121 protein-coding genes, 1 pseudogene, 2 riboswitches and 1 other annotated feature (2 of these 125 running past the window's edge) are annotated in these 115,343 nt (G+C 33.0%); of the genes and pseudogenes, 82 read left to right on the forward strand and 40 right to left on the reverse strand.

Translation table 11 applies throughout. The annotated features are described in order from the left end of the window. From AB1J10_RS01010 to AB1J10_RS01065, 12 genes are all read left to right on the forward strand, one after another. Positions 1 to 341: the 3' portion of an MFS transporter gene (locus AB1J10_RS01010; protein ID WP_394858324.1), read on the forward strand. The gene continues 1,036 nt to the left of window position 1, outside the view; 341 of the gene's 1,377 nt are visible here — the last part of the coding sequence; its start codon lies beyond the left edge, outside the window; it ends in the stop codon at positions 339 to 341. Positions 342 to 802: 461 nt separating this feature from the next. Beyond that, a complete protein-coding gene (locus AB1J10_RS01015; protein ID WP_107523298.1) occupies positions 803 to 1,261 on the forward strand; it encodes a LytTR family DNA-binding domain-containing protein in 459 nt (152 codons plus the stop codon). A 20-nt stretch (positions 1,262 to 1,281) separates the two neighbouring features. Beyond that, complete coding sequence (locus AB1J10_RS01020) at positions 1,282 to 1,662, forward strand: DUF3021 domain-containing protein (protein WP_224395886.1); 381 nt, start codon at positions 1,282 to 1,284, stop codon at positions 1,660 to 1,662. A gap of 194 nt (positions 1,663 to 1,856) precedes the next feature. Then, entirely contained in the window at positions 1,857 to 2,615 is a 759-nt protein-coding gene (locus tag AB1J10_RS01025; protein ID WP_369002962.1) for an SDR family oxidoreductase, read from the forward strand. 33 nt (positions 2,616 to 2,648) lie between these two features. Continuing rightward, positions 2,649 to 2,969 carry a hypothetical protein gene (locus AB1J10_RS01030; RefSeq protein WP_224395888.1) on the forward strand — a complete coding sequence of 107 codons (321 nt, stop codon included), beginning with the start codon at positions 2,649 to 2,651 and terminating at the stop codon, positions 2,967 to 2,969. 45 nt (positions 2,970 to 3,014) lie between these two features. Then, positions 3,015 to 3,362: a MerR family transcriptional regulator gene (locus tag AB1J10_RS01035; protein WP_369002963.1), complete on the forward strand. Its 348-nt coding sequence runs from the start codon at positions 3,015 to 3,017 to the stop codon at positions 3,360 to 3,362. A gap of 407 nt (positions 3,363 to 3,769) precedes the next feature. Next, on the forward strand, positions 3,770 to 4,279 hold the full coding sequence (locus AB1J10_RS01040; RefSeq protein ID WP_369002986.1) for a GNAT family N-acetyltransferase: 510 nt from the start codon (positions 3,770 to 3,772) through the stop codon (positions 4,277 to 4,279). Between the two features lie 467 nt (positions 4,280 to 4,746). Beyond that, complete coding sequence (gene fadX / locus AB1J10_RS01045) at positions 4,747 to 6,321, forward strand: fatty acid degradation protein FadX (RefSeq protein WP_369002964.1); 1,575 nt, start codon at positions 4,747 to 4,749, stop codon at positions 6,319 to 6,321. An 18-nt stretch (positions 6,322 to 6,339) separates the two neighbouring features. Then, on the forward strand, positions 6,340 to 7,866 hold the full coding sequence (gene fadD, locus AB1J10_RS01050) for a long-chain-fatty-acid--CoA ligase FadD (protein WP_224395891.1): 1,527 nt from the start codon (positions 6,340 to 6,342) through the stop codon (positions 7,864 to 7,866). 72 nt (positions 7,867 to 7,938) lie between these two features. Next, entirely contained in the window at positions 7,939 to 9,147 is a 1,209-nt protein-coding gene (gene fadE, locus AB1J10_RS01055) for an acyl-CoA dehydrogenase FadE (protein WP_019469790.1), read from the forward strand. 44 nt (positions 9,148 to 9,191) lie between these two features. Continuing rightward, complete coding sequence (gene fadB / locus AB1J10_RS01060; protein ID WP_369002965.1) at positions 9,192 to 11,447, forward strand: 3-hydroxyacyl-CoA dehydrogenase/crotonase FadB; 2,256 nt, start codon at positions 9,192 to 9,194, stop codon at positions 11,445 to 11,447. A 34-nt stretch (positions 11,448 to 11,481) separates the two neighbouring features. Further along, positions 11,482 to 12,666 carry a thiolase family protein gene (locus AB1J10_RS01065; protein WP_107384166.1) on the forward strand — a complete coding sequence of 395 codons (1,185 nt, stop codon included), beginning with the start codon at positions 11,482 to 11,484 and terminating at the stop codon, positions 12,664 to 12,666. Positions 12,667 to 12,861: 195 nt separating this feature from the next. Here AB1J10_RS01065 and AB1J10_RS01070 read toward each other — a convergent pair whose 3' ends face one another. The 9 genes from AB1J10_RS01070 to AB1J10_RS01110 form a co-directional block, all read right to left on the reverse strand. After that, the gene (locus AB1J10_RS01070) at positions 12,862 to 13,326 is read right to left on the reverse strand and encodes a DUF4188 domain-containing protein (protein WP_224395893.1); all 465 of its coding nucleotides are present in this window, start codon (positions 13,324 to 13,326) and stop codon (positions 12,862 to 12,864) included. Then, a complete protein-coding gene (locus AB1J10_RS01075; RefSeq protein ID WP_224395894.1) occupies positions 13,319 to 13,789 on the reverse strand; it encodes a DUF3021 domain-containing protein in 471 nt (156 codons plus the stop codon). The genes AB1J10_RS01070 and AB1J10_RS01075 overlap by 8 nt, the downstream gene beginning before the upstream one ends. Then, entirely contained in the window at positions 13,786 to 14,226 is a 441-nt protein-coding gene (locus AB1J10_RS01080; protein WP_107386045.1) for a LytTR family DNA-binding domain-containing protein, read from the reverse strand. The genes AB1J10_RS01075 and AB1J10_RS01080 overlap by 4 nt, the downstream gene beginning before the upstream one ends. A gap of 823 nt (positions 14,227 to 15,049) precedes the next feature. After that, positions 15,050 to 16,951, reverse strand: a complete 1,902-nt coding sequence (locus AB1J10_RS01085) for a diflavin oxidoreductase (protein WP_224395895.1) — start codon at positions 16,949 to 16,951, stop codon at positions 15,050 to 15,052. A 454-nt stretch (positions 16,952 to 17,405) separates the two neighbouring features. After that, on the reverse strand, positions 17,406 to 18,146 hold the full coding sequence (locus AB1J10_RS01090) for a cyclase family protein (protein WP_224395896.1): 741 nt from the start codon (positions 18,144 to 18,146) through the stop codon (positions 17,406 to 17,408). A gap of 24 nt (positions 18,147 to 18,170) precedes the next feature. Then, complete coding sequence (gene metE / locus AB1J10_RS01095; RefSeq protein WP_369002987.1) at positions 18,171 to 20,417, reverse strand: 5-methyltetrahydropteroyltriglutamate--homocysteine S-methyltransferase; 2,247 nt, start codon at positions 20,415 to 20,417, stop codon at positions 18,171 to 18,173. After that, positions 20,411 to 22,252, reverse strand: coding sequence for a bifunctional homocysteine S-methyltransferase/methylenetetrahydrofolate reductase (locus tag AB1J10_RS01100; RefSeq protein WP_369002966.1), 1,842 nt, complete (start codon positions 22,250 to 22,252; stop codon positions 20,411 to 20,413). Before AB1J10_RS01100 ends, metE begins: the two co-directional genes overlap by 7 nt. Next, positions 22,206 to 23,381, reverse strand: coding sequence for a cystathionine beta-lyase MetC (gene metC, locus AB1J10_RS01105; RefSeq protein WP_369002967.1), 1,176 nt, complete (start codon positions 23,379 to 23,381; stop codon positions 22,206 to 22,208). The genes AB1J10_RS01100 and metC overlap by 47 nt, the downstream gene beginning before the upstream one ends. Next, complete coding sequence (locus tag AB1J10_RS01110; protein ID WP_224395899.1) at positions 23,378 to 24,481, reverse strand: PLP-dependent transferase; 1,104 nt, start codon at positions 24,479 to 24,481, stop codon at positions 23,378 to 23,380. Before AB1J10_RS01110 ends, metC begins: the two co-directional genes overlap by 4 nt. A 65-nt stretch (positions 24,482 to 24,546) precedes the next feature. Beyond that, positions 24,547 to 24,920 (reverse strand) — a binding site (T-box leader). Between the two features lie 171 nt (positions 24,921 to 25,091). On the opposite strand from AB1J10_RS01110, the gene AB1J10_RS01115 reads away from it, so the two are divergent. The 14 genes from AB1J10_RS01115 (at position 25,092) to add (ending at position 40,761) form a co-directional block, all read left to right on the forward strand. Next, positions 25,092 to 25,925 (forward strand): ParB/RepB/Spo0J family partition protein, encoded by an 834-nt coding sequence (locus tag AB1J10_RS01115; RefSeq protein ID WP_369002968.1) that lies wholly within the window; start codon positions 25,092 to 25,094, stop codon positions 25,923 to 25,925. Positions 25,926 to 26,275: 350 nt separating this feature from the next. Further along, positions 26,276 to 27,421, forward strand: a complete 1,146-nt coding sequence (locus AB1J10_RS01120) for a globin domain-containing protein (RefSeq protein WP_224395901.1) — start codon at positions 26,276 to 26,278, stop codon at positions 27,419 to 27,421. 505 nt (positions 27,422 to 27,926) lie between these two features. Then, on the forward strand, positions 27,927 to 29,165 hold the full coding sequence (locus tag AB1J10_RS01125; protein WP_369002969.1) for an aminoacyltransferase: 1,239 nt from the start codon (positions 27,927 to 27,929) through the stop codon (positions 29,163 to 29,165). A gap of 695 nt (positions 29,166 to 29,860) precedes the next feature. Beyond that, positions 29,861 to 30,595, forward strand: coding sequence for a phosphoadenylyl-sulfate reductase (locus tag AB1J10_RS01130; protein ID WP_369002970.1), 735 nt, complete (start codon positions 29,861 to 29,863; stop codon positions 30,593 to 30,595). A 183-nt stretch (positions 30,596 to 30,778) separates the two neighbouring features. After that, positions 30,779 to 32,602, forward strand: a complete 1,824-nt coding sequence (locus AB1J10_RS01135) for an assimilatory sulfite reductase (NADPH) flavoprotein subunit (RefSeq protein ID WP_369002971.1) — start codon at positions 30,779 to 30,781, stop codon at positions 32,600 to 32,602. Between the two features lie 16 nt (positions 32,603 to 32,618). After that, the gene (locus tag AB1J10_RS01140) at positions 32,619 to 34,328 is read left to right on the forward strand and encodes an NADPH-dependent assimilatory sulfite reductase hemoprotein subunit (protein ID WP_224395904.1); all 1,710 of its coding nucleotides are present in this window, start codon (positions 32,619 to 32,621) and stop codon (positions 34,326 to 34,328) included. Between the two features lie 23 nt (positions 34,329 to 34,351). After that, positions 34,352 to 35,119, forward strand: coding sequence for a uroporphyrinogen-III C-methyltransferase (cobA, locus tag AB1J10_RS01145; protein WP_224395905.1), 768 nt, complete (start codon positions 34,352 to 34,354; stop codon positions 35,117 to 35,119). Between the two features lie 22 nt (positions 35,120 to 35,141). Next, a complete protein-coding gene (locus tag AB1J10_RS01150) occupies positions 35,142 to 35,876 on the forward strand; it encodes a sirohydrochlorin chelatase (RefSeq protein WP_224395906.1) in 735 nt (244 codons plus the stop codon). A 44-nt stretch (positions 35,877 to 35,920) separates the two neighbouring features. Continuing rightward, complete coding sequence (locus tag AB1J10_RS01155; RefSeq protein ID WP_369002972.1) at positions 35,921 to 36,532, forward strand: NAD(P)-binding protein; 612 nt, start codon at positions 35,921 to 35,923, stop codon at positions 36,530 to 36,532. A 24-nt stretch (positions 36,533 to 36,556) separates the two neighbouring features. Beyond that, on the forward strand, positions 36,557 to 37,462 hold the full coding sequence (locus AB1J10_RS01160) for a sulfite exporter TauE/SafE family protein (RefSeq protein ID WP_019469811.1): 906 nt from the start codon (positions 36,557 to 36,559) through the stop codon (positions 37,460 to 37,462). Positions 37,463 to 37,483: 21 nt separating this feature from the next. Then, entirely contained in the window at positions 37,484 to 38,665 is a 1,182-nt protein-coding gene (gene sat, locus AB1J10_RS01165; protein ID WP_369002973.1) for a sulfate adenylyltransferase, read from the forward strand. Between the two features lie 18 nt (positions 38,666 to 38,683). Then, positions 38,684 to 39,292 (forward strand): adenylyl-sulfate kinase, encoded by a 609-nt coding sequence (gene cysC, locus AB1J10_RS01170; protein ID WP_107384186.1) that lies wholly within the window; start codon positions 38,684 to 38,686, stop codon positions 39,290 to 39,292. A 32-nt stretch (positions 39,293 to 39,324) separates the two neighbouring features. Next, positions 39,325 to 39,525: a hypothetical protein gene (locus AB1J10_RS01175; RefSeq protein ID WP_107384187.1), complete on the forward strand. Its 201-nt coding sequence runs from the start codon at positions 39,325 to 39,327 to the stop codon at positions 39,523 to 39,525. Between the two features lie 258 nt (positions 39,526 to 39,783). Continuing rightward, on the forward strand, positions 39,784 to 40,761 hold the full coding sequence (add, locus tag AB1J10_RS01180; RefSeq protein ID WP_107384188.1) for an adenosine deaminase: 978 nt from the start codon (positions 39,784 to 39,786) through the stop codon (positions 40,759 to 40,761). A 77-nt stretch (positions 40,762 to 40,838) separates the two neighbouring features. Here the strand turns inward: add and AB1J10_RS01185 are convergent, their stop codons facing one another. The 3 genes from AB1J10_RS01185 to solA form a co-directional block, all read right to left on the reverse strand. Further along, positions 40,839 to 41,699 (reverse strand): LysR family transcriptional regulator, encoded by an 861-nt coding sequence (locus AB1J10_RS01185; protein WP_369002974.1) that lies wholly within the window; start codon positions 41,697 to 41,699, stop codon positions 40,839 to 40,841. A gap of 94 nt (positions 41,700 to 41,793) precedes the next feature. Further along, positions 41,794 to 42,927 carry a M20 family metallopeptidase gene (locus tag AB1J10_RS01190; protein ID WP_224395910.1) on the reverse strand — a complete coding sequence of 378 codons (1,134 nt, stop codon included), beginning with the start codon at positions 42,925 to 42,927 and terminating at the stop codon, positions 41,794 to 41,796. A gap of 2 nt (positions 42,928 to 42,929) precedes the next feature. After that, entirely contained in the window at positions 42,930 to 44,114 is a 1,185-nt protein-coding gene (gene solA, locus AB1J10_RS01195) for an N-methyl-L-tryptophan oxidase (protein WP_224395911.1), read from the reverse strand. 384 nt (positions 44,115 to 44,498) lie between these two features. On the opposite strand from solA, the gene AB1J10_RS01200 reads away from it, so the two are divergent. After that, entirely contained in the window at positions 44,499 to 44,630 is a 132-nt protein-coding gene (locus tag AB1J10_RS01200) for a beta-class phenol-soluble modulin (protein ID WP_046207113.1), read from the forward strand. Positions 44,631 to 44,805: 175 nt separating this feature from the next. Here the strand turns inward: AB1J10_RS01200 and AB1J10_RS01205 are convergent, their stop codons facing one another. After that, positions 44,806 to 45,414: a class I SAM-dependent methyltransferase gene (locus tag AB1J10_RS01205; RefSeq protein ID WP_224395912.1), complete on the reverse strand. Its 609-nt coding sequence runs from the start codon at positions 45,412 to 45,414 to the stop codon at positions 44,806 to 44,808. A gap of 321 nt (positions 45,415 to 45,735) precedes the next feature. Between AB1J10_RS01205 and AB1J10_RS01210 the strand changes: the two genes are divergently transcribed. The 6 genes and pseudogenes from AB1J10_RS01210 to AB1J10_RS01235 all read left to right on the forward strand — a co-directional run. Beyond that, the gene (locus tag AB1J10_RS01210; protein ID WP_224395913.1) at positions 45,736 to 46,923 is read left to right on the forward strand and encodes an FtsW/RodA/SpoVE family cell cycle protein; all 1,188 of its coding nucleotides are present in this window, start codon (positions 45,736 to 45,738) and stop codon (positions 46,921 to 46,923) included. Then, positions 46,920 to 47,504 (forward strand): phosphatase PAP2 family protein, encoded by a 585-nt coding sequence (locus AB1J10_RS01215; RefSeq protein ID WP_224395914.1) that lies wholly within the window; start codon positions 46,920 to 46,922, stop codon positions 47,502 to 47,504. Before AB1J10_RS01210 ends, AB1J10_RS01215 begins: the two co-directional genes overlap by 4 nt. 72 nt (positions 47,505 to 47,576) lie before the next feature. After that, positions 47,577 to 48,044, forward strand: a complete 468-nt coding sequence (locus AB1J10_RS01220) for a nucleoside deaminase (protein WP_107385863.1) — start codon at positions 47,577 to 47,579, stop codon at positions 48,042 to 48,044. A gap of 206 nt (positions 48,045 to 48,250) precedes the next feature. Further along, on the forward strand, positions 48,251 to 48,649 hold the full coding sequence (locus AB1J10_RS01225) for a hypothetical protein (protein WP_224395915.1): 399 nt from the start codon (positions 48,251 to 48,253) through the stop codon (positions 48,647 to 48,649). Positions 48,650 to 48,709: 60 nt separating this feature from the next. Beyond that, positions 48,710 to 49,027, forward strand: a complete 318-nt coding sequence (locus AB1J10_RS01230) for a general stress protein (protein ID WP_224395916.1) — start codon at positions 48,710 to 48,712, stop codon at positions 49,025 to 49,027. 395 nt (positions 49,028 to 49,422) lie between these two features. After that, positions 49,423 to 49,601 (forward strand): annotated as a pseudogene (locus tag AB1J10_RS01235) (IS5/IS1182 family transposase); the annotation flags it as partial. Positions 49,602 to 49,634: 33 nt separating this feature from the next. Here the strand turns inward: AB1J10_RS01235 and AB1J10_RS01240 are convergent. Continuing rightward, positions 49,635 to 51,038, reverse strand: coding sequence for an MDR family MFS transporter (locus AB1J10_RS01240; RefSeq protein ID WP_369002975.1), 1,404 nt, complete (start codon positions 51,036 to 51,038; stop codon positions 49,635 to 49,637). A 267-nt stretch (positions 51,039 to 51,305) separates the two neighbouring features. Next, positions 51,306 to 52,205 carry a DUF5996 family protein gene (locus tag AB1J10_RS01245; RefSeq protein WP_224395918.1) on the reverse strand — a complete coding sequence of 300 codons (900 nt, stop codon included), beginning with the start codon at positions 52,203 to 52,205 and terminating at the stop codon, positions 51,306 to 51,308. Between the two features lie 277 nt (positions 52,206 to 52,482). Between AB1J10_RS01245 and mbcS the strand changes: the two genes are divergently transcribed. Then, positions 52,483 to 54,060: an acyl-CoA synthetase MbcS gene (mbcS, locus tag AB1J10_RS01250; RefSeq protein WP_369002976.1), complete on the forward strand. Its 1,578-nt coding sequence runs from the start codon at positions 52,483 to 52,485 to the stop codon at positions 54,058 to 54,060. Between the two features lie 141 nt (positions 54,061 to 54,201). Here the strand turns inward: mbcS and AB1J10_RS01255 are convergent, their stop codons facing one another. Continuing rightward, positions 54,202 to 54,813 carry a YIP1 family protein gene (locus AB1J10_RS01255; protein WP_224395920.1) on the reverse strand — a complete coding sequence of 204 codons (612 nt, stop codon included), beginning with the start codon at positions 54,811 to 54,813 and terminating at the stop codon, positions 54,202 to 54,204. A 257-nt stretch (positions 54,814 to 55,070) separates the two neighbouring features. On the opposite strand from AB1J10_RS01255, the gene AB1J10_RS01260 reads away from it, so the two are divergent. From AB1J10_RS01260 to ychF, 11 genes are all read left to right on the forward strand, one after another. Beyond that, complete coding sequence (locus AB1J10_RS01260; RefSeq protein ID WP_107385867.1) at positions 55,071 to 56,099, forward strand: efflux RND transporter periplasmic adaptor subunit; 1,029 nt, start codon at positions 55,071 to 55,073, stop codon at positions 56,097 to 56,099. Further along, on the forward strand, positions 56,096 to 56,776 hold the full coding sequence (locus AB1J10_RS01265) for an ABC transporter ATP-binding protein (RefSeq protein WP_224395921.1): 681 nt from the start codon (positions 56,096 to 56,098) through the stop codon (positions 56,774 to 56,776). The genes AB1J10_RS01260 and AB1J10_RS01265 overlap by 4 nt, the downstream gene beginning before the upstream one ends. Continuing rightward, positions 56,773 to 57,948 (forward strand): ABC transporter permease, encoded by a 1,176-nt coding sequence (locus tag AB1J10_RS01270; RefSeq protein ID WP_107384203.1) that lies wholly within the window; start codon positions 56,773 to 56,775, stop codon positions 57,946 to 57,948. Before AB1J10_RS01265 ends, AB1J10_RS01270 begins: the two co-directional genes overlap by 4 nt. 392 nt (positions 57,949 to 58,340) lie before the next feature. Next, complete coding sequence (locus AB1J10_RS01275) at positions 58,341 to 59,186, forward strand: ABC transporter ATP-binding protein (protein ID WP_369002977.1); 846 nt, start codon at positions 58,341 to 58,343, stop codon at positions 59,184 to 59,186. After that, on the forward strand, positions 59,183 to 59,809 hold the full coding sequence (locus AB1J10_RS01280) for an ABC-2 transporter permease (RefSeq protein ID WP_107384205.1): 627 nt from the start codon (positions 59,183 to 59,185) through the stop codon (positions 59,807 to 59,809). Before AB1J10_RS01275 ends, AB1J10_RS01280 begins: the two co-directional genes overlap by 4 nt. 418 nt (positions 59,810 to 60,227) lie before the next feature. Then, the gene (locus AB1J10_RS01285) at positions 60,228 to 61,757 is read left to right on the forward strand and encodes an NADH dehydrogenase subunit 5 (RefSeq protein ID WP_369002978.1); all 1,530 of its coding nucleotides are present in this window, start codon (positions 60,228 to 60,230) and stop codon (positions 61,755 to 61,757) included. Beyond that, a complete protein-coding gene (locus AB1J10_RS01290) occupies positions 61,758 to 64,364 on the forward strand; it encodes a DUF2309 domain-containing protein (RefSeq protein WP_369002979.1) in 2,607 nt (868 codons plus the stop codon). Between the two features lie 169 nt (positions 64,365 to 64,533). Next, complete coding sequence (locus AB1J10_RS01295) at positions 64,534 to 64,902, forward strand: DUF2294 domain-containing protein (protein ID WP_046207547.1); 369 nt, start codon at positions 64,534 to 64,536, stop codon at positions 64,900 to 64,902. A 408-nt stretch (positions 64,903 to 65,310) separates the two neighbouring features. Further along, complete coding sequence (locus tag AB1J10_RS01300; protein WP_046207095.1) at positions 65,311 to 66,195, forward strand: mechanosensitive ion channel family protein; 885 nt, start codon at positions 65,311 to 65,313, stop codon at positions 66,193 to 66,195. Positions 66,196 to 66,215: 20 nt separating this feature from the next. Next, on the forward strand, positions 66,216 to 66,419 hold the full coding sequence (locus AB1J10_RS01305; protein ID WP_046207094.1) for a DUF951 domain-containing protein: 204 nt from the start codon (positions 66,216 to 66,218) through the stop codon (positions 66,417 to 66,419). A gap of 13 nt (positions 66,420 to 66,432) precedes the next feature. Next, positions 66,433 to 67,530 carry a redox-regulated ATPase YchF gene (ychF, locus tag AB1J10_RS01310; RefSeq protein WP_070038408.1) on the forward strand — a complete coding sequence of 366 codons (1,098 nt, stop codon included), beginning with the start codon at positions 66,433 to 66,435 and terminating at the stop codon, positions 67,528 to 67,530. A gap of 286 nt (positions 67,531 to 67,816) precedes the next feature. Here ychF and AB1J10_RS01315 read toward each other — a convergent pair whose 3' ends face one another. Next, positions 67,817 to 68,614: a GH25 family lysozyme gene (locus AB1J10_RS01315; RefSeq protein WP_064209658.1), complete on the reverse strand. Its 798-nt coding sequence runs from the start codon at positions 68,612 to 68,614 to the stop codon at positions 67,817 to 67,819. A gap of 391 nt (positions 68,615 to 69,005) precedes the next feature. Between AB1J10_RS01315 and rpsF the strand changes: the two genes are divergently transcribed. Genes rpsF through rpsR form a run of 3 tightly spaced genes read left to right on the forward strand, consistent with a single transcriptional unit; the run spans position 69,006 to position 70,131 of the window. Then, complete coding sequence (rpsF, locus tag AB1J10_RS01320; protein WP_019469843.1) at positions 69,006 to 69,311, forward strand: 30S ribosomal protein S6; 306 nt, start codon at positions 69,006 to 69,008, stop codon at positions 69,309 to 69,311. Positions 69,312 to 69,329: 18 nt separating this feature from the next. Then, on the forward strand, positions 69,330 to 69,839 hold the full coding sequence (gene ssb / locus AB1J10_RS01325; protein WP_046207091.1) for a single-stranded DNA-binding protein: 510 nt from the start codon (positions 69,330 to 69,332) through the stop codon (positions 69,837 to 69,839). A gap of 49 nt (positions 69,840 to 69,888) precedes the next feature. Then, positions 69,889 to 70,131, forward strand: coding sequence for a 30S ribosomal protein S18 (gene rpsR, locus AB1J10_RS01330; protein ID WP_042737618.1), 243 nt, complete (start codon positions 69,889 to 69,891; stop codon positions 70,129 to 70,131). A 256-nt stretch (positions 70,132 to 70,387) separates the two neighbouring features. Here rpsR and AB1J10_RS01335 read toward each other — a convergent pair whose 3' ends face one another. Beyond that, positions 70,388 to 70,621, reverse strand: a complete 234-nt coding sequence (locus tag AB1J10_RS01335) for a hypothetical protein (RefSeq protein WP_064264443.1) — start codon at positions 70,619 to 70,621, stop codon at positions 70,388 to 70,390. A 1,469-nt stretch (positions 70,622 to 72,090) separates the two neighbouring features. After that, complete coding sequence (locus AB1J10_RS01340) at positions 72,091 to 72,306, reverse strand: hypothetical protein (RefSeq protein ID WP_064209655.1); 216 nt, start codon at positions 72,304 to 72,306, stop codon at positions 72,091 to 72,093. Positions 72,307 to 72,582: 276 nt separating this feature from the next. Here AB1J10_RS01340 and AB1J10_RS01345 point away from each other — a divergent pair, with 276 nt between their 5' ends. Next, positions 72,583 to 73,128, forward strand: a complete 546-nt coding sequence (locus AB1J10_RS01345; RefSeq protein WP_070038403.1) for a hypothetical protein — start codon at positions 72,583 to 72,585, stop codon at positions 73,126 to 73,128. 312 nt (positions 73,129 to 73,440) lie between these two features. Continuing rightward, complete coding sequence (locus AB1J10_RS01350) at positions 73,441 to 73,647, forward strand: hypothetical protein (protein WP_241957786.1); 207 nt, start codon at positions 73,441 to 73,443, stop codon at positions 73,645 to 73,647. Between the two features lie 65 nt (positions 73,648 to 73,712). On the opposite strand, the gene AB1J10_RS01355 is transcribed toward AB1J10_RS01350, so the two are convergent. The 5 genes from AB1J10_RS01355 to AB1J10_RS01375 all read right to left on the reverse strand — a co-directional run bounded on the left by AB1J10_RS01355 (position 73,713) and on the right by AB1J10_RS01375 (position 75,690). Continuing rightward, complete coding sequence (locus tag AB1J10_RS01355; RefSeq protein ID WP_133170629.1) at positions 73,713 to 74,294, reverse strand: hypothetical protein; 582 nt, start codon at positions 74,292 to 74,294, stop codon at positions 73,713 to 73,715. Positions 74,295 to 74,800: 506 nt separating this feature from the next. After that, positions 74,801 to 75,034, reverse strand: coding sequence for a hypothetical protein (locus tag AB1J10_RS01360; RefSeq protein WP_064209647.1), 234 nt, complete (start codon positions 75,032 to 75,034; stop codon positions 74,801 to 74,803). A 22-nt stretch (positions 75,035 to 75,056) separates the two neighbouring features. Continuing rightward, complete coding sequence (locus AB1J10_RS01365; RefSeq protein WP_164996913.1) at positions 75,057 to 75,194, reverse strand: hypothetical protein; 138 nt, start codon at positions 75,192 to 75,194, stop codon at positions 75,057 to 75,059. A 24-nt stretch (positions 75,195 to 75,218) separates the two neighbouring features. Beyond that, positions 75,219 to 75,425 carry a hypothetical protein gene (locus AB1J10_RS01370; RefSeq protein ID WP_070038395.1) on the reverse strand — a complete coding sequence of 69 codons (207 nt, stop codon included), beginning with the start codon at positions 75,423 to 75,425 and terminating at the stop codon, positions 75,219 to 75,221. Between the two features lie 64 nt (positions 75,426 to 75,489). Further along, the gene (locus tag AB1J10_RS01375) at positions 75,490 to 75,690 is read right to left on the reverse strand and encodes a hypothetical protein (RefSeq protein WP_046207083.1); all 201 of its coding nucleotides are present in this window, start codon (positions 75,688 to 75,690) and stop codon (positions 75,490 to 75,492) included. Between the two features lie 190 nt (positions 75,691 to 75,880). Between AB1J10_RS01375 and AB1J10_RS01380 the strand changes: the two genes are divergently transcribed. From AB1J10_RS01380 to AB1J10_RS01410, 7 genes are all read left to right on the forward strand, one after another. Then, positions 75,881 to 76,060: a hypothetical protein gene (locus AB1J10_RS01380; RefSeq protein WP_064209644.1), complete on the forward strand. Its 180-nt coding sequence runs from the start codon at positions 75,881 to 75,883 to the stop codon at positions 76,058 to 76,060. 139 nt (positions 76,061 to 76,199) lie between these two features. Further along, positions 76,200 to 76,391: a hypothetical protein gene (locus tag AB1J10_RS01385; protein ID WP_052722062.1), complete on the forward strand. Its 192-nt coding sequence runs from the start codon at positions 76,200 to 76,202 to the stop codon at positions 76,389 to 76,391. Positions 76,392 to 76,508: 117 nt separating this feature from the next. Beyond that, the gene (locus AB1J10_RS01390; RefSeq protein ID WP_070038393.1) at positions 76,509 to 76,784 is read left to right on the forward strand and encodes a hypothetical protein; all 276 of its coding nucleotides are present in this window, start codon (positions 76,509 to 76,511) and stop codon (positions 76,782 to 76,784) included. A gap of 11 nt (positions 76,785 to 76,795) precedes the next feature. Beyond that, positions 76,796 to 77,014 (forward strand): epilancin biosynthesis-related protein ElxI1, encoded by a 219-nt coding sequence (elxI1, locus tag AB1J10_RS01395; RefSeq protein ID WP_046207080.1) that lies wholly within the window; start codon positions 76,796 to 76,798, stop codon positions 77,012 to 77,014. 557 nt (positions 77,015 to 77,571) lie between these two features. After that, positions 77,572 to 77,823 (forward strand): GlsB/YeaQ/YmgE family stress response membrane protein, encoded by a 252-nt coding sequence (locus tag AB1J10_RS01400; RefSeq protein WP_064209642.1) that lies wholly within the window; start codon positions 77,572 to 77,574, stop codon positions 77,821 to 77,823. 130 nt (positions 77,824 to 77,953) lie between these two features. Further along, positions 77,954 to 78,484 carry a hypothetical protein gene (locus AB1J10_RS01405; RefSeq protein WP_046207078.1) on the forward strand — a complete coding sequence of 177 codons (531 nt, stop codon included), beginning with the start codon at positions 77,954 to 77,956 and terminating at the stop codon, positions 78,482 to 78,484. A gap of 151 nt (positions 78,485 to 78,635) precedes the next feature. Then, a complete protein-coding gene (locus AB1J10_RS01410; RefSeq protein WP_064209641.1) occupies positions 78,636 to 79,124 on the forward strand; it encodes a GNAT family N-acetyltransferase in 489 nt (162 codons plus the stop codon). 145 nt (positions 79,125 to 79,269) lie between these two features. On the opposite strand, the gene AB1J10_RS01415 is transcribed toward AB1J10_RS01410, so the two are convergent. Beyond that, complete coding sequence (locus tag AB1J10_RS01415; RefSeq protein ID WP_070038390.1) at positions 79,270 to 79,455, reverse strand: helix-turn-helix transcriptional regulator; 186 nt, start codon at positions 79,453 to 79,455, stop codon at positions 79,270 to 79,272. A 565-nt stretch (positions 79,456 to 80,020) separates the two neighbouring features. Here AB1J10_RS01415 and AB1J10_RS01420 point away from each other — a divergent pair. From AB1J10_RS01420 to AB1J10_RS01435, 4 genes are all read left to right on the forward strand, one after another. Further along, positions 80,021 to 80,209 (forward strand): hypothetical protein, encoded by a 189-nt coding sequence (locus AB1J10_RS01420; protein ID WP_046207074.1) that lies wholly within the window; start codon positions 80,021 to 80,023, stop codon positions 80,207 to 80,209. 201 nt (positions 80,210 to 80,410) lie between these two features. After that, complete coding sequence (locus tag AB1J10_RS01425; RefSeq protein ID WP_070038385.1) at positions 80,411 to 81,727, forward strand: LysM peptidoglycan-binding domain-containing protein; 1,317 nt, start codon at positions 80,411 to 80,413, stop codon at positions 81,725 to 81,727. Between the two features lie 139 nt (positions 81,728 to 81,866). Next, positions 81,867 to 82,562, forward strand: a complete 696-nt coding sequence (locus AB1J10_RS01430) for a hypothetical protein (protein WP_046207072.1) — start codon at positions 81,867 to 81,869, stop codon at positions 82,560 to 82,562. A 172-nt stretch (positions 82,563 to 82,734) separates the two neighbouring features. Continuing rightward, a complete protein-coding gene (locus AB1J10_RS01435) occupies positions 82,735 to 82,971 on the forward strand; it encodes a hypothetical protein (RefSeq protein WP_046207071.1) in 237 nt (78 codons plus the stop codon). A 98-nt stretch (positions 82,972 to 83,069) separates the two neighbouring features. Here AB1J10_RS01435 and AB1J10_RS01440 read toward each other — a convergent pair whose 3' ends face one another. Together AB1J10_RS01440 and AB1J10_RS01445 are read right to left on the reverse strand one after the other, a co-directional pair. Continuing rightward, on the reverse strand, positions 83,070 to 84,374 hold the full coding sequence (locus AB1J10_RS01440; RefSeq protein WP_046207070.1) for a TrkH family potassium uptake protein: 1,305 nt from the start codon (positions 84,372 to 84,374) through the stop codon (positions 83,070 to 83,072). Between the two features lie 94 nt (positions 84,375 to 84,468). Then, complete coding sequence (locus AB1J10_RS01445) at positions 84,469 to 85,206, reverse strand: poly-gamma-glutamate hydrolase family protein (RefSeq protein ID WP_046207069.1); 738 nt, start codon at positions 85,204 to 85,206, stop codon at positions 84,469 to 84,471. 391 nt (positions 85,207 to 85,597) lie between these two features. Between AB1J10_RS01445 and AB1J10_RS01450 the strand changes: the two genes are divergently transcribed. The 3 genes from AB1J10_RS01450 (at position 85,598) to merA (ending at position 87,932) form a co-directional block, all read left to right on the forward strand. Further along, on the forward strand, positions 85,598 to 86,002 hold the full coding sequence (locus AB1J10_RS01450; protein ID WP_064209637.1) for an SRPBCC domain-containing protein: 405 nt from the start codon (positions 85,598 to 85,600) through the stop codon (positions 86,000 to 86,002). A gap of 162 nt (positions 86,003 to 86,164) precedes the next feature. Further along, entirely contained in the window at positions 86,165 to 86,623 is a 459-nt protein-coding gene (gene hypR, locus AB1J10_RS01455) for a redox-sensitive transcriptional regulator HypR (RefSeq protein ID WP_070038382.1), read from the forward strand. Then, positions 86,610 to 87,932, forward strand: coding sequence for a hypothiocyanous acid reductase MerA (gene merA / locus AB1J10_RS01460; RefSeq protein WP_070038379.1), 1,323 nt, complete (start codon positions 86,610 to 86,612; stop codon positions 87,930 to 87,932). Before hypR ends, merA begins: the two co-directional genes overlap by 14 nt. Before the next feature lie 104 nt (positions 87,933 to 88,036). Here the strand turns inward: merA and AB1J10_RS01465 are convergent, their stop codons facing one another. After that, positions 88,037 to 88,213 (reverse strand): hypothetical protein, encoded by a 177-nt coding sequence (locus tag AB1J10_RS01465; RefSeq protein ID WP_164987250.1) that lies wholly within the window; start codon positions 88,211 to 88,213, stop codon positions 88,037 to 88,039. Positions 88,214 to 88,431: 218 nt separating this feature from the next. Between AB1J10_RS01465 and AB1J10_RS01470 the strand changes: the two genes are divergently transcribed. Then, positions 88,432 to 88,851 (forward strand): GNAT family N-acetyltransferase, encoded by a 420-nt coding sequence (locus AB1J10_RS01470; RefSeq protein WP_064209635.1) that lies wholly within the window; start codon positions 88,432 to 88,434, stop codon positions 88,849 to 88,851. A 41-nt stretch (positions 88,852 to 88,892) separates the two neighbouring features. Here AB1J10_RS01470 and AB1J10_RS01475 read toward each other — a convergent pair whose 3' ends face one another. Further along, positions 88,893 to 89,117 carry a hypothetical protein gene (locus AB1J10_RS01475; RefSeq protein WP_019469882.1) on the reverse strand — a complete coding sequence of 75 codons (225 nt, stop codon included), beginning with the start codon at positions 89,115 to 89,117 and terminating at the stop codon, positions 88,893 to 88,895. A 259-nt stretch (positions 89,118 to 89,376) separates the two neighbouring features. Then, positions 89,377 to 89,474: riboswitch (guanidine-I (ykkC/yxkD leader) on the forward strand. Positions 89,475 to 89,526: 52 nt separating this feature from the next. On the opposite strand from AB1J10_RS01475, the gene AB1J10_RS01480 reads away from it, so the two are divergent. The 3 genes from AB1J10_RS01480 (at position 89,527) to AB1J10_RS01490 (ending at position 90,983) form a co-directional block, all read left to right on the forward strand. Continuing rightward, positions 89,527 to 89,853 carry a DMT family transporter gene (locus AB1J10_RS01480; protein ID WP_070038377.1) on the forward strand — a complete coding sequence of 109 codons (327 nt, stop codon included), beginning with the start codon at positions 89,527 to 89,529 and terminating at the stop codon, positions 89,851 to 89,853. Continuing rightward, a complete protein-coding gene (locus AB1J10_RS01485; RefSeq protein WP_070038375.1) occupies positions 89,853 to 90,167 on the forward strand; it encodes a DMT family transporter in 315 nt (104 codons plus the stop codon). The genes AB1J10_RS01480 and AB1J10_RS01485 overlap by 1 nt, the downstream gene beginning before the upstream one ends. A 189-nt stretch (positions 90,168 to 90,356) precedes the next feature. Beyond that, positions 90,357 to 90,983, forward strand: coding sequence for a LysE family translocator (locus AB1J10_RS01490; protein WP_046207063.1), 627 nt, complete (start codon positions 90,357 to 90,359; stop codon positions 90,981 to 90,983). A gap of 103 nt (positions 90,984 to 91,086) precedes the next feature. On the opposite strand, the gene AB1J10_RS01495 is transcribed toward AB1J10_RS01490, so the two are convergent. Further along, positions 91,087 to 91,452, reverse strand: a complete 366-nt coding sequence (locus AB1J10_RS01495; RefSeq protein ID WP_369002980.1) for a hypothetical protein — start codon at positions 91,450 to 91,452, stop codon at positions 91,087 to 91,089. Positions 91,453 to 91,561: 109 nt separating this feature from the next. On the opposite strand from AB1J10_RS01495, the gene AB1J10_RS01500 reads away from it, so the two are divergent. Next, entirely contained in the window at positions 91,562 to 92,140 is a 579-nt protein-coding gene (locus AB1J10_RS01500) for a histidine phosphatase family protein (RefSeq protein ID WP_046207061.1), read from the forward strand. Positions 92,141 to 92,194: 54 nt separating this feature from the next. Here the strand turns inward: AB1J10_RS01500 and AB1J10_RS01505 are convergent, their stop codons facing one another. The 6 genes from AB1J10_RS01505 to AB1J10_RS01530 form a co-directional block, all read right to left on the reverse strand. After that, a complete protein-coding gene (locus AB1J10_RS01505) occupies positions 92,195 to 92,410 on the reverse strand; it encodes a hypothetical protein (protein ID WP_046207060.1) in 216 nt (71 codons plus the stop codon). A gap of 326 nt (positions 92,411 to 92,736) precedes the next feature. Then, positions 92,737 to 93,357 carry an NDxxF motif lipoprotein gene (locus tag AB1J10_RS01510; RefSeq protein ID WP_070038372.1) on the reverse strand — a complete coding sequence of 207 codons (621 nt, stop codon included), beginning with the start codon at positions 93,355 to 93,357 and terminating at the stop codon, positions 92,737 to 92,739. A gap of 269 nt (positions 93,358 to 93,626) precedes the next feature. Further along, entirely contained in the window at positions 93,627 to 95,150 is a 1,524-nt protein-coding gene (gene ahpF, locus AB1J10_RS01515) for an alkyl hydroperoxide reductase subunit F (protein WP_070038369.1), read from the reverse strand. A gap of 16 nt (positions 95,151 to 95,166) precedes the next feature. Next, on the reverse strand, positions 95,167 to 95,736 hold the full coding sequence (gene ahpC / locus AB1J10_RS01520) for an alkyl hydroperoxide reductase subunit C (RefSeq protein ID WP_046207057.1): 570 nt from the start codon (positions 95,734 to 95,736) through the stop codon (positions 95,167 to 95,169). A gap of 692 nt (positions 95,737 to 96,428) precedes the next feature. Then, entirely contained in the window at positions 96,429 to 96,779 is a 351-nt protein-coding gene (locus AB1J10_RS01525; protein ID WP_046207056.1) for a helix-turn-helix domain-containing protein, read from the reverse strand. A gap of 299 nt (positions 96,780 to 97,078) precedes the next feature. Continuing rightward, complete coding sequence (locus AB1J10_RS01530; RefSeq protein WP_070038366.1) at positions 97,079 to 99,070, reverse strand: catalase; 1,992 nt, start codon at positions 99,068 to 99,070, stop codon at positions 97,079 to 97,081. A gap of 386 nt (positions 99,071 to 99,456) precedes the next feature. Here AB1J10_RS01530 and nfsA point away from each other — a divergent pair, with 386 nt between their 5' ends. The 6 genes from nfsA to AB1J10_RS01560 all read left to right on the forward strand — a co-directional run bounded on the left by nfsA (position 99,457) and on the right by AB1J10_RS01560 (position 104,295). Further along, positions 99,457 to 100,212, forward strand: a complete 756-nt coding sequence (nfsA, locus tag AB1J10_RS01535) for an oxygen-insensitive NADPH nitroreductase (protein ID WP_107520723.1) — start codon at positions 99,457 to 99,459, stop codon at positions 100,210 to 100,212. A gap of 75 nt (positions 100,213 to 100,287) precedes the next feature. Continuing rightward, positions 100,288 to 100,854 (forward strand): hypothetical protein, encoded by a 567-nt coding sequence (locus AB1J10_RS01540; protein ID WP_046207545.1) that lies wholly within the window; start codon positions 100,288 to 100,290, stop codon positions 100,852 to 100,854. A 543-nt stretch (positions 100,855 to 101,397) separates the two neighbouring features. Further along, entirely contained in the window at positions 101,398 to 102,432 is a 1,035-nt protein-coding gene (locus AB1J10_RS01545) for a PTS sugar transporter subunit IIC (protein WP_070038359.1), read from the forward strand. 12 nt (positions 102,433 to 102,444) lie between these two features. Continuing rightward, a complete protein-coding gene (gene sdaAB, locus AB1J10_RS01550) occupies positions 102,445 to 103,122 on the forward strand; it encodes an L-serine ammonia-lyase, iron-sulfur-dependent subunit beta (protein WP_064209629.1) in 678 nt (225 codons plus the stop codon). A gap of 12 nt (positions 103,123 to 103,134) precedes the next feature. Then, positions 103,135 to 104,025, forward strand: a complete 891-nt coding sequence (gene sdaAA / locus AB1J10_RS01555; RefSeq protein ID WP_046207051.1) for an L-serine ammonia-lyase, iron-sulfur-dependent, subunit alpha — start codon at positions 103,135 to 103,137, stop codon at positions 104,023 to 104,025. A gap of 90 nt (positions 104,026 to 104,115) precedes the next feature. Continuing rightward, on the forward strand, positions 104,116 to 104,295 hold the full coding sequence (locus AB1J10_RS01560; RefSeq protein WP_071562246.1) for a hypothetical protein: 180 nt from the start codon (positions 104,116 to 104,118) through the stop codon (positions 104,293 to 104,295). 130 nt (positions 104,296 to 104,425) lie between these two features. On the opposite strand, the gene AB1J10_RS01565 is transcribed toward AB1J10_RS01560, so the two are convergent. The 4 genes from AB1J10_RS01565 to AB1J10_RS01580 all read right to left on the reverse strand — a co-directional run bounded on the left by AB1J10_RS01565 (position 104,426) and on the right by AB1J10_RS01580 (position 108,817). Further along, entirely contained in the window at positions 104,426 to 105,808 is a 1,383-nt protein-coding gene (locus AB1J10_RS01565) for an L-cystine transporter (RefSeq protein WP_046207050.1), read from the reverse strand. Positions 105,809 to 106,329: 521 nt separating this feature from the next. Next, the gene (locus AB1J10_RS01570; protein WP_046207049.1) at positions 106,330 to 107,358 is read right to left on the reverse strand and encodes a hypothetical protein; all 1,029 of its coding nucleotides are present in this window, start codon (positions 107,356 to 107,358) and stop codon (positions 106,330 to 106,332) included. Positions 107,359 to 107,479: 121 nt separating this feature from the next. Beyond that, positions 107,480 to 108,145 carry a hypothetical protein gene (locus AB1J10_RS01575; RefSeq protein ID WP_070038356.1) on the reverse strand — a complete coding sequence of 222 codons (666 nt, stop codon included), beginning with the start codon at positions 108,143 to 108,145 and terminating at the stop codon, positions 107,480 to 107,482. Positions 108,146 to 108,403: 258 nt separating this feature from the next. Next, positions 108,404 to 108,817 (reverse strand): general stress protein, encoded by a 414-nt coding sequence (locus AB1J10_RS01580; RefSeq protein ID WP_070038353.1) that lies wholly within the window; start codon positions 108,815 to 108,817, stop codon positions 108,404 to 108,406. Between the two features lie 226 nt (positions 108,818 to 109,043). After that, positions 109,044 to 109,146: riboswitch (purine riboswitch) on the forward strand. 215 nt (positions 109,147 to 109,361) lie between these two features. On the opposite strand from AB1J10_RS01580, the gene xpt reads away from it, so the two are divergent. The 7 genes from xpt to AB1J10_RS01615 all read left to right on the forward strand — a co-directional run. Continuing rightward, complete coding sequence (xpt, locus tag AB1J10_RS01585) at positions 109,362 to 109,943, forward strand: xanthine phosphoribosyltransferase (protein WP_046207046.1); 582 nt, start codon at positions 109,362 to 109,364, stop codon at positions 109,941 to 109,943. After that, a complete protein-coding gene (gene pbuX / locus AB1J10_RS01590; RefSeq protein WP_070038350.1) occupies positions 109,940 to 111,208 on the forward strand; it encodes a xanthine permease PbuX in 1,269 nt (422 codons plus the stop codon). The genes xpt and pbuX overlap by 4 nt, the downstream gene beginning before the upstream one ends. 37 nt (positions 111,209 to 111,245) lie before the next feature. Then, positions 111,246 to 112,712, forward strand: coding sequence for an IMP dehydrogenase (gene guaB, locus AB1J10_RS01595; protein ID WP_064209623.1), 1,467 nt, complete (start codon positions 111,246 to 111,248; stop codon positions 112,710 to 112,712). Positions 112,713 to 112,733: 21 nt separating this feature from the next. After that, positions 112,734 to 114,275, forward strand: a complete 1,542-nt coding sequence (guaA, locus tag AB1J10_RS01600; protein ID WP_019469906.1) for a glutamine-hydrolyzing GMP synthase — start codon at positions 112,734 to 112,736, stop codon at positions 114,273 to 114,275. A 150-nt stretch (positions 114,276 to 114,425) separates the two neighbouring features. Continuing rightward, positions 114,426 to 114,770 (forward strand): terminase small subunit, encoded by a 345-nt coding sequence (locus AB1J10_RS01605; protein ID WP_308889488.1) that lies wholly within the window; start codon positions 114,426 to 114,428, stop codon positions 114,768 to 114,770. 236 nt (positions 114,771 to 115,006) lie between these two features. Beyond that, on the forward strand, positions 115,007 to 115,330 hold the full coding sequence (locus AB1J10_RS01610; RefSeq protein ID WP_064209622.1) for a hypothetical protein: 324 nt from the start codon (positions 115,007 to 115,009) through the stop codon (positions 115,328 to 115,330). Continuing rightward, on the forward strand, positions 115,311 to 115,343 hold the beginning of the coding sequence (locus tag AB1J10_RS01615) for a hypothetical protein (RefSeq protein WP_226857796.1). 144 nt of this gene lie beyond the right edge of the window; the window shows 33 of its 177 coding nt (coding positions 1–33); the start codon lies at positions 115,311 to 115,313; its stop codon lies beyond the right edge, outside the window. Before AB1J10_RS01610 ends, AB1J10_RS01615 begins: the two co-directional genes overlap by 20 nt.

A 115,343-nucleotide genomic window follows, 5' to 3' on the forward strand; every position in this document is an offset into this window, starting at 1 on the left:
TTAGTTTAACTGTATTACCAACAGATTGGTATGTAGGCATTGTCGTGTTTGGCTTTGTCATTTGTGCTATAGGAAATGGTTTATGTGCCACACCAGGAATTACAGTTGCAATTTTAACCATACCTGATGAAAAAGTTGGTTTAGCTTCAGGTATCTACAAAATGTGTGCAACACTAGGTGGCGCGCTAGGAATTGCGCTTAACACAACTATTTTTGCAGCAGTACAAGTCAACCATAGTGCTAGTGTAGCTGCGACTACTTCATTTTTAACAGGTTTATCAATTATGATTATTGGTGTGATTCTGACTCAAATCATTATACCTAAAAATATAAAAGCTTAAGCATTTATTTATAAATGATACTGTGCTATAAATTTCATATTTAAAAGGCACCTTGTCAAATAGACAGTAAAAAATAAAATGTTTATGAGTCTGGTACATAAATCCCAGAAAAAGCACTCAGATGATTTAATTCATCTGAGTGCTTCTTTTTAATTCAATACTTCGTATTGTTGGCTCACTTTCTAAGGGGACAGCTTCAGCCTGTAGTCTTCAGCTTGTCCTGTTCTCTCAAGAGTCTCGCCAAAATACGTCCCATTTGCCCAAGAACTTTATGTCTCTGGCTAATTTTTAATGTGCTTCGTTTTTTATTAAAAATGAAACTATGAACGATGTTAGAAAAGCGTTTGAATTTTATAGTTATGTTTCCGACCGGTTACGTTATATTGGTGACCTCTTACGATAAAAGTACTGACAAAATAGAAGGGAATTATATAGTATAAGTAAAAAGAGGGGGCGGTACTATGGAAAGTGACGTACGAGTTCATCTGAAAATAGACGAAGTTCGCACTATAACAGAAGTAAACATCAATACTTTTGATAGAAAAACAGGTGAAAGTTTATTAGAACACATTAATAATTTCACATTTTCAAATTTAGATAAACTGGGGATTAAAACATCAGAAGGTATATTCATGATCAGTAAATCAGATATTATGTTCGCTGAAATATTTGATAAAGAAATCACAATTACGACAACAGAAAAAGAACTTACAACACGCATGTCTTTAAGTACATTACAACATAAATTGGCCGGAGCTTTCTTTATACAAATATCTAAATCATCAATTATTAATGTTCATTTTATAAAGAAAGTTAACCCATCATTCTCAGGTAATCTAATAGCTACACTTACGAATGGTAAGAAAGTGTCTATATCTCGAAGATACGTCAAAAATTTAAATAAAGCATTAGGCATATAACATATAAGGAGAGGATTATAATGAAAAGAATCTTAAAAGAAATGTTACAAGGTGTTGGATTTAGCAGTAGCATTACGATTATATTTCTCGCAGCTAATCATATGAGCATTGGTTTTGGTGATGTAATAGGAATATATTTCTTTGGAGCCGTTTGTGGTTTATTATCTAGTATTTATGTAGTAGATAATATACCTTTATTACTGCAATTATTCATTCATTTAAGTGGTAGTGTTATTTCATTTATTGCTGTAGCTTATCTTAATCATTGGTTACCAATGGAGGTTTCCACAGTAGTTTTATCAATTACTATATTTGTGATTATTTTTCTAATATTATGGTTTATATTTTTTATTAATAATATAAAACACAGTAAAAAAGTTAACGCTAAACTAAAAAACTAAAATAGAATTTGGCACAAAAGCATGGGTGTAAAATTCAAAAGAAAATAGCAATATAATCATTTTCGCTTACAGTACAGCACATCCGAATGATACAAAGATACCACAAAAAATAATTAGTATTTTTCAATAATCTCTTGCTTGATATCGCACTCTAAGGTTTATGGTTGGAATATATTCAAAGGAGGTTATATAATATGGGTAAATTTAATAGTCTACAGGACAAAGTTGTAGTTATTGCTGGTGGTGCTAAGAACCTTGGTGGTTTATTAAGTACTACTTACGCTAAAGAAGGAGCCAAATTAGTAATCCATCACCATGATGAAAATTCTTTAGATGATGCAAAAGCGACACTTACAAAAGTTGAAAACTTAGGCGGAGAAGGTACATTATTTTCTGGTGATTTGACAAACGTTAGTAATGTCCAAGCTTTATTTCAACATGCTGAAGAGACATTTGGGAAAGTTGATATTACAATAAATACTGTTGGTAAAGTGCTTAAAAAACCTATTTCAGAAACGACTGAAGAAGAATTTGATAGTATGGCAGACATCAACGCAAAGTCAGCTTATTTCTTTATTAAATATGCTGAAAAATCTATGAATGATAATGGTAAAATCATCACTTTAGCCACTGCATTGCTTGCTGCATACACAGGCTTTTATTCAACTTATGCTGGAGGCAAATCGCCTGTTGAGCATTATACACGTGCAGCCTCAGCAGAGTTTATGGATAGAGGCATCTCAGTAAACGCGGTCGCTCCTGGACCAATGGACACACCATTCTTCTACCCACAGGAAAGCGAAGATGCTGTAGCATTCCATAAATCTCAAGCGCTTCATAACCAACTTACAAAAATAGAAGACATCGCGCCAATTATTACTTTCTTAACTTTAGATGGATGGTGGATCAACGGACAAACATTATTTGCTAACGGTGGTTATACGACACGCTAGTTTACTTATTAATCATGAGGAGGTCATTTTGATATGAATTACTTTTTAGCAATATTTAAAGGGAGAGAAACAGATATCAAAATTATTACAGAAACAAAGGTAATAGATGAAAAGAGTGTATCTGTGCCAAGTCATAATTACGTTAAATCATTAGCTGAAGAGATTATTGAGCTATCGCATCAAAATAATTTATTCCATAATGATATTAAAGGCATTGGTTTAAATATAGATGATCCTGAACACATTGGTTATAACAGTGTGGAGTCATTAAAGAACGATATGACATCAACATTTGGATTTGAAGCTATCATTGATAATGACTATGAAGATTTACTGGTTCAACTTATGAAATAGACAAAAAGGTGACTTTATAAAGTCACCTTTTTTAGGAGGTAAATTATGCAAGTAAAACAAGTTGCTGATAACTTAGGCATCAGTGAACATACCATTCGATATTATGATAAAGCAGGACTTTTTCCATTTGTTCAGAGAAATAAGAATGGTTATAGAGATTTTTCAGAAGAAGACTTATATTGGATTGAATTTATAAAATGTATGCGCCAAACTCATATGCCCATATCAACGTTAAAAGAAATTGCGGAGTTATATCATCAAGGAAGTGACACAAAAACGAAGCGAAAAAATATATTTTTAGAACATCAAAAAAATTTAATTGAACAAAAAAAGATTATAGATCAAGGACTTCAAACACTAGAAAAAAAACTTAAATTGTTAGAGAATGAATAGTAAAAGTACAGTACGAGAGAGAAAAAAAGGGAAATACAAATTACTTCTTTCATTTTTTTATAGTGCTTAACTTTAAATAACAAATATAGTTAACTAGAGAAAATCAATGCGATAGGAAATGTAATTTAAGAGTATTTTGTATCGATTTTTATTAGTTTCTTTGAAATTATAAGATATAAATATAGCCAAAACACATACACTATATGTATGTGTTTTAATTTTTTTAAAAGCAAGATATAACTTAATAAAAATACTCAAGATACTAAAAATAAATCTGGTATTTTGAAAATAATTAAATTTATCATGTGTAATCGTTTCAATAAAAAGGATATACTATCAATAAATTATGGACAATGTAGGAGTAGATTAAGATTAAAAATACAAATAAAAAGCCACTGTTAGTAGAACTGAATGAAGATGATTTATACAATTATTATTACTGGAAATATTTAGATCCTTTACAAAAAGCTAAGGAATGGAACGGACCATATATCGAAGAAGAAAAAATGGCGTTTACTGAATTCAAAAATAAATATAAAGAAAACAAATATCTTTATAAAAATGCATTACCTATCTTAGCAATAAAGTATGAAAATGAGTTCGTAGGTATAGTTTCATCATATTGGAAAGATAAAAAGTCCAAATGGTTAGAATGTGGTATTGTCATATACAAAAATAATAACTGGGGACAAGGTTTAGGTTCTCAATTATTCAATAATTGGATTAATTATCTTTTTAAAGAAACAGATGCTAATAGAATAGGTATTTCAACGTGGTCAGGTAATATTAGAATGATGAAAGTAGCAAGTAAATCTGGGATGATTGAGGAAGCACGTATACGCAAGGGAAGAGTAGTTGAGGGTGATTTCTATGACGCGATACAAATGGGTGTTTTGAGAGAAGAGTGGGAAATTTAAGAGTATTTTTCTAAATATCTAACCTGCTCTATATATGTGTTGAAAAAGTGTGAAATGACTACTTGAGCTGAATCTCATCCATAAATCCTACTAACGCGATTAATTCAAAAGTGGTATTTTAATTTTTAGTTCAGTCATCTACTGATAAAATGAATGTGTCTGGGACGAATCAATGTTGTCCCAGTTTCTTTTTATCCTCTCAGGTAAAATTTACTTTTTTGATAAACTATTTGATTTATATACCCCTCATTCAACTATTTTCATATTTTTCTTAATCCACTTCTAAAACTGTCACAGCAGATGTTGTGCGTGTTTTCACAATTCACTATAAACGTAAAATTTAAAATTTTTGCATAAATTTCAAAAATAATGGTATATTACATGTAAGGGCTTACATACATAAAGAAAGGAGATATTTATAACTCAAAACTTTAATAGTTGGATTAAACATAGATAGGAGAAACTGTATGAAAATTATTCCATTTTCAGATTTGAAAGACATCGTAAATCAAGGTGATGTTATAGCTCTGGCAGCCTTATCTACAGCAAATTTACCAGCTGAGATACTTAAAACGTTAGTCGAACAATATGATGAAGATCAATCACTTAATAATTTAACGTTCATGCTTGCAAATGATATTAGTGATTATAGAGGAGACAGTTATGATTTAGATTCATTTGTTTCAAGGGGTATGGTCAAACGATTAATCACGAGTATTATTACTGGTTCACCAGTAACGATTCAAGCAATGCAAAACAATGAAATAGAGGCTTACTTCCTGCCTCAAGGTGTAATAACCACACATTATCGTGGAAGTACGGAAGCTTTTCCAGGTCCGATTACTAAAATTGGATTAAATACAAACGTGGATCCACGTTATTCAGGTGGCAAAGTCAATTCATGTACGACTGATGATTTAGTTACTTTAATAAATATAAATGATGACACTTATTTGAACTACCGTTTTCCAGACATTGATATAGCTTTACTAAGAGGTACATATGCTGATGAAGAGGGCAATATTTACATGCAGCATGAGACACATTTAGGAGAAGGTTTTAGTTTAGCAGCAGCTACGCATAAAAATAAGGGTAAAGTCATTGTTCAAGTTAAAGAAGTGATTCAAAGTGGTCGTTTCAATCCAAATGAAGTGTTTATACCTGGTAAATTAGTAGATTATATTGTGGTGAACCGTGATCCAAAATATCATAGACAAGTGATTCAAACGTATTATGATCCGGCACTTTCAGGACATTATCAAATTACAGAGATGCGAGAACCATATATAGCATTGAACACTCGAAAAGTAATTTTGAGACGTGCTGCTCAATTTTTACTTCAAGGTGATGTCATCAGTATTGGTTTTGGCATAAATAATGAGTTATCCAATCTTTTAACTGAAGAAGGCGTTAATAATTTAGTACAGCCCAATATAGATACAGGCGTGTTTGGTGGTTTGATTAGCAGCGGAAAATATTTTGGTATGAACTATAACTTAAGTGCACGTATGAGACACGATATGACTTGGGATTTCATTTATAACGGAGGTGTTGATATAGCATTTCTAAGTTTTGCTCAAGTAGATTCCAAAGGTAATGTAAATGTCTCAAAATTTGGCAATAAAATGAATGGCTGTGGTGGATTTATCGACATAAGTCAAACGGTAAAAACAATTGTCTTTTCCGGTTCGTTAGTTGTCGGGGGTCAACTAAGTTATGAACAGCGCAAGGTAAATGTAGAACAAGAGGGTCATATACCAAAATTTATCAATGAAATTGATAATATCGATTTCAATGTTGAAAATGCGTTTTTGCTTGATCAAGAGGTGTACTTTGTCACCGAAAGGGCTGTATTTGAACTTACACAACAAGGATTAAAACTCATTGAAATAGCTCCTGGTCTTGATTTAGAGCGGGATATTCTAGCAAATATGGAATTCAAGCCGCTCATTGCAACACATTTGAATGAAATGAATAGCGATATCTATCAAGATAAGTGGGGAGGATTGTCTGATGCAATAAAGTCGGATTATCGTATTTAAACTAAGGGGGAGAAAAATATGAACTACGACTGGATTAAAACGAGAGCGACATTTGACGATGAAAAAGCCGCAGTGATTGACCCATTCAAAGGCACAGAATGGACCTATCAAGATTTGAATATTCGTGCAGAAAATTTAGCTAATTATTTACAAGATCAAGGTGTAAAACGTGGTGATGTCGTCGGTATATTCACACCTAATGATGTAGCATTATTAGATTTGATGTTCGCTTCATTTAAATTGGGTGCTGTATACTTGCCAATTAACTGGCGTTTGAAAACACAGGAAATAAAAAGTGTGATTGAAGATTCCAATGTCAAACTCATTTTTTACGCTGAGAAGCATGTTTCAAGTTTAGAAGGTATTGCAGATGATTTGCTACACATGGATATTGACTCAAAAGTATACGATGAAATAGTAGATCCTTCGCAACACCGTCCATTCAATACTGTTAGTGTGGAAGGAAGCGATTTAGCGTCATTAATGTATACAAGTGGTACGACAGGGCTGCCTAAAGGCGTTATGTTTTCATACGATTCTTTTGTAAATAACCCAATTAATATAGCACTGACTTATAAAATTAATTCGACATATACAACAATTGTTTCCACACCAATGTTTCATGTCTTAGGATTTAACGATTTGACACTGCCTCTATTAATGGCTGGCGGCACACTGATATTACAGCGTTACTTTAATGGCGAAGCGTTAAATGATTTAATGGCTCAGTACCAACCTAATTATTTAATTCAGATTCCAACGATGTATTACGCCATGTTAGTAGCTGAAAATTTCGATCTAAAAAACTTTGAAAGTATCGATTTCTTAATTCAAGGTGGTTCATCACCTTTACCAATGGTACAAAAGAAATTTAATAGCTTAGGCTATTCAATTATTAACGGTTATGGTTTAACTGAAGCACCGCTTGTCATGGTTAATACACCCGAGAATGGTGCACAGAAACCAGGCAGTATTGGTAAGCCGGTCATGTTTATGGATATATGTATATTTGATGATAATTTTGAAGAAGTAGAAGTTGGTGAAATTGGTGAACTTGGCGTTCGTGGTAATAATATAACACCTGGTTATTGGAACAAACTGGAAGAAACTGCAAAAACATTTCATGGCGAATATTTCTTAACAGGTGATTTAGCAAAAGTAGACGAAGATGGTGATGTCTATATTGTTGATCGTCGTAAAGAAATGATTATTACTGGTGGTGAAAATGTCTTACCTTCCGAAGTAGAAACGGTATTAGCAGAACACCCACTCGTAGCTCAAGGTGTTGTCGTTGGGTATGACAGTCCTAAATATGGTGAATCAGTTGCTGCAGCAGTTGTACTTACCGAAGATGACCCGGATTTTGAAGCAAAATTAGATGCGCATATGCGTGAAAATATTGCTGGTTATAAAATACCAAGACTATATCTAAAATTGACACACATGCCATTGAATTCAACGTCAAAAGCAGACAAATTAGAACTTCAGAAATACATGAATGAGAAAGCCCAACAAGAAGCAAAAGATGTTGATGATTTGAATTAAAATAAAATGCTGAAAAGCACAAAATTTTTTTACTATAAATGTAAGCGCTATCAAAAAATGGAGGTTTTTATTATGCCAACAAAAGAAGAAACATTAAAAGCATTGTACCCAGAAGATATTTTAAGTATTGGAAAAGATTTAACAGAAGGTGAAGTTAAATTATTAAAACAATTAAATGACATGTTAGAAGAAAAGTATCGTGATTCTGTCAATGAACATTGGTTAAATGCCACTGAGCCAGAAGATTATTTTGACGAGTTAGGTAAACTTAACTATTTTAATAATCCATTGCTTTTTGAAGGACGTGAAGGCGCTCGTACACCGAGTCAAATGTTCCAATTTTTCATGTCATATACGATTGCAAGATTTGATGTATCTTTAGCAACGTTGTTAGGTGTACATCAAGGATTAGGACATAATTCATTCTGGTTTGGCGGTAGTAAAGAGCAACAGGCATATTACCTACCAAAGTTACAATCGCATGAATTACGTACTTGCTTTGCACTAACGGAACCAGAACATGGCTCTGATGTCGCAGGTGGATTAGAAACAACTGCAAAACGTCAAGGCGATGAATGGATTATTAATGGTGAAAAGAAATGGATTGGTGGAGCAAATGTATCAGATGTCATGCCAGTTTATGCCGTAGATGTTGAAACAGGAAAACCTAAAGGCTTCATTATTGAACCAAGCCAAGAAGGTGTAGAAATTGAACTGTTAGAACATAAAATTGCACTAAGAATCGTACCTAATGCAAAAATTCGTTTGAAGAATGTCGTTGTCAAAGAGGAACAACGCTTACAAAATATCAATAGTTTTAAAGATATAGCGAAAGTTTTATATTCAACACGTGCAGGTGTTGCATATATGGCAACAGGTGCAATGGCCGGTGCATTGAAAGCAACGACAGATTACGTAACAAAACGTAAACAATTTGGTAAAGAAATTAGTAAATTCCAACTCATTCAAGAAAAATTGGCAATGATGCAAGGAAACTTAGCACAAGCCATGGCTACATGTGCACAGCTCGCACGTATGCAGGCTAATGGTGAATACGATGAAGTAGCGACTTCAACAGCTAAAATGATGAATTCATTAAGATTAAGAGAGACTGTAGCTATGGGTCGTGGTGTTCATGGTGGTAACGGTATCTTAGCTGGAGAGTATGATATTGCTCGTTTCTTTGCGGATGCAGAAGCGATATACACATATGAAGGTACGCACGAAGTCAACGCACTGGTTATCGGCAGAGCAATTACAGGAGATTCCGCATTTATATAAAAATTTATGCTTAAATGGTTAATGAAAAAATTGGAGGGTTTAGTATGACGATAAGAAAAGCAACAGTGCTAGGTGCAGGAACAATGGGTAGTCAAATTGCTGCACTACTTGTAAATGCAGGCTTAAAAGTTAAATTATTGGATATTGTCATTGATGAAAATGATCCAAACAAAATCTCGAAAAAGGCTTATGAAATAATAACAAATCCTAAACGTCCACAACTGTTTGATTTATCATTTGCCTCAAACTTATCATATGGTAATTTCAATGAAGATTTACAAGATGATGATGCAGATATATATATTGAGGCAGTGAAAGAAGAAGTGGACATAAAGCATCAAATTTGGGATCAAGTTAAAAAAGTAGCAAATGACGATGCAGTGTTTGCAACAAATACTTCAGGTATTCCAATTGAAGCAATTGCAGAGGTATTTGACGATAGTGATAAAGAAAGATTTTTCGGTATGCACTTCTTCAATCCACCAAGAATAATGAAATTAGTGGAAGTTATCCCAAATAAACAAACGCATTCAGAGGTTGTCGAACGGGTACAAGCTTTTGCAGAAGATGTATTAGGTAAAGGTGTAATTGTAGCAAACGATGTACCTGGATTTGTTGCCAATAGAGTCGGCACACAAACAATGAATGATATTATGTATCGAGCAGAACAACAAGGTTTCTCTATTACTGAAGTTGACGCATTAACAGGTCGCAGTATTGGTCGACCTAAAATGGGCACATACGGGTTATCTGATTTAGTAGGATTAGATATTGCTATGGCTGTGATCAAAGGATTACAAAAAATTCCAGAAGAGCAACCATTCTTCAAGGATGTAGCACTTTCTGAAAAATTAGCAAAAAATGGTGCATTAGGTAATAAAACAAAACAAGGTTTTTATAAAAAAGTAAATAAACAGCGTTATGTATATGATGATAAGCAAAATGACTATGTTGAACCTAAACAACCACAATTAGAAATTTTAGGTCGCTTTAGTAAAGATCTTGCCTCAAATTTAGATGTTATCTTTAATGCGCAAGATGATGCGGGCGTATTCTTGTGGGAAACATTACGAAATAATTTCTATTATTCAGCAGTGAATGTACCAAAAGCTGCGGAAGATTTTAAAGACATTGATCGCGCATTAGTTTGGGGCTTTAACTGGAAATTAGGACCATTCCAATTATGGGATTTAATGGGATATGAACGTGTTAAATCTCGTATGAAAGAAGAATTAGGTCAATTACCAGATTGGATTGAGCAACGCAACGAAGCGTTTTATGCTGAAGGTGAATCTATTGAACGCGTAACACCAGTAACAGCTTATATCGATTCAGAATTGTGGGATAGATCGGATTCTAATTTATCTATAGCGAATAAAGATCAACTATTATTAAAATTACAAAGTAAAAATAATGTCATTTCAAATAGCTTTTTATCTGACTTATTAGAAGCTATTGATAAGCTTGAAAATGAAGACTTTACGAGCATGGTGATTTACGCAGGCGGTAACAACTTTAGTGTAGGTGCTAATTTATATCAAATGAAGAAAGCACATGAAGACGGAAAAGTAGTTTCTGAAGTAGGTGAAGCGGTTGAACAATTACATCATGTATTTGCGAGACTGAAACATGCATTGAAACCTGTTGTAACAGCTGTTCAAGGACGTGCATTAGGCGGTGGTTGCGAACTCGTACTACATTCACCAATTGTTGTAGCGGCAAGTGAGTCTTACATTGGTCTTGTAGAAACAGGTGTAGGTTTATTGCCAGCAGGTGGCGGACTCGCAGAACTCACGGATCGCATTATGCGTACAAATCATAAAAATGATGATAAACAAGCGTCTATTACTAAAATTTTAATGCAGATTGGTTTTGCTAAAGTATCTACAAATGCTTATGAAGCTAAGAGATATGGCTATTTAAAAGAAACAGATACGGTTATTTTAAATACCGAAAGACGTATTGAAATTGCATTGAAACGTGCGCGCTATGAATCCGAAGCAAATTATGTACCACTTCCAAAATCTCAATACATCGCCTTAGGTAGAGACTTTAAAGCCTTAGCAGAAGGTCAATTAGATGCACAGCGTGTAGGTCACTTTATTAGTGATTACGATTATGAAATAACATTGAAGGTTGCAGAAGTACTGAGTGGTGGAGATGTTCCACGTAACACTTATGTAAATCAAAGATATTTACAAAAACTTGAAAAAGAAAGATTCTTAGAATTACTTCAAAATAAAAAAACTTACGATAGAATTTCTCATATGTTAGAAAAAGGAAAACCACTACGCAACTAATAATCGAACATTATAGAAGAAAGGGTGAAACTAAATGCGAGATGCATATATAGTAGCTTATGGACGTTCAGCAGCTGGTAAGGCAAAAAATGGTGCAATGACTCATGAAAGACCTGATGAAGTTGCTGCAAAAGTATTGAAAGGTGTTTTAGAAAGAGTTGGAGGTTCGTTTGAGCCTAATATGGTTGAAGATGTCATTGTTGGAAATTCATTTCCAGAAGGCTTGCAAGGGCAGAATATTGCTAGAACGATTGCTTTATTAGCAGGAATGCCAAATGAAGTACCAGGTCAAACAGTCAATCGTTATTGTTCTTCAGGCTTACAAACGATTGCACATGCAGCAAATCAAATTAAAGCAGATCAAGCGGACATTCTTGTTGCCGGAGGTATTGAACTTATGAGTGCAGTACCGATGGGAGGCAATGAACCGACCAATAACCCAATTCTGCAAGACGAAGATTCTGGGGTTTCTTATCCGATGGGTTTAACTGCTGAAATGGTTGCTGAAACTTATAAGGTTTCTAGAGAAGATCAAGATGCCTATGCAGTACAAAGTCATGCTCGTGCTGCTAAAGCACAAGCAGAAGGTAAATTTGAAGATGAAATTATTCCGATTGAAGTGAATAAAGTAGATTATAATGAAAATGGTCCAGTCGTATCGCAGGAAGTATTTAAAGATGATGAATTGATTAGACCAGATACGAATCAAGAAGCATTATCTAAATTACCCACTGTTTTTAAGGCGGATGGCACAGTGACTGCAGGCTCCTCGGCACCCTTGACTGACGGCTCAGGCTTTGTAGTCGTTATGTCAGGAGAAAAGGTGAAGGAATTAGGCGTAGAACCGATTGCAAGATTCGTAGGCTTTAAAGCAGTTGGAGTAGATCCTAAATTGATGGGTATTGGGCCTGCCTATGCAATTCCTGAAGTGTTAAAACAAGCAAACTTGAATGTAGATGATATTGATTTAGTAGAGTTGAATGAAGCTTTTGCATCTCAAACAATCGCTTCAATGAGAGAGACAGGTTTAGATACTCAAAAGACAAATGTTAACGGCGGTGCAATCGCCTTAGGTCATCCATTGGGTGCTACGGGTGCGATGTTAGTCGGCAGATTACTTTCAGAAATGAAAAAACGCCCAGATACACAATATGGTATGGTTACAATGTGTATCGGTGTTGGTATGGGCGCTGCAGGTATCTTTGAATATGTAAGGTAATAATTTAATGATTAAGTAGTAATAAAATTTTGAAATACTAATATTTTGTTAGGAATACGTCTAGGACAATTGATATGCTCCCTTCAAAGTGACATTTAAAAAATGAAACTTGGAGGGAGCATTTCTATGCCCAAAAATTATTTTAGCATATACTTATCATATCTATAGCGATAAGACATGATAAGTATTAGTAGGTTAGGTTTGTGTACGTAAGCGTTGTTTAGCAGTGTGTGTAGCTTTGGTTACTTTTTCAATTTTACGCGCTTTTCCTAAACCAAAATCTGGCATATTTATATAAATATTTTCGTATTGGTTCGCATCGACATTATAAGTCTCATGATAAAAACCTACAGCATCATTATGCTTAAGTTCTTTCATAAATCGCCGCCACGCTTTTAAATGTACAGGCATTTTTGAATAAGAAAGTAATTTTTCATTAGATTCCCAATATTGAACAATCATCACACCACGATATTTAAATAGCATTTCAAAAGATAAACAACCCAGCGTTTGATCTTTTGATAATTCTCTGAGCATAGGTGGCATAGATAAGAGTACAGGTAACCATTTATGAATTTTATGCCATTTATTTATACGAAGCCCTATTAGAAAAACTGTGACCGATGAATTGGGTATTACAGTGTATCTACCTTTATTCATGTTTTTCATCCTTCCTTTTTGAAAGCATAGCGTTAATCTCATTGATATCTTGTTGGTTACGCTTCGTTTCTATTGACCAAATGATAAAATAGACAATGGTATAGATGACGACAAAAGATAATAAAGCTGAAACTTTAAGTGGAAACCATCCCGCTAGTATTGCTAAAGGTAGCATGATGACGAACATTAAGGTGAAATGAAGTGAAGTTTTAAATAATAAAGATTTTCTAGAATTTGAAAATATGAGCGCCCCAAAGCTGAATGTAATACCAATTAATGCCCAGATGGTAACTGCGATAAACATCGTTTGTAATTCACTTAAATATTGAAAGTATAAATGACCCATTGTTGAGACAGGAGAAACTGGATGAAATGAGCTATGTGAAAAAATAGTTGAAAACAATAACGAAATTATAACTCCAATAGCAATACCTGTGATTGCGCCGTGTAATAAACGTTTCATAATTTTAATGCCTCCTTGATTAATGGTAAGTACCTTCTTGATGAATAAGTGAAATCATTATTAGTAAAACGAACTTCAATTGTGCCATTTTTATTGAGTTTCAAATAATCAATATAATTAATATTGATTATTTCAGATTTAGAAATTTGTAAAAAATAGGTGTTGAGTTGAGATTTGATTTCGTATAGTCGTTGATTCATGGTGAATTGTTTATCTGTAGTAATCATAGTTAGGATTTTATTTTCTATGCGAAATGAAATAATATCTTCTTGTTTTATAAAGTGTGTTTCTCCTTTATATTTTCCAGGAAATAATTTGGTTTTAGATAATTTGTTAATATAGTTAACGATGTCATTCACATGTTCAGTGTGCTCATTTACTTCAATGATGATTTGATTGTTGTCTAAATTTTGATTATATATTACTTTCACATCCATGCTCAGTTCGCCTCCTTCTTATGATAAGTAAAACAAATATATGTCTGGGTTACCATACTAAATGGATAAGTGGTCGTAATCATATGCTAAATGGCATACTTAACGGTATATTTAGCATTAAAAAAACCACCTCAATACGATTAACTATAAAGTAATTGCTAAGACTGTCGACAAAGTCTCCGACTTTGTTGGCAGTTTTTTATGCACGCTTTCCGCGGGCACTGCCTTAGCCTGTAGTCTTCGGCTAGTGCTATTCCTGCAGGAGTCGGCATAAATCACTGCCAATATTATAATATATGTAAATTAAGCAGTGGCGGTGTTTATTATGATGAATAAATCAATGGATAAAAGAGATCAATATGAAATGATTTCTATCTCTGAATGAGTCCTTAATAATCATTTATTACGTAAAGTCGATGCGATATTAGACTTAAAATTTGTGGATGAACTTGTCGAAGACAAATATTTGAGAAAATATTAGAAATAGCTGTCAAAAATAATATAATAGATCACTCATCTTTATTTATTGATGCTACGCATATTAAAGCAAACGCAAATGCAAATAAGAATAAGTATACAACTGATTTAGCTGAAAAGGACACACTCCATTTTCAGAAGATTTAATAATGAAATTAACGAATAAAAATTAGTTCAAGGGTAAAAGTTCTATTTGAAAAAACGATATAAATAGAAAATAAACCAACCCATCGCAAATTAATGCGAAGGGTTGGTCTATTTTCTGTACGATTAACTTTAAAGTAATCACTGAGGTGGTCGTAGGGTTAAAATTGATGTGATGATAGCGTAGTGTCTGGCGCAACTATCAATAAACATCACGTTGATATCTTTGATTTTTAATTAGTTCTGTTAAATAATCTTCTGCTTGTGCTTGATTAAAGTTACCGTGCTGAATGAGTACATTGACAAAGGATTGGTGTACACCTTTTGCCATCTCTTCTTTGTCACCACAAAGATAAATGGTTGCACCATTTGTTAGCCATTGATAAAAATCTGCCCCATTTTCTTCAATTCGGTGTTGAACATAGATTTTATTTTCTGTATCTCTTGAAAATGCTAAATCTAGTTTGCTAAGCACGCCTTGATCTAGCCATAATTCTAAATCATTACGATATAGGAAATCTGCATCAACATTTTGGTTTCCAAATATGAGCCATTGGTTTCCTTTAAGTCCTAAATGTTCTCTTTGTTGGAGGAATGCTCTGTAAGGCGCAATGCCAGTACCTGCGCCAATCATAATGACTGGTGTTTGCTCATCATAAGGGAATTTAAAATTTGGATTCTTTTTAAGATAAACAGGTAATTTATCGCCTAATTGTGTACGATCTGCAAGTTGTACAGAGCATACGCCATGGCGTTCACGATGATGTGCTTCATATTTAACCACGCGTACAGTTATATGGACGGTATGTGGGTTTACTTGATTGCTGCTGGCAATAGAGTATTCTCTAGGTGGCAGTTTTCTTAATAAGTCTTTTAGCATATCAGGTGACAGCGCGACAGGTGTAAAATCTTTAATTAAATCTATAAAATCTCTGCCATAAATATAATCTTGCACCCATTCCTTGTTTTGTACATTTGCATTTAGCATAGGATTTCCAAATAATGCAGCTGCATTATTTAATATAGATGGTGTTAATTTAGCAATTTCAAACTCATTCGTAAGTGCATCCTGTATAGTTGCACTATTGCCGCTATTGTCTATATCTATGGTTGTTGTGCTATCCCAACCCAATGTATTGATCACTTCTGCTACAAGTTCTGGATTGTTTTTAGGGATAATTACTAAACTGTCTCCAGGTTCATAGGCTTCGCCATACCCCTCTAAAGATAATTCAAGATGTCTGACTTCACGGGTAGCAGTTGGTTCAGTTAACACACTATTTTTGATGATTTCAGCATAAAATGGATGTGTTTTTGAATAAGCTGCTTGTGATTCTTCGACAACAACATCTTCATCTTTGGGTTCATTGTTTTGACTACCGGGAGATATTTGAGACAAAAGTTCAAGCATGTCAATAATCCATTGCTCAGATACTTCTTCAAAATCAAAGTCACATTCAACACGATCAGCTAAGCGATGACCGCCTAAATCACCTAAGATTTTGTCGAAATCTTTACCTGCTTGGCAGAAATCAGGGTAATCTTGATCACCTAACGCGAGTACTGAGAAGTTTAAATGACTTAAATCTGGTGCCTCATCGCTATGCAGGTAGTCATAAAAATCTAACGCATTAATCGGAGGTTCACCTACGCCATGCGTTGAGGTAATGATAAACACATGGTTAACTTTCGATAAGTCCTCTTGAGGAAAGTCATCCATTTCCCACGTGCGAACTGTAAAATCGTGTTCTTTTAATTTCGTTTCAAATTCATCAGCAATTTCTTCAGCATTGCCTGTTTCTGTACCAAATAAAATGTTAACTTCGATGGGTTCATCTGTAGATATTGTCGAATGTGACGTATCTTCTGTTGGTGCTTCAGCAGTAGTTGTGTGAATGGATGATGTTGATTCAGCTGTTGCGTTTGAGTGCTCAGATGGTTCAGGATGATCAGTATATTGTAATGGGTCACCTTCATCTGTAGAAGCATTAAGCAAATAGCCGCTTAACCAAGACTGTTGATTTGATGACAGTGTTGGCATGAGTTGTTGTATAAGTTCCAATTGATTTTCATCAAAAGGGGAATTTGTTCTATTTAATTCCAAAAAGGTCACCTCGTATTGTATTAAAAATTTATAGTAAAGCATGAACAATAACACGCTATTTATATAATAGAATTTAATTGAAGTATAACATTGATTTTAATTTTTTAAATGATAGAGATTATCATCTGTCAAAAATCCAACTTATGACCTATGTATTTATTCCATAAAAGTGGGACGGGATAGAAATCAAATATGGTATTTGATATCAAATTCCCGCCCCAATTAAGTTGGTAATATGATTTAATATGTTGGCTTCTATAAACAGCAAATGATAATGATCTGTGTAGTATCATTTCAAATCGTTACGTATCAACATGATCATACTTTAGAATTTATTTATGATTTATAAAAGAGAAATATCAATATAAGAAGTGCTCAATTTCTTATATATTATAATGGCTAGGTTTTATAAGTTTCATATTATAGAGGCGAAATGGACGGTTTCGCATCATGTTTATGGTTTGATAGCAAAGGCACGTACTGGAAATCCAGGTGCTTTGTTTGGTTTTGGACTAATAGCATAAATAATGGCACCTCGTGTAGGCAGTTGATCCAAATTCGTTAGTAACTCAAGTTGGAAAGTATCTTGACCTAATACGTAACGCTCACCGACAATATCACCATTTTTGGCAACATCTACGGAAGCATCTGTATCGAATGTTTCATGGCCGATAGATTTGACTTGTCTATCTTCTAGTAAATATTGTAAGGCATCCAAGCCCCAACCAGGTAAATGTAGTTGTCCTTCTGCATCTTTATTTTCAAAGCGTTCAATATCTGGCCACCGTTTGGACCAATCGCTACGAAAGGCAACAAAAGTGCCGGGTTCGATTGAACCATGTTCAGCTTCCCATTGTTTAATATGCTCACGCGTTAAAATAAAGTCAGCATCAGCTGCTACTTCTTGTGAAAAATCTAAAACAACAAGTGGTAATACGAGTTCTTTTAAATCAAGCTCATGAAGATAGCGTGTTTTTTCGACAAAATGTATCGGCGCATCTATGTGTGTCCCATACTGAGTCACAATATTCCAATTTTGGACATAGAAGCCATCGTCAGCAACATTAAATAGTGTAGAGACTTTTGCGCGTTCAAATTCACTAAAACATGGAATGGTTTCATCAAATGTATGGGTTAAATCTACCCATGTTGAAGTTTTTAATTGTTCTAACTGTTCCCATAGTGGATAATTCATTGATATCACCTTCGTCATTAATGATTAAACTGTTGCTGGATTTGTTGATTTACGTAATTTGTCTACTGAATTCACAAGCACAGTCAATGCTTCTCTTACTTCGTCCTCTTTACGTGTTTTCAAACCACAGTCTGGATTAACCCAGAATAAAGAACGGTCAATTTCTTGTAAAGCGCGGTTAATCGCTTCTGTAATTTCAGATTCAGTAGGGATACGTGGACTATGGATATCATATACCCCTAATCCGATACCTAAGTCATAAGTAATTTCTTCAAAATCTTTAATTAAGTCACCATGGCTACGAGATGTCTCTATTGAAATAACATCTGCATCTAAATCATAGATAGCATGAATGATTTGTCCAAATTGAGAATAGCACATATGTGTATGAATTTGCGTTTCATCGGCAACAGATGATGTAGCTAATTTAAATGAATGAACAGCTTTATTAAGATAATCTTCATGATATTCTGAACGTAATGGTAAACCTTCTCTCAATGCAGGTTCATCAACTTGAATAATTTGGATACCAGCTTTTTCTAAAGCTAAAACTTCTTCATTAATCGCTAATGCAATTTGGTCCTGTACAGTTTCACGTGGTAAGTCTACACGTTCAAATGACCAATTCAAGATAGTCACTGGTCCTGTAAGCATACCTTTTACTGGTCTATCCGTTAAACTTTGTGCATAAAGTGTCTCTTTTACTGTTAAAGGCTCTGTCCATTTTACATCACCATAAATGATTGGTGGTTTTACCGCACGTGAACCGTATGATTGCACCCATCCATACTTCGTCACTAAGAAGCCTTGTAATTTTTCGCCGAAGAATTCTACCATGTCATTTCGCTCAAATTCACCGTGTACTAAGACATCTAAGCCGATATCTTCTTGGATTTTAATCCAGCGCGCAATTTCATTTTTTAAGAATGTTTTATAATCTTCATCTGTAATTCGATTATTTTTCCAGTCTGCACGGAATTTTCTTACTTCTTGCGATTGCGGGAATGATCCAATCGTTGTCGTTGGTAAATCAGGTAAGTTAAGACGTGCATCTTGTGCTTTTTTACGCACTTTAAATGGTGACTGACGTGTAGTGCGTACACTGTCGAAATCATACTCTAGATTTTTAAATGATTGATTTTGGAAGCGATCATAACGTGCTTTTAATTCATCAAATTTTTGGGTGTCATTGTCATTAAATAATCGTCTTAATGCATCTAATTCATCTAATTTTTCAGTGGCAAAACTCAAGCCCTCTGCGATAGATTCATCTAATGTTTCATCGTCTAATGATACTGGCACATGTAATAGAGAAGAAGATGGTTGAATGACAAGGTTATTTGTAGCATTTTGTAATGTGTCGATTAATGATTTTTTAGCTTCAATATCTGCTGCCCACACATTACGACCATCTATAATACCTGCATAAAGTGATTTGTTATTGTCTAAGTCTCCATCTTTAATTTGTTTTAAGTTATAGCCATTATCATGTACAAAATCTAAACCTAATCCTTTTACAGGTAAGCTGTTTAGGAATTTTAAATTTACACGTTCAAAATAAGTTTGAATCACAAGGTGATTACTTACGCCTGCTTCGTCAAAATAGTTATAAGTAGTACGTGTAATATCTTCAAATGATGCACTATCATCTTCCACAAGTACAGGTTCATCGATTTGAATGTATTCCGCTCCTGCATCTACTAAAGACTGTAAAACTTCTTTATATAAAGGCAATAATGTATTTACTTTTTCTTCAAATGATTGTGAACCTCCCTTAGAAAGTTTTACGAATGTTATTGGGCCCACGATCACTGGGTGTGCATTCACGTTAATAGATTGTGCATATTTGAAACGCTCTAATAATACGTTGTCATTCAATTTTGGCTCTACGTTGTCCCATTCAGGTACAATATAATGATAATTTGTGTTGAACCATTTGATCAATGCACTTGCAACATGTTCTTTATTACCTCTGGCAATGTCGAATAATAAATCATTGTCTAATGTTCTGCCTTGGAAACGTTCTGGAATAATATTGAATAATAAAGATGTATCAAGAATATGATCATAAAGAGAGAAATCTCCGACAGGGACACTTGTTAAATTATAATTCTTTTGTAGCAATAAATTCTCTTTATGCAAGTCTGTTAATTGTTGATTTAATGTAGGGGCATCTATTTTATTAGCCCAGTAACTTTCTATTGCTTTTTTCCATTCTCTTTTTCTACCTAATCTTGGGAAACCTAAATTTGATGTTTGAATTGTCATAATATTGCCTCCTGTTTACTTGAAGTAATTGATTGTGAATATGATGCAAGTGCTAAAGTGTAATCTACTTTCTGGAACGGTGTAATTAAATATAAACCGTTAAAATATTTATGGACGGTATCTATAAGTTCCTTAGAAAGCTTAAGGCTTAATGCTTTCGTTTTTTCTTTATCATCTTTAACAGCTTCAAATTGTTCTAAAAAGTCTTCGGACAGTTTAATACCAGGCACTTCGTTGTGTAAAAATAGTGCATTATTATAGCTAGTGACTGGCATAATGCCAATAAAGAATGGTACGTCCAAATGTTTGGTTGCTTCATATATTTCTTCGATTTTTTCGGTGCTATAAACTGGCTGTGTTATAAAGTAGTGTGTGCCACTTTCTATTTTTTTCTCAGCACGTTTGACTGAACCTTCGAGTTTACGAACATTCGGATCAAAAGCACCTGCGATGTTGAAATTTGTTTTCGTCTTCAGCGCATCACCATCAGTGTTAATACCTTCGTTAAAGCGTAATGCAATTTCTGTTAAACCTTTGGAATTCACATCGTAAACATTCGTTGCTCCTGGCAAGTGACCAATTTTTGATGGATCACCTGTAATGGCTAATATTTCATTCACATTTAGTAAGGATAAGCCTAATAAATGTGATTGCAATCCAATGAGATTACGGTCGCGGCAAGTAATGTGAACGAGCGGTTCAATATTATATTGTTGTTTGATAATACTCGCTGCTGCAACATTACTGATACGCACAGTGGCTAAGGAGTTATCTGCTAAGGTCACCGCATCAATTTGAGCATCGTAGAGTTTTTTGATATTTCTGAAAAATGTTTTTGTATCTAAGTGCTTTGGCGTGTCTAATTCTACTATAATCGTAGGTCGTGCTTTAACTTTAGTTGTTAAATTTTGTTGCTGTGTATTGGCATGTGAAGGGCTATTGTATTTTTTTATAGGGATTACATTTTTACTGGATACCGGTTTGAGATTGGCTACTGAGGACTTAATGTATTGAATATGTTCTGGTGTAGTCCCGCAACATCCCCCGATAATCCTAACGCCTTCTTTAATCAATTGTTCCGCCACTTTACCAAAGTATTCGGCATTGTCACTATATTTAAATCGACTATTTTCAATATCTAATAAACTTGCATTGGGATAGCAAGATAAATACGCATTGTCAGGTAATTCAATATGTGAAAAAGATTGCTGCATGTGATGAGGACCATGGTGACAATTGAGTCCAACGATATCAGCGCCACTGTCAACAACCCGTTGTAAAGCTGTATTAATTTCTGTACCATCTCTTAAATAATTTGTGTTTAAAGCAGTTAATTGAGCAATGATAGGAATATGATGTTTTCGTTTTGTAGCTTTAATAATATTAGTAAGCTCTTCTAAATCATAATAGGTTTCAAAAAGTAAACCATCGACACCTTCTTCAACTAAAGTATCTACTTGGATTTCGGTATGATATTGAATGGTTTCTAAACCTAAATCTTCTTGTTTCACACCTCGAAACCCACCGACAGTACCTAATATAAATGTTTCGTCATTAGCTGCTTTTTTGGCAATTTGTACTGCAGCTTTGTGTATTTCTTTAACTTTGTGTTCTAAACCAAATACTTTTAATTTTTCAAAGTTTGCACCATAAGTATTGGTCTGAATAATATCAGCACCAGATTCAATGTAGGAGCGGTGTATCCGTTCTATTTTGTCAGGGTGGGTTAAATTATATGCTTCTGGACAAGTATCTAAACCATCAGAATATAGAATGGTTCCCATTGCACCATCAGCGACTAAAATGTTCTGTTTCAGTTTGTTGATGAGTTGACTCATTGAAAGCCTCCTTCAGTGCGTAGTTTAAATCAGCAATTAATTCGTCAGCATTTTCTAAGCCCACACTTAATCTGAATAATCCAAACGTTATATTGCGTGCTTCACGAACTTCTTTTGGTACAGCAGCATGAGACATAGTAGCAGGGTGAGATAAAATAGTCTCGACACCACCCAAACTTACAGAAACAAGTGGCAGTGTGAGTGCATCTACAAAGGCTTGTGCCTTCGATTCATCTTTAAGCCTTAAACCTAAAACAGCACCACCATGTTTTGCTTGAGACAAGTGTAACTTGTCATTTCCCGGGTAATAAACTTCTGCAATTTCTTCACGCTGCGATAAGAAATCATAAACTTTCTGTGCATTTTCCACAGATTGATTGAAACGTACAGACAATGTTTTTAAGTGTTGTGCTAACGTCCAGCAATCATGTGCAGATAGTGCAGTTCCAGTACCGTTTTGTAATAGATAAAGTGCGTCTGCTACTGCTTTATTGTTTGTGATAGCAGCGCCAGCAATAATATCACTATGGCCACCCAAGAATTTTGTAGCACTATGTACGACGATATCTGCACCTAAAGCTAAAGGTGACTGACCAAGTGGCGTCATAAATGTATTATCAACAGCGAGTAATAGTTCGTGTTGTTGTGTAATACGAGAGACGCCTTTAATATCAGTGATTTTAAATAATGGATTAGATGGTGTTTCAATATAAACTAGTTTTGTATTTGATTGAATAGATTCCTCGATTTCTTGTAATCGCGTTGTGTCTACTGTCGTAAACTGAATATTAAAACGTGTTAAGATTTGTTCTGTTAATCTGAAAGTACCACCATAGACATCATCGGGTAGGATGACATGATCACCTGCATTTAATGTAAGCAGTACAGCTGAAATAGCTGCAATACCTGATGCGTAAGCAAATGCGTAATCGCCGCCTTCAAGTGCTGCTAATTTTTCTTCTAACAAAGCACGATTAGGGTTGCCACTTCGCGCATAATCATATTTAGCATCGCCACCTAAAACTTTTTGATGAAATGTCGAAGAAGCATATAATGGTGGGTTAGCTGAATCGTATTCAACACCTCTTTGTGCGTCAAATATCACTTCTGTTTCTTTTGATAAACTCATATAATCACGCTTTCTTTAGATTTTTCTAATGCTTGTATAATGTCTTGTTCAATATCTTCGTAATCTTCAACACCGATGGATAATCTTAGTAAATGTTCATCAATGCCTCGTTTTTCTTTTTCTTCATCTGGCATATCAACGTGTGTTTGAGTATATGGAAATGTTATAAATGTTTCTGTTCCGCCTAAACTTTCTGCAAAGATACATACTTTTAAGTTTTCTAAAAATTTATCGGCTTTATAATTTTTATTTAAACGTAGACTCATCATTCCTGTTCGACCACAATATAAGACTTGGTCAATGCCTTTTAAGTTATAACATCGTTTGGCTAATAATTGAGCATTATATTCTGAACGATCCATTCTTAAGTGCAATGTCTTTAAACCACGTTGTAGTAAGTAGCTGTCAAAAGGTGATAAAGTTGCACCAATCATGTTATGAAATTCACCTAATTTTTCAGCCAAAATTTCGTCTTTAACTGTCACTACACCAGCAAGTACATCATTATGACCACCTATGTATTTCGTAGCAGAATGTAATACAATATCTGCACCATCTTCAAGTGGTGTTGAGAGATATGGTGTTAAAAAAGTGTTGTCTATAATCGTCAATAAGTGATGTTTTTTACTTAAAATATAATATGGATCAACATCTACTTCTTGCATTTGCGGATTTGAAATCGTTTCTATAAATAGTGCTTTGGTATTTTCTGTAATGTTTTCTTTGACTGTTTCATAGTTTAAGAAATCTACATATTTGAAATGTACACCGTATTGTTGCTCATAAAAATCAAATAGTCTAAATGTGCCACCATAAAGGTCGAATGAAACGAGTATTTCATCGCCAGCTTTAAATAAATTACATATTAATTGTATGGCTGCCATGCCACTTGCAGTTGCAAATGAAGCAGTACCACGTTCTAACTTAGCAAATGATTCTTCAAAAGCTGAACGGGTAGGATTTTTAGTTCTTGTATAATCAAAACCAGTTGATGTTCCTAAATGAGGATGCTGATATGCTGTTGATAAATAGATTGGATTTGCAATCGCTCCTGTTGCATCTTGTGTCAGTGCAATTTGTGATAACTCAGTATTTTTCATAATACAGATAACCTCCTTTAAAAAATAAAAAAAGCTTCCGTCCTTTAAACCCGACTCAATCGGATGTAAAGGACGAAAGCTTAGCTCGCGGTACCACCTTTGTTCATTACTTTATCACTAAAGTAACCTTATCCAGTACGCCAAATTGCATTAATTATTTGTACTGAACTTGCGCTACCGTAATATGTTCAAATAAAAAACTCACTGCCACTGAAAGTGAAATGAGTATTAACGACATATGCAACGCTTGGAATAATCCAGTACGCCATTAAACAAAATGTTAATACTGTATCGCTATAACGGGCGATCCCGTTGACACCTCATATTGGCATCAACACTCAAAGGCCATTTTCAAACTTTCTTTCTGTGTCTTCTTTCAGCAGGTGAAGACTCTCTGTGTCAGCAGTGTAAGTTCTACTTTCCTTATTACTGTGTGTTGCTATTTCAAATTTGTTATCACTTAGATTACACATTAAAATAACTTTTGTCAACAACTTATCTGAAAATTTTGATTTAACCGATAATTTAAAATAATATTTTTCATTGTTACTGTGATGATATACTATGTTTAACTAAAAAAATTATTTTATTTAAGAAAGTAGGTGTAAAAATGAATGATTCTATAGATGAACGACTCAAAGTAGACAACAATGCGCACGTAAAAGAAATTGCAATTAACAGCATTAAACCTAATCCTTATCAACCTAGAAAAACATTTGATCAAGAACGTTTAGAAGATTTAGCTGAGTCGATAAAACTTCATGGTATTTTACAGCCTATCGTGTTACGAAAAACAATATCTGGTTATAGCATTGTAGTTGGAGAGCGACGTTATCGAGCTTCAAAACTAGCAGGATCAACGACAATACCAGCTATTGTAAAAGTGCTATCTGATGAAGACATGATGGAACTCGCTGTGATTGAAAATTTGCAGCGCGAAGATTTAAATGCGATTGAAGAAGCAGAAAGTTATCGTAAGCTAATGGATGATTTAGAGCTGACTCAACAAGAAGTTGCACAGCGATTAAGTAAATCTAGACCTTATATTGCCAACATGTTGCGTTTACTACAATTGCCTAAGGAAATTACTCAAATGGTTAAAGATAATAAATTATCAGGTGCACATGGACGTACATTATTAGGGATAAAAGATAAACAAAAGATGAAAAGCATTGCTGAGCAAGCCTTCCAGGAGTCTTGGAGTGTACGTACATTAGAACAGTATGTAAATGAAAACAATGAAGATAAAAAAAAGATTATAGAGAAACAACAAGCAACTAAAAAACCAAAGTTTATTCAACAGCAAGAGCGACAACTCAAAGAACAATATGGTTCATCTGTGACGATTTCTAACAAAAATAAAAAAGGTTATATCACCTTTGAATTTAAATCCGAAACGGAGTTCAGAAGGTTGATACACCAATTGAATGAGAAATATAATTAAAATAGAATTTTTACTTGTTAATTAATAAGTGTAAAGTATTTTTAAAACAAATTAATAAGAGTAAATAAAAAAGTTAAAACCACAAGCCAACCCATTTATCGTCTGGTGCATGTGGTTTTTAATTTTTGCTAAAACTAATTTCTGAAAAAATATATTTATTTTAAATTATATTATGAATGAAAGTAAGCGATATTTTCCTATATGTTGTCTTTTAAAAAATTGTTAATCATAAAATAGTTACAAATTAATGAATATTGAATGTGAAAATTATGTGAAATAAAACACATTCTCTTGTAAGTAAACGAATGGCGTACAATAATGGAGGTGAAGGAATAACTAGGAGGGGTTTTATGTTAAATCAAGAAGAAATACAGACTATAAGAGAAACGGTACCATTATTAAAAGATAAAGGGCAGACAATAACATCAACTTTCTATAAAAGATTATTTGAACAGCATCCTGAATTGAAAAATATATTTAATCAGACTAACCAAAAAAGAGGATTACAATCTTCTGCATTGGCGATGGCAGTGTTAGCAGCGGCAGAAAATATCGAAGACTTATCACCGATTGTTCCCGCAATTATGCCTGTGGTTTACAAACATTGTGCTTTACAAGTAAAAGCTGAGCATTATCCAATCGTTGGTGAAAATTTAATTTGGGCAATTCAACAAGAGACTGGTTTAAAAGAAGACGACCCAATTATCCAAACATGGATTAAAGCATATGGAGAAATTGCTGATGCATTTATCGGCTTAGAAAAAGAAGTATACAGTAAAATGGCTTGGGATGGTTTTAAACCATTTACCGTAACAAATATCAATGATGAAACTGAAATAATTAAATCATTCACAGTAACATCAGAGGACATTGATTTAAGTCAATTTGTGCCTGGGCAATATATTACTGTAGATATATCTAGTGAGAAGTTGCCATACAGAGCTAAAAGACATTATTCTATTGTAGATGGGGACAAAGATTTCTTAACATTCGGTGTACGTAGAGACGTTACGGAAGAACATGAAGGAGAAGTATCTACAGTGCTACACGATGAAGTGAACGTTGGCGACACGCTATTGCTATCTGCACCAGTAGGTGGATTTGGATTGGCAAACAAAGATAATAAACAATTATTCTTAGGCTCTGGCGTAGGTGTTACACCTCTCGTTTCAATGTATAAAGAAGCGGTTGATGCTGGTTTAACTTCAACATTCCTTCAATCAACATCTGATGCTCAAAATGTAGCATTTGAAGAAAATTTAGAAGCAATCACAGCACAATCTTCAGTAGCACAATTTGATAAACATTTCCGTGATCAAGACGGATTTATAGACGCTGAACAATTAAAACAATACCTTGATGGTGAAACAGAAGTTTATGTATGTGGTGGTAATTCATTCTTAAAAGCTATGATTCAAGAATTACAAAAATTAGAAGTACCAATGGAGCATATTCATTTTGAAACATTTATCCCAAGATTGAGTTTTTCAGTGTAATTTAACTCGGTTTACACATTATATATAGATTCAAAAAATATTAAAAAATAGACATGGTATTTTATTTATCTAATGAATCTCAAAAGTTGTATTTTGGTTTAGTATCATATTCCAAAGGCTTGTTTCCTAAATTATTTAGGAAACAAGCCTTTTAATTTAGTGCTTTCATTATCAAAAAAGTATATATTTTTTGAATAGATTGTTCCAGTTGAAAAAAATCACCAAAACTTTCTCCATAAGATATCTTATATATTTTGAACAACTCTTTTAATATTTATAAATGAGTAATACAATATAATAGAAGAATTAAAATTTTGGAGGGATACCCAAGTCTGGCTTAAGGGAAATTAATAGATAATATTAATTAGAAGCATCTTGCTTGCGTTGGTTCGAATACTTCTCCCTCCGTTGAAAATCATTTAGTCAAGCCTTTCTAGTGCTTGATTTTTTTATGATATATAAATATTGTTCAATGCATTATAAATTAAGAGAAAGTAGGTTTACAATGTATTTCACTCACTTGAAAGTTGATGAATTTGAAAGTTTTACTCATAATTATGCATCACATTACACACAAAGTGCCAACCATTTTCATTACAGAAACCAACATAAAAATGATGTCCATATTGTAGGTGTTAAAGATAACGAAGATAATGTTATAGCAGCATGCCTTTTAACTGAAGCACGTTCCTTTAAATTTTTTAAATATTTTTATACGCATCGAGGACCTGTTTTGGACTTTTCGGATTATCAGTTAGTAAGGTTTTTCTACAAAAATTTAACTAAATATTTAAAAAAGCATCGTGGTTTATATGTTTTAACAGATCCATACACGTTAGAAAATATAAGAAATGCTCAAGGTGAAATTTTAGAAAGTTATAACAATAAACCACTTATTAAGACTATGGAAGATATCGGTTATAAACATCAAGGGTATACAGTAGGGTATTCTCAAATAAGTCAAATTCGTTGGTTATCTGTTCTGGATTTGAAGAACAAAACTGAAGACGAACTACTTAAAGAAATGGATTATCAAACACGTAGAAATATTAAGAAAACATACGAGATGGATGTACAAATACGTACACTCCCTATTGAGGAAACAAGTAGATTTTTTAAATTATTTAAAATGGCTGAAGAAAAACACGGTTTTAAGTTTAGAGATCAGCATTATTTTAAAGCAATGCAAAATATTTATCATGATAATAGCATGTTAAAGTTAGCATATATCGATTTGTCAGAATTATTAGTAAAGCAAAATAAGCAATTAGAAAAGTTAAATAGGGACTTAGAAAATACCAAAGAAAGTTTAGAAAACAATCCTAATTCGAAAAAAAGTAAAAATAAGTATGATCAAGGATTGCAACAAATAAAAGCACAACAAAGAAAAATAACTGAAACAGAAGCATTAATCAAAACGGATGGAACCATATTGGATTTAGCAGCAGCACTTTATATTTACAACAATCATGAAGTTTATTATCTTTCAAGCGGCTCCAACCCTAGATACAATACATATATGGGTGCCTATAGATTGCAATGGGAAATGATAAAATTTGCGAAAGCGCACAATATCCATCGTTATAATTTTTATGGTATAACAGGAGATTTCAGTGAAAATGCTGAAGATGCTGGTGTACAAAAATTCAAAGCAGGCTTCAACGCGCATATAGAAGAGTATATTGGAGATTTTATTAAACCAATAAGACCTTTACTTTATAAAATATATGCATTAATAAAATAGGATTGATTTACTTAACGTTTTCGTTTTATTTACTGAAACGAAGAACAATCACCCACTTTAACATTGCATATTAATATATTTTAATTAACCATTGATTTAAATTTCTAAAAATTTAAATGAGAAAGCCACCTTTTTATAAAAGGTGGCTCAGACTGTCGACAAAGCCTCAGACTTTGTTGGCAGTTTTTTTGTGCACGCTTTCCGCGGGCACTGCCTTAGCCTGTAGTCTTCGGCTAGCGCGCTTCCCGCAGGAGTCGCCCCAAATCACTGACAATATCACACTAAAAATATTACTTATTCAGAGACTATTTTGTCTCAAATTAATGCAAAGGATTTGTCTACGTTTTTAACCATCTTTTTATAAAAGGTGGCTTTTAAAATACAGGCAAAAATGAAAAATCTAAAAAAATTCAGAAAAATGTGAAAAGGTGGTAGAAAAGGCGAAAATTCAATATAACAAGGTTGTTATAAAAATAAATTAACTTAGAAATTAAAAGTGCCTAAAATACTATAACTATGCACTTTCTATACAAATTTAATAAAAAATGTAACTAATGCGTGCGTTCAAATATACACTTGACATAAAAATTTACAATGAGTAAAGTGTAAATCATAATTATTTTCAAATAATTCTAAATTTATAATAAATCTAATTATAATGTATTCATGTACGTTATGAGGGGGCGAATAGATTAATGTTTGAACCAAAAGTTACTTATGAACATTTTAATGCAAATATCTTTGAGTCAATAGATATTGATGATGAAACAAAAGGTGCACGCGAAATCGTCTCATGGGCTTACCAAACCTATGGAGATTCGGTTATTTATGCCTGTAGTTTTGGCGCGGAAGGCATGATTTTAATAGATTTGATTTATAGTGTTAAGAAGGATGCACAAATTGTATTTTTAGATACAGGCCTTCACTTTCAAGAAACATATGATTTAATTGATCGTGTTCAAAAACGCTACCCAGAACTACGTATTAAACTTAAAAAACCGGAATTAACTTTGGAAGAGCAATCATCACAATATAACCCCGCACTTTGGAAAAACAATCCAAACCAATGTTGTTATATTAGAAAAATCAAACCATTGGAAGATTTCTTGTCTGGTGCTACTGCTTGGATTTCTGGATTACGTAGAGCGCAATCGCCAAGCCGCCAAAATACGCAGTTTATAAATAAAGACGAACGTTTCCAATCAGTTAAAATTTGTCCATTGATACATTGGACATGGGATGATGTATGGCAATATATTAAAAAATATAAATTGCATTATAATGAATTACATGATTTTAACTATCCAAGTATAGGATGTATACCGTGTACGACAGCTGTTGAAGGATCAGAAGATTCAAGAGCGGGAAGATGGACCAATTCAAACAAAACAGAATGCGGCCTTCATACCACAGACCATACATCTTTATAATAATAAATTTTTTTGATATTAAATCCTAGTATTCCCATCGGATAGATAAATCTAAAGGGTGATTAAACAAAATAATCTTAGGTGATGGTTAAAAATTTTTCTGAAAAGAGTAGGGCGTCAATTGTTGAGTGAGTTTAAACAAAATGATTGTTAAATAAAAAATTAAAATGAGGTGAAATGGTTGTGAACTTATCCGTAATAAATAGTCCATTTGATGAAAATCAAGCCACACAACTAAACCAAATTATTCAAAATCTTACGATTGAGCAGCAAGTTTGGTTAAGCGGTTATTTAACTGCAAATTTACAAAGTGTTACTACAAAACAAGAAACACCATCGGAAGTAGCTCAGTTTGTATTAAATAAAGAAAACACTTCAAATAGTGAGAGACATATCACTGTATTGTATGGTTCAGAAACTGGTAATGCACAAGGTTTGGCTGAAAAGTTAGCTGATCGTCTTGTCGAACTAAATTTCAATGTGAAATTGAGTGCAATGGGTGATTATAAAACAAAAGATTTAAAAAAAGTAGAAGATTTATTTATTATTTCTTCTACTCATGGTGAAGGAAATCCGCCCGATAATGCCATTAGCTTTCACGAATTTTTACATGGTAGAAAAGCACCTAAGTTAGAAGGTGCACGTTTTTCAGTTTTATCACTCGGGGACGCATCATATGAATTCTTCTGTCAAACAGGTAAGGACTTTGATGCACGTCTAGAAGATTTAGGAGCTTCCCGCTTAGTAGATAGAGGAGATTGTGACTTGGATTTTGATGATATGGCTGAATCTTGGATGGATCAAATTATTGAACAGTTAAGCGAAGCCTCATTGAGTGAAGAAAAGGTGACAACAACGAACGCGGTACAATTGACAAATGAAAAACGATATTCAAAAACACAACCTTATGAAGCTGAAATATTAGAAAATATTAACTTGAATGGTAGAGGCTCTAATAAAGAAGTTAGACATATTGAATTACAATTTGAAGATTATGGTGAAGACTATGAGCCAGGTGATTGCTTGGTAGTGATTCCAGAAAATGATGAAAAACTAGTAGAAGTCTTACTGGATAAATTAGATTGGGATGCTCAAACAGAAATACCAATCAATGACAAAGGCGATGTGCTTTCATTAAAGGATGCACTACAACATCATTTTGAAATTACTAAATTAACTAAACCACTACTACAAAAAGCAGCTGAGTTGTTTGGAAATGAAGCGTTGGCAGAAAACGTCTTAGATCAAGCGTGGGTTAAATCTTATGTTTATGGTCGAGATTTAATTGATTTAATTCAAGACTTTAAACCAGAAAACCTGGCCCCTGAGGTGCTATATCAATTTTTAAGAAAATTACCACCTAGAGAATATTCTATAGCGAGCAGTTATGAAGCAAATCCTGATGAAGTTCATATCACTGTAGGCGCTGTAAGATATCAAGCACACCAACGTGAGCGCCAAGGTGTTTGTTCAGTTCAATTAGCTGAACGCATGGAACCTGGCACATCTATATCTGTATATCTAAAGAAAAACCCGAATTTTAAATTTCCATTCGATGAAGCTACACCCGTCATTATGATTGGCCCTGGAACAGGTGTCGCACCTTTTAGATCTTATTTACAAGCACGTGAAGAGTTAGATTTATCAGGACAAACATGGTTGTTCTTTGGAGAACAGCATTTTACAACAGACTTTTTATATCAAACAGAATGGCAAGATTGGCTTAAAGAAGGTGTGCTGAGTAAGTTGGACTTAGCATTTTCAAGAGATACGGATGAAAAAGTTTATGTTCAACATAAGATTGTGGAACAAAGTGAAACTTTTTATGAGTGGTTAAAAAACGGTGCATCTTTATATGTATGTGGCGATGAACAAAATATGGCTAAAGATGTACATAAAGCGATACATCAGGTCTTAGTTAAAGAAGGTAATATGTCAGAGGAAGAAGCTGAGACTTATTTGACACAAATGAAAAAAGACAAACGATATCAAAGAGACGTTTATTAGAAAAGGAGCTGATCACGTGACAGAGTCAAATTTAAATTTTTCTCAAAAACTTGATGAGATGGAACGTATCAAAGCTGATAGTAACTACCTTCGTGGCACAATTGTTGAAGGATTAGCAGATAGAATTACAGGTGCTATTTCAGAAGAAGATACTAAATTATTAAAGTTTCATGGGAGTTATATGCAAGATGACAGAGATCTTCGCGATGAACGCCGTAGACAGAAGTTAGAGCCTGCATACAGTTTCATGATAAGAGTGCGTGCTCCGGGCGGTGCTTCGACTCCAGAACAATGGATTGCGATGGATGATATCGCGAATCAATATGCAAATCAAACGATTAAATTAACGACGAGACAAGCGTTTCAATTCCATGGGATTTTAAAAAGAAATTTAAAACAAACGATGTTTGATATAAACCAATCTTTATTAGACACGCTTGCAGCATGTGGAGATGTTAATCGTAATGTGATGTGTAACCCTAACCCTTATCAATCTGATGTGCATGCGAAAATTAATCAGATTGCGAGTGATATTAGCCGTCACCTTTCACCTAAAACACAGGCTTACCATGAAATTTGGTTAGACGGAGAGAAAGTGTTAGATACGAGTGATCAAGAACCAGAACCAATGTATGGCAAAACCTATTTGCCACGTAAATTTAAAATTGGTATTGCAGTCCCACCCTCTAATGATATCGACGTATTTTCACAAGATATCGGGTTAATTTCAATCATTGAAGACGGTGAATTAGTTGGATTTAATCTCACAGTTGGTGGCGGCATGGGTATGAAACATGGAAATACTGCGACGTACCCACAAGTTGGACGATTGATTGGCTATTTCCCAAAATCACAGGTCATTGATGTTTGTGAAAAAATCCTTACGATTCAGAGAGATTATGGAAATCGTGAAGATAGAACGAATGCACGTTTTAAATATACTGTGGATCGCAAAGGGGTAGCATGGATCACGGATGAACTGAATCGTCGTTTAGGTTGGGAATTAGAGTCCAAGCGTGCATTTCACTTTGAAGATAATGGTGATCGATATGGTTGGACTGAGGGCAGTGGTAAGCATCATTTCACTTTATTTATTCAAAATGGACGTGTTAAAGATACGGAAGAATATAAATTGAAAACAGCGTTAAGAGCGATTGCTGAAGTACATACTGGAGATTTTAGACTTTCACCTAACCAAAATTTAGTAATTGCGAATGTTGAAACAGAGAAAAAGCCAGAAATTGAAGCACTCATAAAGCAATATGGTTTAACAGATGGTGAACATTATACTGGGTTGCGGAAAAATTCCATGGCTTGTGTCGCTTTTCCTACTTGTGGTTTAGCAATGGCAGAATCTGAACGGTATTTACCTTCATTAATTACCAAAATAGAAAGCTTGTTAGATGAAGCGGGCTTAAATGAAGAAGAAATAACTATTAGAATGACGGGATGCCCTAACGGTTGTGCGCGTCCGGCATTAGCTGAAATTGCATTTATTGGTAAAGCACCAGGTAAGTACAATATGTACCTAGGTGGCGGTTTCGCTGGTGATCGTTTAAATAAATTGTATAAAGAAAATATTGATGAAGCAGAAATATTAGAAAGTTTGAGACCCATTTTATTGCAATATGCACAAGAAAGAACAGATGGTGAACGCTTTGGTAATTTTGTAGTCAGAGCAGGGATTGTTGAAGCAGTCACAGACGGCCAATTATTCCATAGTTAATCAATTAAAAAGGTGGTGTCAGGATGGGAAAAGTTTTTTTAGTAGGCGCAGGACCTGGTGATCCTGATTTAATTACAGTTAAAGGTAAAAAATCGATTGAAACGGCTGACATTATTTTATACGACCGTTTAGTTAATCCTGAGTTATTGGAGTACGCATCTATAACTGCGCAGTTAATATATTGTGGTAAAAATCCTAACGATAAATCTGTTTCGCAAGTAGATACTAACCAACTACTCGTTGATTTGGCTCAAGAAGGTCACACGATTACACGTTTGAAAGGTGGAGATCCTTTCGTTTATGGCAGAGGCGGCGAGGAAGCAGAAGTATTAGCCGCCAATAATATTTCATTTGAAATCGTACCAGGTATAACTGCAGGTATTGCAGCACCTGCATACGCAGGTATCCCTGTAACACATCGAGATTACAGCTCTTCTGTTGCATTTGTTACGGGTGTTATCAACAAGGAAATTGACAAGGATGAATACTGGAGACATCTAGCTTTAGGGCCGGAAACGTTATGTATCTATATGGGCGTTAAAAAGCTGCCAGAAATTGTTGAGTTGCTAACTAAAAATGGGCGTAATAAAAATACGCCAGTAGCGCTTGTACATATGGGTACTTCTAAATTACAAAAAACCGTTGTTGGCACATTAGAAACCATTGTCCACGGTGCAAAAGATGTTGAAAACCCAGCGATGATTATTGTGGGTGAAGTCGTGAAATTGCGTAACCGCATTAGTTGGTTTGAGGAAACATATAAAAATGAATTATTAACACAACTCACATAACAGTGGCTGGAGGGATAATTATATGCAAGGCGTCTTATATGTTAGTCATGGTAGCCGTGTAGCAGAAGCAGTTGAAGAAGCAACGTCATTGATTGAGCGTGTTCAAGCAAAAGTTAATATTCCTTTACAAGAAACATGTTTTTTAGAACTTGCAGACCCAGATATATCTGAAGGTTTTAGGAAATTAGTGCATCAAGGTGCAACTGAAATTTCCGTGATCCCTGTATTACTGCTTAGCGCAGGTCATTACTACAAAGATATACCTGTAGAGATTGAACGTATTAAAACTCAATTTCCCAACATAAAAATCAATTACGGTAAGCCTTTGGGTGTACAAAAACGATTAACTGAAATTCTTAAACAACGTTTAGAAGAGCGTGAAATCACGCCTAATGCTGACGCTAAATTATTAGTTATTGGCAGAGGTAGTTATAATCCACAAACGAAGAAAGATTTTTCGATAATAAAGTCACAATTATCAGAAATGTTTCCTTCTCAAAGCATAGAAGTGTGTTATTTGGCAGCTTGTGAACCGCTATTTGAAGGTGCGTTGGACCGTTTAGTAAACGCAGGTCATTCGCAAATATTTATTTTACCGTATATCTGGTTTACAGGTATTTTAGACCAACATATCGCTGATGTTGTGAGTGCATACCAATTAAAAAGTGACATTATTTTAGCAGCTCATCTAAGCCATCACGAGCAATTACAAATTGCATTAAAAGAACGTGTTGAAGAGACGTTTGATACAGTTTAGTCATTTTTATCAAAGTTGAAAGTACTTATCTGAGGAGTGACATCATGTCTTACATCCCTTTAGTGGTTGATATTTCACAAAAACAAATCGTTGTTATAGGTGGCGGAAAAATAGCTGAAAGACGTGTCAATGTTTTAAAAACATATACAAAACAAATTCAAATTATTAGTCCCACGCTAACAAATAGCTTAGAACATCTTGTTGATAAACAAGTCATTCAATGGCGGAATAAAACATTTGAAAGTAGTGATGTGCAAGACGCGGATTTAATTATTGCTGCGACGAACGATACAGACGTAAATCAATCCATATTACAAGCCAAGCCAGACAGGGCATTAATTAATATGGCGGGTCAAGCGTTAGCTGGCGATGTATTCATTCCAAGTATATTACGACGTGGAAAGTTAATGATTAGTGTTTCAACACAAGGCGCCAGTCCTAAACTGACAAGCCAAATTTTAGCTGAGTTACAACAACATTTTAATAGTGCATATGGTGATTATGTTGATTTCCTATATGAATGTAGGCAACAAGTTAAACGTAGCTCACTTTCACCTGAGGAAAAAGAACGGTTTTTGAAGCAAATCTTAAATGAAAAATATTTAAAAATAAGTAAGCAAAATGAAATTAGAAAGTGGTTATCAGCGCTGGAATAAATTGAAAGGAAAGGGGGACATCATATGTATAAATTATTTGTTTTTGCACTGGCTGGTTTTCTCGCTCAGTTAATTGATGGTTCATTAGGCATGGGGTTTGGCGCATCGTCTTCTTCGATATTATTGACATTTGGTGTGGCGCCAGCAATCGTATCAGCTACAATTCATTTTTCAGAAATTGCTACTACAGCTGCGTCAGGAACGTCGCACTGGAAATTTGAAAACGTACATAAACCTACGATGATCAAATTAGCGATTCCTGGAGCGATAACAGCATTTATTGGTGCTGCTATATTGAGTCATATACACAGTGATTTTATTAAACCATTTATCGCTATTTTCTTGTTATCAATGGGACTCTATATTTTATACCAATTTTTATTTACCAAAGAAAAACCATTATCGAAAGCGAATGAAAAGACATCTCGACTTGTGTTAATACCACAAGGTGCAGTGGCAGGATTTTTAGATTCAATTGGCGGTGGAGGCTGGGGACCAGTCAATACGCCATTGATACTTGCTCAAAAGAAATTAGAACCTAGGTATGCGATTGGTACGGTATCCGCAAGTGAGTTTTTCGTAACGGTGTCTGCGTCTCTAAGCTTTATTATTTTTCTTGGCTGGAGCCAAATTAATTGGTGGCTTGTCGTATCATTAAGTGTCGGTGGTATGATTGCAGCACCATTTGCAGCATGGTTAGTTAGACTGTTACCGATGAATATTTTAGCTGTTTGTGTGAGTGGATTGATTATTTTCACAAATACAAATTCACTGATTAGTGTTGTTGAAATCAATCATGCTTTATCAATCACAATAAAAATTGCATTGATTGTGATTTGGTTCGGATTAATTCTGTATGCTTTATACCAAAATAATAAATTACCATTTGCTACTTTTAAAGATGAAACAAATGTAAATAAATTAGATTAATTCATTAAGGAGTGTGACGACATGTCATTAATAAACGAAAAAGAACAATCTACCATCCAACCTCATGGTGGTTCACTTATCAATAGAGAGGTGCACGGTGCAACGCGAGAACAATTGCTTAAAGAAGCTGAAACACTCGCATCTATCACATTAAATCCTTGGAGTTTATCAGATTTGGAATTAATTGCAATCGGTGGCTTTAGTCCATTGACAGGATTTATGAATGAAGCTGATTATTCTAAAGTTGTTGAAGACATACACTTAGAAAATGGTTTGGTTTGGAGTATCCCAATCACATTACCTGTGACAACAGAACAATCTCAAAATTTGAATATCGGCTCTCGTGTTGCTTTGTATGGTGAAGATGGTGTTTTATATGGTGTGATTGACTTAGAAGAAAAGTATACGTATGACAAACAAAAAGAAGCGCAACTTGTATACGGAACTACGGATGTTGATCATCCTGGTGTCAAAAAGGTCTATGAAAAAGGAGATGTGTATCTCGCAGGCCCAATTTATTTATTAAACAGACCTAAACACGACGAATTTGTGGATTATCATTTAGACCCTAAAGAAACAAGACAACTCTTTACAGACTTAGGATGGCAAACTGTGGTAGGTTTTCAAACTAGAAACCCAGTACATCGCGCACATGAATATATTCAAAAAGCAGCCTTAGAAGCAGTGGATGGCTTGTTGTTGAATCCTTTAGTAGGTGAAACAAAATCTGACGATATTCCAGCATCAGTGCGTATGGAAAGTTACAAAGTTATATTAGAAAATTATTACCCGGAAAATAAAACGCGTTTAGTTATTTACCCTGCTGCAATGAGATATGCAGGACCTAGAGAAGCGATATTACATGCTACAGTACGTAAAAACTATGGATGTACACACTTTATTGTTGGACGTGATCATGCAGGCGTAGGTGATTATTACGGCACCTATGAAGCGCAAGAACTGATTTCTAAATACGAAGCAGAATTAGGTATACAAATATTAAAATTCGAACACGCCTTTTATTGTAAAACGTGTGAAAATATGGCTACAGCAAAAACGTGCCCACATGATGCTTCAGAACATTTACATTTAAGTGGTACGAAAGTTCGTGAAAAATTGAAAAAGGGAGAATCGCTACCGAAAGAATTTTCGAGACCAGAAGTAGCTCAAGTCCTTATAAATGGATTGAAAGAACAGAAATAAAGGAGTGTAGATGTAGTAATGGGAGAATCTAAAAATATAACATGGCATGCTTCAGAGGTTACCAAGGATGAAAGATTACAGCGTAATCAACATAAGAGTGCAGTTATTTGGTTTACAGGACTTTCTGGCTCAGGAAAATCAACGATATCTGTAGAACTTGAAAAAGCATTGTTTAATCACCAAATCCATACATATCGTTTAGATGGAGATAATGTTAGACATGGATTGAATCGAAATCTAGGATTTTCACCTGAAGATCGTAAAGAAAATATAAGACGTATAGGTGAAGTTAGTAAATTGATGGTAGATGCAGGTTTGATAACAGTCACAGCTTTCATCTCTCCTTATAAATCAGATAGAGAAGCAGTACGCCATTTATTAGATACAGATGATTTTATAGAAGTTTATACGCAATGTAGTCTATCAGAATGTGAAAATAGAGACCCGAAAGGTTTATATAAAAAAGTAAGAAGTGGTGAAATCGCAGAATTTACTGGAGTAAATGCGCCGTATGAAGCACCTACACAACCAGAGATTACATTAGATACAGAAACACTTTCTGTGGAAGCATCAGTATCCAAAATTATGGATTATTTACAAAAACATCAGTATATCGATGACATTTAAGTTTAATAATAAAAAATTGAAGGGGCAATCGAATGGAGATATTAAATATCATTGCCATAATATTATTTATTATATTTATTTTAGTAGTATCGTGCGGATTGTTACTTGTGCGTTTAGGCCAAAGTAGAAAACATTTTTTTGTAGAATTGAAAGTGATGGTCACAATTATGGTAATATGTTTTATTGGCATAGGTGTATCACTAATAATACTAGGTTATTATCATCAATTATAAATTATATATGCATTGATAAACAGGGCTACGAAATCAAATGACAAGTTTGATTTCACCCTTTTTTTATATTTAAATAAGTGTGTTTCTATTTAACAATCGTTATTATATATTGTTTTGTAGATAAGCAAACAGTATCAATGATACTTATATGTTTTATAGTAAAGTGAAAATTAAAGTGTTATATTAAGTAAATCAAATTTATCTGATTGGCGTTTTAAACGTAATGAATACAATATAAAGGTAGGGACATTTACTAAAATGGATCAAAGTATAAAGGATATTCCTAAAATAGAATTACATTGTCATTTAGATGGTTCAGTCAGTAAACATTTAATTCGACAATTGGCACAAGAACAACGCATACCTTTAAACGAGGATTGTCTTACGGTGCATGAAGATTGTGAAAGTTTAGAAGCGTATTTGAAGTGTTTTGATGAAGTATTAAAAGTATTACAAACAGCAGATAGCCTAAAGCGAGCAATTGTAGATGTTGCGCAACAAGCTTATGAGGATAATGTTAAATATATAGAGATTCGCTTTGCACCGTTGCTACATATGGAACAGGGTATGACGCTTTTAGATGTATTAAAAGCTGTAGAAGCGGGGGTTAATATCATACAAGACACATTGCATATGAAGGTGAATTTACTCATTTGCGCAATGAGGCAGCATGCATCATCTGTGAATAAACAACTATTTGATGATGTGTCTATATATAATAGTGAAAAAATATGTGGTATAGATTTTGCGGGGCCTGAAGTAGGATTTCCTCCATATGAAATTCAAGATACGATTCAATACGGATTAGAAAAAGGTATGAATTTAACACTCCATGCAGGTGAGTGTGGTTGTATACATAATGTTTTAGAAACGATAAAAATAGGGGCTAAGCGTATTGGTCATGGTGTTGCTGCTAACTTAGATGAAGCTGTATTAAAGGAAGTTAAAGCGAAGGATGTATTGTTAGAAATATGTCCTAAAAGTAATTTGCAAACCAAGGCTATAGAGACATTGTCACAAATAAACATCCCCTACTTATTAAAAAACGATATACCTTTTATTATCAATACAGATAATCGTATGGTGACACAAACTTCATTAAATGAAGAATATACGTTGTTATTAAAACATCAGTTAATAAATATAAACCAGATTAAATACATTAATAAGCGTGCAGTTCAATATGCCTTTTTAACCGAAGAAGAAAAAAGTCAAGTGCTTCAATCAATGTCATAACGCGTAAACACTTTATACAATATGAAGGTTTATCATTAACATTTTATAATACTAAAAGTATACACTACTGTTTATTTTTAGTATTCAAGCGCAACAGATTTGATAGTTTGAATAAAATGAGTCATAGCAGGGCTTAAATGATAATTTTTATTCCAAATAAAATCCGTTGAGATATTACTATAGTTATCAGGCAATTGATAACTATACAATGAACCGTTTTCTAAGTCATTTTGTACGGATGATTTTGGAACTAAACTGATACCGATACCAGATTTAACACTACCAATAATTGTTTCCATCGTACCAAATTCTACAAGTAAGGGCTTTTTAATATTTTCGGATTTTAACCAGGCTTCAAGATTTCTTCTATAATTACATCCATTTTTAAACACCAAAAATACAGCGGATGTTATATCTTGTAATTGCGTCATCTCTGTACTGGATATTAACACAAGTTTTTCTTTAAATAACTCTACTTTATTTATATTATGATGATGTTTGAAGCCTGTGACAAATCCACAATCCAAGTTTTGATTGACTATTTTTTTAGAAATATTGGCAGTAACATCAGTATGTAATGATAGAGAAATTTGTGGCGATTTTTTTCGAAACATTGATAATAGCATAGGTAATTTAGTAATCGTTTCGACAATCCCGATATCAATTTTACCGTTAGATGGTTCTTGTTTGTCAAAATCACGTTCTATTTCATTTAATGTTGCTAAAATTTTTTCAACATACGTTTGGAATTTTTCACCATCTGCCGTCAAGGTTGTACCTTTATTATGACGTAAAAAAAGTTGTGTGTTGAGTTCTTGCTCTAACTGTTTTATACGAAATGTAACATGGGATTGCACATAATTAAGTGATTTAGCAGCCTTACTGATACTTTGATGTTGACTAACACTTTGAAAAATTTTAAAATCTTTGATTTCCATAAGATCACCCGACTTTTCGTTTGAGGCTATTATACATGAAACCTTTTCTTTTATGCTGAAAAAAAGCACTGCCGTCGCTATGACGGCAGTCTTATTATGTTGCATATTTTTTAATTAAAGTTTTGAAGAAGTCTATAGATCGTTCAAATGCTTCGATTTCTACATATTCGTTGGGTTGATGTGCTAATGTTTCTATTCCAGGTCCATAAATTAATGTAGGAATGTTGCTATTAGGGTTTAGCACAGAGCCATCGGTGTAATAAGCCATTCCAGTAATATCATTTTCTTTAGAAGTATCTATGGCTTTTTGAATAATTTCAGTGTTCTCATCAGTTAGAATCGTAGCGCGATCAAGCAATATTTTTGTGCTTACTTTTGGGGCGTTCCCATCAGAAAATATTTGGTTTAAACGTTGATTAAATTGCTTATACAGCTTGTTATGAATATTCGGTGTTACTGTTCGTATATCAACATTTAATACACATTTATCAGGTATCACGTTCGTTTGAATACCACCATTGACCATATTTGCAGAGATACTACTTTTACCTAATGCTGCAGTTTCTTCTGACCATTCTTCTTTTAAATCATTTATCAATTGAATGACTTTGTTTATGCCTTCAACTGCATTAATACCTTGTTCTGGCATCGCGCCGTGTGCAGTTTTACCAGTCAAAGTGACTTCTATCCATAATGCGCCCTTATGTCCAATTGCAACTTTCTCAGTCGTGGGTTCAGCTATAATGATAGCAGTGACATTATCCATATTTGTGTTTTTGACGTAATGTTCCGCACCTATTGAATCTACTTCCTCTCCTGCAGTGGCTAAAAATTCGATATCTTTCTTTAATTCACAGTTTTCCTCAATTAAGGATTCTAATGCGAGATATAAAGCGGCCAAGCCACTTTTCATATCTGTTGTTCCTCTTCCATATAATTTTCCACGATCAATATCACCTTTAAAAGGGTCATAATCCCATTTTTGTGCACCTATCTTTACAGTGTCGGTATGGCCGGATAATATGAGTTTGCTAGCGTTTGGCTGCTTGGATTTTAAAGTTACTGAAAAATTGCTTCTATTATCACTTAAATTTGTAATGCTAAAAGGAATGTTTCGAGACGCACACCGTTGTTTAAAAAGTTTTACAACGTTATTTTCATTAGCAGGTGGGTTGGTGCTATCAACATTGATGAGAGATTGTAAGAATTCTAAATTTGATTGTGTCATGTTCAAACCCCCCTAGCTTTATTAAAAACTTTGTCTTTATTTTCAGGTTGTAAACTTGGACGTGTTATTTTAAACAGTGATATATCCTGTTTGGATTTACCTTTAGTGGTTAATTCATATAATATTTCTCCGACTGCACTTGAAAATTTATAGCCATGTCCTGAAAAACCAGCAGCAACGACAATATGTTCATGTTCGGGATGTTTATCTATCACAAAGTGTTCGTCTAATGTATTTATAAACATACACGTTTTACCAACATTAATATTTCCGTTCGCTTGTTGCATGTATTGGTTCAAAAAACCACTAATATCGTTTTCGTCTTTTTCATAAGACCCAAATGATTTATTGTAATAAGTTGGGTCGATAGGGTCTCCATTATTGTAACGTCCAATTTTTAAACCAGTGCCATCAATAGAAGGGAATCCATAATATACACCACTTGGGACGTCGGCAAAAAAGCCCGGAAACCCATCTGACTTATACAAAATATCGTTGGAATCAAACCACGCAATCGTTTGTCTAGAAGGTTGGAGTTGAAGTTTTAAATCTAAATCATCTAAAATTTTTTTATTCCAAGCACCACCAGTGATAATTAATTTATTTGCGGTGAATGTTTCGGAATTGGTTTGAACTTCGACTGAGTCATTAAAAATATCAATATTCATGACTGGCGCATTGGTTTTTAATTCAGCACCATGATTTAAAGCAAGTCGTTTAAATGCGCGGATACAGTTTTGAGAAAATAGCACTCCGGCCTCAGGTTCATAACAACCAATTTGGCAATCAGGTATTGTAATACCTGGCCAAGTGTCGTTAATTTGTTTAGCTGATAAAGTTTCAGTATTTAGATTATATTGTTGAGCACCATTGATTGCGGTTTGTACAAACAATGAATCGCTTGGGCCAAAAGTAATGACACCAGTATTTAAAAATATCCGTTCATTTGTTTGTTTTTGAAGTTCATTCCAAAGTTCTTGTGCTCTCAAAGCAATAGGTACATACGCTAAACCTTCTCCACAAGCATGCCTTATTAATCTTGTGTCACCACTATGACTACCATTTTCATGTGGTGGGTCAAAAGCATCTATCATTAAAGTATCCCATCCACTTTTTGCCAAATAGTATCCAGCTGACATACCCATAGAACCGGCACCGACAACGATGACATCGTAATGTTTTCCCATTTCCATCTCTCCTTAGTTGAAACAAATTTAATATTTGCCAAGTATTTATTTCAAGTCTAATAGCAACTAGTCTTAGTGTAAAATTACAAAATGAGATGGTTGATATCTCTAAAAGTGATATCGATATACGTATGTATTTTGCCTAACTGTACTTTTTTTATTAATTTAAGACAGTTAGGAACTTAACTATACGAATTGAGAAAAATTTAACATTTAAATTATTAATTAGCATACAATGTAATTACACAAACAAGTAAAGGGGTGTATTGACATGATGATTGCAGATATTATCGGTGGTATCATTAAATTAATCAAAACTTTAGTTGACACTTTCGCGTAATTTTCAAATAACTAATTAAATCAATTTAAAGGAGTGCTTACATTATGTCAGGTATCGTAGAAGCAATTTCAAATGCAGTAAAATCAGGTTTAGATCACGACTGGGTAAATATGGGAACTAGCATTGCGGATGTAGTAGCTAAAGGTGCAGACTTCATCGCTGGATTCTTTGGTTAATAAACATATTTTTAAATAAACATATACTTAACAAAAAAGCTACTGTTTCACACGTAAAGTGTTAGAAAACAGTAGTTTTTTTGTTGTTAAGTTAATTAAAAAAGTAATTACTGATTTTGAATAACTATACAAATAATATACATTATAGTTTGTATAATTATACATTTCAGAGAGATTAGGTTAACTGCCCAGATGCTAAAAACAGACTCGCATCTTTGTTCATAAATATATTTTTGCCTTGATAAAAAGTATGGCTATTTATATTTGAAAGTCCTATTTTACGTAATGCTTTGTGGATATCCTTTTGTTCGAATCCATTATATATATTCGGGTGACTAACATTTTCATTTTTATCGAAGTCTACTATGATCAGTATGCCATTACGATTTAATTGAGTAGCTAATTGTTGTAGTAACGCCATGTAATTTCCACTATGAAGTAGTACAAGTGAAAGTAATATCACATCATATGATTGGTGAAGTTTTGTTTTGTTTGGAGCTAGTAAATCGCCTTCAATGGCTTTAATGTTTGTTTTATTTAATGATTTAATTTTGGCATTACATATTTCAACCATTTTAGGTGATGCATCTAAAATAGTAATGTGATTGAAATGATGTGTGATATCGAATGCGACAAGCCCAGTGCCACCACCGTAATCTAATAACGAATCATACGTAGCTTTTTTAAACAGTAAATTTAATTCGGAAGAGATCGTTTTAGTTAACTTAATTCTTTCGTCATTATCATAATTTTGTGCTATTTGATTAAATTGAGATTGATTCAAGCTCATCATCCTTTAGAATAGATTTTCTTTTTGTATTTTTAGAGTTATTATAGATTTGTAAAGTCTTTAATTGATTTTAGCATACTAGGTAAATTTTTTTCAATTAAATGACGTTAAGTTATCTTGTAATATTTAAAATTATAGATAATCAATGGTTACTTTTAAAAAATATATTTGTTCAATTTATGCACGGATAAAACATTTAAATAAAATTACATAATATACTAATAACATATTAAATTAGGTAAGCCTAAAGTCTGATTGAGTATGTCTGTTATATTTGGTTTACTAGGTGGTGAACGTTTATAACGAGGTGCAGAGATGAAGAAAAATATGAAAGTAATTAGACGGCGGTTAAAAGGCCTAGATTACGGGATGCTAATTAGTTTTATTATATTAGGTGTTTTAGGTGTCGTCATGATATATAGTGCGAGTATGGTATCAGCATCTAAGGGTGCCTTAACTGGCGGCGTTCCAATTGAAAGTGATTATTTTATGAAAAGACAATTTATCTTTTTGATTGTGGGTATTTTAACGGTTATATTTATTGCATTATGCATAAACATAAACTTTTTTAAAAACACGCATGTACAAAAATTGATGGTTATCGGCACCTTATGCTTATTATTAATTACGACTTTAATAGGTAAAGAAATTAATGGTTCAAGAAATTGGATTAATTTAGGAATATTTAGTTTACAATCCTCGGAATTTCTGAAGTTAGCTTCGATTTTTTATCTTTCTTACATTATTAATCAGCGTGTGAGGAGCCACCAAGATTACCAATTAAAGCATATGTTACCACCACTAGCCATATTAGGTATTGGTTTATTGCTTGTGTTGATGCAAGGGGATTTGGGCGGAACGTTACTTACAGTAGCTATTATTGGCTGTATATTAATATATTCCGATATAAAAAATAAAATCAAATTTCAAATTATGGGAATTACGCTTGTGCCATTAGTTATTTATGGTACTTATACACTGATTTTTGATTCTGAAAATTTATATAGGCTAAAAAGGATAAAAGTGATGCTAGATCCATTTAAATATGAAGATAATGATGGTTATCAGTTAACGAGCGCGTTAATCTCGATTGGTAATGGCGGCCTGACTGGTAAAGGTTTAGGAAATGGTCTAGCAAAGTTAGGTTATTTACCAGAACCGCACACTGATTTTATATTTACCGTTATTTCAGAAGAATTGGGGCTACTAGGTGTGCTATTTACGCTCATAATTTATGGTTATATCTTAATAAAAGGACTTATATATGCGAATAAAACGAACAATCAATTTTATAAATTGATTTGTGTTGGTGTAGTCAGTTACATATTTATGCAAGTTTTCATTAATTTAGCTGGTGTATCTAGTATTGTTCCATTAACTGGTGTGACTTTGCCTTTGTTGAGTTATGGTGGTTCTTCTATGTTGAGTATCAGTATAGCTTTTGGCGCACTTTTAGCAGTGGCTAGAAGAATTAACAACGACAGAAAGGAAACTTTAAAATGACCCGTATTTTAAAAATTACACTACCAGTTATTTTGCTTATTGCTATTTTGATTGGTATTGCAATAGGTATAGCAAAACCTATAGATCAAGCGATTTATAACATGTTACATACATATTTAAATATAGATGTTATAAAACAATATCTATATTTTGTTTCAACTATTTTTGACCCTAAAATTTGTTTGATTTTAACATTATGCGTTTTGGCTGGTTTGTTTTTCTACCATAAATTTAAGTTTTTGTGGTATGGCTTTTGGTGCTTTTCAGTATTTTTAATAGGTACTTTTATGAAATATGTCATTCAACGGTCGAGACCATCCGAACATTTTGACGGATATAGTTTTCCCAGCATGCATGTTTTAAGTGTATGCATATTAGTGAGTCTAATTTTATTAATAAAAAGGAATAAAACATTATATTGTATAGCCATTATTTTAGTGGTTTCAATTATAGTATCCCGTATTTATGTGGGCGCGCATTATTTTACTGATACTATGGGAAGTTTATTAGTGATTTCAGTTATGATTCAATCACTTAATTACAATAATCATGCAAGCGAAAAACTAGATAAAATCGAATGATTTGTTAAGCTAAATGCTAATCTATAAATTATTTATTGATTCATACATGGAATGATGAAGGGAGTCATTTGATTGAATTATGAAAAATATTTAAACAGGACAGTCGAACTTGCTGAGGAAGCATTAAATTATGGTAATGAACCTTTTGGCTCACTTTTAGTGGATATTGAGGGTAATGTTTTATTTGAAGATTATAATAGAATCAGTAGTGGTGATGCGACTGAACACCCAGAAATTGCTATCGCAAAATGGGCAGCAACCCATCTTACTCCTGACGAAAGAAAGCATACTATTGTTTTTACTTCCGGAGAACATTGTCCAATGTGCGCAACTGCACATGCACTCGTTGGTTTAGATAAAATTGTATATGCGAGTTCCTCAAAACAATTGAGTCAATGGTTGGAAGCCATCAATGTTGCGCCTGCCCCTTTTAAAAATTTACCTATTGAAAGTGTAATTAGAGATGCTCATGTTGAAGGACCTTTTGAAGCAGTGTCATCTAAAATTAAAAAATTGCAAATTCGTTATCATCAACAATAAGTGGAAATATGAAACCCCTCCAGTAGTCAAACTGCTGAGGGGTTTTATGTTTTTTAGCATTTTTTGTCTTTAAATACTTATAAATTGAAAAGCTTTGATGGTTGTGATAAAAGCATTTGTCATGTTTAAGAATATACAGAATGGGAAAATTATGCATAATATCGTAATAACACAACTAAGGTGTTTTTGATAAGGGGGACAATTAGATGAGTACGTTAATTTTTCTTTTAATTCTAGCTGTAATCATTATTATTTATTTACTAGTGAAACAAAGTTTTGCTAAAGATTTTAAAGCTCAAAAGCATAAACGTTATAGAGAGAAGCGAGTGATAGATTTTATTCAGAGCGCATATAAAATTGATAATATTGAGGCAATTCACCGTAAAAATAATCATTTAGAGCTCATTTATAATCGTAAGACGTTAGATGTAAAAAGTGAACAAGTTATTTTTGTCGACGAAACAGATCAGGAAGATGTTGAAACTAACTTTAGCTTAGCTGAAGACGATGAAAGAGAAGACTTATTTGATAAAATTTTAGAAAATACGTATTTTTATATGACAAAGGAACGCTTCAATCATTTATTGATTCAGTCTAAAGCGTAATGGTTAATGCGTATTCGTGAATAATGATGACGGATGTTTTAAGAGGAGGAGGACTTTCTTATGAAACCAGTAGTTAAAGCTTATAAGAATGATAGTGAGTTAGAAGTGGATGTTACTGCATTACAAGATAAAGGTATAGGTAATCAGGACATTTATGTATTATCCTTAGATAAATCTCGAACAGAAAAAATCGTAGAAGATACGAATATTTTAGGTATAGATATTAAAAAAGAAAATGATTCTGAAAGAGAAGCCTTGAAAAGAAAGTTGATTGATTTAGGTGTAGAAGAAAGTGAAATCGCAACTTTTAAAAGTGATATGGATGACGGCAAAGCTTATTTGATTGTCACTGATGTAAGAGTCAAAGGGTTATTGTAAAATTTTTTAGATGGTCAACATCGCTTCAATATTTTAAGTAAACAAAATGCCTATGTAGTTCATGTTTTGAATGCTCTGAACATTGAGTTGAATGAAGATAAAGTTGATGGATTAATAGTCTTAAAATAGGTATAAATGCTTAGAACAATGATGCGCTTAAGCGTAAACAAAATCGTCTGAGACATAAATCTCAGAAAAATAGCACTCAGATGATTTAAATCAATTCATCTGAGTGCTTCTTTTTTATTCAATGCTTCGTATTGTTGGCTCGCTTTCTTAGGGGACAGCTTCAGCCTATAGTCTTCAGCTTGTCCTATTCCCTCAAGAGTCTCGCCGAAATACGTAACATTATTGAACACGAAAAATGTAGTATAGGTTAGGAAAACAAACAAGACAAAAGCGAACCTGGTTTTGTATTAATAGTGCTTAATATAAGAAAGTAGTAGCTCAACGAGCTAACTATAATCAAAATAATAATGAAAAAGGCAATTTCTATATTATTTCAATAGAAATTGCCTTTTTTCACTTGTCTAAGAACTTTATGTCCCGGAGTTTATTTAATCAACAATATTGATGTTCTAGACATTGTATTGTTATTTATACGTGTTTATAAGGTGCGACGTTTTGGTTTACTATCGTCCGAAAGTTTAAATGATAATAGTAATCCAATTGCTGAGATAGCTGTAGCAATAATAAACGTTACGTTAACACCATGAATAATGCCGGTAATCCCGTCTTGAGGTATTGCTGAAACTGACATTATAGTAATAAAGACTGCAGTACCAATAGCACCTGCCATTTGTCTGAATGTATTGTTCATGGCAGTACCATGTGCGATTAAATCGTTTGGCAATTGGTTAATCGCTAATGTCGTCATAGGCATCATAACCATGGCGATCGAAACCATTCTCAATGCATTAGAAGTAGCGAGATACGTAAATGTTGTATGCTCTGTTAACATTGTAAATGGTAATGTCGAAACAACTAGTACGAATAGGCCGATTCGAGCGAGCCATTTACCACCGAATTTATCGAATAAATAACCAGTTATTGGGTTCATCATACCCATAATAATTGCACCTGGTAATAATACTAAACCAGATTTTAAGGCTGAGTATTGTAGCATGTTTTGCATATAAAGTGGCAAGATAATATTTGTTGCAATAAGTACACCAAATACAAACATACTTAGTACCGTACCTAACGTATAAATACTGTAACTAAATACTCTGAACTCAAGCATAGGTTCTTTTAAGTTTAATTGACGACGGATAAATATAACGAGTGAAACGATACCAACAACAAGCGGTGCAATAAATTGTACGCTAGTCCAACCTGCTTCACCAACAGAACTGAAACTATATAGTAAGCCACCAAATCCTAATGTAGATAAGATAACTGAAGCAATATCTAATTTTGGATGTGTTGTTTCTGTAACGTTCTTCAATAGGAATATAGAAGCAATAATGATAATAATCGCGATAGGGAATACAACATAGAAGACACTTCTCCATGATAGGTGTTCGACTAATATACCTGATAAAGTAGGTCCGATAGCTGGAGCAAATGCGATAACAAGTCCAAACAGACCCATTGCAGTACCGCGTTTTTCTTTAGGGAAAGTTAAAAATAGTATTGTTTGCATTAACGGCATCATTATACCTGCGCCTGCTGCTTGTAAGACACGTCCGATTAATAGCATTGAAAAATCAATACCGACTGCACAAAGCAGCGTACCTACTGCAAAAATACTCATCGCAGTTAAGAATAACTGCCTCGATGTAAAACGTTCAATTAAAAATGCAGTTACCGGAATCATAATCCCGTTTACTAACATAAATATAGATTGTAACCATTGTACTGTACTTTCTGACACTTGGAGATCTTTCATTATTGGTGGTAATGCTGTTCCAAGTAAAGTTTGGTTTAAAATAGTTATAAAAGCCCCTGATAATAGAACGATAAACAGAGGGATTCTCTTTTCAACATGGAAATTTCCAGTTTCTGTCAATGTACTCACTTCTTTCTTAACAAATTACACATCTAAATATTATAGCACTTGAAACGTTGTAAATCTAAAAGTTGAACTTATTTTTTAAAATTTATCTGTGAGAAGTTTGAAATATTGTCATGAAAGGGTTTTCTTAGGTTGAGTATATAGCAATTTAGTTCTGTTATGCAGCAAAAAATTGTATGAAAATATAAATGAGGGTGAGACATGAAAGGTGTCTCATACCCTCTATTTAATTAAAAGTAGTTGCATTCATTGATTTATAAATTAAGGTGTATTATTTAAATGGTTTGGTCTCATTTTCAGAGGAGAAAAAGCATGATCGACGTTATCCCAATTTAGAAAATCCGCGAATTTTAAATAAGACGCTTTGAAAAATTGAGTTATTGTATCGATATCATGATGTTGTTGATATTCGATTAGATATTCCATTAATTGTTGATCAAAATAACAATCTTTAGGGAATTGCTGGTCAGTATCAAAAGGTTTATCTGCAAAAGGATACGGTAAAACAAAGAATGTCGGACCTTTAAACTGGTCATCACCAAACCAAAAGCCAAATTCAATCATTTCTTCATCAAAAGCCGCACGTTCAATGACCATGCTATCATTTTCAAATGGTGCTGATTTATCTTTGACGATAATACAAGAAATATCAAATGTTCCCCAAAATAGGCCAGGTTTAGATTTTCTTACTCTTAAGCCATTAATGAAATTTGCCTCAGCATGGTAAGCAAATTTCATCAATGCTAATGCTTCTGATGCAATTTTATCATCGTAATGATGATGTTCTACGTCAATTTCAAACGGTATCGGATTTGGTACTTCTTGTGGCAGAGTGTTAACTGTTAAATGAATATCTGATTGATTTAACAGTTTTTCAATTTCATTATAATAATATTGTATAGTTCTTCCATTTTTTAAGGTAATATCATGTACATGTTGGTCAATGACAATTTCAATATGGTGTTGCATCAGGTTAACGCTTAACGCAAATGTATGTGTTCCATAGCTTAACATACCAGTTGAAAAGCCTTGGACATCTATATTTAGCATCACGTGTGACCATTGAGGTTCTTGATAACTTGCTTCTAATTTATATTTACCTAGAATCTGTGATAATAAATGTAGCGTATCTTTTTCATTTTCCCAATCCTTGAAATTCATATTATGAATACCACCTCATATATTATTTACTATAAATTTTATACCACAGATACTAAAGATAAAACACAATATAAAAATGCTTGTACCAAGTATATTCAAGTATCATTTGTTATAATGATAAAATGATATGAATATATGAACTAATCAAGTATGTGTTAATATGTAGTCCATAACAAAAACGAATGTGAACGCAATACTATTTTCTGAATAATCAAAATACAACTTGATATTGTTCTGTATATTGTAAAATTAATCACCGAAATAAGGAGAGTAACCAATGAATAAAGCAGATTTAATTGCTCCAGAAACATATAACATCGTTAGCGAAATTGAAAAATATGCAAATAATCCGTCAAAAAAAGCGATTATTTTTAATGATCAAACTGGTAAAGAACGGGATATAACGTATAACCAACTAATAAAAAATGCAAACAAAGTTGGCCATATGTTTTTAAAATATGGTCTGAAAAAAGGTGATAAGTTATTAATCATGATGCCACGTGCGATTGAGACATATGAAGTATATTTAGCCGCATGGAAATTAGGTATTATTATTGTGCCTAGTTCTGAAATGTTGCGTACTAAAGACTTACAATATCGTATAACACATGGTGAAATTAAGGCAGTTGTAGCCACAGGTGATAGCATCGAAGAGTTCAAAGGTGTTAAAGAATATGACTCATTACTTAAATTTATAGTTGGCAGCAAGGAAGATAATTGGATTAACGTTGAAGACGCGCAAACTGATGCCTCAGATGAGCTTGATACAGAAGCAACTTCAAGAGAAGATATCGCTTTATTATCGTATACTTCAGGCACAACAGGCAATCCAAAAGCAGTTGTCCACTCTCATGGTTGGGGATATGCGCATTTACAGATGGCTCCCAAGCATTGGTTAAGTATAACTGAAGATGATATCGTATGGGCAACAGCAGCACCGGGCTGGCAAAAATGGGTATGGAGTCCATTTTTATCAATTATGGGTTCAGGCGCAACGGCATTTGTTTATAATGGTAAATTTAATGCTGAGAAATATCTTGAATTATTAGAAACGTATCAAATCAATGTGCTTTGCTGTACACCAACAGAATATCGTTTAATGGCAAAATCTCCAGATTTAACAAAATATAATTTGTCACATTTACATAGTGCTGTATCTGCTGGAGAACCATTAAATAAAGAAGTTGTTAATAAATTCCAACAAAACTTTAACTTAACTGTTAGAGATGGCTATGGTCAGACAGAGAGTACGTTGTTAATCGGTTTCTTAAAGGATACAAAAGGACGTCCTGGCTCAATGGGTAAAGCTATTCCGGGTAGTTATGTAACAGTAATCGATGAAGATGGTAATCCTGCACAACCCAACGAAGTAGGAAATATTGCAGTGCCGCTAGACTTACCTGCATTATTTAAAGGCTATTATAAAGATGAAGCACGTACTGCAGATCCGCAAGTTGGTGAATACTTTATTACTGGAGATTTAGCAAAAATGGATGAAGATGGTTACTTTTGGTTTGAAGGTAGAAGAGATGATATCATCATAAGTTCTGGCTATACCATAGGACCGTTTGAAGTAGAAGATTCATTGACGAAACACCCATATGTAAAAGAATGTGCAGTCGTAGCGAGTCCACATGAAATTAGAGGGAATATCGTCAAAGCGTTTGTCATCTTGCAAGATGATGTTACGGGTGATGAAACTATTGTTAAAGAATTACAAAATTTTGTTAAACAAGACGTAGCACCTTATAAATATCCAAGAGCGATTGAATTTGTTGAAGATTTACCTAAAACAAATTCAGGTAAGATTAGACGCATTGAATTAAGAGAAGCAGAAAAAGAAAAATATTTATAAATCAATGTTGATTCATTTGAAAGAAAGCGCCCATCATCATTATTGTCAGTATGATGGGCGCTTGTTTTATGTGTGAGTAATGTTATATCAAAATAAAAACATGGAACGGCAGTGTTCCATGTTTTTTAGTAAATATATGTATTATTGGAAACTTGCTCCGATTAAGGCAAATCCAATTGATACAACGATGTACGCAATTGCCCAAATAATTGAAGCTTTTTTAGACAAACGATTCGTTGCAAAGAGCATGATGCCAAATACATATGCGCTGATGAGTGTTTGTAAGTTAAGTGCGGCTAACATTTGGTTCCCTTTATCAAAGACATTTAAGCTTGCAATATTATAATCTGTAGGCGATAAACCAGCAATCCATTGAATTAATAAAATAATTAAACCTACGATGCCAGTAATTATAGTAAAACTTAATGTTGCAGAAAAGATAGGTTTTGCGGTTGCATCAGATTTCATTATCTTAGAAATAACTAAAAAGATTAAAAATGTAATACCAATACCAAAAATGCCACCAATTAAACCAGCGACTATGCCACCGATTAAACCAATCATTTGCATATTGCCCATATCTTGAGCACTTGCACCTGCATCTTGATAAATTTCATTGTAATCAATTGACATAGCACCTACTGCAGTTGAGAGTGCAATGACTACGATTGCAATGATTAGTTTGAGTCCCCATTTAGGTTGTTCACGTAATTTTGAAAAATGTTGTGCGAATGGTAAGTTAGAATTTTCCATGAATCCCTTGCCCCCTATATATATTATTTTCCAAAGCATAACATTACCTACAATATTTTAAAACACTTTTAAGAAAAACTTTAAATAAAATTAAAAAAATTAAAATCTTTTTGATTACTATTGCCAATATTACAATATTGTTAGGTATATATTCACTGAAAAATATTGTATATAAAATAATGTTATGCATTATATTTTTTGTTGTGTGATTATGATAGTATCTAAAATGAATAATAATTTAAAGGAGTGTTTTAGCATTGAAGAAAAAGTGGATGTGGATTATCGGTGTTATTGTCATTATCGTATTAATTGCAATTGCATTAATTTTAAAGCAAGCAAATAGTAGCTCAGACAAAAAGGATGGTTATGATACATATAAAGTGGAGAAAGAAAGTCCACTCAATTTAGAAGGTAAAGCTTCACCTAAATCAGTTAAAACATATAATAACAACAGTCAATTGGGAACGTATGTAAGTACACAAGTTGATGATGGTCAATCAGTTAAACAAGGTGACCCACTCATCAATTATGAAATTAATAATAATAAACGCCAACAATTAGTTGATAAAGTGGACAATGCAAAAGATGAAAATGAGAGAGCGGAAGCACAACAACAACTTAACCAATATGATCGTCAAGTGAACGATAGTATTTACGCTGCTTTTGACGGTAAAATTGATATTCAAAATAAAGAAAACGTTTCTGACGGAGAGCCTATTTTACAACTTGTTGCAGATGAACCACAAATTAAAGCAACGGTGACTGAATTTGATCTAGGAAAGATTAAAGAAGGCGACAAAGTAGACGTTAAAGTAACAAGTACTGGTAAAAAAGGTAAAGGCGAAATCAAGAAAATTTCAGAGTTGCCAAAAAGTTACGAAGAAAGTTTAAGTAAATCTGGAGGCGGAGCGGCAGCTGGTTCAGGTAGTGAAGAAGACGGCGGTGCTCAAGCTTCTAATCCAGTTTCTGACCCAAGCAGTGGTAGTGATTCAGATTCATCTAAATATACAATCGTCATTAGTGATATTGATATCCCTGTACGTGCAGGTTATTCCATGGAAGTTGAAGTGCCATTAGATGCCATTAAATTACCAAAATCAGTATTAACTAAAGACAATAATGTTTTTGTATTAGGTAAAGACAATAAAGTTGAAAAACGTGATATTAAAATTGATAAAGTAAACGGTGAAATTTTTGTAAAAGAGGGTCTGAAAAAAGGTGACAAATTAATTAAAAACCCTAAAAAATCTATGAATGATGGAGACAAAGTTGAGGTGTCATCATGATAGAACTTGTAGATATCAATAGACATTTCAAAAACGGTGATGAAGAAAATCACATTTTAAAAGACATCAATATCAATATTAAAGAAGGAGAATTCATAGCGATTATGGGGCCTTCGGGTTCTGGTAAAAGTACACTCATTAACATATTAGGGTTTATTGACCGAGGCTATGAAGGCGATTATTTGTTTAATAAAGAGAATTATAAAAAAAGTTCGGATAATGAATTGGCAGAAATTAGAAATAAAACAGTAGGATTCGTTTTCCAGAACTTCAAATTAATTCAAAACAATACGATATTGGAAAATGTGAGCATTCCGTTAGTTTATGCAGGATTAGGGTCGCAAGCACGTAAAGAAAGAGTAATCAATACATTACATGATGTTGGACTATATGATAAAGAAAATTTAGTACCTAACAAATTATCAGGAGGGCAACAACAGCGTGTAGCCATTGCCCGTGCTATCATCAATAACCCGAAATTTATCATTGCTGACGAACCTACAGGGGCACTTGATTCTAAAACGTCTGAAGATATTATTAATTTATTTATGAAATTAAATAAAGAACATCGCACAACGATGATTCTCGTAACACATGATCGCAAAGTAGCAGATAAGGCAGATCGAATTATTCATATACTAGATGGTCGTGTCCAAAGAGAAGAGGTGGTTGAATGAAGAATTTATCGAATATCATCGCCATTTCATTCAAATCCATTTTAAAGAATAAGCGTCGTAATATTTTTACGATGATTGGTATCATCATTGGTATTGCTGCAGTCATTACGATTATGTCTCTAGGTAATGGGTTTAAACAAACGGCATCAGAACAATTTGAAGATACAGGTGCAGGCAAAGATTCTGCTACGGTTAACTATATGACGAGTAGTGGTGAAGGTGCGAAAGATAATCCTTTTAGCCAGCAAGATTTGGATATTGCTAAACAAGTAAATGGTGTTACAGATGCAAAAATCAAAGAGAGTGACGATCAAGGTTATTCTGCAAAAATGACGAATGCCCAGAAAAAAGGCGATGTCAGTATTTTAAAGAAAAAAGAAATGACTAGCCCAGAAAAAGGCAAAGGCTTTAATGAAGACGATAATGAACTGAACAAAAAAGTCGTTACAGTCGATGACAAAATTGCTAAAGATGTATTCAATAATGATGCGATAGGTAAAACATTATATATTGATGATCAAGGATTTGAAGTTGTAGGCATTGCAAACGACGCGATGAACCCATCAGCAGTTAATATGCCTGCAAATACATTTGATAGATATATGGGACAATTAACGCAAGATTTTCCATCACTCCAATTATCATTAGCAGATGGTGCTGACAAGAAAGAAGTCGCAGACAAAGTCGCTAAAGAATTGAATAAAAAAGGTTCAGGCGCAGGCGATGGTAACTATAGTTACACAGATATGGAAGAATTTATGAAAAACATTAATAAAGTATTTGATGGCATTACTTACTTTGTGGCTGCTGTTGCAGGTATTTCATTATTTATCGCCGGAATCGGTGTTATGAATGTGATGTATATTTCAGTAACAGAGCGTACAGAAGAAATTGCAATTCGTCGTGCATTTGGTGCAAAAGCGCGCGATATTGAGATCCAGTTCTTGGTAGAAAGTGTTGTACTATGTGTAATTGGCGGTATCATAGGTCTGATCATAGGTATACTCGTCGCAAGCCTAGTAGATGCAGTAACACCAGACTATATTAAGAGTGCGGTTAGTCTAAGCTCAGTACTCATTGCTGTAGGTGTTTCTACATTAATTGGTATCGTATTTGGTTGGATTCCAGCACGTTCAGCAGCTAAAAAAGAACTCATTGATATTATTAAGTAATATTTTAAAAAGATGTAAAAAGAGACATTATCTTTTATAAAATAGTTTCGTCATTTCATGCTATTCAAGTTGGCTAGAAAAGCGTAAACATTATCGCTCATGTATAAATATGACATGCAACAGGCTGGGACAAAAGAATTGTCTCAGCCTTTTATCCCATTCAACTCTAATTATCTTGGTTGGCTGGAACGATGTAGTCATTTTAAAAACAATTAACAGTTAATGGTTTTTAGTTATTGTGCATTTAGATATACATTTAATTAAAAATAATAAAAATAAATATTTTTGAAAAATGTATTGTGTATTATAACGAGGTGTATTATGTTAATTTAGAAAGTGATTTAATGTAAAAGTTTAAGATTTTATCAAAAAATGAAATACAGGGGGTTATCATGGAGTATTTGCTCAATGTACAAAATTTAAACAAAACTTACGTTGATTCAGATTTTAATTTAAATCAAATTAATCTAACAATTGAACCCAATACAGTGGTAGGGCTTATTGGAAAAAACGGTTCTGGTAAATCTACGTTGATTAATACATTAGTGGGAAATCGCTTTGCAGATGCTGGCGACATTCAGTTTTTTGATACACAGATTTCTCGCGATGACTATGCGTATAAAGAACACCTAGGCGTTGTATTTGATGATCTTCGACTGCCTAATAAACTTAACGCTAAACAAATTAGTAAAGTGTTTTCTAATATTTATCGTACATGGGATGAACAACATTTTTTTGAAATGTTAGAGAATTTTGAATTACCAAAAGAACGTCAAATTAAAACTTTTTCCCGTGGTATGAGTATGAAAATTTCAATATCCATTGCACTATCACATGATAGTAAACTTTTAATTCTAGACGAAGCTACGGCAGGGATGGATGTTTCAGGACGTGAAGAAGTGCTGGAAATACTTGAAGATTTTGTTGATGAAGGTAACGGTATTTTAATTTCATCACATATTTCAGAGGATATTGAGACGCTTGCAGATAAATTAGTATTTATGAAAAATGGGCGTATTTTATTACAAGAGCAGAAAGATACATTACTAAATGATTATGGCATTGTTTCGTTTGAAGAAGGGGAATTTGATGTTAATCACAGTAATGTTGTTGCTTATCGCATACATAAAGGAACAGGGAAAGCACTTGTAAACCAAAATAAAGATATAGAGTTAGCACAGCCATTAAAAAATATTGATGATGCCACAAAAATATTAATGAGAGGAGAATTAGCATGAAGGGTTACTTACTGAGTTATTATTTTACAAACCAAAAATCAATTTATATATATTTATTGTTAAGTATTCCAATTTGTTTGTTTTTCTCTTTTACAAATCCAATAATGGCTAGTTTCATGCCTATGATATTTTTAGTTTCACCAGCTACAGATAATTTAAAAAATGAAAAAGACTCAAAGTGGATGTACTTTGTTTCTACATTACCCTATAGCAGAAACACTTATGTGAGTAGTCATTTTGCATTTTATAGCTTATTGGCACTAACAGGGATGGTGGTGTCACTTGTGATTAATGCAATTGTTGCAGGTAGTATTGTTAGTGGAGTGAATTCAGCGTTGCTTGGTACAGGATTTATCGCGTTGTATTCGCTTATTTTCCCATTTACTTTTAAAATGGGTGCGGAAAAATCAAATGTCATATTTATGATTGTATCTATTATCGTAGTCATTTTATTCTTTGTTTATTATTTTGTAGGTATGGCCATATTATCAGGAACAGGTAATCTTATAGAAGAAATTAGTAAAAACCTGTGGTATGGTGGTATTTTTGCATTGATTGGCTTAATCGTTATGGTGCTTTCATTTATTGCTTCTAAACAAGCATTTAAGTATAAAGAGTTATAATGAACAAAGCTTAACATACTGTCTATCTTGACAAACACGAATAATCGTTATATCTTATTAATATTAAAAGTTTAAAATTTAGGCATACTTTTCTATGTTTTTCTATATAATTAAAGCTTTAGCAAGTTGTTAATCAGTGTGTATTGGCAAATTGAAAAAGTGAATAAATAGTAGTGGAAATAAGAAATTGTACGTCTTAACGTAAAAAAATATAAAATTAGCATATTTTAAAATAAATGAATATATAATAGGTAGCAAAGCAAAACACTCATCATATGTGCGTTGTAATGAAGCCGACAATGATAATAAGTCAGTATCGATTTATTATTAATTGTCGGCTTTTTTCGTGGAAAATATAATTTTAAATTAAGTGTTTTATTACTATTATAAATTTAAATGTCGTAGTACAGAAGGTAAGGTGATAATCGTGATTGACGCGCATATTTTTATAACATTATTATTTCTAACGCTAATTATTTCAATTTTAAGTAGTCTCTTTTTCTTAATAAAAAAAATATCGCCTAAATATGCACGAATACATATTTATTTTGTAGCATTACCGGCAATTGTGGCTAACTTAGGTCTTATATTGTCACAGAAAAATATAGAGATAGGTATATGGCGGTCTGACGTATTATCTTGGCTCATGGTTGGTTTTGTCCTCGTTATTGGTGTGATCATCCAACGTTACTGTATTCGTTATTTAGCTGGTGATAAAAGCTATAAAAAATACTTCACTTTATTTACTTTTACGACTACCTTCGCATCATTTGCTTGGTTAACTGCGGATATGAGAATTATGGTGATCAGTTGGGGATGTACATTATTAGGACTTACGATTTTGATTAGTTTAACAAGCGCCTGGAAAGTTACACGTGAAGCAGCGAAGGTAACAGGTAGGTTATTCATGTTAAGTTGGGTTGCGTTATTAAGTGCTGTTTTGTGGATTGGATTATCTACCGGTGAATGGCATTATTCTGTAGCTTTAAATGAAGCACATCTATCCATGCTTAACGGTTTGGCACAATTTGGTATTAATTTACTCATTGTACTGGCTGTTATGATTCCAGCGGCACAATGGCCCTTTCAACGTTGGTTAATCGAATCTGTAGCAGCACCTACACCAGTTTCTGCGATTATGCATGCTGGTATCGTTAATGCTGGTGGTATTATGTTAACCAGGTTTTCAGGCATTTTTAGTGGCGACATTGCATCTGTAATTTTATTGATTTTTGCTAGTGTCTCTGTATTACTTGGTGCAGGTATTAGTTTAGTCCATGTGGATTATAAAAGATTATTGGTGGGTTCTACGATAGGCCAAATGGGCTTTATGTTAATTCAATGTGCATTAGGTGCTTATATTCCTGCAATCATTCACTTGATTTTACATGGTTTATTCAAAGCGACTTTATTTTTACGCTCTGGATCGGCAGTGCGTCATTTTAGTGTACCGAGTCGTGCAAATGAAAGAATGTCATATGTATGGATAATCAGTGGTCGTATTTTAGCGTTTCTGATTGGATTAGGCTTTTGGTTGAGTGCACCAGAAGAAAGTTATCGTCTAGTGAGCGGTCTTATTTTAGCATGGTCTTTATCTGTATCATGGACACAGTTAGTAGCTTTTGGTGAAGGCAACTTTGGCCGTGTTATAGGTATGACGATACTCATTGTTGTAGGTGCAGTTTATTTTGTGGTACATCATTATTTTTCAGGGGCATTACATACGCTGACAATTCACAGCGTACAACCACCTACTTTTATCGTTATTGCCGTAGCAATCATTTTATTGTTGGGTAGTTTAATTAGTACCTGGGTAGCACGTCACCGGTCTTCTGTCGTATTTTCAATTCTGTATATGTGGATTGTTCGTTTAGGAGATGCAAAGGTTGAAACGGTTGAACGTCATCCTAATTATTTAAAATCTTATTTGTCAAAAGGAGGGCACTAAATGGGAAAGCATAAAGAAATGACAAACCAAAATCAGCACAAAGATGATATCGATCAAATAATTTCTAAAGCGAGTAGGGTTATCGTTCCTTTATCTCCTATTTCTGTGTTTGCCGCAAGAAACCCTTGGTCAAATTTAGAGGAATATGAATTTAAAAATGTGGCCCAATGGTTAAAAAATGTCCGTGACGTAGATATCTATCCTACAATGTATATGTTTGAACAAGCATATCAACGTGACGAAATTGATAAAGATATGATTGAAGTTAAATTACAAGAATGGTTAAATCAATCGGTAGTCTCGATAGATAGACAGTTTGCTAAAAGTTATGCTAGAACGATGTTAGATTTGTCTAATATTGTAGATGTAACGTGTCATTCTGAAAATAAAAGACAAGTCAATCAGCATAATGAAAAAATTCATTTAGACGATGAAACTAATAGTGTGCCATTATTAAGTACATATATTACGGATAAAGATGATAGACGATTGATAGATATTGTAGATTATCACGTTATTAAATGGTGCAAATTATATTTAGATGATGCGCAATCAGGATGGACGATGCCGAATAGAGAAAAGGGATTATTCTTTGCATGGCAACATTTGGTACAACATGATCCAGCATTGACCAAGCAACAACGTTCACGCTTGAAAACATTACCAAATCAAGCTGAATCGCTCATTCATATGGTTTTACAAAAGCTGGGTATTGCTGAGGCACAGTATCAAACATATTTGGAAAATCATTTGCTATCATTGCCTGGATGGGCTGGTATGATGCTATGGCAAGATGAACAAGCGTTTAATACTGATCAAATGTTATTGTCTTATTTAGCTATTCGTCTTGGTATAGAATGGGCCATTGTTGAACCTTATTTACCTGTGAATTCAGCAGAGAACCCAATAGCATATGAACACGATGAATTTGCAGAACATTGGATGGCTATTGGTATGTTTACGACAGAACAATGGCAACAACTATCTAAATCTGAAAAAAACGCTTATATAGATTTTGCATTACAATTTGAAAAACAAGGTCGTAGACAAATTTTATTAACGGCTTGGGAAGCAACATATGAGCATCAATTAGAAGCGACCGTGACCACAAACCAAGATAATGAGCAAGAAAGCCAAAAGCCACAAGTACAAATGGCATTTTGTATAGATGTACGCTCGGAGCCTTTTCGTCGACAAATAGAAGCGGCTGGTGCATTTGAGACAATCGGTGTTGCTGGGTTTTTTGGACTCCCCATTGTCAAAGAAGAGCTGGGACAATCCTACAGTCACCCATCTTTACCTGTGATGAATCAACCGCAACATAAAATTAAAGAATACACGCATGAGCAAGAACCTACATCTTTTCGCCAGCATCAACACATACTCAAATCGATAACGTATACATTTAAAAAGATGAAACAAAATGCTTTACCGAGCTTACTTTTACCAGAGCTAAGTGGCCCTTGGTTAACGCTTCAAATGTTTTCAAGAAGTTTCGCACCGAGACCTATCGGTAAATTGATACGAAAATTTTATGATGGTTGGTTACAAAAACCGAATGATACAACGTTATCATTAGATCATTGCAACATTAATGAAGAAGGTATACCAGTTGGTTTCACAAATGAAGAAAAAGTGGACTATGTCCAACAAGCGTTGCGTTTAATGGGTTTGGAATTAGAGTTTGCCCCATTAATCGTATTGTGTGGACACGGCAGTCAAAGTGCGAATAATCCTTATGCTTCTTCGCTTGATTGTGGTGCATGTGGTGGTGCAGCCAGTGGGTTTAACGCGAAGGTATTAGCACAGCTTTGTAACTCGACTGAAGTTAGAACGGCATTAAATGAGCGAGGTATTGTCATTCCAGAAGACACTATCTTTGCGGCAGCGGAGCACCAAACATCTACAGATGAATTAAAATGGATATACGTACCAACAATGTCAAAAGCTGGACAAAATGCTTTAAATCAAATTCAAGCCGCAATGCCTGACATTACTTATCGCGCAAATGAACAACGCTTGAAAGCATTACCAGACAATCACATCATAAAACAAGACCCAATCAAAGAAGTACATCGCTTAACAAATGATTGGAGCGAGATTAGACCAGAATGGGGCTTAGCGAGAAACGCTTCATTTATTATAGGTTCACGTGATTTAACAAAAAACAGCGACTTAAAAGGGCGCGCCTTTTTACACAATTATGATTGGAAACAAGATGATGATGGGAGCCTTTTAGCGAATATCATTAGTGGTCCAGCTACCGTGGCACAATGGATTAATCTACAGTATTATGCCTCAACTGTTGCACCTCATTATTATGGTAGCGGTAGTAAAACAACACAGACTATTACGGCAGGTATAGGCGTTATGCAAGGTAATGCGAGCGATTTGTTGACGGGTCTACCTTGGCAATCTGTAATGTCGGCAGACAATAAAATGTATCATTCTCCGATTAGACTACTCATCGTCGTGCATGCGCCCAATGCTTATATTAAGCAGCTATTAAATGAGCAATATGATTTTTATCAAAAGGTGCACAATGGTTGGCTTAAATTGGCAAGTATTGATGAATTTGGTGATTGGCAACATTGGTCAGTTGATTAACTTAAAAAACGTTTTTCTGATTTCTTAAAGGACAGAAGAAGTAAGCGATAGTTATATTATTTTCTGGGTAATTGCATATAACTATGGAGAAAAGTATATAAAAATGATAATGTTAGCATTATTAAATAATACGACAATTAATTTTGATTCTATGGGAGATGCATTCGACATGAAAACAACTAAAGGTACCTATGAGTCTGAAATCAGCAAAGCAATTACACAATGGGAAAAAGACTTCCTTGGTCGTGGTTCACTGTCTGTGAAAACTGATATTTTGCGTGATATGATTATTGTTAGTTTGCAGGGTGTGTTAACACAAGCTGAATATAAAGTTTGTGAGACACATGAAGGATTATTAACAATTAAACGTACCAGATCTAAGCTTGTAGAATCTGGTATAGAGGCACTTGATGAAATTGTTTTTTCAGTTACTGGTGAAGCAGTCAAAGGCTTTCATACTGATTTGAGTTCTAAAACAGGTGAACGTGTTATGATATTTAAACTATACGATAATCTTGAGAAAAAAATAGCCGAGTAAAGAAAATGATTGATGAAAGTGATGACTAAAAACTGAAAAATCCTTTATTTCAAGGTGTATTTATAGTAATATGACTTACTGAGAAATAGAGAATCATAATTTTAAATTATGGTTCTTTTTCTTTTGTCTTTTTTAAATTACATAATTTAAATTTAATTAAACATGAAAATTATATAAACTATATTTAAAAATTGATAGTATAAAGAGAGTAATGATAGTATGGTGTCTTCTGATTATTATCCTATAAGTTGTAGTATGCATTCTATGTAAATGAAATCAAATATATACTTCAAATGATCTGTGTAATTGTTTTACAAATTTAAAATTTAGTCGGAAGTTGGATGTGTTTAACAGTTTAAATAATTATAATAAAATGAGAAGAGTCTTTGACTAAGGGAGGAAATATGATTGGATCAAATAAAAAGTATTATGTATTCCTTAATAGAACCTTTAACTAAACCGGAAACATATCAAACGCTACTTTCAAATCTCATTATGATTGTGATATATATCATTGTAGCGTGGATAGTATTGCGTTTTATTAATAAAGGAATAGAGCAATTTTTCAAAATACAAAATAAAGGCAAAAAAGCGAATAAAAAACGTTCAGCAACATTAATATCATTAGTTCAAAATATCGTATCGTATGTGGTATGGTTTATAGTGTTAACAACCATTTTAAGCAAGTTTGGTATCAGTGTTGAAGGTATTATCGCAAGTGCTGGGGTTGTTGGTTTAGCAGTTGGTTTTGGTGCACAAACCGTTGTTAAAGATATTATCACTGGTTTCTTCATTATATTCGAAAATCAATTTGATGTAGGAGATTATGTTAAAATAAATAACGGTGGTACAACTGTTGCAGAAGGTACAGTTAAAGTCATAGGTTTAAGATCGACAAAAATAAATACAATTACAGGTGAATTAACGACATTACCAAACGGCAGTATGGGTGAGATTACAAATTATTCAGTGACCAATGGTGAAGCAATTGTCGAAATACCAGTTTCGGTAGAGGAAGATATTGATCAAGTAGAAAATGTACTCACAGACTATTTTCAATCTATACAAACAAATTATTATTTGTTTATCTCTACACCACAAGTCGTTGGTATCAATTCAATCAGTCGAGATGAAATTGTATTGAGTGTGTCTGCTGAAACAATACCAGGTGAGGGTGCTTCCGGAGCGCGTATTTTAAGAAAAGAGATATTGAAATTGTTTAAGCAAAAAGAGATTAAAACACCTAAGCCGATGATGTTACAATATGACCCTAATCAACAAAATAACGCTTAAATATTCGGAGGAGTGACAGAATGACATCAAATTACGGTTTAAATGACATTGTAGAGATGAAAAAGCAACACGCCTGTGGTACGAATCGCTTTAAAATCATTCGTGTAGGCGCAGATATCCGAATAAAATGTGAAAATTGTCAAAGAAGCATTATGATTCCACGACAAACGTTTAATAAAAAAATGAAAAAAATATTAGTATCTCATCAAGATACGGAAAAATAAGGAGAATGAATAAATGGCTCTAACAGCAGGTATCGTTGGGCTTCCAAACGTAGGGAAGTCAACACTTTTCAATGCAATTACTAAAGCGGGTGCGCTCGCAGCGAATTATCCATTCGCAACGATTGACCCTAACGTAGGGATTGTTGAAGTTCCAGATCATAGATTAGATGTATTGACAGATATGGTACAACCCAAAAAAACAATACCAACGACTTTTGAATTCACTGATATTGCAGGGATTGTTAAAGGAGCTTCAAAAGGTGAAGGGTTAGGAAATAAATTCCTATCTCACATTCGTGAAGTTGATGCAATTTGCCAAGTCGTACGTGCATTCGATGATGATAATGTGACACATGTTTCTGGCCGTGTTAATCCTATTGATGATATTGAAGTTATCAATATGGAACTTGTATTGGCGGATTTGGAATCAGTTGAAAAACGGCTACCAAAATTAGAAAAAATGGCAAGACAAAAAGATAAAGATGCGGTTAATGAAGTTCGCATTTTATCAAGAATTAAAGAAGCTTTAGAAGAAGGTAATCCAGTAAGAAGTTTAGAATTTACGGAAGAAGATCAAAAATATGTAAATCAAGCACAATTATTAACATCTAAAGAAATGTTATATATTGCTAATGTCGGAGAAGACGAAATTGGCGATGAAGATAATGAAAAAGTTCAAGCTATTCGTGAATATGCTGATAAGGAAAGTTCGGAAGTCATTGTCATCAGTGCTAAAATTGAAGAAGAAATTGCTACATTGGATGATGATGATAGAGCAATGTTCTTAGAAGATTTAGGCATTGAAGAGCCCGGTTTAGATCGTTTAATTCGCACAACTTATGACTTATTAGGTTTGGCAACATACTTTACAGCAGGTGTGCAAGAAGTACGTGCTTGGACATTCATAAAAGGTATGACAGCTCCACAATGTGCAGGGATTATTCATACTGACTTTGAACGTGGTTTCATACGTGCAGAAGTAACGAGCTACGATGATTATGTAGAATTTAATGGTGAAAATGGTGCTAAAGAAGCTGGAAAACAAAGATTAGAAGGTAAAGAATACATTATGAAAGATGGAGACATCGTTCACTTTAGATTTAATGTATAAAATAAAAGCTTACGTGTTACTTAATATGGTAACACGTAAGCTTTTTTCAGAAATTTGGAAAGTAAGTATGCCGGGAGTCTTGAATGTTCATTTTGTTCATAGAAATTTTTTCGTTAAATTTAATTGGCATAAGGTTAAAATTTTAACTATATATACTTCTTAATCCTTGATGTATGAATAAATACAAACGGTGATACGAATATTGGTTAAAGGTAAAAGTGACATGACATTAGTTGTACTAAGTTTTACTTATCAAAATAGCATTATGAATGCTGCGATGAAAAACTTAAGATGTAAACCATGATGTGTCTACACCAGGTCCCGTATAATTTGCATCGACATTTTGGTTTAATTCAGGTGAAGCATAGCTATCTGTATATTGCCATAACACATGTTCTTGTGTTGGTTGCTCTTGGTTATAGTTAGCGAGCCAATAACCATCATATTGTCCCACTGATTCTGAAGCATGTTCTTTCATAAAGTTTTCATATGAATAAAATAAGATTTTTTTATCTCCAGCAAGGCTACGCATTTTGTCATACCAGGCAGTTGTACTTTCATCAGCGGTACCCGATGTCACAGTATTTTCTTCAAAATCATTGATATAAAAACTGGCTTTAGGTGCACGATTGTATAAAGTTTGCGCTTCATATCTGGCATCATCAGGATTTTCGTACATACTATAAGAATAAACACCAAAGTCCAAGTTATATTTATCTAATAAATTTGAGTTATGTTCTAATGTTGCATCGACTTTTTCAGAACCATATTGTGCACGAATAATAATGAAATCATAATTTGCTTTTAAATCTTTGACTTGTTGTGCTGAAAGCTTACCTTGCCATTCGGAAATATCTAAGACCCTTTCACCAGTAGCGGTTGTATTGGGGTTTGAACGAAAGGCACTTTCTTGAGTTTCATTATTTTTTTCTTCAGGGTGTTTTTCAATATACTTTTGATAGCCATATCCCATGGTTCCTTTTTCGCTTGCTGTATTTTCAGTTGCATGTACAGTATTAAATGTTATTGTAGTTGCAAATAGGACACTCATGGACAGCAATCCTTTTTTAATAACTGAAGTCATATAAATCTCCTTTGATTAATTTTGAATTATGTAAACATGTCCTTTGATTTTAATGATATAAATCAAGAACGTATATGATATGCTATTAGAATTAAAATGATTTATCAAGTTTATCTGAAATAACTTTTAAATTTATTTATAATCATTTAAAAAGGAATATAATATTTTATGAGTTAGATGGAATGTCGCGTGAATTTGCAAGTTGTAGGATGCTGAGGTAATGAAATGTTTCATATGAAACATGAGATAAAAATGTCAATTTGAACGTCTGATAATCATTGTAAAATGTAAAGCTCTGTGCTATAATTCTTGATTGTGAGTAATGAAAATTATTCCTTGCTTACCACAAAGATGGTGAGCCGCATAGACCACAAGGAGGTGCAATTATAAAATGAGAACATATGAAGTTATGTACATCGTTCGTCCGAACATTGAAGAAGATGCTAAAAAAGCTGTCGTTGAACGTTTCAACGGTATCTTAGCTTCTCACGGATCAGAGGTTTTAGAAACTAAAGATTGGGGCAAACGTCGTTTAGCTTATGAAATTAATGATTTCAGTGAAGGTTACTACAACATCGTACGTATCCAAACTGAAGACAATGAAGCGACTGACGAATTCCAACGTTTAGCTAAAATCACAGACGATATCATCCGTTATATCGTAATTCGTGAAGACGAAGATAAGACAAGAAAATAATAAATGGGGGTCGTTTAAATGATAAATAGAGTTGTTTTAGTCGGTCGTTTAACGAAAGATCCAGAATATAGAACAACACCCTCAGGCGTGAGTGTTGCGACTTTTACTCTAGCAGTAAATCGTACGTTTACAAATGCGCAAGGGGAACGCGAAGCTGATTTCATTAACTGCGTTGTTTTTAGAAAACAAGCAGAAAATGTAAATAACTACTTATTCAAAGGTAGTCTAGCTGGCGTTGACGGTCGCATTCAATCACGTAGCTACGAAAACCAAGAAGGTCGTCGTATATTTGTAACTGAAGTTGTCTGTGATAGCGTTCAATTCCTTGAACCTAAAAACCAAAATCAGCGTCATGCTCAAGAAGGAAATAATAATTTCCAAAATTTTGGTGGACAACAATCCGGACAAAATACGTCTTCTTATCAAAACAATAACAACAATAATCCATCAAACAATAATCAATCAGATAACCCATTTGCAAATGCAAACGGCCCTATTGATATTAGTGATGATGATTTACCATTCTAATTATAATGAACGTATAAAACTAAAAAAATTTTAAAAGGAGGCAGTTACCATGGCAGGTGGACCAAGAAGAGGCGGACGTCGTCGTAAAAAAGTTTGTTATTTCACAGCAAACGGAATTACACACATCGACTATAAAGATACAGAATTATTAAAACGTTTTATCTCAGAACGCGGTAAAATTTTACCACGTCGTGTAACAGGTACTTCAGCTAAATATCAACGTATGTTGACTTTAGCTATTAAACGTGCACGTCATATGGCATTATTACCATATGTTAAAGAAGAACAATAATAGATATTGTATCTGAAAACCCCGTAGGCTAAGGCTTGCGGGGTATTTTTTGTGCGTTTGGATCGAAAAAGGCAGGATGTGAAAATTCTAACTTCCAAAATACATAATTAAAAACAAACCAATTAATAATATAATTCTTGTAGTAGATTCATTTGTTATCTCTACATATAAAAATAATAAAGGGAGACGATTTACCCATGAAGAAAATCATTTGTCATTTAATAAATCAAACTTTGACTTGTTCATTTTTTCAGAACTATTCGTCATCTTCCAATAAATTAGCGACATTAACAGTTATCTCTTTTGTAACAGGGTTGATACTTACATCTTCGCTGTAGCCTAAAGATTTTATTTGCATGAAATCATTTTTTATTTTTAACGCTATTTCAACGCGTTGAAATCCTTGTAAAATTAATAATGTATCGTCATTAACAACGACATCATGTGAACCTTTTCCATTTATAGTGACATTCCAATTATTAAACTGCATTCTTTAATTCCTCCTTGTTATTTACTACTTCTCTTTCTTAAAGCTAAATGCTAAAAAAGATATACTAATAACCAAAAATAAAGGCATTATGGTAATAGATAATACTAGAAATGTCATTGCGAAAACAAAGTACGTTTCATCTACTTTATATTTACCGAATCTAATAATATTCCTCCTATTTACGCTTCTCAAATCCGTATATTAAGCAAATTACAAATACTACAAAAACTGCTGGTACAAATATAGATACTACTAAAAGTGGTATGGACATAATTAAATAGTTGTAATCGTATTTGCATTTACCTATTTTCATAATATCCTTCCCTTTATTTACTTTCCTTATCATTTCTTCTGCGTTTTAAATATGATTTGATTTCTAATATTAGAATAAGTATAAAAACAATTAAACTGAGTATTGAAAAGCTCAAAAAGATTATACTATCTTTAGTTAATATATTATGAATTGATAAAATGATAAAAAATATAATTATAGGTAAAGATGATAAGTCTTCTGATTTGAACGTTTTAGAATTTTTGTGTATCATCTTATCTTCTTTTTTTCTGGAAACAATTAGTAATAAAATAGAATTTATTAAAATTAAAAGGATAAGTAATATTGCCACAGTCAAATTAATAGTATTGAAATAATCTAATATTAACAGGAGTATCGATAGGACAAGATTAATTATGTGATGTATATACAATGGCTTGTTCATTACCTACTCCCCTTTCAACGATATTTAATTAAAATTTCATTATGTATCTCGCAACCATAAAATAGGACGTTCGTGTGAAAAGACACGTAGTAAATGGTTAATCCTTATTCTTTTCTCTCTTTAATGAACTCTTTAAAATACAAGTAACCATCGAGCATTGTACTTAATATGAAGCTTATTGCTTTAATTACTATACCTATAATGTACTCCACAGCGATACCCCTTTGTAAACGTAATAGGTATTATTATATTTTGCGTACGTATGATAGGACACAGTTATTGCTGCTATTCTTTTTTCTCATCGACTTTCTTATCCTTGCGTCTAAACATCTTACTCAATAACTTTGATGTTTCCTGTTCAAATATGCTTACTATAGCTACAATTATATCTATTATTTTGATTATGATTCCTATAAGTATATCCATAATAACGCTCCTTTATGTAAGTATTGGGTACGATTTATTGGATTTTTGTTTGATCATTGAATTTTAAAATCCATAAAATTGAAGAGGTCAACAAAACTTTTCTAGCATTTTGTTAATTTACGAGCTAATGCACTAAAATGGAGCATCTGTCTATTATTAGAATATGGCTAGATAACCAAAACACAAAAAGTCTGATTGCATTAGTAAAAAAATAATAATTGACAATATCAAAAAATGTAAAAGCGCAAGTTTATCAAAATACCATTCCCAAAAAGTTGGTATTTATAGAAATATCTTGTTTAATCAGTAATAAGGTTTTAAAGTAACTTATTTAAAATAACTTAAGTAGATTGCAATAATAACGAAAATTACAGCAATAATACTATGCACCAATAAATTCCAATAGAATAACTTTTTAGTCATCGGTTTGAAGTTATTACGTTTTACCCGTCTATTATTTTCCCAACGATATATAGATGCCCAAAAGTAAGCGTATACAGGTATAACAATGATTCCTAATATTATCGCAACAGGTAAGCTCATTATTAATCACCTTTTTGTATAAGAATAGCATGGAAATATTTAATTGTTAACAATGTAAAAATGAACGTTAGTTCCTGGAATGATACTGTGTTATTACTGTTTAATGGATGTAGTGTTAGAGGTTTATAGATGTTGAGGAGCTATCGTTCATACACAACAAAAAACTAATTTTTACACTACCTTAATTGAAATGAATTTTAATTTTGTTAAACTTATTTTGGGGATGTTATTTATATAGTAATTTGGGAGAATTATTATATAAAAGGAGATTTAATATTGAATAAGCAAATTAAAAAAATATTAACTGCTAGTGTAGCTACTGCGATTCTATCTGGTCCTGTATATTTTACTATTGATTCTGGTAAAGCTAATGCTGAAACTATAAGTGAAATAGATAAAGAAATGAATCAAAGAAAAGAGATTGGTGATGCACTCTTAAAAGAGATTGATAATAGTAAAAGTGATTTTAAAGATCCGGCAGTTGCTGAAAGGCTAAAAGGGCAAGTGAAAAATTATAGAGATGGTGTAGCTGAAAGAGGCAAAGCCACAATGACTGCAAAAGCAGGAGCACAAGCAATTAGAGCTACTGTAAATAAGGTCGGTGAAAAGGCATGGAACAAATTGGTAAAGAAAATAGAAAATACAACTGGTACTAAACTCGTTATGTTCCATTATCAAAGTATTAATAAATTTTGTGATATTTTAACAGGTTTTGAAGGCAACTTAGCAGATGGTATAGCGAATGGGTTAACTAATAAGTTTGGTTTTAATAAACAATTTGCATATGTCGTTGCTAGAGCATTTATAGCAATTGTTTTGTAGGTTTTACATATGAGTAATAATAAAAAAATTTATCTAATATTTTTAGTAATAACATTTATAATTTATATTTCTTTGCCAATTATTTTTGATGATAATTCTTTTAACATACGTTTATTTGCCATATTCCCATTATTATTTTTTGGTGCATTTTTATTTTCTTCTAACTCTAATAATAAAAAGTAATGAAAATACTTCTGTTTAATATTTCTTTACACTAAGGCAATTTAAATAAATATTTAGCCTACTCCATAGATTTGTGGAGTGGGTTTCTCTTAATATTAATATTTAGCTTTTATATAATAAGAAATGAAGGTGTTTGTATTGCCTAAATCACAACAAGTAATATTAGCAATTTTATTAGTATTAATAGGTTTTAATATTTTCTTACCTATAATAGGTGCAATTTTTAAAATTGAAATTTTAGAGTTTGGCTCAATTTTTATAAAGGTACTTGATAGCATAACTTTAATGGTTGCAATCATCTTTGTATACAGACAAATTAAACGTAAAGGTTTTTAAATAAAAGTATGTAACCCACTACCTCTGAATTGAGGAGTGGGTTTAAGAATACGATCCTTTTGGTATTAATCGTTGATATTAATTGTATTAATAATATCTTCATGAGTTAAATCTATTAAATCAATAAACTTAAATACTGTATCTTTATAATTTTGATGTAAAAATTGATATCTTTTAACTTCTTCTGAAAACTCATCTTTTCCATTGAAGTTTTGTATTATATGTTGAGGTTGTACTAATTGTATTGATAACTCTAAAGACACCATTCCTTGTCCATTAATATTATTATAAGTTTTTTTAAGTTCTGGGAAATAATTTATGTTTTTATTAATTTCTTTTTCTACTAATTTACTACCTTGTTCTAGAGAAAGAATTTTAGATTCAGTTTTTTCAAATTCTTCATTTGATATAGTACAATTAGGCAATTTAGATTTAAATAAACTGTTGTATATTTCAAAAACGGCATTTGTGTAACGAATTTTTTCGATTATTTGATCTTGCAAAATTTCAATTCTTTCTAGTTTGTTGGTTATTAAATAGTTATATGTTTCTAGTTTAATTCTTCGATTGAATTCAACTTTATCTTTTTCTCTTTCCGAGTGTAATTCTTTTGATAATTTTTTGAAAGAAAAAAATTGGTTTATCATAGCGACAACTCCACCAGAAATTATCCCACTAGTTAATGTTAAGAGAGTATTATCCAAATTATTGCTCCTTTACAATTTTTTTAAGTATATATCAAAAAAGTAATAAAGTGTATTATGAAAAAATGTATTTTATTTAAATATAAGAACAGACTTGCTTCTAAAGAAATTCAATGTTGTTCGCAAAAAGTTCGCAAAGTTGCGAAATAGTGTGAATGTTCATGGACTTTCAATATAAAAACATAGACTATAAAATGGCTTAATAACAGTATTTAGAACATTAATGATTATTCATGAAAAGTAGCATATAAAAGAAGAACAATAATAGATATTGTATCTGAAAACCCCGTAGGCATATACCTACGGGGTTATTTTTGTGTGTTTTATATTTTTGGAAAGGGCATTAAACTTTGCTCAAGGGTAAGAAATTACTAATTTTAAATAAGTGTATTTTAAGTGAACTTTCTATAATTTCATTATTGTTGAAGTTTGTATAGTGATGATTTAGATTAATCGTCATCATCTAATAAATTTGTAACATTTACAATGATTTCTCTTGTATCAACATTAAACGATACATCATTTCCATAACTTAGTGATTTAACTTTTATAGCATCATTTTCCAATTTTAAATATAGGGCAACGTGTTGATAGTTTTCTAAAATAACTAGTGTATCTTCGTCTCTGACTATATTATATGATCCTTTGCCATTAATTGTAACTGTCCAATTATTGAATTCTATGATACCCATCTCCTTTTATATATTATTCATCTTTTTCTAATCCTAAAATAACCATTAACACCACTGAAATGAGCATGAATGGTACAAAAATAGATGTTATTAAAAATCCGACAATCACGATTAGGTAAAATTCATCAATTTTATATTTGCCAAATTGCATCATAACACTCCTCGTAAAGTTATATTACTTCTTGTTATAATCATCTATCGTAACGCCATCTTTTTCTATTTTTTTCGTACTAGCCCGTATTAATAAAATTGCATTACCTATAAAAAGTACTGCTAATATTAATGAAGTGGTAAATCCACTAATGTTTGTATAATTAAAAATTATGAGTGTTATCATTAAAATGATATTAATTGTATGGTGTATAGCCATTCTCTTATTCACTTTCTTCACCCCTCAGATATTGATTCTCTATTTTTAAAATTTGGATTCAAAAATTTGTAATGAACTACCCAGCATTATTGTATTTTGACTCGAAATCCATGAGTGCAATAGTATAATTTTTCCACCATGAATCTTTTTGATAATATTCTAAAAGTACTTTTAATTCCATAATACTATATGTAACTGTGCAATCTGCAAATATCAAAGGATAAGATAGTGTATGTCCTTCATACCAAAAACCCATATCATCAATTAATCTATTCAAATTATGTCAACTCCTAGAATACTTTGGGGGTGTTGCTATTTATTCGTATAACTTTGATGTATTTAAGTATCATATTGCTTAAATCATATATATATGAATTTAAAATTTTTACTTTTTGATGGATACAACATATGCTTTATAAAAAGTATGTTAGCATTGAAATAATATTATAACAAAAAGGGGTAATTATATGTGGAATAATATTGAGATAATTGTTTCATTTGTTATATTTATAGGTGCGCTCATATTTGCTGTTTATTCATTTTACAATAATTCTATTACAGTTGGCGTTGGTGCTTTAATTGTGACTACAGTAAATATCTATTACATGATTAAGGCATTAAGAGCTAAAAGAGAAGATAATTACTAAGTGTAGATAGTGTATTAAAGAAATATAGAGACATTTGGATAATTCAGCACATTATTAATAAATTAACTCAATATATAAATTTATGTAAATACGAGTGAAATATTTTTCTAAAAGTATTAGTTCAACAGGAGTGAGAAATTTGAGAAATAATATGGATATGAGTTTTATGATTGCTAATTTTATGAATATAATTTTAGTATTATTATTTGCTTTTGGTACATTCAATCATCTTAATGTTTTTCTTACCGTGATTTTTGCAATAATAACTGTTTTAAATGCAGGCTTTTTGCTTTATAAAAGTATTGAAATTTCAAAGAAAAGTAACCGTTAAAAGGCTTAACTAAAGTGCTTTCTACCTTTATAGTCCACTCATAGAAATTTAAAAAACATAAATACTAATCATAAGTATTTTAAAATGAATGTTCATATTGCATTTGGGAGGCATTTTATGAATCATGAAAATAATAAGAAAAAATATAAGACAATAGAAGTGATAGCAAACACTTTTGGCATAGTAGCTTTGATCTTAGTATTTGCCTCATTGATTCTAGCTTTGATCTTTGAATGGAAATTTCTGGACTATATTGTTAACGGGTCTGGTATACTTACTATACTAAGTTTAATCATAGGTGCGATACCACACGTTATGGAAAAAAATATCAAGAAAATCATTTTTGATTTTCTCTTTATTGTAATTATAGCGTTTATTTTTTATAACTTATAAGGGGGCTATACATGAAACTTATCACTAAGATTTTAGATGTTTTAGTATGGATATGCGTTATTTTATTGTTTAGTAAGTATATTGTTAAATATGCGAATATGATGTTTGATTGGAATTTAAGATGGTATTTTCTTGAAGATATTCCTCATTTAGCATTGATATTATTTATTTTACTATTTGTATTTGCAGTACCTTCTGAAATGATAAAAGAAAAACATAATAATGAATAAAGTCATACATCATATTTTTGTGTTATTTGAAAAGAAGATTTGGAATGATTTTGAAGATATTAGCCATCTTTTTATAAATCAATCTCTTTCTAGCGCTATATTTAGGTAAAAAGTATAGTGCTTTGAAACAAAAAACTGCATCAAATCAATGTTTTGAAAGCTATCAAATTCAATGATACATATAGATAAGTTTATAATATAGCTGTCTATCATTATAGTTATAATCCCTTATTGCATTAAATGAAAAAATAAAATTATAAGATGAAATCAAGCACATGTTACAAATTTAAGATTTACATTACTGTCACGTAGTTTTATAATTAGTTTTGCATGCCCACGGGTGTGCGAAAATGAGGAGATGGGTTTTCTGTGTGCCCTTGGGCATGCAGAAGATTCATAACTCCCGTTATAAGGCCCCTTTTATTAGGGGTCTTTTTGTATTTAAAAACATTGATTACCATTTACGTAAATAAAGTAATTGTGGTATTGTATTTTCATGTTGATTATCGTAATATTCATGTGTTTAAAAATATACAAATAAAAAGGAGTTTATGCATATGAGTTTTATAATAATGATCATTGTAGGTGGCCTTATCGGCTGGATTGCAGGTGCTATCGTAGGTAAAGATATTCCAGGAGGTATCATTGGTAATATTGTTGCTGGTCTAATTGGTTCTGCGATTGGTAGTAGATTGCTTGGTACTTGGGGCCCAGTATGGGGCGGCGTACCAATTTTCCCTGCATTGATTGGCTCAATTGTATTTATATTTATCGCTTCACTTATTATTAGTGCGCTAAGAAAAAAATAATTAAGATAAATCGACTTACAAAAAGTTAGAAAAAATTTTTATTATAACGGGTAGAAATTATGATCTTTTTTGTGAAAATATTACGATAATCAACGACCATCTCTCAATGATAATATAAAGGTGGTTTAGTATGATAAATATTATTTCAGCTATTGGTTCTATTGGAACTTTTATAATGGCACTATTTTATTTTGTTTCAGTTTCAATACAACTGTACCAAATGAAAATAAGTTTTATTCCTGCGCTTGGATTTAATCAAATTTTACTTTCTTTAGATAAAGATAATCAATTACAAATGATTAATACAAGTTCTGATTCTGTTGAACACCAAGATTATTTGAAAATTTTTAATCTAGGTGGCGGAGCAGCAAAAGATATTAAGATTGAAATTATTCTTAATGAAGATAACGTAATTCAAAAGAAATATGTAAGTATATTACCAAGTAAAGAAGGTTATTTATTACCAATTAATAAAGATGTTTTTGATGAATTGCAAAGTACCATTCAAAATAATGGTTATGAATCTAATTTAAATATTAGAATTAATTATTATCATAACGTTAGTAGAAAAGTAAAAACAATCATGTTAAATGGTAAATTAGATAGATTTAATACGTATGATGAAAAAGAACTTTATGAATTACAATTTATTAATAAATAATACTATTTGTGCTTTGTGCATATATAAATATTTTTATGAAAAACACTCATTAGATAACTTTAGGGTTATGGTGAGTGTTTTTGTTATGTTTTATGACATAGATTTGCTGTAGATATACTTTGAATATACAATGAAATAGAGGTGAAACGATATGATACGACAAGCACGTCAATCAGATTTACAATCGATTTTAAGTATATATAATCATGCAATATTAAATACGACTGCAGTTTATACATATGAGCCAGTAACCATTGAAGAAAGAGAAACTTGGTTTCATACAAAATTAGAGCAAGCTGAACCCATTTTTGTATATTTAAAAGATGGCCAAGTTGTTGGATTTGCAACATATGGTGCGTTTAGAAATTGGCCAGCGTATCAATATACTGTAGAACATTCGATTTATGTTGACCCAGAAACTAGAAATGAAGGTGTAGCTTCACAACTTTTAGTTAAATTAATTGAAGAAATTAAAAACAGAAATTATAAGACAATTGTTGCAGGTATTGACGCATCAAATACTGCTAGCATTAAATTGCATGAAAAATATGGTTTTGAATTATGTGGAACTATAAAAAGTGTCGGTTATAAATTTGACAGATGGTTAGATTTAGCTTTTTATCAATTGATATTGAAATAATTATGTTTAAAGCCAACGATGCTATTTTAGAGCAAGTAAATAAAGTATTATAGAAATTGTGCCGGACATGATGTTAGATAAGTTATTTTAATCGTTTGGTAAGTCAGTGGAAACATTTTGCGATACGTATTAGCATCAATGCTAATTAGCTAAACAAATCATCAACGGTAGTATTGAGCATTGATGCCAGTTTAAATGCTAAAGATAATGATGGATCATATTTATTATTTTCAATCGCATTAATGGTTTGTCTAGAAACGCCAAGTGCTTGACTAAGTTTTAATTGGGAAATGGCCTTCTGCTTGCGATAATATTTGATTTTGTTTTTCATTTTATCTTCCTTTTATGTATATTTACGTTTTACGTAAAAATAGTTCATAATCGTTAATATGAAAATAATGATAATGACGGATAGCTCTGGATAAGTTGAAAAAAAGCTGTGATTAAAGTCCCATACATTAATTATACGCAATATAAATGTTAAGAGTAGGGCGTGTATTGTCCAAACGCAAGTTCTAGCAAGTACTTCTGTGAATATTTTAATTTGCCTTTCGTCATATTGATGATTAGCTTGGTCAGATATCTCTGAAGGTAAAAATTTATGTGACAGTATCGTCCGTCCAGCTGACTGTAAATAATAAAACAACAATAAAAATGATGAATAATTTCATAATGAAGCCTCCATGAGTAGAAAATTTTTCATTTTCAACATAAAAAACATGTGCCTAAATATCAAATGTTTTTGACATTTTTAAATAGAAAATAAAAGTGCTCGTTAGTTTAATAAGTAGAAAGGGTATGGATAAATAAATAATATGACCTTTTCATAAGAGATTTTTAGGTTTTTGTAGTGATACGGTTTGAAAATCTTATTCATATGACTTGGGGTGATTGTGATGGCTGTGTTTGCCTTGTTATTTCATTTAGTCTGTTTAATTATTGTTTTAATCGCAGGTTTTAAAGCATTAAAAGAGTTCAGAAAACCTATGAACCAACGTAATCAAAGAAAAATTGATTCCATTTTAGTACTTGTGTTAGTGGTGGCTTTGATTGCGATACTGTCTAGTGTTTTTACAGATATTTAATAAAATGTCGTTGCTCAAGTGAGCGACGGCTTTTAATTTTGTTTTAGAAACGGTAAATGTCGTTAATATGAAGTATAAAATAATATTTCATTTTGTAATTAATTCAATATTAATATAGAATGAATTAAAGAAGTTTTGTAAATGAAAATTTTTGCTACTTAATAGTAAACGGATTAATATTTTATTCAAGGAGATGTCGTTATGAAGTTTAGATTTAGTGTTTCATTGTTGTTGGTTTCAAGTTTATTATTGTCACAAACTGTAATGGCAGCACAAGAAAATAAAAGCACTCAGGATACAAAGAAAAATGATACACAAAATAAAGAAAATACGAGTAAAGCCATTGATTATGAAAAAGCTCAAAAAATGAGTCCGCAACAATTGAAAAATGCATTAACACCAGGAGATTTAAAGTTACATAATAAAGATGGTGAACGTCAAAATACTGAAATGAGAAGTTTTTCAGCAAATCGAGCATATCAAGATGTAAATACATACATAGCAAATAATAATATAAAACCAGCTAAAATCGTACAAGATTCTAGAATGAATAACTTACCCAAGTATAATTATAAATCTGGCAAATATATCGGTGTAGTAATTCATGAAACGGCCAATCCAAACAGTACAATTGATGGTGAGGTAAATTACATGTACAACAATTATAATAGTGCATTTGTACATGCGTATGCGGGTAGCGATAAAATTGTGCAGACTGCGCCAAGTCAATATTTAGCTTGGGGTGCAGGTGCTAACGCTAATCCATATTTTTATCAAATTGAATTAACAAGATCAAACACATTTGATGGTTTTGCAAGATCAGTTAATAACCAAGCATATTTAACCGCAAAAATGTTGAAAGCCAATGGGCTACAACCTTCGCTTGCTGACAATAATCAAGGGACAGGCACAATTATAAGTCACAATGCGGTAAGTCAATATTGGGGTGGTTCAGACCATTCAGATCCGATTGGCTATTTCGGACAATGGGGATATAATATGAACCAGTTTTACAGTTTAGTACAAAAACACTATAAATCTCTATCAGGTGGTAGTAGTGATGGAGCAATTACTGGTAGCACTTATAAAGTATCAAAAGGTGATACGCTGTATAGTATTTCGAGAAGAAGTGGCGTTTCAATAGATAATATTAAGAAATGGAATAAATTAACGAGTAACACACTTTCTGTAGGACAAGTATTAAAGTTAAAAAATCCTAACACACCAAGTGATTCTATTACTGGAGATTCACATAAAGTGGTTGAGGGAGACACACTTTATAATATTTCAAAACGAAGTAAAGTGAGTGTAGCAAACATAAAAAAATGGAACCATTTAAAGTCTGATAATATTAGTAAAGGACAAATTTTATATTTAGTTAAGACATATACGGTTAAAAAAGGTGATACTTTATACAGTGTTGCTAAAAATCAAGGTACTACTGTAGATAAAATTAAAAAGGATAACAAGTTGAGTTCTAATAGTTTGAAAGTAGGGCAAATTTTAAAAATAAAATAGAAGTATTGCATATAAACGAGCAAGTCTTAATGGACTATGCTCGTTTTTTAATACATTGAAAAATGATTTTTGAATATAATTGTGAGCGTCATAGTTTCGTGTTACTTTAATAATATAAAATCATAGGTGGGTATAGATAATGAAAAAAATCATTTTAATACTGTCATTGTTATTTTTATCAGTGATTTTGACAGCATGTGGTAACAACGAAAAAAATAGTGATGATGTTGAGCAAAGCAGTAATACAAACAAACAAGATGAAGACAATGATCAGCGTGAGGAACGACAATCTACAGAACAAAGTGAAGCAAAAAAGGATCAGTCGTTACCTCAAGATTCAACGGCTGAAAATGACAAGAATACAGATTCAAAAGCTAAAAAGAAAAACGATAATGTTTCAAAAAAGAAAAATGACGATAATAGTACAAGTTATTTAACAGGTTTAAGTGCTTCAGAGATCGAATACGCACGTGTTTGGCATCAACTAGGTATGATTAAAGATGTCAAAAATATTTATGTCAAAAAATATCCAAAAGGGTCACCAGTAAATGAAAATGCGGAAAAGAGCGCAAAGTATCCTGAGGATGTTGTTAAATTAGAAGCGCCAATGAAAGTGGGTGGCTCAATAACATATAGTAGTAATGGGGATGGAACTATTAATATTTATAAAAAAATTCCTTACAGATGGGAGACAAGCACATCTTCGAACCCTGAGGATGTTTATCAAGACACTAAAAATGCAGTTGAGCAAGATGTAGAAACAGTTGAAGTTAATGCAACAGACAATGCACAAATCAAAAAGTTAGCCCAAAGAATACAATTGGTTAATGAATGATGCTTTGTGGTATAAAGTAAAGAACAATTTTGAAGTGATTTGATCATGGCATCAACAATTCTAAGTATTTTATAATTATGTGCAGTGTGATACATTATATGTAATCGTAATTAGGAAATCGTTAGCATACGATATATAGTTCGTAACTTTAAATTTAGTTGAGGTGAGACGCATGTTAACTAAAGGTATTAAATATCCATATGTTAAATTCTTTTTTGATGTGATTGGTATTTTATGTGCGATAAGCGTATTAGCGATCATATTTGTTAATGGTTTTACCAACAGTCAATCTGGTAACTTTAGTTTAGGATTCGAAATAACTGGTACACATATGATAATGATGAATATTTTGGTATTGGTGACAATGATTTGTGCAATAACATCAACAATTTTAAGAAGAGTAAAATAGTGTGATGAGGGTTTGATTAGATTGTACTGAAACGAATATTTATGTGAAGTAGAAACAGACCAGAAATTAAAAACTAATTTCTGGTCTGTTTTCATTTTTTATAGATGCACATTTTCTTTAGCATAATAAAATTTTTGCTTTTTTTCAGTAATAAATAATTGGAGAAATGTAAGTATACCAATTTTACCTATTAACATTGTGAGTACAATGACTATTTTCGTTGGGCTATCATATAATGTCGTGAAATTCATCGATAGCCCAACAGTGCCGAAAGCGGAAATCACTTCAAATAATACTTTAGAATAAGGTATTGCCGAATTCAAATAACTTACAATAAATGAGATAAATATAACAAATGTCCCGGCAGAAAATGTAATGGCCACAGCAGTTTTTAATGTATGGTCATGTATAGATTTTTTGAAAATAGAAGGGTGTTGTTCGTTTTTTAATGTACTTTTTATAAATAATAATGTTAAGACTAAACTTGTTACTTTAATACCACCTGCAGCACTGATAGGGGCGCCACCAATAAACATTAAAAGCATTAATAATATTGAAGTAGGTGGTGTGATTTGTCCGATATCGACACTGTTAAAACCAGCAGTTCGTGTCGTAACAGACTGAAAGAATGAAGCGCCAAGTTTTTCTAAAAATGATAAATGCATCATAGAATGGTTATATTCTAAAAAGTAAAACACAACCGAACCAATAAATATGAGTATGACATATGTCGTTAATACTATTTTTGAGTGTACGGTTAATTTACTTAACTTTCTTGTTGTAGCGACGTCTAAAAAGACAAGCGGTCCAATACCGCCCATGATGATAAGAATTGGAACGATTATAGTTATTATAGGGTCATTAACAGTGCGCATCATATTATCACTAAATAATGAAAAACCAGCATTATTAAAAGCAGAAATTGAAGTAAACACACTTAAAAATAGCCCTTTACCAAAGCCATATTTTGGAATAAATGATAGTGCGATACATATTGCTCCAATGAATTCTGTAAGGATACTATAAACGACGAATTGAAGAATCAATTTGATGACGCCACCAGGTGTTTCAATGTTCCAGGTTGTCATAATCAAATAACGGTTTCTTAAACTGATTTTTCGATGCATCAGTATCAGCGTTAAAAGTGTTACCGTGACTATTCCTAACCCACCAATTTGAATAAGTAATAAAATAATAGTATCGCCTAACCAATTAAATTGACTAGATATATCTATAGTCGCTAGGCCAGTAACTGTAAATGCACTAGCAGAGATAAAAAATGCGTCTACAAAATCTAAAGGTTTTACACCTGTGACCGGTAGATATAATAATAAGGTGCCAACGATTGTGGTGAATAAAAACAACATTAAATACATATATAATGGTTTGTTTAATAGTCTCATTTTTAAAGTCCCTCGCATTTTAATAATGAGTATTTTATACTCATTATTAAAAAAAGCAAGTTAATTGATAGAAGTAAACTGAAAAAATTAATTTTTAAGTTTGTGAACGAATGCCTTTAGTGACGGCTTCAGCGAAATCATAAATTGAATTTCGGTATTTATTCGTGTTTTCTCTCGTCTTTCTGTTTAAATTGTCCTTTTTGAAAAATGATTTTCTAATAGATGTAGATATCTCCAGTTGAACTCCGGAACCTGAGTCATTTTCATTGATGAAATTTTTAGAAGAACGGCCATTAATATTATTTGGACTTTTTTCTACATTAAACCCTTCTTTTTCTAATTCTTTTTTTATGGATTGCGCCATTTTTTTATCCTGGCCGCCGATATAAACGATATCTTTATCACCTTGAAATCCGTGTATTGAGATAGATTCTTGAGAACGATTTGTCATTTCTTTCAATTTAGGATCGTCAAAATTGGTAGATGTAATATGCAATTGTTTGTTACTTGATTTTAGTAAGCCTTCAAAGCTATATAAATTAAAGTCTCCTTTTTTAGAAATGATTTTAGCTAATTCGGAGGTGCCCGGTTCTATACCGCCACCATGTATCGCAGTAATAAGTATATCTTTATTATTTGTTTTTTTAACATTTCTTTGCCAATCACGCTGTTTCACTGTATCTGATTTTAATTGAGCGAAATTTTGATATTTATCTTGATTGGGTGACTGGTTATTGTTCCATATGTATGTAAAGTATAGACTAACTAGTATGATGCCAACAATAACAAGCATAACTAAATAATATACGTAAGTGCTTAGAATATTTTTCATCGTTAACTCCTGATCAAAAGTATTTACTGACTAGTAAAGTATAACAAATTTATTAATGCTGCATAGATTATATGTTATTTACAATTATGTTAATAACATTGTAATGAAATTTACATATCAGGGTATGAAAGATATAGAGTGAATTATTAAATTGAAAATGAAATAGCTTGGATATTTTAGAAAAAGTAATAACGACGGCATGGAGAATAAAACATGTACTGACCGAGCATTATGATAACCATGTTTATGAATTTATGATCAACGCTAACATGTGCGGTTAGTCTTTCCTGTTCGGTCAATCACGCTGAATGCCTTAATAAGACATAGTGATGTGTTTTTATGATTGAATGATTACAAAATATTTAATTTTAGAAGAAAGGTTGTGAATTTTTTGGATATAGTAACTAAAATGCAAGTCAATGTATCTAGTGATCAAGTGTTTGAAGCTTTTGTCAATCCAGATTATATAGGAGGATTTTGGTTTTCTTCAAGTTCTGAACGTTGGGAAGAGGGTAAAACAATTACCTTACGATATGAAGAGTATCATGCTGAAATCGATATTTTAATAGAAGATATGGTTGAAAATGAAATGATTCAATTTAAGTGGGGCGATAATCATGTAACAATACAATTCGATGGTGATGATAATCATACAATTGTAACTACTACAGAAAAAGATATAGAAGAAAATGATGTAGCACGCTTATTAGGCCAAAAAGAAGGCTGGGTATATATGCTTAGTTGTCTGAAATCATATTTAGAATATGGCAATAAAATAAGAGGTGCATTATTGTAACTATCCAACTAGGATTGAAAGCATGGCAATGTTTAACTTTGTTCACGCTTTCAATCCTTTTTATATATTTTTCAAATACCAAAACAAAAATTTTGCACGATATGGTTTAATATGTTTAAATGTAACTATAAAAGTTTCAATTAAAGATAAAAGGTGATTTCTTTGAATTTAGAATTCAATATAGCAGTACATTTACTGACTTTTTTGCTAAAACATGATGATGAGCGTTTTAGCAGCAATGAATTAGCGGAACGTATCTGTATTAATCCGGCTCAATTACGCAGGGTAACTCGTAAGTTAAATCAACATCATTATTTAGCTACTTCTAGAGGTAAATTTGGAGGGTATCAGGCTAATGATATGACAGCAAATGTTAACTTGTCTGAACTATTTGTGATGTTTAAAGAAGATCGCTCAGAAGGACGTTTATTTACTGGAGATGCTGGTAGTGACTGTGAAGTTTCAAGAGAAATTGGCAACACGATGTTTAAGTTTCATCAAAAAGAAGAAGAGCTATTAATTAATTATTATCAAAATGTAACGATTAAAGACGTTTTAAATGAAACGATTAAAGACGTTTTAAATGAAACGATTAAGGAGGATTATTATGAAAAAGTATGATTTATTAATAATTGGATTTGGTAAAGGTGGTAAAACTTTAGCAAAATTTGCGTCTGGCCAAGGAAAAAGTGTAGCTGTAGTTGAAAAATCGCAAAAGATGTATGGTGGTACATGTATTAATATAGGTTGTATTCCTTCAAAAACACTTGTGCATGAAGGTTTAGCACACGGTTCATTTGAACAAGCTTTTTCTAGAAAATCCGATGTAGTAAATGCACTAAACAGTAAGAATTATCATAATTTAGCAGATGATAATAATATCAACGTATTAGATTTTACTGCAGCATTTAAGTCTAATAATGAAGTAGAATTATTAGATGAAAATGGTGAAGTACAAGAAACACTTACTGCAGAAGATATCGTGATTAATACAGGTGCACAACCAATCATTCCATCCATCGAAGGTGTAGAAACATCACAACATTTATATGATTCTACCGGCATTATGGAATTGGCAACACAACCTAAACGTTTAGTTATTGTGGGTGGAGGCTATATTGCATTAGAATTTGCCTCTATGTTTGCGAACTTTGATACACAAGTAACTGTTTTAGAGAAACATGATGATATCATGCCTAAAGAAGATAAAGATATTGTTGCAGAAGTTAAAAAAGATCTTGAAAATAAAGGTGTTAATCTTGTATTAAATGCGGATACAGAGCGTTTTGAAGATAATGCATCTGGCACAACAGTACACACGACACAAGGAAGCTATGAAGCGGATGCGGTATTATTAGCTACTGGTCGTAAACCAAATACAGACTTAGGTTTAGAAAATACAGATGTTGAAATTGGTGAACGTGGAGAAATCAAGGTAAACCAAAACTTACAAACAAACGTGCCAAATATTTATGCATTAGGTGATGTTAAAGGTGGCATGCAATTCACGTATATTTCATTAGATGACTTCAGAATTGTAAAAGATCAATTGTTTGGTGATGGCAAACGTACGACCGAAAATCGCGGTGCTGTGCCATACACTGTATTTATTGATCCACCATTATCACGTGTAGGTTTAACAGCAGAAGAAGCAAAAGCACAAGGTTATCAAATTTTAGAAAATGCAGTACCTGTAAACACAATTCCGCGTCATAAAATAAACAATGATACAAGAGGTTTGTTTAAAGCAGTCGTTAATAAAGAAACAAGTGAAATATTAGGTGCTACTTTATATGGCTTACAATCTGAGGAAATTATTAATTTAGTAAAATTAGCAATTGACCAACATTTATCTTATGAAGTATTAAAAGAAAATATTTATACACATCCTACAATGGTTGAATCATTTAATGATTTATTCAATATGTAAAGCAAATATTTTTAACAAATATTAAAAAGTTTTTAATCAAAAAGAGCAGGGTTAAGTAATCTAGTGTAACTGGATTACGACCCCGCTCTTTTTTATATGATGATTTATATAATTGATTTAATAATTTGACCTATGAGTCCGAAAATACCGATGATTAAACAGACCACACCAAAGCTGACTAAACTTTGTTTTTTGCCGACACCTTCTTTTTTAGGTGTACGGTTATTTATGATGAGCAACACAATACCAACGATAATGAGTAATATTGAAACAATCCACATTTTGCGTCCCTCCTTACTTGTATCGATAAAATAATAACGTCTTTACTATCTCTTTACCCTGTTAACTGTTTATATTAACGCCTTCTTTGTACATCATATGTGATGTATGATGTGACATTAAAAGATGATTTAAATATATTATAAATGATTATGTAATGTAAGGGTATAGAAAGCTATAAAATAGATTGATATACACAAATTATGAGGGTGTGATAGAGATGAAAATAGATTATACTTATGTATTTGACTCACATGATTTAGAAGATTTTATAAAAATATATCACTCGAATGGTTGGATGGGGCATAATAAGGAAAAAATTAAGACCATTTTTAATGCTAGCACACATATCGTGGTGGCAAAGCATAATGGTAGTGCTATAGGATTAGCGAGAGCCTTATCAGATGGTGTATTTAACGCAGCTATTTATGATGTTATCGTGGATCAGTCCTATCAAAATAAGGGTATAGGTTATGACATTGTATGTAGAATGATTAACCAATTGGGGCAGGTGTCTTGCGTGCATTTAATTTCAACGCATGGCGTCGAAGGATTATATCAAAAATTAGGTTTTCGAAAATTAAAAACAGGTATGGCCATTTATGCAAATCAAAAATTAAAAGATGAGTATACTGATTAATGTCTATCAGCTATACTCACCTTTTTGGTCGAGAATCTAGATTATAAAATATTGTGACTCACATCCTCATGTGAATAATTTTTCAATAGAGAACAACCCAGTGGATGATGACCATTGTCAACATAATGGTTGATTTCTTCTAGTACATCTAAAATTTCATACTCTGGTGTATTTACATCAAACGTATATTTGAATACTTGCTTCTTGTCAGATAATACAGTTGCAACGAGTTCATTATTTTGCATTTTGTAATTTAATAATTTCATAATAATCCCTCACTTTTATTAATCGTTTTAGTCCGTTTATCAAAATACTCAATTGAGAATAAGTTTCATTGACGACGCCGTTACATTATAATTATTATAATGTAATCCTTATTATACATTAAAATATATAAAATGTAGAGAGTTTTGACTTAAAAATTAATTTAAAACGCTTTCTTTATAAGAATTAATATAATTTATTGTATACTGAATCATCTTAACTTGAAGTTTGAAGTGTAATTTGATACGATTTCAATAATTGAATAAACCTTTCTAGGGTTCCACGACGATGGTGTTGGTTCGGTCCGAGAGAAAGGCACATATTAATATGTGACACGGAAGGATAAAAGCCTGGGAGATAGTATAGATGACTATCTCTCAGGCTCTTTTAATTTTAAAGGAGGATTTTGTTATGAATTGGTTAAAAATTGTGATTGCAGCACTCTTTGAAGTGGGATGGGTTATTGGCTTAACTCATGCTTCATCAGTATTCGAGTGGATATTGACAGTTATTGCTATATTTTTAAGTTTTTACTTACTTATAGATGCTTCAAAAGTATTACCGGTAGGGACATCTTATGCAGTCTTTGTAGGACTTGGTACAACTGGCGTTACCCTAGCTGATTTTATATTCTTTGATCAACCATTTAACCCAGAGAAAATCATTTTAATAATGACATTGTTGCTTGGTGTAATTTGTTTGAAATTAGTGACGACAAATGAAGGGGGGTATTCATAATGGCTTGGATTTTACTGATTTGTGCAGGTATATTTGAAATGCTTGGTATTACATTTTTGAATGCTTATGTGCATAGTCGCAAATATAAATCGCTTGTTTGGATGATAACTTTCTTTGCAATTAGTTTTTTAACATTATCTATTGCTATGAAACAGTTGCCTATGAGCACTGCATATGCTGTATGGACTGGCATTGGTGCTGTTGGCGGAGCAGTTTTAGGTATGCTTTTTTACAAAGAGTCAACGGATATTAAACGAATTATTTGTATTCTAGTTATATTGGGTAGCACCATTGGTTTGAAATTATTAAGTTAAAATTAACTGAGTTATACCACATAAATTATTTTTCCATTTCACGGCTTTCTATGATTGACCATTGACCAAATTTTGGATTTCGTTCATATATTATTTGAACATCACCATAACAGAATCATAAAAGATTTGTTTCGCGTGTTGCGATACCGTGTGCATCTTGATAACATAATTAAGGTGGAGGTGCAGAAAATGGAAGGATTAGCCGCATTTATAACAATTACTTTAATGATTATTATCGTCCCAGGACCTGATTTTTTCGTCGTGATGAAAAATTCAATCACTTCTGGTAAAGGTAATGGTGCGATGGCAGCATTGGGTATAACGACAGGCCATGTTGTTTATTCTCTACTAGCGGTCTTTGGTATTATTTTTATTTTGGCAAATATGTATTACGTGTTTTTAGTGATTAAAATACTGGGTGCTTGTTACCTTATATATTTAGGTATCAAAAGTATTATTAGCGCACGACAAAGTATGAATTTTTCAATCACACAAATGAAAGCACAACAAATCAGCTATTTAAGTTCATATAGGCAAGGTTTCTTTAGTACCATTTTAAATCCAAAAGCATTACTCTATTACATAAGTATCTTACCGCAATTTTTAAGTGCGGGCGAAGGCGTTACCACACAAATAGCGGTGTTATCCGCGATTGTAACGACAGTTATTTTATTATGGTTTATTTTCTGTGTATATATTTTTCAATACATTAAATTACTTTTTGCAAACAGAAAGATTAAAGCTATTTTTGACTATACGGTAGGTGCAGTGTTAATTGGTCTGTCGCTTAATTTATTATTTAGCAAAAGTAGTTAATCTAGATTTAACAAAAAAAGCAGCTTGAGGAAACAATATTTTCCCAAGCTGTTTTTTTGTGTGTTTTTGTGTCTATCGAATATTCAAAAGTAAATGATTTATCTTAGGGGTTAAAATAAGCACTTTCAGAAATTAATACTTTGACGCCACGATAAATATTTTTAATTGTATACCAAATCGTGAATAAGATTAAAATAATTCCTAAAATTATCATTATGACCATAATTGTATGATGTTGTTGATTGACGATCATGCCACCTAAACTTGCAACGATAATAATAAATATCGGTCCTAAATATGTGATGACATGATAGAATAGCGATTTAGCAACATGTGTGGATGCTGGTTTATCAGCAAAAATCCAAATGATGATAGGTAATATGATTGGAGCAAAAAATATGCTGAAATAACTTACAGAAGCTAAGACACGTCCACCTTGCGTATCTGAATTTAAAGGTTGTTCATTCATTTTTATCACCTCACATTTAAAGTAACAAAAATAAATATTTTATTATAGAAGTTATACTTCATCTAACAAAAATGTTACCTTATTTAAAAATACAAAGGAGTACAAACATATGAAACTATACTTAATTCGCCATGGTGAATCAAAATCCAATTACGATAAAAAAGAAGGAAATCACTATTTTTGTGGCCAATTAGACGTTCCATTAACTGAAAAAGGCGCTCGAGACGCGCAATTATTACAACATCATTTTAATCAAGTCAAAATTGATCATATTTATTTGTCTGATTTAACAAGAACGAGACAAACATATAATGCAATTTTTGATAAAGATATTCCAGCTAGTGTAACGACATTACTGAGAGAACGTTCTTTAGGTCAGTTTGAGGGTGAAAAAGTGAGTGAAATTGAACAAAATGCTCAATTTGAAACTTATTTTAATGGCGGTCCAAACAGTTCATTTAGGCACAGCTTTACTCAAAAAGCACCAGAAGGAGAAAGTTATGAAGATGTTTTAAAACGTGTAGAAACTTTCTTTAAACAAGAGCTAGATACATCTTTAGATACAGTTGTAATCATTGCTCATCAAGTTGTAATTAGATGTTGCTTCGTATACTTAGGTTATGAAAATAAAGCATCTGTGATAGATAAGCAAATTGATAATTGTGTACCTTATGAAATTGAGCTTTAGCTTTGATAAAATGACGTATTAAAAAACCTGAACTGTTTATTTGCTCAGTTCAGGTTAATATCTTTTTGCTGCTGTTAAGCTATCGTGAAATCCTTGGAATATAGTGTTGATATTGTCTAAGAAACTACCAACAATAACTGCGAGTATGACGTAAGTAATGCTTAAAGCAATAGATTTATATGAAATTACGCCATAAGTTTCTTTTTTCTCAAAGAGATTAAAAGCTATGAAGACAGCAGCCATGGCACCTAGTAAAATCGTAATTACCATAGTGCAAACCTCCCTATAAAGTTTTCGGCTGTGCTCCTACGTTTACTGTGTTCAATCTTATAACATAGGATAACAAATACATCTCCGAGAAAAAAAGTCATTTTATATTAAAAAACCTTACAATCATGTAAGGTTTTTTACAAATATAAGTCAAGATGAATCATTTAACTTTAAGTAAGCGCTTAAAAGGCTTTATAATGCTGGGAATTGGTATTGTCATCATTTTGTAATGCATAACACTTTATTTGATATCAATAAAAATGAATTTGATAGTTATTCAAAGAATGTTCACAAATTCAAGTAGTTGAATAACCATAAATGATACATTATTTATCTATTGCATCACTTTTAATACCTTTATCTTTAAGGAACTTTTTGATTTTTTCTTGTTGTTTACCGTTTACATTTCCTGCATGTTCTGCTGATACGTCTACAACGTTTAGCGTGTTTTGCGGTTGATAATTTACTTCTTCGATTTGTTTATCAGCATCTTTAATCGTGGTGTTTAACGCAGTGAAATAGTTAATGATTCGATCCACGTCATCTTTATAACCTTTAGGCAGATGATTGTCTTTGACAAAGTTTTTAAATCGCACATCGTTTTTAATCGCATTGTGTGATAAATCAGATAATCTTTTGGCTTGTGCGTCTGTGATTTTAGTATCCGTACCGGTTTGCTTATCTAATTTATACTGTATTAGATATTTATTGTCGAGAATATCTGCATTAACATCTAGATATTTTTTTATCGCTTTGTTCATTTCATCTTCGCTTATATTTTCGCCTTTTTTATGAGAAGCAAAGATATTACTTTCTGTAACTTTTTTGACATTTGAAGGGGCATGTCTTTCACTGTGTTGTTTATCATCATTTGAATTTTCATTAGCACATGCTGTGAGTATGACAGTTAGCATGAGAACGAATGTTATAAGTATACTTTTTTTCATAAAACGTATTGCTCCTTTAAAAATAGTCCAATTTATATTAATTGATGTGCTTTTGAAATTATAACCTAAGACTATCATTTCAAGCTATTGATTGATATAGATGTCGTAAAGTTAAACGCACAATCTTTTGAACAAAGTTTGAAACTTTGAGCGAAAACGTTTCATATTTGTGTAACAAGATTCGACTGCTTTTCCTTAGAAATGAAAACAACAAAAAAAGGAGAACCAAATTTGGTTCTCCTTTATCATCTATTTGAATAGGGAAGTGATTAGTGTCGAATGATATAATCAAATGCATTTAATGCAGCATTTGCACCAGCGCCCATTGAAATAATGATTTGTTTATTACGATCGTCTGTAACATCGCCTGCAGCAAATATACCTGGGATGCTTGTAGCGTTTGTACGATCAATGATTATTTCATTTGCTTGGTTTAACTCAACATAGTTATCTAACCATTCTGTATTTGGAAGTAATCCGATTTGTACGAATATACCTTCCAATTCTATAGTGTGGTCTTCACCAGTTGATTTGTCTTGATATTTAAGACCCGTCACTGAAGCTTCACCTAAAACTTCAGTTGTTTGTGCGTTCTTGATAATTGTAACGTTTGGTAAAGAGCTTAAACGTTCTTGTAATACGTCGTCTGCTTTAAGGGTAGCGTTACGCTCAAGTAGTGTAACATGTTCTACAATACCTGCTAAGTCTATTGCAGCTTCTACACCTGAGTTACCGCCACCAACAACAGCAACGTTTTTATTTTCAAATAGAGGTCCGTCACAGTGCGGGCAGAATGCCACCCCTTTATTGATAAGGGCTTCTTCACCAGGTACTTCTAGCTTACGCCAACGTGCACCTGTAGCAATAATCACGGTTTTACTTTGTAATTTAGCGTCATTATCTAAAGTGACAATAATACCATTGTCTGTTTTTTCAATATCACTTGCTCTGACACCTGTCATGGTATCTACATTATATTGCTTTACATGATCTTCAAGTGCAGAGGAGAACTTAGGACCATCAGTTTCTTTAACTGTTATAAAGTTTTCAATTGTTGCAGTATCGTTGACTTGACCACCAATGCGATCTGCAATAATACCAGTGCGTAATCCTTTACGTGCAGTATAGATAGCGGCACTACCACTTGCGGGTCCACCACCAACGATTAACACGTCGTAAGGATCTTTATCATTGAATTCCGAAGGGTCTGCTTTACTACCTAGTTCAGATAATATATCTTGTACAGTCATGCGTCCATTGCCAAATTCTTCACCATCTAAATAGATAGCTGGCACTGCCATAATATCTTCAGATTCCTCTCTGAAAATAGCACCGTCAATCATTGTATGAGTGATATTTGGATTTAATAAACTCATTAAGTTCAATGCTTGAACGACATCCGGGCATTTTTGACACGTTAAACTGATATAAGTTTCAAAATTGAGTGGGCGATCTAAAGCTTTAATTTGATCTATGACAGATTGCTCTTCTTTAGGTGCGCGACCACTGACTTGTAATAAAGCTAATACAAGTGAATTAAATTCGTGACCCATAGGTAAACCAGCAAATGTAATCCCTGTGTCTGCGTCAGGTTTATCTACTGTAAAGCTTGGTGTACGTTTTAGGTCTTTCTCTTCAATTGTGATATGAGATGATGCTGCTGCAACTTCGTCTAGTAACTCTTTTAGTTCTTTCGATTTATCATCTGAACCAAGACTTGCGCGTAGTACAACATCACCCTCCATTAATTGAAGTAATTGTTGTAATTGTGATTTTAGCTGATCATTAAGCATTCAAATCAATGCCTCCTTAGATTTTACCTACTAAGTCAAGACCAGGTTGTAATGTTTCTGAACCTTCTTCCCATTTAGCTGGGCAAACTTCACCTGGGTGTTGACGTACATATTGTGCTGCTTTAATTTTGTGTACTAATGTACTTGCATCACGGCCAATACCGTCCGCATTAATTTCAGCTGCTTGAACAACACCATCAGGATCAACGATAAATGTACCACGTTGAGCTAGGCCAACCTCTTCATCTAATACATCAAAATTACGAGTGATTGTTTGTGAAGGATCGCCAATCATTGTATATTGAATTTTATTAATTGCTTCAGAATGATCATGCCAAGCTTTGTGTACAAAGTGTGTATCCGTTGAAACTGAATATACGTTTACACCTAATTCTTGTAATTTATCATACTGATTTTGTAAATCTTCTAATTCAGTAGGACATACGAATGAGAAGTCTGCTGGGTAGAAGCAAACTACACTCCAAGAACCTTTTAAGTTTTCATCAGAAACTTCGAAAAACTCATCTTTCTTTGGATCATAAGCATTAGCTGTAAATGGTAAAATTTCCTTGTTGATTAAAGACATGTAAAACATCCTCCTATTTAATAACTTAGTGTTAATTTAAATATTTTTAATCAGATTATCATAATTTCTTAATTATAATAATTCTAATCTTTCAATTACTATTATTGCATGTAGCTATTGTTTCGTCAACATTAGTACCTTTAAAGCACAATAGATTTAAATCGTGCTCGCTATTTGTATTAGAAGATAATAAAACTAGTTAAGCTACATAAGAAAATGAAAGCATATACATTATTTGTATTTTCTTTCACACTATATAAATAGCCTTCCTATTCTCAACTAAACATAAGAATTGAGAAGGAAGGCATTGAAAGTTTGATATGATAGGATTATAAAAAAATATCACAAATTTGTGAACTTATTTACCGCTTTTGGAACTTGTAATGATAAGTAAATATTAAAGAAAGTAAATTGATTTATTGGAAAACATTAGCGCCGCATTTTGATATTTGCTAAATTGTTCCATGTTAACAATAGGTGTATATAAAATGATTGAATCACATAAAGAGATTATTTTAGGTTGTGGAATTTAGGAGAATTTAAAAAGTGAATTGTTTATGCTACTCAAAACTTAAGAATAGAAGCATAACAAATAATTTATTAGCTACATTTCTATTCCTAAGTTTTTAAAATAGCTTATGAGTTGTTCATTGAAAAAAGTGAAATAATCATATTAATAAACAATTTTATAATCAAACAAACGACTGTACCATCCACCAAATAATAAACGCTACAGGGAAGAATAACCACCAAAAGTTAGATAGAAATTCCCAAACATTCATAGGACGATCTTTCTGATTAGAAACTGGTTGTTGATAGGTTTCAATAATTGTCTTTTTTAATGCTTTATCTCCTTTAATGAGTTCATCCAATGAGACGTCGAATAGGTCGCTCATTTTTATTAACATATCAATACTAGGATAGACTTTATTCAGTTCCCATTTTGAAATGCTTTGACGTGAAATATTTAATATTTCAGCAAGTTCGTCTTGCGACCAATTTTTGAGTTCGCGTTGTTCTTTGATACGTGGTCCAATTTCCATAGTTATCACTCCTTTTATATGAAATTAACGGTATCACCATGTAATGTCACGCACTTAATCGTTTACTCGTGTGCAACTCGAGGTTGCAAACACCTATTTGAAGGTGTTTTTGAAATAAATATAGCATGAAATCAGATCAATTTGATGTAAATTGAATCTTTAAATGTTTAGTAAGTATTTACCCATATTCACATAAAAAAGACGAGATAGAAATTAAATTACAATGAAAAATTTCTATCTCGTCTGCTTGTATCATTAAATATATCGTTGCAGGGATATATTATTTTAATTTTATATGCTTATCTGTCCCAATATCTTGCGCGTTCAAATGCTTGAATAATCGTTTGAGCATCATCTGAAATATATACACCGGGTGCGTTCAAGTCTAATTTTGCATTTGATAATTTTTCTGATGCGGCTTGATTAACAACTAGCGGTTTGTTGTGTTTGTATGTGAGTTCTGCAAATGCCTCTGCATCCGGTGATAATTCTGCACCATCTGAAATTACAAACACACTATCAAATAATGTAGGGTGTGCAGTATCATACGTTTCAGTTATGCCGAAATCTTTAGTGATATCTTTAGGTTGTTTGCCTACAAAAGCATAGTTGAGTTTGTTGTCGGCAAATGTTTTGGCATATGATTTTAATGTTTCCTCATTTATCTCACCGTTCACAAGTACTGCTACAGAATGTCCAGGTAATGGTATATCGAATTTTTCCATTGTTAACTTACTATCTTTGGCATCAGTTTGTACTTCTTCATTTTCTTCTGGCACTTCAACACCTACGTTTGCTGCGACGCGCTCTGCCAATGCGCGATCAACTTTGTTTAGTTGATTCACTGCATTTTGTTTAACCATAGCTGATTTACATTTACCAATTTCAAATGAAAATCCATCTACGGTATGGTCGAATTCAGGCTTTGTTAAACTATTCAAATAAAGTTTAGCTTGGCTGTAATAATCTTTAAAGCTTTCACTACGTTTTTGTATTTTACGTCCTTCAACTTTTTCTTGATAATGTTCGTAGCCGCCTTCTTCTTTAGGTGTTGTGTGGGGATCGTTGTTGTTTAATGCATTGTTGTGATATGCCGTTTGTCCTTTATGGACATTCATTTGATGCATAGCATCTCTTTGGTTATTGTGTACTTCATTAACTGGTCGATTAATTGGTATTTGATTAAAGTTTGGTCCACCTAATCTTGATATTTGAGTATCCGTATATGAGAATAAACGTCCTTGTAATAGAGGGTCGTTAGAGAAATCAATGCCAGGCACGATATGACCAGGATGGAACGCTGCTTGTTCCGTTTCATCAAAAACATTAGATACGTTTTGATTTAACGTCATTTTACCAACAATTTCAACTGGAACTTCATCTTCTGGCCATATTTTTGTTGGATCTAAAATATCAAAATCAAAATCAAATTCTTGTTCTGGTCGAATCACTTGAAGGCCTAATTCCCACTCAGGGTAGTCTCCTTTTTCAATTGCTTCATATAAATCTTTGCGATGGAAGTCAATATCTTTACCGGATAAGATTTGTGCCTCATCCCATACCAATGATTCTAAACCGTGAACTGGCTTCCAATGAAATTTTACGAAATAGGATTGACCATCACGATTAACCAAGCGGAAGGTATGGATGCCGAATCCTTCAATCTGTCTAAAGTTTTTAGGGATACCTCTGTCACTCATAGCCCAAACCGTTGTGTGCGTTGATTCTGGGTTTTGTGCGAAAAAGTCCCAGAATGTATCGTGAGCAGTCCCACCTTGAGGCATTTCATTGTGTGGTTCAGGTTTAACAGCGTGAATTAAATCTGGAAATTTAATAGCGTCCTGTATAAAGAAAACAGGTATATCGTTACCTACTAAATCAAAAATACCTTCATCTGTATAGAATTTTGTAGCAAAACCACGCACGTCTCTTACTGTATCTGGAGAACCTTTTGATCCTTGGACAGTTGAAAATCTGACAAACACTGGGGTAGTCTTTTCAGGATGTGTTAAAAAGTCTGCAGAAGTGTATTCAGATAAATCTTTGTAAACTTGAAATTCACCGTGAGCGCCAAAACCGCGAGCATGTACGATTCTTTCAGGAATTCGCTCGTGGTCAAAGTGCATAATTTTCTCTCTAAAATGGAAATCTTCTAATAAACTAGGACCACGTTCACCAACGGTTAATGTGTTTTCATCTTCACTTACTTTAACGCCATTATTCGTCGTCATTGCTTTATCGTCATTGTTTTTTTCTACATTTTTTAATTGTTCCTGTTTTTTGTTACTCAAATGAATTACCCCCTTGTTATTATTGTTCCACATTTATGTTTTGGAAAACATTTCAATTTTGAATATTATTATTTTTAAAACAGGAGATATTACAAAAGGAAAATATACTTGTGGTTATATAGCAATATATGAAAAAATTTAAGAAGTATTTTTGTGTCCATTTCTGACATATATAATGTGCCAAGATGATTTATTTAATTGAAGCACACAAGCATCACATTCGTGTTTTATTTTGTTTATATATTTTAGGAATATTCAACATTTAAATAGGATGATAACATTTAATAAGAGTGAAAAAAGGGTAAACAAATAACAAGCAATTCACTGTGAGCTTTGTTAACATCTAAATACTATAAACACATACACAAAAGAGGAGCGGATAATACATGTCTGATTATGTATACAACTTATTGAAAAAACACCATTCAGTCAGAAACTTTAAGCAAGAGCCTATTCCAGAGGAGCATATTAAAAAATTAATTGAAGCGGGTCAAAGCGCTTCAACGTCAAGCTATTTACAGGCTTATTCAATTATTGGTATAGATGATCCTGAAGTTAAAGAGGACTTGAAAGAAGTGTCAGGTCAACCTTATGTAGTAGAAAACGGTTATTTATTTGTCTTTGTTATGGATTATTACAGACATGCAATCGTTAATGAAAATACTAAAAAAGATATGGCAACATCATTTGAATCAGCAGAAGGTTTGTTGGTCGGTACGATAGATGCGACATTAGTTGCACAAAATATTGCTGCTGCAGCTGAGGACATGGGTTATGGCATGGTTTATTTAGGGTCATTGAGAAACGATGTTGAACGTGTGCGTGAAATTTTAGACTTACCTAAGCATACTTTCCCATTATTTGGTATGGCATTAGGCATACCAGCAGATGACGAAAATGGAGATCCTAAACCACGTTTACCACTTGAAAATATCTTCCATCACAATAAATATGATAGTGATAAAGAAACGCAACGTAAAACATTAGCAGATTACGATGAAACTGTAAGTAAATATTATGAATCCCGTACAAATGGTGAACGTACTGAAACGTGGTCAGAACAAATTTCTAATTTTATGAGTGCTAAGCAGAGACTAGATATGTTAGAACAATTGAATAAATCAGGTTTTATTAAAAAATAATTCACTGACAACTTCTGTTGCGTGTCACTTATGATGAAAAGGTCATATCATAGAAAGGGGTTGGTTATGTTGAGCATGTTTGACAAATTTTTTGGTAAGAAAACGCATGGAAATCATAAAGCTAAAGAGCAATATATTTATTCTTCTAGCAGTAAACTAACCCCTCAAGAAGCTCAAGCCTATTGGGTGAAATTGGCCCAAAAGTTAGTTGTTGGAGCTATTAATTCCGTTGATCACACAGCAGAACGTATATTTATTCTTATTTCATTTAACGAAAACGATTCTACGATAGATATATTCTTTCAAATGGATGGCCAGTTAAGAATGTGGAATGATTTAGATAATCAAACCCATAAAAGAACAATATCAAATAGTTTAATTTCACAAGCACCTAATCTCGTGAAGCATGTGAACTGCTTATATGATAGTGTTAATTTAACTCGGCTCGCATATTCACAGATTCAATATGAATTTGAAAGTAAGGCGTGGTATTTACATGATATTAGCGAAGATAGTGCTGAAGCGCATTTAGACAAAAATCCTGCATTTTTAAAATGGTTTGATGATGTTTCGAATACAATTGATAACATTCCGTTAGATAGTAAACAAAAAATTACTTGGGGTCCATTTAAACCAAGATAACAAATATTTAAAAGTGAGAATCAATTTTCTGTTAACAAAATAGAAGTAAAGACAGTCAGTGTTAAGGAAAACAATCAAAATGAAAAATTTAAAATTAAATCGACTGTTTCATTAAATTTATGTCCATATGTTAAGTACTTGTAAAATAAATACTTTGGTCTAAAAAAGAACCGTCAATTTCTATTGCAATAATAATAGAAATTGACGGTTTTTGTTTTATGTTATTTAGGAGTTCGTTACACAATGATAGTACTTAGTTACAATATTAGTACCAATTCAGTCATTTGTTCAAATTATTGCAGCTATTGAACGGTTATTTTAGTGAAAACTCATTATCTTTCGCAAATTCATTAACTTAATATAACAAACAATATAACAAATGGATTATTATATTATATAAAATTCATTATTTTGTGAATTTATTCACAAATATTTCATAAAAGTCTGTTTTTTGCCATTGTAAGTGTTTTCACAAAGTTTTATGATGTGGTTGGAAATAAAAAATGATAGATATCAATGAAAAATAGAAAGAGGTTTGAGGAAATGGATATTATTTTAGGTGTAGGAACGCTATTCATTGTATTGTTAGCTATGACGTTATTTTTAAATTTTGCACCTTATGGTAAGAAAGGGCTACAAGCATTGTCGGGTGCTGCCTGTGCAACATTCTTACCACAAGCATTTTTAAGTTATGCCATTGGTGGCGTCTTTGACATTAAGTTTTTGCAGGAAATTGGTGACTTAGCCGGTAGTTTAAGTGGTGTAGCAGTCGGTTTTCTTACTTGTTTAAAATTAGGTGTCTCGCCAGTTTTTGCTGTAATCGTTGGTTTAGTACTTCACGATTTTAAATTATTACCCGCTTTTTTAGCTGCTTATTTGGTTTCATTTGCTATTAAATTTTTAGAAAAAAAAGTCACAGAGGGCTTAGATTTAATAACTGTAATTTTATTTGCTCCTGCTGTTTCTTTCCTTCTTGCAAGTATTATGAGCCCAGGTGTTATCGCTTTATTAAAACAAATTGGTAGTGCCGTGACAGCTGTTGGTGACAACAATCCTTATGTATTAGCAATTATTTTAGGTCTTATTATTCCTGTTACAGGTATGACACCACTTAGTTCCATGGTATTAACAAGCTTATTAGGACTAACTGGTTTGCCTATGGCGATTGGTGCACTGACATGTACAGGTAGCTCATTTGTCAATTTCATTATGTTTAAACAATTAAAAATAGGTAACGCTTCCAAAGCTTTCGCTGTTGCAGTTGAACCATTAACCCAAATAGATATTATTGCGAAGTATCCTTTGCAACTCTATGGTACCAATGCACTTATTGGTGTTGTAAACGCATGTATCGTCACATTTAGTGGATTAGTAATCAACGTGACAGGTATGGCGACACCAATTGCCGGTGCTATTGTATTGTTTGGATTTAATGACCCGATTAAATCTGTGATTACGATTATTACGGTATCAATTACTAGTATTTTATTAAGTCTAGTTATAGGAAAAATGATTAATAAATTTAATATGACTAGCTTGAATTTCAATCTACCTAGAATGAAAAAACAGACCAATTAAGGAGAGAGAAGAATGGCAAGAAAACAAGATTATCAAAGTGCTTTTGATGTTATTGGTCCAATTATGATGGGCCCATCTAGTTCTCACACTGCAGGTGCAGTGAAAATAGGCAATGCTGCACGAACAGTATTACAGTCTGAACCTCAAAAGATTGTGATTCATTATTATGAATCATTTGCCTCCACGCACAAGGGTCACGGAACAGATTTAGCAATTATTGGTGGGTCAATGGGTTTCAGCACATTTGATGAACGAATTAAAGACGCTATCACATTTGCGGAAGCACAAAATATTGATATAGAAATTATAGAAGAAACAAGTGCTAGCTTGGGTGAACATCCGAACTGCGCATTAATTAAATTAGATGGTAATGGAAGACATGTAGAAATTAATGGTATTTCAATTGGTGGAGGTACAATTAAGATTAAAAGTATCCACGTGGATGGGCTTTGTATCCTCATGCATCATGCATTGCCTATTTTGGTTGTAGATGGAGAAGCTAATATTTCTTTAATTAACCATTTGATTAATGACTTGATTGAGTATGAAGTAGATATTAATGAAGAAATTAAAACAATTAATAATGACAAATGTTTATTGGCATTACATTTAAATAAAGCTTTAGATGTAGATAGTTTAAGTAAATTACGTGAGAAATATAAAGAATTAAATTTTTCATATATTTGTTAGAGGAGTGGCAATATGTATCATTCAATGCGAGAAATTATAGATTATGCAGTGGCACAGAACACAACATTTGCTGAAATGATGATTCATGAGGAGATGGAATTAAAAGGGATTTCAAGGGATGAAGTTCGTGCATTAATGAAACAAAATCTTGATGTTATGAGAGAAGCGTTAGAAAAGGGACTTTCTGGAGATGGTGTGAAAAGTGTAACAGGTTATACTGGACATGATGCAGTGAAACTAGATCGATATAATGAAGATTACCATGCTTTATCTGGACATGATATGGTAGAAGCTTTAAAAGGTGCAATATCGACAAATGAAGTGAATGCTGCGATGGGTATCATTTGTGCAACACCAACTGCTGGTTCATCAGGTACAATACCAGGCATATTATTCAAGTTAGAAAAAACACACGGTTTAACAGAAGCGCAGATGATTGACTTTTTATTTGCTGCAGCACTATGTGGCAAAATTATCGCAAACAATGCAAGTGTGGCAGGTGCTATTGGTGGATGTCAGGCAGAGGTGGGATCAGCCTCAGCAATTGCAGCAGCTGCAGCAGTTGAGATATTTGGTGGAACACCTGAAGAAAGTGGTCATGCGATGGCATTAGCTATCAGTAATTTATTAGGGTTAGTTTGTGACCCTGTGGCAGGGTTAGTTGAAATACCTTGTGTTATGCGTAATGCTATTGGTTCAGGCAATGGTTTAATCTCAGCTGATTTAGCGTTAGCTGGAATAAAAAGTAGAATTCCAGTAGACGAAGTGATAGAGGCGATGGATAGAGTAGGACGCAACTTGCCGGCATCGTTGAGAGAAACTGGACTGGGAGGTCTAGCTGGAACGCCAACTGGAGAAGCAATAAAGAAAAAAATATTTGGACAAACAAGTGTTGAATCTTAAAAAGTAAAGATATATCCATTGAAGGTATTGAAAAATTAAATTGAAAAAATGCATGTTTCCCACTAAACTAAATTAAAAGAGGTGGGAGACATGTTACTGAAGTTAGGGATTATTTTTATTGTGTTTGTTATAAATAGTATCGTGACGTATTACTTAACTACGAACGGTACATGGGTCAACCTATTGTTGAAATCATTATCGCTAAGTTTGATTATTGTCTTTATTTATAATTACGTAAAACTGATGATAACAATAAAACGACAAAAATAGTAATATGATTAAAATTGAATTGATAATATAGTAAAAGTATAGAAATGAAAAAAGGTTGGAACGACTAGCGTTCCAACCTTTAATTATATTTATAAAAATATTTGAAGTTCATAGTGAGTGATGTCTTTTATTATGAACTTGTGATTTCCCCGTATTCTTTCGAATGATAAGTGTCAGTATCTAAGTTGTTTGTCAATTTAGCTGTACCTGTACCAGCAAGCATAGAGTCGTTAACGTTTAATGCAGTACGACCCATATCGATAAGTGGTTCTACTGAAATCAATACACCCGCCAATGCAACAGGTAAATTTAATGTAGATAATACAATGATAGATGCGAATGTTGCGCCACCACCGACACCTGCTACACCAAATGAACTAATCACAACAATGCCTATGACAGATAAGATAAATTGTAAATTAACTTCGACACCAGCTGCCGGTGCTACCATGATTGCTAACATTGCTGGATAAATGCCGGCACAGCCGTTTTGACCAATAGAAAGACCAAATGAAGCTGAGAAGTTTGCAATACCATCTGGCACTCCTAAACGATTTTTTTGAGTTTGAACATTGAGTGGTAAAGCACCAGCACTTGAACGAGAAGTAAATGCAAATAGCAATACTTCAGACGTTTTCTTAACAAATGTAACAGGGTTCAGTCCCATACCAGTTACAATGAGTAAGTGAATGATATACATTACAATTAATGCCGCGTAAGATGCGATTACAAATTTTCCTAATGTCCATATTGCACCAAAATCACTTGTAGCGATTGTATTCGCCATGATAGCTAAAATACCGTATGGAGTTAGACGTAATACAAACGTTACAATTGCCATTACGATATTATAAACGGCATCGATACCACGTTTAAGTAAGTGACCACTTTCAGGTTGTTTACGCATTACACGTAAGAAGGCAAAGCCAACAAATGCAGCGAAGATCACTACAGCGATTGTTGATGTTGTACGCTGACCAGTGAAATCTAAGAATGGGTTACTTGGTAATAATTCTAAGATTTGTTGTGGTAGCGTGTTAGCTGTCATATCCTTAGCTTGACTTGCGATTTCACTACCTCTTGAGCTTTCGGCACTACCTAAATCAATCGTAGATGCGTCTAAGCCAAAGACAAGTGCTGAGATAATACCGATAATTGCCGCAATTGCTACAGTCCCAATTAAGAAAATGAAGATATAGATGCCAATTTTAGCAAATTTTTCTCCAATATTAATTTTAGTAAATGCGGAAACGATTGAAATAAATATTAAAGGTATAACAATCATTTGTAAGAATGAAATATAGCCATCTCCAACTATACTAAACCAATCTGTGGTTTGTTTAGTGACCTTTGAATCCACACCGTAAATTAAATGAATAGCAATCCCAAAGACAATCCCGATGCCTAAAGCTGTAAAGACACGTTTAGGAAACGAAACATGTCTTCTTGCCATTACATATAATCCGATAAGGAAGGCCGCAAAAATAATGATGTTTAAAATTGTTAATAACATAAAAACAAGACCTACACTTTCTTTTATTTAATTTATTTTGTTAAATCCGATACGCATACTAAGGATAGTAGCAAAACGAATAATATTCAAGTCAATTACTCAAAAAAATTATAAAATTTATATGACTTTATTTTTGAAGCAGAATCGGAAGGGCTATAAATCTAGGCAGAATATGGTGTCAAGGCGTTTGTGGCTAAATTAGATAGAAATTCAATGAGGATGAAATTAAGGAAAATTTTTGATTTAGAAACTAAATAATCCATTAAAAGAAGATAATGAAGTAAACACAATTTTGGATTTAGAAAAGCTGGTAGATATTTTAATACGAATTTCGATTCGAGTAATATTATAGTTTAAAGTGACCTTAGTAAAGTCAAAATAGCGCTGTAATTTTTGAATAATAGCTATATCACAAACTGTGAAATTTTATGCAAAACAAAAAACGTCAATTTCTATACGATTTCAATAGAAATTGACGTTTTTTTAACCAAAGACTTTTTGGCTTTGGTATCATCTTTAACTTATAAATTAAAGAGGCGTGCGAAAAATCCTTTACGTTCTTCTTTGCGCTCTTCTTTAGCAAGTGGTGAAGCGTATGACGTTGTTTCTTGAGACGTGTTTGCTTGTTGTGCGTCTGACTCATTTGTAGTAGACGATGCTGATGCGGTTTCTTTGTTATGATCTGTTTGTTGCTCAGCTTCAGAAGTTTCTTTATGTGTATCTTGTTCAATTTGGTCATCTGTTTTATCGGCTGAATTTACTTCGGCAGCTTGCTTTTTAGTTTCTGAATTTGCTGATTGTGTCGAAGGTTGTTCGCTAATTTGTGTGATTTCTTCATCGGCAGTTTGTGTTGATACATTTTCAGAAACTGTATTTGTATGAGCATCTGCTGTGTCAGTCGCTTTTTCAGGTGTTGCTTTCGTATTTGCTTGCTCAGTTGTATTTTCAGTGAATGCATTCGCTTCATTATTAATTGAACTTTGATTTGTATGCACGCGTTCAGATTCGACATTAGACTTCACAAGTTCTGTTTGTTCTTTTTGGGAATCCTGAATGACACTTTGTGTAGATTTAATTTCATCTGTAGATGATTGAATTGCTTTCAGTGATTCTGTATTTTCTTCTAGTTTAGATGTAATTTGATCTTGCATTTTATGCAATTCTTGCTGTTGTTGGTGCACTTGATTAATCATTTGTCCGAGCATTTGGCGTTCGTCACGCATATTTTGAATTTCGGTACGTAAATCTTCTACGAGTAAAGACACATTTTGATCTGAAGGTAGGTTGTTGTCATCCTCTTTGACTAATACCTGTAGAAAATCTTTTTCCTTTTCAAGTTCTTCGAAGGCTAAATCATAGCTATTTGTCTGCTTCACTTTTTCAGCAATATCTTGGAAGAGTTCAATATCCTCTTCTTGGAAATCTGTGGCTTCGCGGCCACGGTATTCGGTTTTACTAAGTTGATAACCACGTTCTTCTAAATGTTGAACGATTTTACGGACTTGCTTTTCACTTAGTTCAACACGTTGTGCAAATTCTTTAGTTAACATAGAAATGAGTCCTTTCATAAGTGATTTTATGTATACGGACGTTTGTCTTCGGTTAGTGAAACGTCAGTCTTACCTCTATGTTAGTCTAAACTGTTTTAACAGTGATTTCAAGTGGTGTACACTATGATTTACGTAAATCCATTTCTTCTAATAATGGGTAAATAATACTTCTAGAAATTCTGTTCGCAAATACATACTTTAATATATAGTTTGATTTAATACTTGGCCCATATATGTCTTTTGTCAGTTCTATATTAGATTTGATAAACAAATCTTTAGGTAATCCTTCTGAATATCCGTCTAAATTTGGGGCTAGATAATCTAAATCATATTGTCTTTCAAAACCATGGCTAAATAAAAACTCGCGTCTGTTACTGAGCACCTGTTGCTCATCTTCTGAAACAAGTTCTGGTTCTTTAGGTACCTCTAGCATAATAAAGTTTACATCGTGTTCATGTAATTGATTGGATAAATAATTAATTTCCTTTTCAATACGTGTCAAAGTATTTGTAATTAATTCATCGTGGTCCGATTGATCATTTGCAATTAAATAGATTAAAAAGGCAGAATTTGTTGTCGCTTCATAATGTGCAGTTGCTAAGCTAACAACTTTATCTGACTGTAAGCCTACTAAAAAGATATAATCATCTTTGGTATGTTCATTTTTTAAAGATTGTTTAAATATTTGTTCATCTTCAGATAAATCAATGTCGAATTGTCCATCATATAGTTTTAATGCTGCTTTAAATAATGGATCATCAATTGATTTGATAGTCTTAAAATCCATGAATAGATGCCCTCCAATAATAATGCGTTTATTATAACATAGTAAATAAATGGAAATCAGTGGAAATAATTTTTAAAAATATTCTATGGGTCATTTATAAAAGGAATAAAATAGGAGCGAGACAGAAACCACAAAATACAAAGTGATTTCCTGCGTTCGCTCCTTATAAAGGTAGTCTATAATGTTAAGTAGCTATGTGAAAGTATTTTGTGATCTTATTAAAATAATAGTATAAATCACACTTTACTTGAGCGTAGATTAGGATTTTGGTCCATCTGTTTCTTCTGCGTAATGCTTATCTTTAATAGCACTATTTGTATATGCAGCATTTGCTTCTTGTACTTCTTCATGAGAAGAGTTATCTTTAGTTGCAATCACGAGATAGTTATTATCAAGGATCTCTTTTTTATAACGCTCTTTATCATCATCGCTAATATCATAATAAGCTAAAACAGTTTCTTCGCCGTCTTCGCCAGTTAAAATTTTAGCCATTTTGTCACTGAATGAGCCACTCGTTGCTGTTAGGTTTACTTCAGAATCATGTAATTCGTCAAAATGAAGTTTTGTCTTACTAATTACTGAAATTTCAGATTCAACATATCCTTCTGACAATTTTTGCTGGATAGTTGGTAGTATTTCGTCTTTACTTTGTACGATTGTAAAATCAGCCATTAACTGTCCCTCCGTCCACTTTTCTATTGTTTATCTAATACTTTCCCTATTAACTACTAGGTAAAACGAATATATATTTATTATATAATGAAGTGGCGTATCTGACAATCTTGATTTAAAAGTAAAGAAAGCGGTTACTAACATAATTGATTATTAATAAATCTCCTTCTTTAAAGCGCTTACTTATAATATTCGTGTTGAAAATCATGCCGAAATTTGCTATCATCAGTTAATAATTTATCTAACTCATATAATCTAGAGAATATGGCTCTAGAAGTTTCTACCATGTTGCCATTAACGACATGACTATGGGTAACCAATACAATACAAAGCATTCAACTTCAATCGTTTTAAAGTTTGATTTGGGAAATGAAGTGATTAATATATTCTTCTAAAACAATTGTCGTGTTTTCAATTTCTACATAATTAGGGAAATGAATGTTGAAGGCTATCAGTTCTTTATAGTATTGCACGTTCACTCATAGATCCTGAAACTAAGTTAGTTTAGGATTTTTTTTGTATAAAAAATGAGGAGGTTTTTTGAGTGGATTTGTTAAAACGGAAAGTTGAGGCAGACGGTGTCGTCATTGATGAGAAGATTTTGAAGGTAGATGGGTTTTTAAATCATCAAATAGACGCAAAGCTGATGCACGACGTAGGACTAACGTTTTATAATCAATTTAAAAATGAAGGGATTACTAAAGTATTAACGATTGAAGCATCTGGTATTGCACCAGCAATCATGGCAGCAATGCATTTTGATGTACCATGCTTATTTGCTAAAAAGGCAAAGCCTAGCACGTTAACGAAAAATACATATCAAGCTGATATCCATTCATTCACTAAAAATACGACGAGTACTGTAGTGGTTTCAGATGAATTTTTAGACGAAAATGATCGCGTATTAATTGTTGATGATTTTTTAGCTAATGGTGATGCATCATTAGGCTTAAATGAAATTGTTCAACAAGCCAATGCTGAAACTGTTGGCGTAGGCATTGTAGTTGAAAAGAGCTTCCAACCAGGCAGAGAACGTTTAGAAACAGCAGGGTTGAAAGTATCGTCTTTATGTAAAGTTGCTTCTCTAAGTGGAAATAAAGTGACATTTGTTGAGGAACAATCATGAAGACATTTATCTTAAGTTTACAACATCTATTGGCGATGTATGCAGGCGCCATACTCGTACCAATTATTGTAGGGACAAGCTTAGATTTTACTCCAGAACAAATTGCCTTCTTAGTCACTGTTGATATTTTTATGTGTGGTGTAGCCACATTTTTACAAGTTTGGAAAGGCACAGGCACCGGATTGCCTATCGTCTTAGGTTGTACATTTACTGCCGTTGCGCCGATGATTTTAATCGGGCAAACCAAAGGCATAGGTGATTTATATGGTTCCCTTTTCTTATCAGGTATATTGGTTGTCATCATTGCTCCATTCTTTTCATATTTAGTTAAATTCTTTCCACCAGTTGTAACAGGTAGTGTCGTTACAATTATAGGTATCAATTTGATGCCAGTAGCGATGAATTATTTAGCAGGTGGAGAAGGTGCTAAAAATTTTGGTGATGCCAAAAACATCTTACTTGGTGTAATTACATTAATAGTCATATTAATTGTGCAACGTTTTACAACAGGTTTCTTAAAATCTATTGCCATATTGATTGGCTTAATTGTAGGTACAGTATTAGCGTCAATATTTGGCATTGTTGATGTGAAACAAGTTGGTGAAGCACATTGGTTTTCGTTACCACAACCATTTAGATTTTCAACATTCAGCTTTGATTTTGGCGCAACTTTAGTATTCTTTATTGTTGCGTTAGTCAGTCTGATAGAATCAACAGGTGTTTACCATGCATTAAGTGAAATTACAGGTAAGAAATTGGAAAGAAAAGATTTTCGTAAAGGTTATACAGCTGAAGGTCTTGCGATTATCTTAGGATCTATTTTTAATGCATTCCCGTATACTGCTTATTCTCAAAATGTAGGCTTAGTATCATTATCTGGTGCTAAAAAGAACAAAGTTATCTATGGCATGGTTATCTTGCTCATTATTTGTGGTTGTATTCCTAAATTAGGTGCTTTAGCAAATATGATTCCACTACCAGTATTAGGTGGAGCAATGATAGCAATGTTTGGCATGGTTATGGCATATGGTGTTAGTATATTAGGTAATATTAATTTCAAAAATCAAAATAATTTATTGGTAATCGCGGTATCAGTTGGACTAGGAACGGGTATAAGTGCAGTACCACAAGCGTTTCAAGCTTTAGGAGACCAATTCGCATGGTTAACTCAAAATGGTATTGTACTCGGTGCGATTTCAGCAATTGTTTTGAATTTCTTTTTTAACGGCATTAAGAATCAACAAAACATAGAAACTATGGAATAATGGAGCTATAAAACAAATATTAGGAGGCTGTATTCATATGTGGGAAAATAAGTTTGAAAAAGAATCTTTAACTTTTGATGATGTGTTATTGTTACCAGCAGAATCAGATGTATTGCCGAAAGAAGTAGACTTGAGCGTTCAATTATCAGAAGGTATTAAATTAAATATCCCTGTTATTTCAGCAGGTATGGATACTGTAACTGAATCTAAAATGGCAATCTCAATGGCTAGACAAGGTGGCCTAGGTGTCATTCATAAAAATATGAATATTGAAGATCAAGCAGATGAAGTTCAAAAAGTTAAACGCTCAGAAAATGGTGTTATTTCAAATCCATTCTTCTTAACGCCAGAAGAAAGTGTATATGAAGCAGAGGCATTAATGGGCAAATATCGTATTTCAGGTGTACCTATTGTTAACAATGAAGAAGAAAGAACATTAGTCGGTATTTTAACAAACCGTGATTTACGTTTTATTGAAGATTTTTCTATTAAGATTTCAGATGTTATGACTAAAGAAAACTTAATTACAGCACCTGTAGGCACTACTTTAGATGAAGCTGAAGAACTATTACAGCAACATAAAATAGAAAAATTACCGTTAGTTAAAGATGGTAAATTAGAAGGTTTAATCACAATCAAAGACATTGAAAAAGTACTTGAATTCCCAAATTCTGCTAAAGACAAACTTGGCAGATTGCTAGTTGGTGCAGCGATTGGTATTGCAAAAGATACAGATATTCGCGCTGAAAAATTAGTTGAAGCGGGTGTAGATGCCTTAGTTATTGATACAGCTCATGGACATTCTAAAGGTGTTTTAGAACAGGTTAAACACATTAAAGAAAAATTCCCACAAGTGACATTAGTTGCCGGAAATGTTGCGACTGCTGCAGGTACTAAAGCTTTATACGAAGCTGGTGCAGATGTTGTCAAAGTAGGTATTGGACCTGGCTCAATTTGTACGACTCGTGTTGTTGCTGGTGTAGGTGTGCCACAAATTACAGCCGTGTATGACTGTGCAACAGAAGCACGTAAACATGGAAAAGCTATTATTGCTGATGGTGGTATTAAATTCTCAGGAGACATCATCAAAGCATTGGCAGCTGGTGGACACGCTGTGATGTTAGGAAGCTTACTTGCAGGTACTGAAGAAAGCCCTGGCGCAACAGAAGTATTCCAAGGTAGACAATATAAAGTATACAGAGGTATGGGTTCATTAGGTGCAATGGAAAGTGGTTCTAACGATCGTTACTTCCAAGAAGATAAAGCCCCTAAAAAATTCGTGCCTGAAGGTATTGAAGGTCGTATTGCTTATAAAGGTCCATTACAAGATACGATTTACCAACTTATGGGCGGTGTGAGATCAGGTATGGGTTACACTGGTTCAAGAAACTTAGAAGCATTAAGAGAAGAAGCACAATTCACACGTATGGGACCTGCTGGATTAGCAGAAAGTCACCCACATGATGTGCAAATTACTAAAGAATCACCAAATTATTCATTCTAAGTTAAAAGGAGATTTAAAGTTATGGAAATGGCGAAAGAGCAAGAGCTCATACTTGTTTTAGATTTTGGTAGCCAATATAACCAATTAATTACACGTCGTATACGTGAAATGGGTGTGTATAGTGAACTGCACGACCATGAAATCAGCATTGAAGAAATTAAACGCATGAATCCGAAAGGGATTATCCTTTCAGGAGGACCAAATTCAGTATATGAAGAGAACTCTTTTACGATAGACCCAGAAATTTACAATTTAGGTATTCCTATTCTAGGTATTTGTTATGGTATGCAATTAACAACTAAATTGTTAGGCGGGAAAGTTGAACGTGCCAATGAAAGAGAATACGGTAAAGCAGTGATTAATGCGAAAACGGATGAATTATTCTTCGGACTTCCTGAAGAACAAAATGTTTGGATGAGTCATTCAGATAAAGTAATCGAAATCCCAGAAGGTTTTGAAGTGATTGCAGATAGTCCAAGCACAAACTATGCAGCAATTGAAGATAAATCACGCCGTATCTATGGTGTTCAATTCCATCCTGAAGTACGTCATACTGAATTTGGTAACGATTTATTACGTAACTTCGTACGTCGTGTGTGTGAATGTACTGGTGAATGGTCAATGGAAAACTTTATTGATATTGAAGTTGAAAAAATCCGCGAACTTGTTGGTGATCGCAAGGTGCTATGTGCAATGAGTGGTGGTGTAGACTCATCTGTTGTTGCTGTATTATTACACAAAGCGATTGGTGACCAATTAACATGTATTTTCGTAGACCATGGTTTATTACGTAAAGGTGAAGGCGACATGGTCATGGAACAATTTGGTGAGGGCTTCAACATGAACATCATTCGTGTCGATGCTCAAGAACGTTTTATGAACAAATTGCAAGGTGTGTCAGATCCGGAACAAAAACGTAAAATCATTGGTAATGAATTCGTTTATGTCTTTGATGATGAAGCATCTAAGCTAAAAGGTGTAGATTTCTTAGCGCAAGGTACTTTGTATACAGACGTTATTGAATCAGGTACAAAAACAGCACAAACGATTAAATCACATCATAATGTAGGCGGGTTACCTGAAGATATGGAATTCCAATTAATTGAGCCTATTAATACATTATTCAAAGATGAGGTACGTGAATTAGGTATCGAATTAGGTATTCCAGAACACTTAGTATGGAGACAGCCTTTCCCAGGTCCAGGTTTAGGTATCCGTGTGCTAGGTGAAATTACAGAAGATAAACTTGAAATCGTACGCGAATCAGATGCGATTTTAAGACAAGTCATTCGTGAAGAAGGTCTTGAACGTGATATATGGCAATACTTCACAGTGTTACCTGGTATTCAATCCGTAGGTGTCATGGGAGACTACCGGACGTATGATCATACTGTTGGTATTCGCGCAGTGACATCCATTGATGGTATGACAAGTGACTTTGCGCGTATTGATTGGGAAGTCTTACAAAAAATTTCAAGCAGAATTGTTAATGAAGTAGACCACGTTAACCGTGTTGTCTATGATATTACATCTAAGCCCCCAAGTACCATCGAGTGGGAATAACAGAATAGAATGATGAAACCCCTTAAGCATAGGCTTGAGGGGTTTTTTTGTGATTTAGGAATTGCGGGGAGTGAATAGAAGCGTAGTTTATGTATACTTATCTAAAAACTGTAATACAATTATCATCAAAGGAATGATTCAGGTAGCAAAGTGCTCATAAACAACGTTATAACCTATTTAAGAAACTATATCTATGAAGATAAAAATAAGGTTATTGATGATAAAGTGCTTTCTGCGAATGAGATACTACATCTACTATCTAATGCAGCCGTTGGGGAAGAAACAGAAATGAAAGAGGTAGTCACTAAACGTGGCGAATACGTTAAGAACCCAGATACAGGCAAGTACAATATCATTTACAACGAAAGTGTTGAGATGGTTGAAGTACCTATTAAGATAAGTGACCGATTAAAAGCGCGTGATCTACTTGGCAAATACAATACACTTTTTACAGATAAGCATGAACTACCAGTAATCATTAATGTTGGTGAGTAGGATGACTGAAGTAGAAGAGAAAATGAATAAGAAGTACCCCAATAGAACTAAAATTATAGATGATGTTCCATTGGAGGATTAGGATAAGCCATTCACCAGTATAAGTTCTGGTGTATGGTTTAATTTAATCTATACACTACCTTAATTGAATTGAGTATTAATTGTGTAAATCTGTTATTGGGAATGTTGTTTGTAAAGTGATTTGGGAGGAAATTATAATAAAGGAGATTTTTATTTTGAAAATCAAAAATATCTTTGGAACTTTTATTATGAGTGCAGTTTTATTAACTTCGGTTTCACCATTAGCAAATGCGGAGGAAGTATCCCAAACGAAGAATTATAATCAAAATACAGAAACACAAAAAGAAAATAAAGCGTTAGACGAACTATTTAAAAACCCTGAATATGTAAACCAAAAGACAACTGAAAATCTACCTAAAAACCTTAAAGAAGGAACTTCGGAAAGAATTGGTGGCTCATTTGCAGTTAAAAAGGGTATTAAGGCAATGATAAGCAATAAAAAAACTGTTTTTTTCTGGTGTGAAGGAGTTAAGCCCTAGAGCAGGGAAGTCA

The sequence above is a fragment of the Staphylococcus cohnii species complex 1663 genome (genome assembly GCF_041008415.1).
Taxonomy (GTDB): domain Bacteria; phylum Bacillota; class Bacilli; order Staphylococcales; family Staphylococcaceae; genus Staphylococcus; species Staphylococcus ureilyticus.

Coding starts and splice junctions, on each gene's coding strand:
- AB1J10_RS01120 (WP_224395901.1), top strand. CDS start 26,276: ATGTTAAATCAAGAAGAAATACAGACTATAAGAGAAACGGTACCATTA.
- AB1J10_RS01295 (WP_046207547.1), top strand. CDS start 64,534: ATGAAAACAACTAAAGGTACCTATGAGTCTGAAATCAGCAAAGCAATT.
- AB1J10_RS01075 (WP_224395894.1), bottom strand. CDS start 13,789: ATGAAACGTTTATTACACGGCGCAATCACAGGTATTGCTATTGGAGTT.
- AB1J10_RS01020 (WP_224395886.1), top strand. CDS start 1,282: ATGAAAAGAATCTTAAAAGAAATGTTACAAGGTGTTGGATTTAGCAGT.
- AB1J10_RS01420 (WP_046207074.1), top strand. CDS start 80,021: ATGGCTGTGTTTGCCTTGTTATTTCATTTAGTCTGTTTAATTATTGTT.
- AB1J10_RS01100 (WP_369002966.1), bottom strand. CDS start 22,252: ATGAGTCAACTCATCAACAAACTGAAACAGAACATTTTAGTCGCTGAT.
- guaB (WP_064209623.1), top strand. CDS start 111,246: ATGTGGGAAAATAAGTTTGAAAAAGAATCTTTAACTTTTGATGATGTG.
- AB1J10_RS01065 (WP_107384166.1), top strand. CDS start 11,482: ATGCGAGATGCATATATAGTAGCTTATGGACGTTCAGCAGCTGGTAAG.
- AB1J10_RS01225 (WP_224395915.1), top strand. CDS start 48,251: ATGAGTACGTTAATTTTTCTTTTAATTCTAGCTGTAATCATTATTATT.
- AB1J10_RS01470 (WP_064209635.1), top strand. CDS start 88,432: ATGAAAATAGATTATACTTATGTATTTGACTCACATGATTTAGAAGAT.
- mbcS (WP_369002976.1), top strand. CDS start 52,483: ATGAATAAAGCAGATTTAATTGCTCCAGAAACATATAACATCGTTAGC.
- AB1J10_RS01410 (WP_064209641.1), top strand. CDS start 78,636: ATGATACGACAAGCACGTCAATCAGATTTACAATCGATTTTAAGTATA.
- AB1J10_RS01030 (WP_224395888.1), top strand. CDS start 2,649: ATGAATTACTTTTTAGCAATATTTAAAGGGAGAGAAACAGATATCAAA.
- AB1J10_RS01465 (WP_164987250.1), bottom strand. CDS start 88,213: ATGTGGATTGTTTCAATATTACTCATTATCGTTGGTATTGTGTTGCTC.
- AB1J10_RS01305 (WP_046207094.1), top strand. CDS start 66,216: ATGACATCAAATTACGGTTTAAATGACATTGTAGAGATGAAAAAGCAA.
- AB1J10_RS01390 (WP_070038393.1), top strand. CDS start 76,509: ATGAATCATGAAAATAATAAGAAAAAATATAAGACAATAGAAGTGATA.
- AB1J10_RS01110 (WP_224395899.1), bottom strand. CDS start 24,481: ATGAAAAATACTGAGTTATCACAAATTGCACTGACACAAGATGCAACA.
- ssb (WP_046207091.1), top strand. CDS start 69,330: ATGATAAATAGAGTTGTTTTAGTCGGTCGTTTAACGAAAGATCCAGAA.
- AB1J10_RS01160 (WP_019469811.1), top strand. CDS start 36,557: ATGTATAAATTATTTGTTTTTGCACTGGCTGGTTTTCTCGCTCAGTTA.
- AB1J10_RS01365 (WP_164996913.1), bottom strand. CDS start 75,194: ATGCAATTTGGCAAATATAAAATTGATGAATTTTACCTAATCGTGATT.
- AB1J10_RS01175 (WP_107384187.1), top strand. CDS start 39,325: ATGGAGATATTAAATATCATTGCCATAATATTATTTATTATATTTATT.
- AB1J10_RS01315 (WP_064209658.1), bottom strand. CDS start 68,614: ATGACTTCAGTTATTAAAAAAGGATTGCTGTCCATGAGTGTCCTATTT.
- AB1J10_RS01490 (WP_046207063.1), top strand. CDS start 90,357: ATGGAAGGATTAGCCGCATTTATAACAATTACTTTAATGATTATTATC.
- AB1J10_RS01230 (WP_224395916.1), top strand. CDS start 48,710: ATGAAACCAGTAGTTAAAGCTTATAAGAATGATAGTGAGTTAGAAGTG.
- AB1J10_RS01335 (WP_064264443.1), bottom strand. CDS start 70,621: ATGCAGTTTAATAATTGGAATGTCACTATAAATGGAAAAGGTTCACAT.
- AB1J10_RS01475 (WP_019469882.1), bottom strand. CDS start 89,117: ATGAAATTATTAAATTACAAAATGCAAAATAATGAACTCGTTGCAACT.
- solA (WP_224395911.1), bottom strand. CDS start 44,114: ATGGGAAAACATTACGATGTCATCGTTGTCGGTGCCGGTTCTATGGGT.
- AB1J10_RS01275 (WP_369002977.1), top strand. CDS start 58,341: ATGGAGTATTTGCTCAATGTACAAAATTTAAACAAAACTTACGTTGAT.
- AB1J10_RS01035 (WP_369002963.1), top strand. CDS start 3,015: ATGCAAGTAAAACAAGTTGCTGATAACTTAGGCATCAGTGAACATACC.
- AB1J10_RS01025 (WP_369002962.1), top strand. CDS start 1,857: ATGGGTAAATTTAATAGTCTACAGGACAAAGTTGTAGTTATTGCTGGT.
- AB1J10_RS01070 (WP_224395893.1), bottom strand. CDS start 13,326: ATGAATAAAGGTAGATACACTGTAATACCCAATTCATCGGTCACAGTT.
- AB1J10_RS01545 (WP_070038359.1), top strand. CDS start 101,398: ATGGATATTATTTTAGGTGTAGGAACGCTATTCATTGTATTGTTAGCT.
- AB1J10_RS01430 (WP_046207072.1), top strand. CDS start 81,867: ATGAAAAAAATCATTTTAATACTGTCATTGTTATTTTTATCAGTGATT.
- AB1J10_RS01565 (WP_046207050.1), bottom strand. CDS start 105,808: ATGTTATTAACAATTTTAAACATCATTATTTTTGCGGCCTTCCTTATC.
- AB1J10_RS01185 (WP_369002974.1), bottom strand. CDS start 41,699: ATGGAAATCAAAGATTTTAAAATTTTTCAAAGTGTTAGTCAACATCAA.
- AB1J10_RS01215 (WP_224395914.1), top strand. CDS start 46,920: ATGACCCGTATTTTAAAAATTACACTACCAGTTATTTTGCTTATTGCT.
- AB1J10_RS01265 (WP_224395921.1), top strand. CDS start 56,096: ATGATAGAACTTGTAGATATCAATAGACATTTCAAAAACGGTGATGAA.
- AB1J10_RS01525 (WP_046207056.1), bottom strand. CDS start 96,779: ATGGAAATTGGACCACGTATCAAAGAACAACGCGAACTCAAAAATTGG.
- fadE (WP_019469790.1), top strand. CDS start 7,939: ATGCCAACAAAAGAAGAAACATTAAAAGCATTGTACCCAGAAGATATT.
- AB1J10_RS01505 (WP_046207060.1), bottom strand. CDS start 92,410: ATGGTAATTACGATTTTACTAGGTGCCATGGCTGCTGTCTTCATAGCT.
- AB1J10_RS01440 (WP_046207070.1), bottom strand. CDS start 84,374: ATGAGACTATTAAACAAACCATTATATATGTATTTAATGTTGTTTTTA.
- rpsF (WP_019469843.1), top strand. CDS start 69,006: ATGAGAACATATGAAGTTATGTACATCGTTCGTCCGAACATTGAAGAA.
- AB1J10_RS01190 (WP_224395910.1), bottom strand. CDS start 42,927: ATGACACAATCAAATTTAGAATTCTTACAATCTCTCATCAATGTTGAT.
- metC (WP_369002967.1), bottom strand. CDS start 23,381: ATGAGTTTATCAAAAGAAACAGAAGTGATATTTGACGCACAAAGAGGT.
- cysC (WP_107384186.1), top strand. CDS start 38,684: ATGGGAGAATCTAAAAATATAACATGGCATGCTTCAGAGGTTACCAAG.
- AB1J10_RS01415 (WP_070038390.1), bottom strand. CDS start 79,455: ATGAAAAACAAAATCAAATATTATCGCAAGCAGAAGGCCATTTCCCAA.
- AB1J10_RS01510 (WP_070038372.1), bottom strand. CDS start 93,357: ATGAAAAAAAGTATACTTATAACATTCGTTCTCATGCTAACTGTCATA.
- AB1J10_RS01200 (WP_046207113.1), top strand. CDS start 44,499: ATGTCAGGTATCGTAGAAGCAATTTCAAATGCAGTAAAATCAGGTTTA.
- AB1J10_RS01270 (WP_107384203.1), top strand. CDS start 56,773: ATGAAGAATTTATCGAATATCATCGCCATTTCATTCAAATCCATTTTA.
- rpsR (WP_042737618.1), top strand. CDS start 69,889: ATGGCAGGTGGACCAAGAAGAGGCGGACGTCGTCGTAAAAAAGTTTGT.
- sdaAA (WP_046207051.1), top strand. CDS start 103,135: ATGTATCATTCAATGCGAGAAATTATAGATTATGCAGTGGCACAGAAC.
- AB1J10_RS01400 (WP_064209642.1), top strand. CDS start 77,572: ATGAGTTTTATAATAATGATCATTGTAGGTGGCCTTATCGGCTGGATT.
- AB1J10_RS01125 (WP_369002969.1), top strand. CDS start 27,927: ATGTATTTCACTCACTTGAAAGTTGATGAATTTGAAAGTTTTACTCAT.
- AB1J10_RS01380 (WP_064209644.1), top strand. CDS start 75,881: ATGTGGAATAATATTGAGATAATTGTTTCATTTGTTATATTTATAGGT.
- guaA (WP_019469906.1), top strand. CDS start 112,734: ATGGAAATGGCGAAAGAGCAAGAGCTCATACTTGTTTTAGATTTTGGT.
- cobA (WP_224395905.1), top strand. CDS start 34,352: ATGGGAAAAGTTTTTTTAGTAGGCGCAGGACCTGGTGATCCTGATTTA.
- AB1J10_RS01290 (WP_369002979.1), top strand. CDS start 61,758: ATGGGAAAGCATAAAGAAATGACAAACCAAAATCAGCACAAAGATGAT.
- AB1J10_RS01580 (WP_070038353.1), bottom strand. CDS start 108,817: ATGGCTGATTTTACAATCGTACAAAGTAAAGACGAAATACTACCAACT.
- AB1J10_RS01130 (WP_369002970.1), top strand. CDS start 29,861: ATGTTTGAACCAAAAGTTACTTATGAACATTTTAATGCAAATATCTTT.
- AB1J10_RS01155 (WP_369002972.1), top strand. CDS start 35,921: ATGTCTTACATCCCTTTAGTGGTTGATATTTCACAAAAACAAATCGTT.
- AB1J10_RS01245 (WP_224395918.1), bottom strand. CDS start 52,205: ATGAATTTCAAGGATTGGGAAAATGAAAAAGATACGCTACATTTATTA.
- AB1J10_RS01210 (WP_224395913.1), top strand. CDS start 45,736: ATGAAGAAAAATATGAAAGTAATTAGACGGCGGTTAAAAGGCCTAGAT.
- AB1J10_RS01435 (WP_046207071.1), top strand. CDS start 82,735: ATGTTAACTAAAGGTATTAAATATCCATATGTTAAATTCTTTTTTGAT.
- pbuX (WP_070038350.1), top strand. CDS start 109,940: ATGAAGACATTTATCTTAAGTTTACAACATCTATTGGCGATGTATGCA.
- AB1J10_RS01480 (WP_070038377.1), top strand. CDS start 89,527: ATGAATTGGTTAAAAATTGTGATTGCAGCACTCTTTGAAGTGGGATGG.
- sdaAB (WP_064209629.1), top strand. CDS start 102,445: ATGGCAAGAAAACAAGATTATCAAAGTGCTTTTGATGTTATTGGTCCA.
- sat (WP_369002973.1), top strand. CDS start 37,484: ATGTCATTAATAAACGAAAAAGAACAATCTACCATCCAACCTCATGGT.
- AB1J10_RS01355 (WP_133170629.1), bottom strand. CDS start 74,294: ATGATAAACCAATTTTTTTCTTTCAAAAAATTATCAAAAGAATTACAC.
- ahpC (WP_046207057.1), bottom strand. CDS start 95,736: ATGTCTTTAATCAACAAGGAAATTTTACCATTTACAGCTAATGCTTAT.
- AB1J10_RS01280 (WP_107384205.1), top strand. CDS start 59,183: ATGAAGGGTTACTTACTGAGTTATTATTTTACAAACCAAAAATCAATT.
- elxI1 (WP_046207080.1), top strand. CDS start 76,796: ATGAAACTTATCACTAAGATTTTAGATGTTTTAGTATGGATATGCGTT.
- AB1J10_RS01150 (WP_224395906.1), top strand. CDS start 35,142: ATGCAAGGCGTCTTATATGTTAGTCATGGTAGCCGTGTAGCAGAAGCA.
- nfsA (WP_107520723.1), top strand. CDS start 99,457: ATGTCTGATTATGTATACAACTTATTGAAAAAACACCATTCAGTCAGA.
- AB1J10_RS01405 (WP_046207078.1), top strand. CDS start 77,954: ATGATAAATATTATTTCAGCTATTGGTTCTATTGGAACTTTTATAATG.
- AB1J10_RS01425 (WP_070038385.1), top strand. CDS start 80,411: ATGAAGTTTAGATTTAGTGTTTCATTGTTGTTGGTTTCAAGTTTATTA.
- AB1J10_RS01575 (WP_070038356.1), bottom strand. CDS start 108,145: ATGGATTTTAAGACTATCAAATCAATTGATGATCCATTATTTAAAGCA.
- add (WP_107384188.1), top strand. CDS start 39,784: ATGGATCAAAGTATAAAGGATATTCCTAAAATAGAATTACATTGTCAT.
- fadB (WP_369002965.1), top strand. CDS start 9,192: ATGACGATAAGAAAAGCAACAGTGCTAGGTGCAGGAACAATGGGTAGT.
- AB1J10_RS01485 (WP_070038375.1), top strand. CDS start 89,853: ATGGCTTGGATTTTACTGATTTGTGCAGGTATATTTGAAATGCTTGGT.
- AB1J10_RS01015 (WP_107523298.1), top strand. CDS start 803: ATGGAAAGTGACGTACGAGTTCATCTGAAAATAGACGAAGTTCGCACT.
- fadD (WP_224395891.1), top strand. CDS start 6,340: ATGAACTACGACTGGATTAAAACGAGAGCGACATTTGACGATGAAAAA.
- ychF (WP_070038408.1), top strand. CDS start 66,433: ATGGCTCTAACAGCAGGTATCGTTGGGCTTCCAAACGTAGGGAAGTCA.
- AB1J10_RS01090 (WP_224395896.1), bottom strand. CDS start 18,146: ATGAATTATCCACTATGGGAACAGTTAGAACAATTAAAAACTTCAACA.
- AB1J10_RS01560 (WP_071562246.1), top strand. CDS start 104,116: ATGTTACTGAAGTTAGGGATTATTTTTATTGTGTTTGTTATAAATAGT.
- AB1J10_RS01500 (WP_046207061.1), top strand. CDS start 91,562: ATGAAACTATACTTAATTCGCCATGGTGAATCAAAATCCAATTACGAT.
- AB1J10_RS01115 (WP_369002968.1), top strand. CDS start 25,092: ATGAATGATTCTATAGATGAACGACTCAAAGTAGACAACAATGCGCAC.
- fadX (WP_369002964.1), top strand. CDS start 4,747: ATGAAAATTATTCCATTTTCAGATTTGAAAGACATCGTAAATCAAGGT.
- AB1J10_RS01340 (WP_064209655.1), bottom strand. CDS start 72,306: ATGAGCTTACCTGTTGCGATAATATTAGGAATCATTGTTATACCTGTA.
- AB1J10_RS01080 (WP_107386045.1), bottom strand. CDS start 14,226: ATGGATGTGAAAGTAATATATAATCAAAATTTAGACAACAATCAAATC.
- AB1J10_RS01540 (WP_046207545.1), top strand. CDS start 100,288: ATGTTTGACAAATTTTTTGGTAAGAAAACGCATGGAAATCATAAAGCT.
- AB1J10_RS01445 (WP_046207069.1), bottom strand. CDS start 85,206: ATGAAAAATATTCTAAGCACTTACGTATATTATTTAGTTATGCTTGTT.
- AB1J10_RS01495 (WP_369002980.1), bottom strand. CDS start 91,452: ATGAATGAACAACCTTTAAATTCAGATACGCAAGGTGGACGTGTCTTA.
- AB1J10_RS01570 (WP_046207049.1), bottom strand. CDS start 107,358: ATGTTAACTAAAGAATTTGCACAACGTGTTGAACTAAGTGAAAAGCAA.
- AB1J10_RS01255 (WP_224395920.1), bottom strand. CDS start 54,813: ATGGAAAATTCTAACTTACCATTCGCACAACATTTTTCAAAATTACGT.
- ahpF (WP_070038369.1), bottom strand. CDS start 95,150: ATGCTTAATGATCAGCTAAAATCACAATTACAACAATTACTTCAATTA.
- merA (WP_070038379.1), top strand. CDS start 86,610: ATGAAAAAGTATGATTTATTAATAATTGGATTTGGTAAAGGTGGTAAA.